Below are 115,343 nucleotides of genomic sequence, written 5' to 3' on the forward strand. Positions count from 1 at the left end.
CTACGAAACCTAATGCTCCTGTGGCTGTAAGACCAAAAATTGATTGAAAAAACAATAGATCAGTCCCCGGTCCTTCAGTGACATCCATAAAGGCTCTGTAAAAAGGAGGCTCCATTATCCAAAGTACAAAGCCAATAATAAAGCTAAAAATTAACGCTAATAAAGTTAATCGGTAAAAATTATCTTGTTGCTTTTTAAAGGGATATGAAAAATAAAAAAAAAACACTGGAAGAATTGAATTCGTCCACTCTGCAAAGAAAACGGATACGGGAAATCCCTTTAATAAAAACCATAAAATCGAAATTGAATTATATAAAATATAAAACAACACTAATTTATTAATTGAAGAATTATAAAGCAATGAATGCTTTTTAATATTTTTATAAATTAATATAAAAATAATGATTGCTGTAATAACTCCTAATCTAATTTGGGGAATGTACAACTGAAAAATAATAACTATTACTACTATTATGTAAAAATATTCATATAATTTGTAAGATGAATTATTAATAATATTTCTATGGCTCATGTATTTTTTACTCAAATTATTTATTTAGAGAGAAAATCCTTAATTCATTGTTTAAATATTCTAACATTGAAGAAAATTAATTATTTTAACATAAATAAAGCTTTAGCAAATTCTAAATCTTCATAGTTATCTATATCAACAGCATGTTTCCAATCAATTTCACAAAATTTGTATCCCGGACCATAAAAAGTATTAGATTCAATTAATTTATCAACTTTTGCAATCCAAATTACGCCTGTAGGACAATATAAATCTTCTAAATCTTGTGATCTTTTATTAATCCCTTCCTTCAACATCCATTCTGAAGTACCATCCTGATTTAGTTTGAATGACCACCATGGATTCATCCAGCCAAATTTGAAGGAACTAATTTGAAAGTCTGATTTGCTATCAATAAAAAAATTAAAATGATTTTTAATATCATTTTCATTCCTTAATGGAGCATTTGCCATTAATTGTACAACAACATCGTATTTCTCATTATAAAATCTTTCAGCTTGCTTAACGGCGACGATAGTTGCTTCTGTAACTGGAGAAATGTCATCACTTTTGTCTGTCCTTAGAAAAGGTACATCAATACCAAACTCTCTTCCAACAGAAGCTATGTCTTCGCTATCAGTACTCAAAATAATCCTATCAAAAATTTTCGATTTTCTGGCGGCTTCTATTGTCCAAGCAAGAATTGGTTTGCCCATAAAATCAATAATATTTTTTTTTGGAATTCTTTTTGAGCCACCTCTTGCGGGAATTACTGCAATTATTTTCATTTAAATAAATCTTTTATTTTTACAGAATTAAACAATGATCAAATATTAAACTAAATCATTATCAATTAGTAAATGTATTTAGCATGTTTCGATATTCTTCCCATTGACCAGAATCTGAATATGAATTTTCGGACACAGGAAATACACCTACCTTTCCTCCACTGCTTTTTACAGAATCAATTAAATCGGTAATATTATAAAACTCATCTTCTGGAATCAATTTTAGTACATCTGGATTCAAAATATACATTCCTGCGTTAACTAAAAAATCATATTCTGGTTTCTCTATCATACCTTTTAATTCTCCTCCATTTTCAATTTCACAAACCCCATAGGGTACTTTATAATGGATTAATGATGCTACTATTGTTATATCGTTATTCTTACTTAAATGGTCATTATATATCTCAGTATAATTAGCCTTAATCAATATGTCACAATTTGAGACAAAAAATGGACTTTCAATTTTACCTTCCAAATATTTTAATGCCCCACCTGTACCAAGGGGAATTTGTTCCGAAACATAAGATATATCATACATATCCACAAAGTCTTCTAGATAAGCTTTAATTAAATTAGCTTTATAGTTAACTGATATATGGAATTTACTTTGGAAGTGTAAGTTATACTCATCCATAATTACTTCTAACATTGATTTATCACCAACAGGAATCAATGGTTTGGGCAAAATATTAGTAAATGGTTTCATTCGAGTACCCTTTCCTCCAGCCATAATTACTACTGAAACATCACTAAGCTTTTTTTCTAAAATTACCTTCCCAGATAAGTTAAAATCTTTTCTAAACAAGATACCTTTTAAACACCCGTTTTCTAATACAGGCAAATGATCAATTTTCCATTGTAGAAATATATTTATTATTTCTCTTTCAGTATAATTACTTTCAACGTATTTAAAATCTTTATTTGCTATAGACATACAATTCTCATCCAATGAAACCTCGTTAAGAATGGCTCTTCTAAAGTCTCCATCAGTAACAAGTCCTATTACAATATCATCATCATTAATTATAAATATAAATCCTTCCCCATTATTATCAATTTTTTTTATCGATTCTCTAATATTATTAGTTTTAGATATAAAATATTTATTCATTTGTTATATAAATTAAAATGCTTAAAACTCAAATTTTTTATTCGAAATCAGACCAATTTAATAATTCATCTTCACCTATATTTCTTCTTAGTTTTCTACCTAGCAAATATATGGCTTCTTCTGGCTGAATTCCAGTCCCAGGTCTTTTAACGGCCAAATCTTCTTCTTTAATTATCTGACCTTCAAATAGTTGTTTCGCGGTAACAACACTTCTTCTAAATTTACCTTTTTTCTCTTTTTCATCTTCAGATACAACTCTTTTAAATGATCCAAGAGCAATTTGAATGTTGCTTCCTTCTTTTACAATCTCTCGTAATTCCTCAGGATTAGCAGAAATTTGGTGATCCCACCCTGGCATGTCTTTGTCCAATGTAAAATGTTTTTCAATTACACAAGATCCAAGCGCTATTGAAGCTAAAGGAATTGAAGTTCCTATTGAATGATCTGAAAAACCTATTGGGTAATCAAATACTTTTTGTAACATTAGAATATTATTCAAATTGATATCTGCATATTTAGGTGGATAGATAGAAATACAATGTAGAATTATTATCTGATTATTACCTGCATCTTCAATTGTTTTTATAGCTCTCTCAATTTCTCCAATCGTTGACATACCAGTCGATAAAATAATTGGCTTTTTATAAGAAGCCATATGCTTTAACAAATCAAAATTATTTATATCCATAGATGCAGTTTTAAAAAAGGGGACATCTAATTGATGTAAAAGATCAACCTCTTCTTTTGAAAAAGGGGTTGAGCAAAAGTCAATTCCTATTGCTTTACAATAATTTGAAAGCTCTATGTGTTGTTCATCTCTTAAATAATATTTATCTACCATCTCTTTTAACGAGCCAAAATGTTTTTTCCCGCCATCACCATCATTATAAGATTGATTCTTTTCATAAACTTCCTTTGCTTCAATTGAACCTGGTTTCCAAGATTGAAATTTAACTGCATCAGCACCACATTCTTTTGCACTATCAATTAATTTCTTTGCAAGAGTAATATCTCCATTATGATTAGCGCCAATTTCAGCAATTATATAAGGGCTAGAAAAATTAAAGACTGATTTTGAATTTGTAATTTTTATTTTTTTCATTTTATTAAATTGATATAGTTAGTTTCTTCCCACCAAAAAAAATTAATCCCTAGCGAGTTTATTTTAATTAATTGTTCATCAAGCAAATTTAATTCAGTAATAAACAATTGAAGTATTTCTTGATTATATTTTATTTGTTCATCTAAATTATAAGCATTAAAATTAAGTTTTTTTAGTGCATCATAATGTGCTATTTTGCTATTGAGAATTTCTAGTAAATTATCTTTATTTAATTTTTTTTTTCCAATAGTATTTAAATTATGTTGCCTGTAAAGTGTTTTACATTCATTTGTGAATATTGCCTTAAAATCATTACCTAGAGAAGAAAATAGCAACCAGTCATTTGCTTTAGAAATACCTGAAAAAATTTTCAACCATAAATTTAATTTATCACACCTAATTGCGCTATTACCAAGACCAACTAAGTTTTTGTTCTTTATAAATTGAATTCCAAATTCATATTTATTACTTATTCTGCTTGACCAATATAAATCATTTATTAGGAGACCGTTTTCAGAAATTAGACTAATATCATTACAAACAAATGAATGCTGTTTTAAATTTTCAACCGACTTTAATACTCTTTTGGGACACAATAAATCATCTGTATCAGCAAAAATAACAAAATCCGCACGCATGTTAATAATCTTTTCAAAACCAAAAAGTCTTATTTCAAAAGGACTCATATTAGCAACATCGTATATATCAAAATTAAGTTTCGTTGATTTTAAATATGATTCAATATTACCTACACCATCATTTAATAAAACTAATTTGAATTTTTTATCTTCTTGGTTTTCTAAAGATTTTAGAAAATCAGGAAAATAAATTAAATTATTAGGAAAAATCACGGAAAAAACAATTGTCATTATTATCAAATAAATAGTTATCGATACAAATTATTAATAATTATATCCTGTTTTGTTTATTAAAATTATTTTTTGTTGCGGATATACCAAAATATGAATTATTATTAGTATATTTTTAATTACAAAAGAATATGCTCCAAATAATTATTATCCCCAATTTTTTCACCCTGAAAAACACCAGAAGTCATACCAAATATATTCGAATTTCCAATTTTAACATTCCCTGAAATTTGAGTTCGTGGTAAAAAAACATCATATGAACCGATTACAGAGTCATGACCTATACAAATAGATGTATTAAAAACATTAAAAGACCCTATTGCGACGTCAACTGTAAAAATACAACTAGGTGTAATAATATTTCCAAAACCCATCTTTATTGAGTTTTCAAAACCAATAAAACTTTGATGTATTAAATTAGGAAATGAAAAACCGCAAAATTTAGTAGTTATTCTTTGTATCACTATAGGAGATTCTATTCCTAAAAATAATTCAATATTTTCTATATTCGATCTACTTTCTAATTCAAAATAATTTTTACCGATAGATATTTTATCTCTATTTTCAAAATTATCTATAAGACCACAAAAATGCGTATTATGACCATGCACTTCTTGTAAAAGAAAATATACCACTATTCAAATCCACTTGAACCAATGATTAATCTTTTCGTGTTAAATTTTCCTAAAACTACTCGGTATATTAACAATTCGTTCCTCCAAAAATTCGGCATTGATCTGTTCGTCTTTCTGACAATTAGCATACATCGGCAAACGATACATCAATTGCCATATTGGTCGAGTCATCACTCCATTTGCATTGGTTCTTTCCAAAAACAAATCTCGCTCTGCTTTGTTTTCCAACTCCACACACATCAACCAATAATTTGCTTTGGTATCTGGCGTTTCAGTTCTGAATTTTATTCCATTAGTACTAAAGAAAGATTGATACTCTTTGGCTAATCTTCTTTTATTTTCTAAAAAACCTTCCAACTGTTCCAATTGGGCACATGCCAAAGCGGCATTCAAGTTGGGCATTCTGAAATTATATCCCATTTCATCATGTACATATTCATAAGGATGTGGGATTTTGGCTGTTGTGGTTAAATATTTCCCTTTTTCTCCTATTGCAATATCATTGGTAACAATAGCACCACCACCACCGCAGGTAACTATTTTATTCCCGTTAAATGAAAAAACACCTACTTTCCCTAAACTCCCTGTTGGCTTTCCTTTGTACTCGCTACCTAATGATTCGGCAGCATCTTCTACCACTGGAATTCTCCAAGCGTCACAAACGGCAATCAGTTCGTCTAAATGCACCGGAAATCCAAAAGTGTGCATCGGTACACAAGCACCTATTTTATTTCCTGTCTTTTTATTGTAACAACCATCCTCACGCAAATCACCAAATTCTTCTAAAAATGAAGCAATTGCTTTAGGGGACAATCCCATAGTATCTAAATCAACATCTAAAAAAACAGGTGTTGCATTTTGATACGCTATAGCATTGGCGGTAGCCACGAAAGTCAAGGCTTGTGTCAATACTTCATCCCCTGCTTTCACACCTACTAACCGCAAAGCCACTTGAATTCCTGCAGTACCATTGACAACGGCAACTGTTTTTTGAGTTTGGGTAATGGCTTGCATCATCAACTCAAATTGATCTACATAAGCCCCTACAGAGGATACAAAAGTAGAATCAATAGTTTCTAACAAGTATTTTTTTTCATTACCTCCAAAATGAGGTACGTGTAACGGAATAAAATTTTCCGTTTTATACTGTGCTTTTATAAAAGATACAACCGAATTAATAGCTGCCATAATTACATTTTTGAATCTAAATACTTACCCGTTTCTTTATGTCCAAAATTAGGAATCATATTGTGAAACAAAGCAACAATTTCTTCTTTATTCCATGATTTATCTGCTTTCATCTGAGCAATTTTGGAGGTGAAGTTTTCTAATTTTGATTGGTCAAAATTAGCGTCATTTTTAATAACCCCTAAATTTTCAAATCTTTCCATATCCAAAACCTCTTTATCAGTAAAAAACTCTTCAAAATCTTTTTCCCCAGTTGTATCACTTCCGCTAAATAAACAAGGCCATTTTTTTTGCGCAATTAATGCATTTACATCACTTCTGGCTTCTTCTTCAGTTTCACATAGATGAGGCTCATATCCAATTTCAGTAAGATATTTTACTGCGATATCGGCAAATGAAATTAAATGTAAATTTTCACTTAATTTAGGAAAGAAAATATCTCTATTTTCTCCAAAAATACAGGACATCAAACATAGTTCTCCCGATTCTTTTGGAGTTACAAAATAACGCTTAATATCATTTGGAGCCACTATAGGCTGCTTTTTTAAAATTCGTTGATTGAAGCCATGTAATAAAGACCCATCCGAAAAAGCTACATTGGCAAAACGAGCTGTGGAAATTTTTATTTGCTCACTTCTACGCATCAAATACATTTCCATGATGCGCTTAGAAGCCCCCATCATATTTACAGGATTGGCTGCTTTATCGGTAGAAACACAAAAATATTTTTTGGTTCCATTTTCGATGGATTGCTGTAAAGTTTTCTCGGTATTAAAAACATTCACATCAATCATTCGCATCAATGTAAATGGATCTTTTTCGCTTCTGACGTGCTTTAAAGCAGAGAGGTTTAAAACATAATCGTATTTCCCATCTGATTGTATAAAAGCGTCATATTCAATGGATCCAATATCTAAAGCAAATGTTTGGAAATCGCCATCTATATAGCCATAAGAACTTCTCAAATCACGAACAAGCTCCACCATGTTATTTTCACTAATATCAACAACATGTAATTTTGATGGATTTCGCTTAAATATTTCTTTGGTTACCGCTTGACCTATGGATCCAGCACCACCAATTACTAAGAAACTAGAGTTTTGAGCTATTTTTCTTAATTCAGTTTCATAAGAAGAAATATCTTTTTCAAATATTTCTTCTTCTCTGCCTATTAATTTGAGGATATTCATTTTTTACTTAAAATACATTATTTATATCAAAACAATTATTGAGTTATTGATTTCAACAACCTTCTAACAATCAAACCCAACACCACTAAAAATCCCGCTAAAAAACCACCCATTACAATCCCTTTTGCTTTCCCAAACTTATCCATCTTCAAAGGCAAAATTGGCCGGTCAATCACCTGAATTAATGGAGTTTCTTTACGTAACGTGACTTTAGCCAATTCCGTTTGTTTGACCAATTCGGTCAAAATCGCCGTATTCGCCTGCACATCCACCTGCCGTCTTGCCGAAGGAGCACGACGCACGTTCATCGCAGGATTCAAACCAAAGGTGTTATCATTGGCAACCGCCACACCGGTAATGGCTCCATTCAATTCCCCACGAATGGAATCAGTTTGTCGTTCCAAGATAGCCATATTCATACGCGCTTTTTTACTTTTAGTAGCAACATAAAAATCGGATACTTCTTTAGCTAGTGCTTCACAAAAATATTTGGCAAACATTTCGTTCATCGAAGACATATCTATACTAATAATAGCAATTTTTTTATCTTTTTGAGCTACTGCCAATCCCCCTTTTGATAAGCTTTCGTAAATCACTCCCAAAATACTGTCGTGCACTCGCGTGAAATATTTTCGTTTTACATTGGGCAAAAACTGAATGTTCTTATATTTAGGATTTCCATTCCAACTGTCTCTCCATTTGTTATTTTGAATATACATTTCGGCCAAAGAAATCACTTTTCCATTTTGAGTAACGGGTGTCAATAAGGTTTGTTCAACCATAGAACGTGATTTAAACAATTCCGTCAAATTGGATCCGGTAAAGATACTGCCTCCTCCTCCTCCAAGGTCTAAACCAAGTGAGCTCGCTAAACCAATAGCCCCTCCTAATCCTCCACCTGCTTTTTCATCTTCTAAAGCAAAAGATAGTGTCGCGGTATATACTGGTTTTTTACTAAAAGAATAGGCCAAGCCCAAACCTGCCCCCATGATTCCTGCTAGAAATATAATTTTCCACTGCGACAGCAAATAGGCATACCATTCCCTTCCTTTTTCCAGTAATTCTTTTAACGAAATTTCGTCGTTAGTATTTTGTTCGTTCATTTTTATCAAGATTTTACGCTTGTATTTAGTTTAGCATTGAGGCATTCTATTTAAAAAACGGTTATTGATAATATTCTGCTGACTGTTTTGAAGAACTGCAAACTGATCACTGAATACTGGCCACTGAACACTATTACCTAATAAGTGCTATTACAATCCCTGCCAAACTCGCTAACACTCCTGCGATACTGACAAACTCCCCGGTACTCATTTTTTTAGTCTCCGGTTTTTCAGGTACTATAATTTGAGAACCTGGTTTCACTTTGGGATAGGATCTAATAAACAGGAATGAACTGGCTACTGCTGCTTTACCATTGGGATAAATAATATAGGCTTTTCTTTTCCAACCCTTGTTATCTACTCCACCCACGGCATTTAAATAATAACCAAATGACTTTCCTTTATCATAAGGAATCTCAGAAGTCAATAATACATTCCCTGTCACTTTAACGCCTTCATTGAAAGTCGCCACTTCAATTTCATCTCCGGGAAACAAAGTCACGTTGGTGCTGCTATTTTGATTTTTGACAATGGCTCTCCAATCTACAGGTATAATGGCAAATTTCAAATCTTCTTTTAATTTTTTGGTCAATTTCTTTTGGAGGCTGTCTTTCTTGCCCAAATTCAAATCTACGCTCTCTACCGCTTCAATTTGTTTCGCTTGAATAGGTCTTTTGATTTTAACGCCTTCTACATTCGCCAAAGAAGTCAATCCTCCAGCTCTTTGTACTACATCATATATTTTGTCTTTCTTATGAGCCAATACATATTTACCCGCATAATGCACCGCTCCGTTCACAGTTACCATTTCTGGCTTGTCATACACCGCCATCTTACGGATATTAACCACATCAAATGGTTGCAATTCAAAGTTTTTTAATTGCTCATTATTATTGGCAGTAATTTCGATATTAAACAATTCCGCTTTATTAGAGTTCGCATCATCAACTTCTTCTGATTGAATCATTCGTGCCACTTCTACTCTTTTGGATGCTGAACCCGTTAATCCGCCAGCCTGTACCAATAAATCATTTAACGTCAGATTTTCATGATAATCATAAACTCCGGGCTTTTTAATTTCGCCATCAATCGTTATTTTATATTCTTCAACAAAATCTAAAATAGAATACACCGTTACGATGTCTTCTTTATGCAAGGCAATATCAGCTTCTAGATCCCCTTCTAAGGCTTTAGCCAAATTCACGTTGACAATTTCCGTAGTCAAATCAGGTTGCAATCGAATGATTCTACCTCTGTTACTATAAGCATCTTCTTTTAATCCTTCGGCTTTTGCAATCAAATCAGAGATCCGCATCCCTTCATAAAAAGAATAGGTATCCGGTCTAAAAACGGCTCCGTCAATTTTGATACGGTTTTCAAATCGGTTTAAAATTTTGGTCACTCTGAATACATCACCGGATAAAGGCTTGTAGCTAGTAAACTCTGATGCTTTTATGTCTCGCACTTTAAATTCTTTATCCGTTTTTTGCAATACATTCACCGATGCAGTGTAAGCAAATTCATTGAAACCAGAAGCAAATAACAATAAGTCGTTAAACGTTTCCCCTTTTTTCATCTCAAAAATACCCGGACGTTTAACCTGTCCTTCAAGGGTAACTCTCTGATTATAGGCTGGAATCCGAATAACATCATTGTCTTTCAACCCAACATTATCAGATTGATCTCCATTGACCAAAAAATTATAAATATCTACTTTAGTAAACACTTTATTGTTTCGAATCAATTCAATATTTCTATAACTGCCATTTTTCCCTGGCCCACCGCCTAAAAACAAGGCATTATAAACCGTTGCTAAAGAAGAAATAGAATAGTTTCCAGGTTGCTTACTGCCTATCAAAGTTACTTTAATCGTTCTGATGCGAGTCAGATTAACAGTTACCTGTGATTGTCCTGATCGTACGGTGCTATAAACGCCCGCAATAGCATTTCTGATTTTTTGGGTTGCAGCCTCAATAGTCATTCCGGAAACAGCGATTTGACCCACATATTGAATAGTTACTTTTCCTTCAACACTCACTGGGATACTGGCATTAAATTCCTGTACACCATAAACGCTGACTTGCAATTCATCACCAGGTCCTAAAATGTAATTCACAGGTGTGGCCAATTTCAGATTAGGCTCGAAATTTAAGGTTGGATTATCAAACAGTTCTGAACCAAAAACCAACGCATTAATCGAATCCTTAACTTTAGTATTGACAATCTTTTCCTGTTTTCTTCCAGATTCCTTCTCTAATCCTTTATCTTCATCGTCACGATCCTTTTTAACCACATCGGTTTTGGTCGCTGGCATCGCAAGGCGCTCCTTTAATTTTGCAAATTCGCTGGCAGACATTCCTTTTGCCAAAGCCATAGGTTCCGCCTGCTCAATAGTCACATTATTAGTTTGCAACTGTGCTTTTATTTTTGCAATATCACTATCCGATAAATAATCTACTTTTAACGTACTTAAATCAGTGCTTTTTAACAAATCTTGCGCCAACAAAGTGGAGGACTGAAAAAGTGCTATAAACAATAAAGTGACTGTAATTATTTTTCTCATATCTATTTTAAAATTTAAATTCTTCAAATCTACAACCTGTTAGTCCTATTGTAGTGCAACGTATAACTATATGGTAATAAAAACAGCAACAGCTCCAATGGCTTCGCCTTGCTAAGTCCCCATTGGGCTTTACCAGATTTTCTTTTCGACAGCAAATTTAGTTTAAAATATTTAACCCACTATTTATTAAACGAAAAAAATCGCCTAAGACATATTTCATCCTATTCTTACAAAATATTAAAAACCAACCCATTAAACAAGCTGGTAATTTTACAAAAAAATAAAATTTTAAATTAACGTTTTTTTCGCCCTTTTTTATCCTCTTTAAGACACATTATATAATTTTGATTTTAAAACTTTCCTTTCTCACTAAATCCCTTTTATATCCGCAGTAAAACGAAAACTATACTCACAAAATTCGAAGAATCGAATCCTGAAACTTTAAACGTTTGATTTTAAAATCAGGCTTAACCTTCCCTTCTCACTTTTCACTGTCATCCTGAGCTTGTCGAAGGACACAACTCACTTCTCACCATTAACTATTCACTAATTTCAATCCAACAAATCTGGATTTTCTCTTTCTAATTCATTGTACACATTTTTAACATCCTGAGAATTATCTTTCTGAAGAATTAAATTAGCAGTATCCGTATGTACAAAAATAGTATTCTTAAGACCTACAAAAGCAGTGTAATTAGTAGTCCCAATCACCATATTCCCTTTTTTATCAACCGGATGCCCCGTAGAGACCAAGTAATCATAAACAGATTCAAAAGAACCCAAATCAGACCAAGCAAATTTAGAGGACACTACTTTTATTTTTTTACTTCGTTCCATAACAGCATAGTCAATACTGATAGAGGGAATTTCAAGCGATAATGCTAAGTCTAAATTCCCATTGACCGCAGCACCCCATGCTATTTTTGACTTTTCATAAACCTCCGGTGCAAAAGCTTTTAACTCCTCCAAAAAAACACCCGCTTTAAAACAAAACATACCACTATTCCATAGAAAATTTCCTTCCGCTATAAAATCTCGAGCAGAAACCTGGTTTGGTTTTTCACGAAAAGAAATCACGTCATCTCCTTTGCGCTCAATATAACCATATCCCGTTTCCGGTTTAGTGGGAATAATACCAAAAGTAACAATGTATCCTTGAGATGCTTTTGCTACTGCTTCATGAATCGCAGTTTCATATGCTGCCATGTCGTCAATAATATGATCCGATGGTGTTACGATTAAAATAGCATCCGGATCAGAAGCAAAAGCGGCAAAAGCAATAGCAGCAGCCGTATTTCTCGGAGTGGATTCAACGATGTCTATGTAAGAAGTATTCGTTTTTTCTAAAACTTTTTTACTAAGATGACAATTATCAATATTTCCTACCACCATAACGGTGTCGGCGATAATGCGATTACGTTCCACAGTCATTTCAAACAAAGACTTTCCACCAAATAAGTCAAGATACTGTTTAGGCTTGCTTTTTCGGGATAGCGGCCACAATCGGCTGCCCACTCCTCCAGTAAGAATAACATGTGTAATTGAAGGTTTATTTTCCATATTTAATTCTATGTTCGTTGTTCGAGAATCGTTATTTGTTATACACATTCCCCTCTTGAGAATGGCTAGGGGTGTGTTTTTAATTATAAAACAAACTTATATTTTATAACCTCTCATCAACTCGATCTCCCAAAACCCCTTTTACATCAAAACCTCAATTCAAACTTTAATTTTTCACAAAAAAACAATATAAAAATGACTTTTTTATTGTCAGGCTGAGCTTTTACCGAAGGGCCGAAGCCCTCATACATCAAAACCTCATTGAGGTTTATATAAAGTGAAATCGAACTACCATCGAGAGATAGCACCAATTTCTAATAATCCGACAATCTACAAACCGCTTTCTTTCAACAATTCCTTGTCCTTTACTTCTTTACGCAAACTGCTACTTGAAAACCGGTGATCTCTAACATTAAAATAGAGTTCAATCCCTTTTTCTTCGCAATACGTTCGACCTGTAAAATCCTTGTCTTTGTATTCGTCTCCAATAATACGCACATCTATTTTGAACGAGCGCAAAATATCCTCTAAATCCTGTTCTGTTGCATAAGGCACTATTTCATCAACAAATCTACATCCTTTGAGCTGGATATAACGTTCTACAACAGACTGTGTAGGTCTGTTTTTTTCAGGACGGTCGATAGTTGGGTCTGTTTGCAATGCTGTTATTAAATAATCACATTGTCTCTTCGCTTCTTCCAACATCTTTATATGACCAGCATGAAGCAAGTCGAAAGCGCTAAAAGTTATTCCTATTTTCATAAGTTCTTTTTTATTTGTAATTTCAGTTGTAGTCTAAAAAAGGAACTACTGTTAGGACTCACAACTCTTATTTTCGAAAGCATCAATTTAATTTAAATAAATCAGACGCTTCACTTTTATATAAATTACATCCGCGATGTCGTGTACTACTATCTATAACCTGAGATCAGATAACCGACAACCGATAACTACCCGTTGGGTGTAATTAGTATTTGAAAAGAGTTTGATAAATGTTTTACTTTTCACATAGTTTAACTATGCGAAAAATAGTGCTATTTTCTATTATTTCTTTAATTAGAAGTTTTATTTCTATGTTTCTATGTGGTAAAAAGAAATCCTTTTTGAATCACATCCAAAGGGTTAATAACTGATAACCTAGATCTACAATCTTCCATCAACAGCATCACCCAAAACCCCTTTTACATCGTACAACAAACTAGTAGTATTTTGTAATATAGACAAATCTAAATCTAAAAATTGGTGGTGTGCAACACCTAACACTATAGCATCAAATTTCTGATTCGGAACTAAATTTGTCGTAACTAAATTATATTCTTTTTGTACTTCCAATGGATTTGCAAGAGGATCGTAAGTCGTCACTGTAATTCCATAATCCGTTAAAGCGGCTATTACATCCACAATTTTTGTATTGCGAACATCTGGACAGTTTTCTTTAAAAGTAATTCCAAGCATTAACACTGTAGCACCATTAACCGAAATTCCTTTTTTAATCATTAGCTTGACAACTTGAGAAGCTACATATTCGCCCATACTGTCATTCAATCGTCTTCCGGCTAGTATTATTTCAGGATGATAACCAAACTCTTGCGCTCGTTGAGCCAAATAATAAGGATCCACTCCAATACAATGACCTCCAACCAAACCGGGTTTAAATGGCAGAAAATTCCATTTGGTCCGTGCTGCTTCTAAAACGGCTTGCGTATCGATATTCATCAAATTAAATATCTTAGCCAACTCATTTACAAAAGCAATATTGATGTCGCGTTGAGAGTTTTCAATTACTTTGGCAGCTTCAGCTACCTTGATAGACGGTGCCAAGTGTGTCCCGGCAGTAATAACCGACTGATATAATTCATTTACTTTATGTCCAATTTCGAAAGTGGAACCTGAAGTGATTTTTAAAATTTTTTCTACGGTATGTTCTTTATCTCCAGGATTAATTCTTTCAGGAGAATAACCCGCAAAAAAATCTACATTAAATTTTAATCCTGAAACGCGTTCCAAAACAGGCACACATTCTTCCTCGGTTACTCCTGGATAAACAGTAGATTCATAAATAACGATATCCCCTTTTTTCAAAACGCTTCCAACCGTTTCACTAGACCTATATAAAGGTGTTAAATCTGGGCGATTATTTTTATCAACCGGAGTGGGAACCGTTACGATGTAATAATTACAATCCGCAATGTCTTTAACATCAGTAGTGCAGTATAAACCAATGGCATTACTTGATTGCTCCAATAGCACCTTTTGCAACGTAATATCATCTACTTCAAATGTAGTATCAGTACCTGATTTTAAGGAGTTAACCCTGGACTGATTGATATCAAATCCAACAACAGTATGTTTGGTTGCAAACAATCTTGCCAATGGCAAACCTACATAACCCAAACCAACTACAGCTATTTTTGTATTAGAATCCATTTTTTTTAACAATTATAATTAACCATCGTTAACTTTATTATACTGCTTCGCAATTCATACTCACAAAAATGAGCCGAAACCAGAATAATTTAAGAGGGCAAATATAAGTACAATATGCCGATTTTTCATCTATTATTTACCCTTCGAAATACTACGATGCTTTCACAAAAAGCAAACAAAAACATAAACAACTAAAGACCAGCAATAAACATTTTAAAAACTGATTAAACCGCCAAAAAAAATCACCCAAATTGGTGACAAAAAAAACATGAAAAAGTGGTTTCAAATTAACCTTTATAGACCAGTGACGCACCATGAGATTTAAGTGTCAGAAATGCCTCAATTCCATTTTAAAAACATAAAATCAGAAGGCAATTGCAAAAAATTTATCCCTGTATTTTGGACATATAGGAACAAACCTGTAATCAAGTTAATATAGCAATTGCCATTAATTTCAGATTCTATTCAGGGATTTAGTGAAAGCTTGCCATCTAATGCCGGATTTATTTTAAAAAGTATTGGCAGCATAACATAATTTAGGTTATACAAAAAAATTCAAAATCAAGATACAGAAAGGTATCTCATATAACCCATTTAAATAATCCTCTTATACTTATTATTTTATTTAAGTTTCATTTTCAAGACACAACCCAACGATTCCAAAACCAGTACATAATGGGTATTAGTAACCTCTTGGACAATTGCTTTTTGAGTTGAAAATGGTCCGGAATCTAATTGTATAGCATCTCCAACTTGTACTGATGCCACCGAAATCCCCGAAGTATCCGAAGTTGTAAGCCACTTTTTTATAACACTGATCTCTTCATCACGAACTACAGCTGGTTTTCCCAACCAAAATAAATAACGCACCACCCCTACTGACTGAAACACTGCATTCCTTTCAGAATCTGGTAATTGTACGAAAACATAGGAATTAAAAAGAGGCACTTCCACTTTTTTCTTTCTGTCAGACCATTGTCGCACTTGTGTAATCAAAGGGCAATAACACTCTATTCCGTTGCTTTTTAATTGTTCTGCAACTTTTTTCTCCCACTTGGGCTTTGTATAAACTACATACCAATTCATCTTGTATTTTGTATTGTACTAAAATTAGTTTTCAGCGTCAGGATTGAGAATAAACTTCTAAACCTGAATACGCCTGTGCTTCATTCCTTAGTAACGCTGTAACCTTTTCTCTTTGTTCTTTTGCCTCTTTCTAACGTTGTTGCTTTGTTACTTTGCACCCTATTATTTATGAGCCTATAGCTTGATATACAAACCCAATAGCTTTTAATTCCGATGCATTCAGCAGGTTTCTCCCGTCAAAAACAAAAGCAGGCTTTTGCATGGAGTCATATATTTTTTGCCAATCGAAATTTATAAATTCATCCCATTCCGTAAGCACAGCTATAGCATGTGCATTCTGACAGGCTTCATAAGGAGTATCAAATGAACTAACACTAGTAGCATTATTTGAAGCAGCTCTGGTTTCTAAATAATTTAAATCGGCTATGATTTTTTTATGTGATACTTTAGGATCGTAAACAGCAATTTTTGCATGTTCATTTATTAAATCATCAGCAACATAAATAGCCGCAGATTCTCTAGTGTCATTGGTATCTTTCTTGAAAGCCCAACCTAAAAATGTAATTTTTTTATCGGCAACTGTATTATAAAGTGTTTGAACTATATTGTTAGAAAAACGTCTTTTCTGATGATCATTCATGATGATGACTTGTTCCCAATAATCAGCTACTTCATTCAGTCCATATGATTTTGCGATATAAACCAAATTCAAAATATCTTTTTGAAAACACGAACCTCCAAATCCAACGGAAGCTTTCAAGAATTTTGATCCTATCCTGCTATCCATTCCTATGGCTTTTGCCACTTCATTTATATCTGCACCCGTTTTTTCACATAGCTCAGACATTGCATTTATCGATGAAATTCGTTGTGCCAAAAATGCATTAGCTGTCAGCTTTGATAGCTCTGAAGACCAAACATTAGTGGTTATTATTTTGTCTGCAGCTACCCAATTTGAATACACAGCTACAAGAGCCTGAATCGCTTTTTGTCCTTCGTCAGAAGAATCGCCTCCAATTAATATCCTATCAGGGTTCAATAAATCTTGAACAGCAGTTCCTTCAGCTAAAAACTCTGGGTTAGAAAGAATTTGAAACTGAACGCCATTACCTGTATTATCTAAAATACTTTTAATCGCTTCAGCAGTTCTAACTGGAAGTGTCGATTTTTCAACTACAATTTTGTTGTCTTTAGCTACTCTGGCAATTTGTCTCGCACACAATTCAATATATTTCAAATCAGCCGCCATACCCTTTCCTTTTCCATAGGTTTTCGTAGGCGTATTAACAGATATAAATATAATTTGAGCTTCGTCTATTGCTTTTTCTACGTTGGTAGAAAAAAACAAGTTTCTCCCTCTCGCTTCGGCAACAATTTCGCTTAAACCTGGTTCATAAATGGGTATATTATCTACATTTTGATCATTCCACGCAGTAATTCGTTCTTCATTTAAGTCTACTACCGTAACTTGTATTTGTGGGCATTTTTGAGCAATAACTGCCATTGTCGGTCCCCCAACATATCCTGCTCCTATGCAACAAATTTTTGTGATTTTCATTCTTTTATTATTTTCCAATATCTATTTCCCTCTAACTACTCACTTCTAACTATTCACTTTTCACGCAAGTTTTCCCAATACCATCCAACTGCTTCTTTCAATCCTTCTTGCATCGAATATTTTGGATTATAACCCAATAGCAATTTGGCTTTCTCAATACTTGCCAAAGAATGTGGAATATCACCTGCTCTATTAGGGCCATATTCTACTTTAACTGTAGCAATTTTTTTATCATATTCCGCTAAAAATTCCTTTAAATAATCAACTAGATTATTCAATGTATTTCTGTCCCCATAGGCAGTATTGTAAACCGTATTTATAGCTTCTGGATTTTTTGTCAGCATGGCCAACTCATTCATTTGAATTACATTATCGATGTAAGTAAAATCACGGGAATAGTTCCCATCACCATTTATTTTAGGACTTTCTAGTTGCATCAATTGCATTACAAATTTGGGAATGACTGCAGCATATGCTCCGTTAGGATCTTGCTTTCGACCAAAAACATTAAAATAACGCAACCCGATTGTCTCTAAACCATAGGTTCTGCTAAAAATTTCAGCATATAGCTCATTTACATATTTTGTTATAGCATAAGGAGACAGCGGTTTTCCAATTACGGCTTCAACTTTAGGTAAAGCTTCCGAATCCCCATACGTGGAAGAACTTGCCGCATATATGAATCGTTTTACTTTTGCATCTCTTGAGGCAATCAGCATATTTAAAAACCCGGAAACGTTTACGTCATTCGTAGTAACAGGGTCATTAATAGACCTTGGCACTGAGCCCAAAGCTGCCTGATGTAAAACATAATCTACTCCTAGCACTGCATTTTGACATTCTGTTGCATTACGAATGTCACCTTCTATCAAACTAAAATTCGGATGATTTATAAAGCCTTTTAAATTATGTCTGTAGCCTGTTGCAAAATTATCCAAACAAACGACCTTATAGCCTTTAGACAAAAAATATTCACAAAGATTAGAACCTATAAATCCCGCACCTCCTGTAATTAAAACGGACCTTTTTGTTTCTACTTCCATCTGTCTTTATTTTAAAACAATCAATTACTTCGTATGTTTTTTCAAAATATTTTGCGCTATTCTTTGATAAATACTTTTAGGCCTACCCTCTTCATAATATCCATTTGCATACGTACCATAGCCGTATCCATAACCGTACCCATAACCAGTACCATATTTTGCTTTATTCTCTAAACCATTTAAAACAATACTGGCATTATTCAACTCTCCGCGTTTCACTCTGTGGTTTAACAGCGTAATCATATCTTTTTTAGTAAAATTCTGTCTTACTATATATAAGGTAACATCGCAATATTGTGCTAACTCCAAAGCATCTGATACCAAACCTACTGGTGGCGTGTCCAGAATAATATAATCGTACTTTTTCTTTAACTCTCCTATCAACTCTCCCATTCCTTCACTCATAATCATTTCAGATGGATTAGGCGGAACTGGTCCTGACAAAATAACGTCTAGAAAAGGTATGTGTGTATGATTTATGATTTCGTCAATCGTTTTTTGCTTTATCAGATAATTGACTACCCCAACTTCATTCGATAAATTAAATTCAGCCGACAGTTTTGGTTTTCTTAAATCCAGACCTATAACTACTGTTTTTTTCTCACTAAGTGCAAATACCGTAGCGATGTTTATGGAACAAAATGTTTTTCCCTCTCCACTTACAGAAGATGTTATCATCAACGTCTTTGCTCCAGCTACATGTTGTTGCTTATATAAAAACTGAAGAGAAGAACGAATGGCTCTAAAGGATTCTGATAAAGCTGATTTTGGTTTGTCAAAAACAGCTAAATTGGTATTCTCTTTATTAACCCCAACAATACCTATTAAAGGAATTTTTGTCATCTTACTAATGTCCTCTGTGTTCTGAATCGAATTATTGATAAAGAAAACGGCAAATACAAAAACCAATGGAAAAAGTAATCCCAGAAATAAAGCCAATACATAATTAACTGATGTTTTTGGCCCTATAAGCCCTCCGCCAACATCCTTAGCTGGATCTATAAAATGAACATCTGATAAATTTGCCGCTTTAACAATATCGGCTTCGCTCCTTTTTTGAAGAAAGGTGCTATAAATATTATCGCTTAAATCGTATTTCCTTTTGATTTTAATGAGCTCTTGTTGATCCTCCGGAAGTTGCTTTATAGTACTTTCAGTCTCACTTATTTTGCTGCTCACCATAGCTAAATCATACTGAAGTGAGGCCTTTGCTGTTGCTATATTTTCTAACAGAACATTTTTGACCGCTTCCATTTGATTGTCAAAATCCTTAAATATTTTATCACTTTTTACAGCATAAGCCATTTCTGATCTTTGAGTAGATAGCTCTATCAGTTTCGAAACATTCACTACAATATTTGGATCTTCAATTCCTGCAACCGAAGGTGCGGGAAGTTTAGCATAGTTTACACTGTTTTTTAAATATGATTTCAAAGAATTATAATATGCCATTTTACGATTAACTTCGTCTTTCTTAACATCAAATTCTAAAATCTTATCCGAAAACTTGGCTCCACCTTCTTCTATATCATAGATATTTTTATCTTTTCTAAATGACTTCAGCTCATTTCCTGTCTCTTTCAATTGAGCTTCCATAGTAACCAATGTACTGTCTATGAACGCTATTGTATTAGTCGCAAACTGGTTTTTACTATCTAATTGTCTTTTGATAAGCATTTTAACAGTTGCGTTCAAGTACTCAACCATCCTTGCTTTGTTAGTTCCTTGCATACCTAAGGTAATTATGGAACCACTTTTATCATCCGACCTTACGTTTATTCCTTTATATCCCGATACCGTTCCGTTAAAATCGTTAAACTGTACAAAGTATTCGTTTCCTTTATAGAAACCTGGATTTTCATTTATTTGCAACTTCCAATTTAAAAAAGGCAAAGAAACCTTTTCGCCAACCTTATATCTTTTTACAAAATCTCCTGTTTCTACTGCTGTATTACTGTATGAATTATCAGAATACGTAATTATAGAAGCATTTTGGTTCTCAAACGGAATTCTGATTTCATATGTATTTTCACTTATAAACTTAATTCCTATTAAGGTTCCTGCTAATTGTCCTTTTGATTTATCAATATTGACATAAAAAGGAACTGATCCATAAGCATCTACCAAATTATATTTCCCCTGAACTAAGTAATTAATATAATATTGCAATTTATCCACAACCAGTTCGTTATGAGATCTGGACTGCAAAGTCGTTGAGATTGTCTGAACTTGATCTGAAGTACCTCCCCAATTAAATACTAAACTGGTATTTGAGGTAAAAAGCGGATTGCTTTCTTCTTTTACGGAAATAAGTGTTTCCATACCGTAAATTTTTTCTTTACGGATATTCACCTGATAAGCAATCGTGAAAGTGATTAACAGACTTATTAAAAACCACTTCCAATAACTTCCGATTTTTATTAAGAATCCCTTAAAGTCAAAGCTTACTTGGTTTTCAAAAATCGAAAAATCTTTTATATCTAACATTTTTTGAACGCTGTATTAATTTTTTAATAGTAAAAAAGTAGTTGTAGCTAAAGATAACAATGTAATGATTGTTCCCAAAGATTCTATTCCTGTTTTTCCGGTTCCCCAAGTTTTTTGCTTAAGTGGTTTTACATAAATATAATCATTTGGTTGTAAATAAAAATAAGGTGACTTCATCACATTTATATCCGTAAGATCTAAATCCTGCATTTGAACTCCAGTTGGCGTTTTTCGCATAATTGTAACTGCTTTTCTATCCCCAGTAATAGTAATATCTCCAGCATTAGCAATAGCTTCCATAATAGTTACCTGTTCTTGAAATAAAGTTTTAGTTCCCATGCTCCCAATTTCTCCATTAATAACATATCTAAAACCTGCTAATTTAACAGTTACAAAAATATTAGCCTCCTTATTAAAATACTCTGCTAACAATTGCTTTTCAACTCTAATTCTAATTTCATCCAGTGTGTACCCTATAACATTTAATTCGCCCAAAACCGGAATCCTTATATTACCATGATCATCAACCGTAAAACCGTCAAAATACAATCCCGATTCTGATTTACCTACTGCAACTCCTTCACTGGAAGTACTAAAAATAGCAACTAATTTTGGATCAATTGCTTTTATGGTAATACTCAAAACGTCATTAGTTTGCAACCTGTATGGTTTTGATTCAACTGCCGTAATCATAGTTTCACCATCTGAATTATTTTTTTTCTGAAGGTAAATTAAATCTTGGGTTGGAATACAAGAAGAAAACAACACGCTAATAACTAATAACAAATAGAGTACAGACTTGCTCATTTTCAATATTTTTAACGACAAATATAGCTTTTCATTTACTATTTAAAAAGCATCACTATTTATTAAATGGATTAATTATTTTTAAACGACTTTTCAAAAGGCACTCTTTGCAAAATACTTCTTCCCAAGGTAACTTCATCCGCATATTCGAGTTCATCTCCTACTGAAATCCCTCTTGCAATTGTTGATATAATTATTTCACAATCGGCGATTTGTTTATAAATGTAAAAATTAGTGGTATCTCCTTCCATTGTGGAGCTTAACGCAAAAATTATTTCATTTACACTACCTGATTTTACTTTCTCGACTAATGTAGTAATATTTAACTGACTAGGTCCAACTCCGTCAATAGGAGAAATTTTACCTCCAAGAACATGATAAACCCCTCTAAACTGACCCGTATTTTCAATTGCCATGACATCGCGAATATCCTCAACAATACAAATGATTTGATGATTTCTGCTCTGATTCGCACAAATTTCACACAGTATACTATCCGAAATATTATGACAGCTATTGCAATATTTAATATCCTCACGCATAGCAACCAATGCCTGTGATAAAAAACCTGTTTGTTCTTTGGGCTGTTTTAATAAATGCAACACTAATCGCAATGCTGTTCGCTTACCAATTCCTGGCAATTGAGACATTTCATTCACTGCTTTTTCTATAAGTTTTGAAGAAAATTCCATAAATGCAAATGTAGCAATTTGTTTATTTGTTTAATCGGTTATTTGCTGAATCGATTTTATGATTTGGTACATTTTCAAATAACCGAATTAACAATTAAACCATTAAACAAAAAATCGTATTTTGGTCTCTTTAAACTCAAAAAATGACTCCCAGCACCATTCTAATACTTATAATCGTTTATTTCGGAATTTTATTTTACATCTCTCATGCTGTAAGTAAAAAAGACAGTGGAAATGATGCTTTTTTTAAAGCAAATAAAAATTCCAAATGGTACTTAGTTGCTTTTGGAATGATTGGAACGGCACTTTCCGGAGTGACTTTTATTTCAGTCCCGGGGGAAGTTGGCTCTCCAAGCGGAGAACAATTCAAGTATTTTCAGTTTGTTCTAGGTAATGCCATTGGCTTCGTCATTATTGCAAAAGTGTTGCTGCCGCTATATTATCGGATGAACCTAACTTCAATTTATGGTTATATTGAACACCGATTAGGAATTTATTCCTATAAAACTGCCGCAACCATTTTCCTGATTAGCAGAACAATCGGGTCTGCTTTCAGACTCTATCTTGTTGTGATTGTTTTACAACGATTCGTTTTTGACTTTTACGGAATCCCATTTGCCGTTACGGTTCTAATTTCGCTGGCTTTGATATTTGCGTATACGTATCGGGGCGGGTTAAAAACCATTATTATCACTGATACTTTACAAACCTTTTTCTTAGTTTCTTCAGTCTTTTTAACGATTTTCTTTATTTGCAGAAGTTTAAATTTGAATATTTTTGAAGCTTTTGAAGAAGTAAAAAACAGTAATTATTCTAAAGTATTCTTCTTCGAAGATTTTGTATCCAATAAATTCCATTTTGTGAAACAAATTCTGGGTGGAATTTTTGTTACCATTGCCATGGTAGGTTTGGATCAGGATTTAATGCAGAAAAACCTGAGTTGCAAAAACATTGGCGAAGCTCAAAAAAACATGTTTACGTTCACCGGAATTTTTGTCCTTATCAATATCTTTTTCCTCAGCGTGGGTGCTTTACTTTACATTTACGCCAATAAAAACGGGATAGAAGTTCCAACGGATTTAATTACCGGAAAACCCAGAACTGATTTACTTTTCCCTGAAATTGCCTTCAATCACTTAACACTAATTCCGTCAATTATTTTCTTGTTGGGATTGACAGCGGCTACATTTGCCACAACGGATTCCGCCTTAACAGCGTTAACGACTTCGTTTTGTGTAGATTTTTTAGGAATGGATAAAGCCGAGAATTTAAATAAACCAAATGTAGTACGAACTAGGCATTTTGTTCATATTACCTTTTCATTTCTAATGTTTTTGGTCATTATTTTCTTCAATGCTATTAATGACAGTTCTGTAGTTGGAATGATTTTTAGGGTCGCATCCTATACGTATGGCCCCCTTTTGGGATTGTATTGTTTTGGATTGTTTGTAAAATCAAAAACAGTCAAAGACAAATTTGTTCCAATTATATGCTTATTATCTCCGGCTGTGACTTACTTTATCAGCGAAAATTCTAAAACATTATTCTTTGGATATGTTTTCGATAACGAACTGATAATCGTAAACGGACTAATCACTTTTCTTGGATTGCTGTTGATTAGCAAAAATGCCACATCTGGAACACGATTTTAGTTTTAGCCCAGATGGCAGCGGCATCCTTTTCTTGTTCCGTTTTTTAACGGAACAAGAAAAGATATAGCGAACAGCTGGAACTAGCTCCAAAAAAAACTAATATTGATTTGTTGCCAACATAACCAGTGTACAAGCTATCTCGACTTTGATGTCATTTAATTTCAACAATTGATAGAACTCCGGATTCTCAGTACCTGGATTGAAAATAACACGTTTTGGCTGTGCCTCAACGATATAATTATAGTAGTCACGCTGACGCAAAGGATTTAGGTAAAGTGTAACCGTATCGATATTTTTTAACGGAATAGCTTTAGTCTGGATTTTTATTCCAGCTACTTCTCCTGCGTTTTGACCGATAGCCAGAACAGAATGCCCTTTATAAACCAATTTTTCAATCGCTAAAAAAGAATATCTGGCTGGTTTTGTAGAAGCTCCAAGAACTAACGTTTTTTTATTTTTTATCATTTTCTGTAATTATATTTTGCAAAAGTAATGAAAAAGGTCCATGAGTTCAGCAATTATTAGGTTTAGTTATAAAAGTAAGAAAAAACATTGCCCTAACATTAAAAAGTAAAAAAAGAGTATTTTTACAATCTTAAAAACAAAATATGGATCTATTTATTTATCTGTTTGTCGCACTTTTTTCGGTATTGAATCCTATTGGTACCGTTCCTATTTTCGTAGGACTTACACAAAATGACACTAAAAAGGAACGTTCCCGAATTTCTTTATGGACGGCGATAAATGTATTTATTATTCTTATCGTCTCGTTTTTTATAGGTCAATATGTTTTGATCTTTTTTGGAATTAGTATCGATGCACTAAGAATTGCTGGTGGAATTATCATTGTGAGTTCTGGATTCTCCTTGCTTTCAGGGAAGTTTAACAAAAAGAGAGGAATCAATAAAAAAGCAGAAACTGACGCACAAAAAAGGAATGATATTGCCTTGACCCCACTCGCAATCCCTATGCTTGCTGGACCTGGCTCTATTTCTTTACTTATTGCGTTTTATCAGGAACACAATACAACTATGGAGATAATTATTTCTTCAATTGCTATTCTTGCCATTGCGGTTGCAATTTTTATCATCCTTAGAAGTGCCCATTATTTGGCAAAAATACTTGGAGCATCTGGAATTGTAGCCATATCAAGAATTGTAGGTTTCATTGTAATTGCGATAGGAATACAATATATTGTAAGTGCAATTATCAATATTATAAAGGGGAATTTGACCTAAATTAAAGCCATAAAAAAACCGGATAAGATTCAAAATCTTATCCGGTTTTTTTTTTAATTTCTTGGCAAGAAAATTTCAGCCATCATACATCTGGCACTTCCTCCACCACAAGCTTCTATAGTATCCAAACTTGAGCTTAAAATTTCAGCATGTTTTTCCAATTGCTCAATTTGTTTTGGAGTCAAACTTTGATGTGCTGCTGCACTCATAACCAAATATCTTTTATCATTTGCTCCACGAACTTCAAGCATATTACCTGCAAAATTGTTCATCTGGGCTTCGGTGATTAAAATGACTTCTTTACCGTTTTCTTTTAGATTCTCCAGAACCATTTTGCGTTCTTTTTTATCATCGATACAATCTGCACAAATGACTGCAAAAGTTTCTCCCAAGCACATCATCACATTGGTATGATAAATCAGTTTTCGTTCGGAATCAACAGTTTGAAAAGCTTCAAAAATCACTGGTGCATAATCAAAATCCTCACAGAATTCTATAAATAATTCTTCATCAGCTCTGGGTGACAAAGCGCAATACGCTTTTGCGTTAGCTCTATCCAAGAGTAAACTTCCCGTTCCTTCTAAGAAAAATCCATCTTCTTCAGCCGATGTATAATCAACAATGTTTTTAATCACAAAACCTTTATCTTCCAAGATATCCAAAATATCTTCGCGACGTTCCTCACGGCGATTTTCTGCAAACATTGGATATAAAGCTACATCACCATTCTCATGAAAAGAAATCCAGTTGTTCGGAAAAATACTGTCCGGTGTATCTGGATTCAACGTATCATCAACAACAGTAACATCAACACCAACTGCTGTTAGTTTTTCGACAAAATCATCAAATTCTTGTTGCGCTTTGGCATTTACGGTTGCAGGCAAAAGTCCGTCTATTACTTTTTGATAATAATTATTAACTGCCGTTTGCTCGTTCATTCTAAACGCAACCGGGCGAATCATCATTATGGAATTTGTTGTTTGTTTCATGTTTTTTTATTTTTATTATTGTAGAGACGCACTGTAGAGATGCACTGCAGTGCTCCTCTACAGTGCGTCTCTACGAATTAATCTCTAATTAAAGGTAAGGTAGTACATCGTAATAATCCTTCTTGTTTTGCGATTTCTGCGTATGGAATTTCTTCAACCACAAAACCGTTTGCGCGCAACCAATTGTTAAGTCTTGTGAAGTTTCTTTCTGAAACGACAACATTAGTATCAATAGAAAAAATATTAGAATTCATATTATACATTTCTTCTCTGGTAATATGAAATAGATTTTCTTTTCCAAAAAGATTCACCAAAAACAAATAATCTGCTTCTTCACGGAATCCTCTTTTATATATAATTCCTTTATCATTCCCAACAGGTTGAAAACAACAGTCTAAATGCAATGCGTTATCACGAGCTTCAATTTTAGATTTTACCAAATCAAATTCTTTAACAATTTTGTTTGGGAATAAGTCTTTAATGTATTGAACTCCTTGCACATTTGTTCGTGCAGTAATATAATTCTTATAATCACTTCCTTTATAGGTTCCAATGAAAATATACTCCTTCCACAACATGACATCTCCACCTTCTATATGAACTTCCTCAGGAGGACGAACTACTTTTTTAGGATCTATTTGGTCAATTATATATTGAATAGCATCTAATTCTCGCTCTCTGTCTGGCAAAATATTCGATTTTACAAAAATATCATCAATCACAAAACCAATGTCTCTTGTAAATATCTGATTGTAATTTTCAATCATTTCCGGACGATAAACCGTCACATTATATTTTTTCAGTACGGTGTTAAATGCTTCCATTTCATTCACCATGTCTTGCTCCAGCGGATAGGTACCTGCTAAAATATGTTCTAATGATTTTGGATCATAGGCTTCTTCAGCCTTTGGCGTAGGCCCATTATTGACTGCTGAACCCAGAACTACAGCTCTAAGCCTTGAAGTTTCATTCTTTACATTTAATTCTAACATGTATTTTTAGCTTTTGACAAATATAAAAAAAGCTTCACTAATTTGTGAAGCTTTTTAAACTGATTTTATCTTTTATCTGTTGGCACAAAATCCCTCAAAGGGTGACCCGTATAAACTTGTCTTGGCCTTCCTATAGGCTCCTTATTTTCACGCATTTCTTTCCATTGTGCGATCCAACCCGGTAAACGACCTATGGCAAACATTACGGTGAACATATCTGTAGGAATTCCTAATGCTCTGTAAATGATTCCAGAATAGAAATCAACATTAGGATATAAGTTTCTTGATTTGAAGTATTCATCTTCTAAAGCCGACTCTTCTAATTTTTTAGCAATTGCAAGAATTGGGTCTTCAACTCCTAAAGTTGCTAAAACTTCATTAGCTGCTTTTTTGATAATTTTCGCTCTTGGATCGAAATTTTTATAGACTCTATGACCAAATCCCATCAATCTAAAAGGGTCATTTTTATCTTTGGCTTTAGCCATATATTTATCAGCATCCCCACCATTTCTATGGATTTCTTCTAACATTTCAAGCACTGCTTGATTTGCTCCTCCGTGTAATGGTCCCCAAAGTGCAGATACTCCCGCAGATACTGAAGCAAATAATCCTGCGTGAGAGGAACCTACCATCCTAACTGTAGATGTAGAACAGTTTTGCTCATGATCTCCGTGAAGAATAAACAATTTATCTAATGCATCAATAACTACAGGATTTGCAGTATAAGGTTCTGTAGGCAATTCAAACATTAATCGCATAAAATTCTCTACATATCCTTTAGTATTATCATAATAATTCAAAGGATATCCCATGCTCTTTCTATAGGTCCAGGTTGCTATAACTAGGAATTTACCCATAGTTTTACATACTGCCTCATACATTTCTTTTTCATTCTCAACATTTACCGATTTAGGGTTAAATGCTGTCAAAGCACTTGTCAAAGCAGCTAAAACACCCATTGGGTGAGCTGTTTTAGGAAAACCATCAATGATATTTTTCATTTCTTCATTGACCAAAGTGTATTTTCTGATATCAGTTTCAAATTGCGCTAACTGCTTAACAGTAGGCAACTCTCCAAAAATCAAAAGGTAAGATACTTCAAGGAAATCAGCTTTTTCTGCTAAATCCTCAATTGAATATCCTCTGTAACGTAGAATTCCAAGTTCACCATCTAGGAAAGTGATTTCGCTGGTACAAGAACCTGAATTTTTATAACCTGGATCAAGTGTAATTACACCTGATAAATCACGTAATTTGTTAATATCAATGGCAACTTCATTTTCACTTCCTACAATGATCGGCAGTTCAAATTTTTTACCATCAATTTCTAATGTTGCTATTTTTGACATAATATAATTGAAAATAAACTTTTAAAATAATAATTTATCAAATCTAGGGAATTAAACACTAATTAAAAAGAGAATAATACAATGATATTGTTAAATATTATAAAAAAAAGCCACTCACAATACGTGAATGGCTTTAAATAAAAATATCGTAAGAAATTATTTTATTTTGAAAGCATTTTTACCAGGAAAATAAGCTGTATTTCCCAATTCTTCCTCAATTCTTAATAATTGATTGTATTTCGCCATACGATCAGAACGAGAAGCTGAACCTGTTTTAATTTGACCACAGTTTAACGCTACTGCTAAATCTGCAATTGTATTGTCTTCTGTCTCTCCTGAACGGTGTGACATTACTGAAGTATATCCTGCATTTTTAGCCATATTAACAGCCGCAATAGTTTCAGTCAAAGTTCCAATTTGGTTTACTTTAATAAGAATTGAGTTCGCGATTCCTTTTTCGATACCAGTAGACAAACGTGTTACATTAGTAACAAATAAATCATCCCCAACTAATTGTACTTTATCTCCAATTTTATCCGTAAGCAATTTCCATCCATCCCAATCATTCTCATCCATTCCGTCTTCAATAGAAATGATAGGATATTTAGTCACTAATTCGGCTAAATACTCTACTTGCTCCGCAGAAGATCTAACTTTCCCAGTTTCTCCTTCAAATTTAGAATAATCGTATTTACCATTTACATAAAACTCTGCAGCAGCACAGTCTAAAGCAATCATGATTTCATCTCCAAAAGTATAACCGGCAGTCTCTACCGCTTTCTTGATCGTATCTAAAGCATCTTCAGTTCCTCCAGCTAGATTTGGCGCAAAACCACCTTCATCACCTACAGCAGTAGAAAGCCCTCTATCGTGTAACACTTTTTTCAAGCTATGAAAAATTTCAGTTCCCATTTGCATCGCATGTGAAAACGAAGTTGCTTTCACAGGGAAAATCATAAATTCCTGAAACGCGATAGGCGCATCAGAATGTGATCCCCCGTTGATGATATTCATCATCGGCACTGGCAATGTGTTTGCAGAAACACCACCTACGTATCTGTATAATGGCAATCCTAATTCATTAGCAGCCGCTTTTGCCACAGCTAAAGAAACACCTAAAATTGCATTTGCTCCTAAGTTTGATTTATTTGGAGTGCCATCTAAATCGATCATCATTTGATCAATAAGATTTTGTTCGAAAACAGAAACTCCTAAAAGTTCTTCAGAAATAACAGTATTAACATTTTTCACTGCATTCAAAACTCCTTTTCCAAGAAATGCTTTTCCTCCATCACGTAATTCAACTGCTTCATGTTCTCCAGTTGAAGCTCCAGATGGTACTGCTGCTCTTCCTAAAACACCATTATCTGTAATTACATCTACTTCTATTGTAGGATTTCCTCTTGAATCGAAAATTTGTCTTGCGTGAATTTTGATAATAATACTCATATACTAAAATTTTAAATTTTAAAATACAAATATATTCTATCTTTTGGAATGATTTTATGAAAATAATGAATGTTATTAACGAAAACGTTATAATTTTTTTGCAAACAAAACATTTAAATTATTTTAAGAATTTATTTTTACATTATCTGTTACTTTTTCCAATTCCATTAAAATCTAATTAAACAAACGTGTATCACATTGACTAAAACTTAATAATACTTATTTCATCTTAAAACAAATTATTTACAACAAGTTAATTGATACAAAATATCTGATTATCAATTATATACATTAAATTTATGTAATTTTTTAAAAACCAAAAAATGTACTTTATATTGTATTTTTCTTAGTTAGCAATTTTGACAATTCAATTTCTAAATTAAAAAATAAAAATGTGATGGAAGCTTCAGAAAATCGTAACAATTTAATCAATTCTAGTGAAATTGTAGCTTTATTAAACAGAACAGCCACTCCATTGCAAAATACGGAAGATTTAAACCCATTAATTGACCATATAGGAGATGCAAAATATGTCCTTTTAGGTGAAGCCTCACACGGCACGCATGAATATTATACCTGGAGAGCTAAAATTACACAACGGCTAATTCAGGAAAAGGGTTTTTCGTTTGTAGGAGTTGAAGGAGATTGGCCTGATTGTTATCGCTTAAATCGGTATGCAAAAGGATATTTAGATTCCGGGAAAGACATCTTTAGCGTGATGAATGAATTTAATAGATGGCCTACTTGGATTTGGGCAAATTGGGAAACAGCAGCATTCATAGATTGGCTCAAGGTTTTCAACGAAAATTTCCCTATAGATCAAAGAATCGGATTTTATGGATTAGATATATATAGTTTCAGAGAATCCATGAATTCGATCATTCAATATTTAGAAAAAAATGACCCAAAAGCACTCGCAATTGCAAAAACAGCCATGAAATGTTTTGAGCCTTACAATAAAGACGAAGGGCAATCTTACGCCAGAGCGTCTTCATACGTTCCAGAATTATGTGAGAAAGAAATCTTGCACATGCTCTCGGAAATTATTAAAAATGTTCCCAATTACAATCATGATGCAGAAAATGTTCTGAGCACTAAACAAAATGCATTCATTGCCAGAAATGCTGAAAAGTATTATCGCGCCATGATAAAAAGAGGTTCCGCCTCTTGGAATATCCGAGATGAACACATGGTTTCCACTATACAACGGCTTATGAAATTCCATGGAAAGGATGCGAAAATCATAGTTTGGGAACATAACACCCACATCGGTGATGCCCGTGCCACAGAAATGGCTTCCGAAGGAATGGTAAATGTTGGACAATTATTGAGAGAACAAAACTCTACAGAAGGTGTTGTTGCCGTAGGATTTGGCTCTTACAAAGGAAGTGTAGTTGCAGGTAGAGAATGGGGCGATTCCATGCGAAAAATAAAAGTTCCTGAAGCCGTGGTAGGAAGCTGGGAACATGCTTTTCATCTTGCTGGCAATGGAAAAAATAAATTGTTATTAATGAATAAAGTAAAGGACGAAAAGTGCCTTTCTTCCTATATAGGACATCGCGCAATAGGAGTTGTTTATAATCCGGAACACGAAAGATTCGGGAATTATGTCCCTACAATACTACCCAAAAGATACGATGTCTTTATTTTTATAAACGAAACAAGCGCATTACATCACATACACATTCAGCCAGATGGAAACCAAATTCCTGAAACATATCCTTTTGGGATGTAAGTATACTTTATAAAAAAGGGTTTGACTTTTAATTAAAGTCAAACCCTTTTTTATAAATATCTAATCTTGGGAATTATTCCAATTTTAATTTTCAATAAATTGATCGAAAAGATAAGAAGAATTCTTTGAATTTTTAACTATAACGTATCGTAGTATCGAAATATCTTGAATAAATCTATTTCTGATTTAAAGCTTAATTTAAAATCAGACGCATACTTTTCAACCTGAAAAGCTTTGTCGCCCAATAGTTTTAGTACAGATTTTTTATTTAAACTCAATTCTATGAAATTTACATTTTTTAATTTCAAATAAAACTTTTCATTAATAGAATATTGATCTTTTTGAATATATTCAAGTGTAAGTGGATTTATAACACCTTTTTTTAAAACAACAGCAAACCCCTTTAAGAAGAAAATATTTTCTGAAACATATAGTTCTTGAAAAAGTTCGTTAGTTTTATGAATTTTATATGATTTATATTTTTTTGAACCATGTTTTATAAAGTTTATTTTTTCAACATCAAATTGATAAACTGAATCTTTAGAAATTTTAGATTCTAGCAAATTTGTTTTTACATTATAATTCAGATTTGGAAAACTATACCCTTCCTTTTCTGACACATAAACTTCATACTTCCCTTCCCATTTAGAGAATAAATATGTGTTCCCTTCATTTGATAAATTTAAATCACTTATAGCTAAATAAATCCCATCAAATTGCATTGGATTAAGAAAACCTGTTCTGTTTGAATCATGCATTCCTTGTCCAAAAACAATAGTAGAATAACATAATAGAAAATAAAATAACGAATTTTTCATGGTTTTAATTTTAAATGATTTATAAAAAGACAATTTAACGAAAGCTAATCCATTCCAATTTATACTAAACAAATAATTATAATATATCAGCACAAATCTAAAAATATCAATTAATTTTTTTGATAAAAAAACTCTTTCGTTGTATTGTATATTTCATTTAAAATGTTAATTATAACGTATCGTAATATTGAAATATCATAAATAAATCTCTTTCAGATTTAAATCTTAATTTTGATATGGAAGCGTACTTTTTAATTTGAGAAGCTTTGTCTCCCAATTGTTTTAAAATAGAGTGTTTATTTAATTTTAATTCAATAAAATTTTTATTATTTAATTTTAAAAAATATTTTTCTACAATATAACATTTTTCTTTTTGGATATATGCTTGTGTTAAAGGATTTATATAGCCTTCTTTATAAGTAACATTAAATCCTTTTAGAAATCTAACATTATCGGATATATAAAGCTCTTGAAAAAGTTCAAGACTTTCTCTAATATCATAAAATCTATATCTTTTTGAGGCATATTTTATAAAATTTATTTTTTTGGCTTCAAATCTAAATATTGAATCTTTTGTAAATTTACTTTCAATCATTTTTGTTAGAACATTATAATTCAAATTTGCCAAACTAAAACCTTTATTATCAGAATCATAAATTTCAAACTTACCTTCCCAATTAGGGAATAAATATATGGTTCCTTCATATGTTCTTTCTAATGTACTTACAGGTACATAAACACTTTCATATGTTTCTTGTCCAAAAGCAAACCCAGAATTAATCAGCAAATAAAACAAAACTAATTTTTTCATAATTTAAAGCTTAAATATTTGATAAATATATGTTAAAAAATAAATAAATCACAATTACTTTATAAGTTTTATATCAAAGTAAGATATTATTAATTAATAGCATTTATTACAACTATCACCTTTTTTCCTTTTTATTACCACATCTGATTGCTTTTCAGCAAATTTCTGAAGTCCTATGCAAGTTTATTAAATCTACAGAAAGAACATCGTGGCTGGAAAATTTTTTCCTATGAAGTATTTTTAAACACTCTTACAAAGGAAGTGTAGTTGCAGGTAGAGAATGGGGCGATTCCATGCGAAAAATAAAAGTTCCTGAAGCCGTGGTAGGAAGCTGGGAACATGCTTTTCATCTTGCTGGCAATGGAAAAAATAAATTGTTATTAATGAATAAAGTAAAGGATGAAAAGTGCCTTTCTTCCTATATAGGACATCGCGCAATAGGAGTTGTTTATAATCCGGAACACGAAAGATTCGGGAATTATGTCCCTACAATACTACCCAAAAGATACGATGTCTTTATTTTTATAAACGAAACAAGCGCATTACATCACATACACATTCAGCCAAATGGAAACCAAATTCCTGAAACATATCCTTTTGGGATGTAAGTATACTTTATAAAAAAGGGTTTGACTTTTAATTAAAGTCAAACCCTACTATTATAAATATCTAATCTTGGGAATTATTCCAATTTTAACCTTTTATATTTTCAATAAATTGATCGAAAAGATAAGAAGAATCATGTGGACCGGGACTTGCTTCCGGATGGTATTGAACTGAGAAACAATTTTTGTTTTTCATACGCATACCGGCAACCGTTCCGTCATTTAGATGAAGATGTGTAATTTCCAAATCAGGATGATTATCCAACTCCTCTTTGTTAACGGCAAAACCATGATTTTGAGAAGTGATTTCTCCTTTTCCGGTAATGATGTTTTTTACAGGATGATTGATTCCTCTGTGCCCATTAAACATTTTATAAGTCGAAATTCCGTTTGCCAAACCAATTACTTGATGTCCAAGACAGATTCCGAATAAAGGTTTATCGTTTTCAAGGATTTCTTTTGCAACTTGAATAGCACCAGAAAGTGGCTCAGGATCACCAGGTCCATTGGATAAAAAATAACCATCTGGATTAAATGCGGCTAAATCTTGGTAAGAAGAATCAAAAGGAAATACTTTGATGTAACAATCTCTTTTGGCAAGGTTGCGAAGGATATTCATTTTTATTCCCAAATCCAGAGCGGAAATCCTATAGGTTGCATTTTCATCACCAAAGAAATACGGTTCCTTAGTTGATACTTTAGAAGCTAATTCTAACCCATTCATGTCAGGAACTTTTGCCAATGCAATTTTCAAATCTTCAATTGAAGTTTCATCCGTACAAATTACCGCATTCATCGCTCCGTTATCACGAATGTAACTTACCAGAGCACGCGTATCTACATCAGATATGCAGATCAGGTTTTGTTTGATAAAGTAATCTTCTAAACTCCCTGAAGCATCTTCCCGAGAATAATTGAAACTAAAATTTTTACAAACCAATCCAGCAATTTTAATGCTATCTGATTCAATTTCTTTCTCATTTACCCCATAATTCCCAATATGGGCATTAGTTGCTACCATTAACTGTCCAAAATAAGAGGGATCAGTAAAAATTTCTTGGTAACCTGTCATTCCTGTGTTAAAACAAACTTCTCCAAAAGTGGTTCCACTAATTCCAATAGATTTACCATGGAATATGGTTCCGTCACTTAATAGAAGAATTGCTTTTTGTCGTGTTGTATATTTCATTCGTTGATTTCTATTATTTTTTTAATAGTCTCATGGAACTCGCAAAGCTCGTTTCATCTGTAGTTAAATATTGTGCAAATTTAATCCTTTAAAGCAATGGATGCAAGTTTTTGAAATTTTTTGTAAAATAAAAACATTCTAATCTAGCCCTGATGGTAATGGCATCCTTTTGCTTTTTCTTTAAAAGCAAAAGATACTATGAACAGCAGGACAATACGCAATTAAATCCCAAGGTTTTTGCTCCGAAAAAATCAAAAAAAAAGGATAAACTATAAATAGCTTATCCTTGATTTTTATTGAATGATTATTTTCATAATTACTCAGCAGTGTCTGTAGTTGTTTCAGTTTCGGCAGCTGGAGCTTCAGTAGCTTCATCTTTCTTAGCTTTACCACCACGACGGCTTTTTGCTTTTTTAACTTCTTTTTTACCACCATTGTAAAGTTCATTGAAATCTACTAATTCGATCATTGCCATATCAGCATTATCTCCTAAACGATTTCCAACTTTAATGATACGAGTGTATCCACCTGGACGGTCTCCTACTTTAGCAGCTACGTCTCTGAACAAGTCAGTTACGGCATATTTGCTACGTAAGTAAGCAAAAACGATACGACGGTTGTGAGTCGTATCAGCTTTAGATTTTGTTATAAGCGGCTCAACGAATTGTTTAAGCGCTTTTGCTTTAGCGACAGTAGTGTTAATACGTTTGTGCTCGATAAGAGAACAAGCCATATTAGCTAACATAGATTTTCTATGTGCAGTCTGTCTGCTTAAGTGATTGAATTTTTTTCCGTGTCTCATTGCTATGTAAATTTAAACCTTGCGGCTTAGATTATTCTTTATCTAGTTTGTATTTTGCTAAATCCATTCCGAAATTTAAATTTTTAACTGCAACAAGTTCATCAAGCTCAGTTAAAGATTTTTTACCAAAATTACGGAATTTCATTAGGTCATTTTTATTGAACGATACTAAATCACCAAGTGTATCAACTTCAGCCGCTTTCAAACAATTTAATGCTCTTACAGATAAATCCATATCAACAAGCTTAGTTTTAAGCAATTGTCTCATATGTAATGATTCTTCATCATACGATTCTGTTTGTGCAATTTCGTCAGCCTCAAGTGTAATTCTTTCGTCAGAAAACAACATGAAATGGTGAATAAGAACTTTGGCAGCTTCAGTAAGAGCGTCTTTTGGATTAATAGAACCATCAGTTTTTATTTCAAAAACTAATTTTTCATAATCTGTTTTTTGCTCTACACGGAAGTTTTCAATTGCATACTTCACATTTTTTACCGGAGTAAAAATTGAGTCAGTAAAAATAGTTCCAATTGCAGCATTCTGTTTTTTGTTCTCTTCAGCAGGAACATATCCTCTACCTTTTTCGATTGTTAAATCGAAATTCAGTTTGATTTTACTGTCTAAATTACAGATAACAAGTTCTGGATTCAAAACTTGGAAACCTGAAATGAATTTTTGAAAATCACCAGCTGTTAATTGATCTTTACCTGAAACAGAAATAGTAACTGATTCATTATCTATATCTTCAATTTGACGTTTGAAACGCACTTGTTTTAGATTAAGAATAATTTCGGTAACGTCTTCAACAACTCCTGAGATAGTAGAAAATTCATGATCTACACCTTCAATGCGAACAGATGTAATTGCATAACCTTCTAATGCTGAAAGCAAAACTCTTCTAAGTGCATTACCAACGGTCAATCCGTATCCAGGTTCTAAAGGTCTAAACTCAAATTTACCTTCAAAATCGGTTGAATCGATCATGATAACTTTATCGGGCTTCTGAAAATTAAATATTGCCATAAATTTCGACTAAGTCAATTATTATTTGTTGTACAACTCTACGATTAATTGTTCTTTAATGTTTTCTGGGATTTGAAGTCTCGCAGGTACAGAAACGAAAGTACCTTCTTTGATATCATTATTCCAAGTAATCCATTCATAAACATGACTTGAATTAGATAAAGAACGTTCGATAGCTTCTAATGATTTAGATTTTTCACGAACAGCAACTTTATCACCAGGCTTAAGGTGGTAAGAAGCAATATTTACTACATCACCGTTAACGGTAACGTGTCTGTGAGAAACTAATTGTCTAGCGCCTCTTCTAGAAGGAGCAATACCCATTCTAAAAACTACGTTATCTAATCTTGCTTCACATAATTGTAAAAGAACTTCACCAGTAACACCTTTAGTAGCTGATGCTTTTTTGAATAAACCTCTGAATTGTTTTTCTAAAATTCCGTAAGAATATTTAGCTTTTTGCTTTTCCATTAACTGGATTGCATATTCAGATTTTTTACCTCTTTTTTTAGCCATCCCGTGTTGTCCAGGTGGGTAATTTCTTTTTTCGAAAGATTTGTCATCTCCGAAGATTGCTTCGCCAAATTTACGAGCAATTCTAGTTTTTGGACCAGTATATCTTGCCATTTCTAAAAATTAAATTAAGGTAGAGATTATGAATTCAGGTCATATCCTTCGATAATCGTATATTCTACCTAGTTATACTTAAATATATAATTAAACTCTACGTCTTTTAGGAGGACGACATCCATTGTGAGGCATTGGAGTAACATCGATAATCTCAGTCACTTCAATTCCACCGTTATGCAAAGAACGGATAGCAGACTCACGTCCGTTTCCTGGTCCTTTTACATAAACCTTTACTTTTTTAAGTCCAGCTTCAAGAGCTACTTTACTACAATCTTCTGCTGCCATTTGGGCTGCGTATGGAGTGTTCTTTTTAGAACCTCTAAAACCCATTTTACCAGCTGAAGACCAAGAAATAACTTCACCTTTTTTGTTTGTCAAAGAAATGATGATATTGTTAAAAGTAGCAGAAATATGAGCTTCTCCCGTTGATTCAACGATAACTTTACGTTTTTTTGCAGTTGCTTTAGCCATATTACTTATTATTTAGTTGCTTTTTTCTTGTTGGCAACAGTTTTTCTCTTACCTTTTCTTGTTCTAGAGTTGTTTTTAGTTCTTTGTCCTCTTAAAGGAAGACCAGTTCTATGACGGATACCTCTATAACATCCAATATCCATTAAACGTTTGATGTTTAAAGAAACTTCAGAACGTAATTCTCCTTCAATTTTGAAAGTTGATACCGCCTCACGAATTGCTCCGATTTCGTCATCATTCCAATCTTGAACTTTTTTATCTTGGCTAACTTGAGCTTTCTCTAAAATCTCAACAGCTCTACTTTTTCCTAATCCAAAGATATAGGTAAGTGCTATAACACCTCTCTTATTTTTTGGGATATCTACCCCTGCTATTCTTGCCATAATTATCCTTGTCTTTGTTTAAATCTAGGATTCTTTTTGTTTATTACGTACAATCTCCCTTTTCTTCGCACAATTTTGCACTCGGGACTTCTCTTTTTTACTGAAGCTCTAACTTTCATTTTGAATATCCTTTAATATCTATAAGTAATTCTTGCTTTTGACAAATCGTAAGGGCTCATTTCTAGTTTCACTTTATCACCAGGTAATAATTTGATGTAATGCATACGCATTTTTCCAGATATATGGGCGATTACAATATGTCCATTTTCTAACTCTACACGGAACATTGCATTTGATAATGCTTCAATGATAGATCCGTCTTGTTCTATTGCTGATTGTTTTGCCATAAATTAAGCTACTGCTTTTCTATTTTTACCACTTTTCATCAAACCATCATAATGTTTATTCAACAAGTATGAATTGATTTGCTGCATCGTGTCTATGGCAACTCCAACCATAATTATTAATGAAGTACCTCCAAAAAACATTGCCCAAGATTGTTGAACATCCATAAGACTCACAACAATTGCTGGGAACACAGCTATCAAGGCAAGAAATAAAGATCCTGGAAAAGTTATCAAGGACATCACTTTGTCAAGATAATCAGAAGTTTCAACTCCTGGTCTGATACCCGGAATAAAACCACCACTTCTCTTTAAATCATCAGACATTTTGTTAGTAGGAACTGTGATTGCAGTATAAAAGAAAGTAAATACAATTATTAAAGTTGCAAATACAAAATTATACCAAAATCCAAACATATTACTAAAAGCGCCAACGATTGATTGTGATGCATCTGATTTAGACAAACCTGCTAAGGCTGCTGGAATAAACATAATTGCTTGCGCAAAAATTATTGGCATAACCCCAGAAGCATTAAGCTTTAAAGGAATCCATTGTCTGTTTCCACCCAACATGTCTTGTTCAAAATCACCTGATGTTGTACGTCTGGCATATTGAACAGGAATTTTCCTGATCGCCATTACCAATAATACACAACAAATGATAACTAATAACCAAATGATAATTTCAATAACTAACAACATCGGTCCACCATTATTATTGGTAACTCTTGTTGTAAACTCTTGAATAAAAGCCTGAGGTAATCTAGCCAAAATTCCAACCATGATTAACAAAGAAATACCATTTCCAATTCCTTTATCAGTAATTTTTTCTCCTAACCACATGGCAAAAATTGTACCTGTAACTAAAATAACTACTGAAGAAAATAAGAATTCAAATGAATTGAATCCCAATAAAAATGCATTACTAGGTAATGTTCTATATAAATTATAGATGTAAGTTGGACCTTGAACTAAAGTAATTCCTATTGTCAACCAACGAGTAATTTGATTAATCTTTTTTCTACCGCTTTCTCCATCACTTTGAAGTTTTTGCAAATAAGGAATCGCAATTCCCATTAACTGAACAACAATAGAAGCAGAAATATAAGGCATAATTCCCAAAGCAAAAACAGAAGCTTGAGAAAATGCACCTCCAGTAAACATGTCAAGAATTGAACCAATTCCTTCTTTAGTTTGCCCAGCTAAATTACCTAACTGTGTAGCATCAATACCTGGCAGGGTTACTTGAGCCCCAAAACGATACACTAAAAGCAAACCCAATGTTATTAGGATTCTATTTTTCAGTTCCTCGATTTTCCAAACATTACTTATTGATTCAATAAATTTCTTCATATTAATTGAAAAATTACATTGTTACAGCTTCTCCACCAGCAGCTTCAATAGCAGCTTTTGCAGTAGCAGTAAATTTGTGAGCGGTTACTTTTAATTTTGCTGTCAATTCACCTCTACCTAAAATCTTAACGATTTCATTTTTAGTAGCTAAACGATTAGCAACATAAACTGTCATATCAACAGTATCTTTAATAACACCATTATCAACTAAAAGTTGCAGTGTATCAAGATTTACACCTTCGTAATCTTTACGATTGATGTTTGTAAAACCAAACTTAGGCACACGTCTTTGAAGTGGCATTTGCCCTCCTTCAAAACCAATCTTTTTAGAATAACCAGAACGAGATTTTGCTCCTTTGTGACCTCTTGCAGAAGTACCACCTTTTCCAGAACCTTCTCCTCTACCTAATCTTTTATTTTGATTGTGTGTAGAACCTTCAGCAGGTTGTAAGTTACTTAAATTCATAACAGTATTTGTTATTTAGCTTCTTCAACAGAAACTAAGTGTTTAACTTTATTTATCATCCCAAGGATTGTAGGGTTTGAATCATGCTCTACAACTTGTCCCATTTTACGTAGACCTAAAGCTTCTAATCCTCTCTTTTGAGTAAGAGGACAGTTGATTTTGCTTCTAACTTGTTTTACTAATAATTTAGCCATAATTTCCTTGAATTAACCTTTAAAAACTTTTTCTAAAGAAACGCCTCTTTGTTTTGCAACAGTATAAGCACTTCTCATTTGTAATAAAGCATCAAAAGTTGCTTTTACCACGTTGTGAGGATTTGAAGATCCTTGAGATTTAGATAATACATCATGAATCCCTACTGATTCAAGAACTGAACGAACAGCTCCACCAGCAATAACTCCCGTACCATGAGAGGCAGGAATTAAGAATACACGTGCACCACCAAATTTACCTTTTTGTTCGTGAGGAACTGATTGACCATTCAAAGGAATTTTTACTAAATTTTTCTTAGCATCTTCTACTGCTTTCGCAATTGCTTCAGAAACGTCTTTAGATTTTCCTAATCCGTGTCCAACCACTCCATTTTCATCACCTACAACTACAATAGCAGAAAAACCAAAAGCTCTACCACCCTTTGTAACCTTAGTAACACGATTTACACTTACCAAACGATCTTTTAATTCAAGACCACTTGGTTTTACTAACTCTACATTCTTGTATTTACTATTAGACATACTATATTAGAATTTAAGTCCAGCCGCTCTTGCGCCTTCCGCTAATGATTTAATACGTCCGTGATATAAATAACCTCCTCTATCGAAAGTTACTACGTCTATCCCAGCTTTTAAAGCTTTTTCAGCAACTAGTTTTCCAACCGCTGTAGCAACTTCAATGTTCGTACCGTTACCTATTTCTTTTTCTCTTGAAGAAGCTGCCAATATAGTAACTCCGTTTACGTCATCAATAAGTTGAGCGTAAATTTCTTTGTTACTTCTAAATACAGATAGTCTTGGATTAGTAGCAGTACCACTAATTGTTTTTCTAATTCTGAATCTAATTCGTTGTCTTCTTTCAGGTTTTGTTAATGACATAATCTTATTTTTTAAGCTGATTTACCTGCTTTTCTTCTTAATACTTCACCTACAAATTTAACACCTTTTCCTTTGTACGGCTCAGGCTTACGGAAACCTCTGATTTTCGCAGCTACTTGACCTAAAAGTTGTTTGTCAAATGATGTTAATTTAACGATTGGGTTTTTACCTTTTTCAGATATAGTTTCTAAAGTTACTTCTGAAGCAATTTCTAAAACTATATTGTGAGAGTAACCAAGTGCTAAATCTAATTTTTGTCCTTGATTTGAAGCTCTATAACCAACTCCTACCAATTCTAATGACTTAGTAAAACCATCTGTTACACCGATAATCATGTTATTGATTAAAGATCTGTACAAACCGTGTTTTGCTCTTTGGTCTTTGTGATCAGAAGATCTTTCTACTTGAACTAGATCCCCTTCAACTGTTACAGTTACATCCGAAAACTCCTGTGTTAGTTGACCATTTTTTCCTTTTACCGTAATAATACCATCAGCAACTGAAACAGTTACTCCTGCTGGTATTGTTACTGGGCTTTTACCTATTCTTGACATCTTATATAGTCTTTAAAATTAGTATACGTAACAAATTACTTCGCCACCAACATTCAATTGTTTAGCTTTCTTTCCAGTCATTAAACCTTTAGAAGTAGAAACAATAGCAATTCCTAATCCGTTAAGGATTCTAGGAATGGTAGAAGAACTTGAATATTTACGTAAACCTGGTTTACTAATTCTTTGGATATCTTTAATTACTGACTCTTTAGTATCTTTATCATACTTCAAAGCAATTTTGATTGAACCCTGAACAGCGTTGTCTTCAAATTTGTAACTTAAGATATAACCTTGATCAAATAAGATCTTAGTGATTTCTTTTTTTAGATTAGACGCAGGAATTTCGACAACTTTGTGGTTTGCAGCCACAGCGTTTCTAACTCTCGTCAAATAATCTGCAATAGGATCTGTATACATGTGTATTGATTTGCGGTAACGGTTTTCGATTAAACATAATCGAACCTGAAACCAGTTTATAAATGTAAAAAACAGACGTAATTACTCACGTCTGAATATCTTTCTACCAAGATGCTTTTTTAACACCTGGTATCAATCCGTTATTTGCCATTTCACGAAATGTAACACGTGAAAGACCGAATTGACGCATATACCCTCTTGGTCTACCTGTTAATTTGCAACGATTGTGCAAACGAACTGGCGAAGCATTTTTTGGTAACTTTTGCAAACCTACGAAATCTCCAGCTTCTAACAAAGCTTTTCTTTTCTCAGCATACTTAGCTACTGTTTTTTCTCTCTTAACCTCGCGGGCTTTCATTGATTCTTTAGCCATGTCTTAATTCTTTTTAAAAGGTAAACCTAGTTCAGCCAATAATGATTTTGCTTCCTTATCTGTTTTTGCAGTAGTTACAAAAGAAATATCCATACCTGAAATTTTGTTTACTTTATCAATATCAATTTCTGGGAAAATGATTTGTTCCAAAACTCCAAGGTTATAATTTCCTCTTCCATCAAAACCAGTAGCTTTAATACCACTGAAATCTCTTACACGTGGCAAAGCTGAAGTAATAAGTCTATCTAAAAACTCATACATTCTTTCTCCACGCAAAGTAACTTTTGCTCCAATAGGCATCCCTTTTCTCAATTTGAATGACGCAACGTCTTTCTTTGAAATAGTAGATACTGCTTTCTGTCCAGTGATCTTTGTTAACTCATCAACTGCATAGTCAATTAGTTTTTTATCAGATACAGCTGCACCAACTCCTTTACTTAAAACGATTTTTTCCAATTTTGGAACTTGCATTACGTTTACGTATCCGAATTCCTCTTTAAGAGCAGCGATTACTCTGCTCTTATATTCTTCTTTTAGTCTAGGTATATACGCCATTACTATAGTACTTGATTAGATTTTTTTGAAAATCTTACTTTCTTATCTCCTTCTACTCTAATACCAACTCTAGTTGTTTCCTTAGTTTTAGGATCAATTAAAGAAATATTAGATATTTGTATAGAAGCTTCTTTCTTTACGATACCACCTTGAGGGCTTTTTGCACTAGGTTTCGTATGTTTTGAAACCATGTTTACACCTTCAACAATCGCTTTGTTTTTCTCACGGTACACACGTAAAACTTTACCTTCAGCACCTTTATGGTCTCCAGCAATTACTCTTACAATGTCACCTGATTTTATTTTTAGCTTTATCATCTTAAAACGAATTAAAGCACTTCTGGTGCTAATGATACAATTTTCATGAATTGTTTTTCACGAAGTTCTCTTGCTACCGGACCAAAAACACGAGTTCCTCTCATTTCACCAGCAGCATTCAATAACACACATGCGTTGTCATCAAATCTAATGTATGAACCATCGGCTCTTCTCACTTCTTTTTTGGTACGTACAACAACTGCAGTTGAAACAGCTCCTTTTTTAACGCTTCCGTTAGGAGCAGTATCTTTGATAGAAACTACAATCTTGTCACCAACAGAGGCATACCTTCTTTTGGTACCTCCTAAAACACGGATAGTTAAAACTTCCTTTGCTCCAGTGTTATCTGCTACTTTTAGTCTTGATTCTTGTTGTACCATAATTATTTAGCTCTTTCTAAGATTTCAACTAACCTCCAACATTTTGTTTTACTTAAAGGACGCGTTTCGCTAATCCTTACCGTATCTCCAACGTTACAGTCGTTCTTTTCGTCGTGTGCGTGATACTTTTTAGTTTTCAACACGAACTTACCGTATAATGGGTGTTTTACTTTACGCACTTCAGCAACAACAATAGATTTATCCATTTTGTCCGAAGTAACAACACCAACTCTTTCTTTTCTTAAATTTCTTTTTTCTTCCATCTTTCAGCAGATTACAATTATTGCAACTCTCTTTTAGTAAGTTCCGTAGCTAATCTTGCAACTGTTCTTCTTACACTTCTAATTTGAAGTGGATTCTCAATTGGAGAAATAGCGTGAGCCATTTTTAGGTCGGCATATGCCTTCTTAGTCTGGCTAAGTTTTTCTTGCAACTCCGCTGCAGAAAGATCTTTTATTTCTGATTGTTTCATAATATATTATAAATTATGCTTCGAAATCTCTAGCAACGACGAATTTAGTTTTTACTGGAAGCTTTTGAGCCGCAAGACGTAACGCCTCTTTTGCAACTGACAAAGGTACTCCTCCAACTTCAAACATAATTCTTCCGGGTTTAACAACGGCAGCCCAATACTCAACTGCACCTTTACCTTTACCCATACGTACCTCAAGAGGTTTCTTAGTGATAGGTTTGTCTGGAAATATTTTGATCCATAATTGTCCTTCTCTTTTCATAAAACGAGTTGCAGCAATACGCGCAGCTTCGATTTGACGAGAGGTTAAGAACATTCCATCTTCATGTACAGATTTAATACCAAACATTCCATTAGAAAGTTCATGTCCTCTTTGAGAGTTCCCTTTCATTTTACCTTTTTGTACCTTACGGTATTTTGTTCTTTTAGGCTGTAACATTTTTCTTTAGTTTAAAAATTTACTTTCGTTTACGAGCGTCTGGTTTTCCACCTTTATTAAAAGGCTTTCTGTCTCCTCTAGGAGAATCACCACCTTTACCACCAGCACCAGATTGTTTTTTGTCCATTCCAGCAAGTGGAGAAAGATCTCTCTTTCCATAAACTTCACCTTTCATGATCCACACTTTGATTCCCATTCTACCATAAGTAGTATGAGCCTCTGCAAGTGCATAATCAATATCAGCTCTGAAAGTTGATAGAGGAATTCTACCTTCTTTGAAACCTTCTGAACGAGCCATCTCTGCACCATTCAAACGACCAGAAATCAAAACTTTGATACCTTCTGCGTTCATACGCATAGAAGCAGCAATAGCCATTTTGATTGCACGTCTGTAAGAAATTCTGCTTTCGATTTGACGACAGATGCTTGTAGCAACTAGATACGCGTCAAGTTCAGGTCTTTTAATTTCAAAGATGTTGATTTGAACCTCTTTGTCAGTAATTTTTTTAAGTTCCTCTTTCAACTTGTCTACCTCTTGCCCACCTTTCCCAATAATAATACCAGGTCTAGCAGTAGTGATAGTAACGGTTACAAGTTTCAAAGTTCTCTCGATGATTACTTTTGATACACTAGCTTTTGATAAACGAGCATGGATATACTTTCTGATTTTGTGATCTTCGGCAAGTTTATCACCGTAATCATTTCCACCATACCAGTTTGAGTCCCATCCTCTGATGATACCAAGTCTATTTCCAATTGGATTTGTCTTTTGTCCCATGCTGCTTAAGAATTGCTTTGTGTGTTATTGATAGCTCCAAGCACGATTGTTACGTGATTAGAACGTTTTCTAATTCTGTGTGCTCTTCCTTGTGGTGCTGGACGAAGTCTTTTCAACATCATTCCACCATCAACACGGATTTCCTTAACAAATAAACCAGCTTCTTCCATATTAGCTTCAGGGTTTTTAGCTTGCCAGTTGGCAATTACTGATAAAACCAATTTTTCTAATTTTCTTGAAGCTTCTTTAGAACTGAATCTTAAGATGTTAAGTGCTCTTTCTACCTTCTGACCTCTTACTAGATCTGCTACTAAGCGCATTTTTCTAGGTGAAGTAGGGCAGTTATTTAACTTTGCGAAGGCCAAAGACTTATTAGCCTCTTTTCTTGCATCTGCTGTTTCTCTTTTACGAACTCCCATTGCTTCTTATTTTTTACCTTTATTTTTTGCTCCAGCATGACCTCTAAAAGATCTAGTTGGTGAAAATTCTCCTAATTTGTGACCTACCATGTTTTCTGTTACGTAAACTGGTACAAATTGACGACCGTTATGAACTGCGATAGTTTGTCCAACAAAGTCTGGAGTAATCATAGAAGCTCTAGACCATGTCTTAACCACTCCTTTATTCCCACCTGCGATGTTTTCTTGAACTTTCTTGTCTAACTTATAATGAACGAAAGGTCCTTTTTTTAATGAACGTGCCATATCTTATTATTTCTTTCTACGTTCTACGATATACTTGTTACTCGGGTTTTTCTTAGAACGAGTTCTATAACCTTTAGCTGGTATTCCATTTCTTGAACGTGGATGTCCACCAGAAGAACGTCCTTCACCACCACCCATTGGGTGATCGACAGGGTTCATTGCAACAGGTCTTGTTCTAGGTCTTCTTCCTAACCATCTTGTTCTACCAGCTTTTCCTGATACAACTAATTGGTGATCTGAATTAGAAACCGCTCCAATTGTAGCCGAACAAGTCAACAAGATTAATCTTGTTTCCCCAGAAGGCATTTTAATTGTTGCATATTTTCCATCTCTTGCCATTAATTGAGCAAATGTTCCAGCTGAACGAGCGATTACAGCTCCTTGACCCGGTCTCAATTCGATACAAGAAATTACAGTTCCAAGCGGAACTCTACTTAAAGGTAAAGTATTACCAATTTCAGGTTGAGATTCTGGACCAGAAACTAATTTCTGACCAACTTTCAATCCGTTTTGAGCAATAACATACGTTTTCTCACCATCAGCATAAGCTAATAATGCGATAAAAGCAGTACGATTTGGATCATATTCAATTGATTTAACCGTCGCAGGAATTCCTTCTTTTGTACGTTTAAAATCAATAATACGATATCTCTGCTTGTGACCACCACCCGTATAACGCATGGTCATCTTTCCTTGACTATTTCTACCACCAGAGTTTTTTATCGGCGCTATCAAAGAGCGTTCCGGCTTATCAGTTGTAATGGCGTCATAACCATTCACAACTCTAAATCGCTGACCTGGGGTAATAGGTTTTAATTTTCTTACTGACATTTTATCTTAGATATTGTTGTAAAAATCAATTGTTTCTCCTTCTTGTACTTGAACAATCGCTTTCTTAATTGCATTTGTCTTTCCACTGATCAAACCACTTTTAGTGTATTTAGTAGTTCTATCCGGTCTTACGTTCATCGTGTTAACACTCAAAATAGTTACTCCATAAGCAGCTTCAACAGCTTTCTTAATTTGCACTTTGTTTGCTTTTTTGTCAACAACGAATCCGAAGCGGTTTAAAACTTCACTTTCTTTGGTTACTTTTTCCGTTACTATAGGCTTAATTATGATGCTCATATCCTATTATTTACTTAAATTTTCTTCAATTATCTCCAAAGAACTCTCTAAAAGCACTAAATTATTAGCGTTTAAAATAGCATAAGTGCTTAATTCTAAGCTACTTACTACGCTAGATCCTTTTAAATTGCGTGACGACAAATATACATTTTTATTTACATCACCCAACACAAACAGAGATTTTTTATTTTCTAACTCTAAAGCTTTCAAAACATTAATGAAATTTTTAGTGTTTGGCGTTTCAAAATTAAAGTCTTCAAGAACGATAATGTTCGACTCTTTTGCTTTAATTGAGAAAGCAGATTTTCTAGCCAAACGTTTCAAGCTTTTATTCAATTTGAATGAATAACTTCTTGGTCTTGGTCCGAAAACTGTTCCACCACCTTTAAACAATGGATTCTTTGCACTACCCGCACGAGCAGTTCCAGTTCCTTTTTGTTTTTTAATCTTACGCGTACTTCCCGCAACTTCAGCTCTTTCTTTAGCTTTGTGCGTTCCCTGTCTTTGATTAGCAAGATATTGCTTAACATCAAGGTATACTGCGTGATTGTTTGGCTCTATACCAAATACTGAATCAGAAAGTTGAACTTTTCTTCCAGTATCTTTTCCGTTGAAATCTAATACTTTTGCTTCCATTACTTCTGAATGATTACATAAGAGTTGTTACATCCAGGAACACATCCTTTAATAACAAGTAGGTTCTTTTCAGCAACTACTTTTAAAACTCTAAGGTTTTGAACTTTTACATTGTCTCCTCCCATACGTCCAGCCATACGCATTCCTTTGAATACTCTAGATGGATAAGAAGAAGCCCCTACAGAACCCGGCGCTCTTAAACGGTTGTGTTGACCGTGAGTTGCTTGACCAACACCACCAAAACCGTGACGTTTTACAACCCCTTGAAAACCTTTACCTTTAGATACACCTTGTACATCTACAAATTCTCCTTCAGCAAAAATAGAAACATCAATAAGATCTCCTAATTTTTGTTCAGTTGCGAAATCTTGGAATTCAACGACTTTTTTCTTAGCTACAGTTCCCGCTTTTTTAAAGTGACCTAAAGCCGCTTTTGTGGAATGTTTCTCGTTTTTGTCATCGAAACCAAGTTGCAACGCTTCATACCCGTCAACACCTTTGGTTCTGACTTGGGTAACAACACATGGTCCAGCTTCGATTACTGTACAAGGAATATTCTTCCCGTTCTCGTCGAAAATGCTAGTCATGCCGATTTTTCTACCAATTAACCCAGACATAAATATTAATTATTAATTATTAAATATAAATATAGAACGCAGCTTTTAACCGAATCCTATTTTTTTTAAGTGGTGCAAAAGTATAACTTATTTACACACAAACCAAAAAAATATTTTTCGCTTAAAAACAGCGCCCTTTTCTTACTAGTAAGCTATTTAAACTTTGATCTCTACTTCAACACCGCTAGGCAATTCAAGTTTCATCAAGGCATCAATAGTTTTTGATGAAGATGAATAAATGTCAATTAATCTCTTGTATGACATTACTTCAAATTGCTCTCTCGCTTTTTTGTTAACGTGTGGAGAACGAAGAACGGTAAAAAGTTTTTTGTGAGTTGGCAACGGAATTGGTCCTGTTACTACTGCTCCAGTACTTTTTACGGTTTTTACAATCTTTTCAGCAGACTTGTCTACCAACATGTGATCGTAAGATTTTAGTTTTATTCTGATTTTTTGACTCATTTTCTTAAAGATTATGCGTTTCCTTTTGCTTTTTTGATAACTGCTTCCGAAATATTGGAAGGTGTTTCTGCGTAGTGTGAAAATTCCATTGTAGATGTCGCTCTACCAGATGAAAGTGTTCTTAATGTTGTTACATATCCAAACATTTCTGATAATGGCACATCTGCTTTAATGGTTTTTGCACCAGCTCTGTCACCCATGTCATTAACTTGACCTCTACGACGGTTAATATCACCTACGATATCTCCCATGTTTTCTTCAGGTGTAATAACTTCCATTTTCATGATTGGCTCAAGAATTACAGCTCCAGCAGCTTTAGCTACTTCTCTGTACCCCATTCTAGCCGCTAACTCAAAAGAGAGCGCATCAGAATCGACAGGGTGAAAAGATCCATCTAACAAAGTTACTTTCAAACTATCTACTTGGTATCCTGCTAAAGGACCTGTTTTCATAGCTTCTCTGAAACCTTTTTCTACAGATGGGATATATTCTTTAGGAACGTTACCACCTTTTACAGCATTAACAAACTGCAATCCTACAGGAGCTTTACCATCAACTTCATCAGCAGGCTCTAGTCTAAATACGATATCACCGAATTTACCACGACCACCAGATTGTTTCTTGTAAGTTTCTCTGTGTTGAGCAGATTTTGTAAATGCTTCTTTGTATTCAACTTGAGGCTCACCTTGGTTTACTTCAACTTTGAATTCACGTCTCATTCTATCAACTAAGATATCTAAGTGAAGCTCACCCATACCTGAGATAATAGTCTGTCCCGAAGCCTCATCTGTTCTAACCGTAAACGTTGGATCTTCTTCAGCTAATTTAGCTAAAGCCATACCCATTTTATCAACGTCAGCCTTAGTTTTAGGCTCAATTGCAATACCAATTACCGGCGCAGGGAATTTCATTGACTCAAGAATGATTGGGTTTTTTTCATCACACAATGTATCTCCAGTTTTGATATCCTTAAATCCTACTGCCGCTCCAATATCACCTGCTTCGATATAATCGATTGGGTTTTGCTTGTTAGCATGCATTTGATAGATACGAGAGATTCTTTCTTTATTTCCTGAACGAGTGTTCAAAACATAAGAACCAGCATCTAAACGTCCAGAATAAGCACGGAAGAAAGCTAAACGACCTACGAATGGGTCAGTAGCAATTTTAAAAGCTAAAGCAGCAAACGGCTCTTTAACATCTGGCTTACGCAAAATTTTAGTTTGATCTTCTTCTAACAATTCAGCATCGTCAGGATGAATCCCTTCAATACCATCTTTATCCATTGGAGACGGCAAATATTTACATACTGCATCTAACATGAATTGAACTCCTTTGTTTTTGAAAGAAGAACCGGCAATCATAGGAATGATAGCCATATCCATAACCGCTGCTCTTAATGCAGTGTTGATTTCTTCCTCTGTAATAGAGTTTTCGTCTTCCATGAATTTTTCAAGCAAAGTCTCATCATAATCAGCTACTGCTTCAATAAGAATCGACCTATATTCTTTCACTTCTTCAAGCATATCTTCTGGAATAGGCACAATATCATACGTTGCTCCTAAACCTTCTTCATGCCATACTATAGCTTGATTTTTAACTAAATCCACAACACCTCTGAAATCATTTTCTTCACCGATAGGCAAAGTGATTGCAACTGCATTAGATTTCAACATGTCTCTTACTTGTTGACATACCATCAAAAAGTTAGAACCTTGTCTGTCCATTTTATTAACGAACCCAATACGTGGCACTCTATATTGATCTGCTAATCTCCAGTTAGTTTCTGATTGTGGCTCAACACCATCAACAGCACTAAATAAGAAAACCAAACCATCAAGCACACGCAAAGAACGGTTTACTTCAACTGTAAAGTCAACGTGTCCCGGTGTATCAATAATATTAAAGTGATAAGGCAGGGTTTCTGGTAAAGTTTTACCTTGCTCTGTTGGAAAATTCCATTCACAAGTTGTAGCAGCAGAAGTAATGGTAATACCTCTTTCTTGCTCTTGTGCCATCCAGTCCATTGTTGCAGCACCATCGTGTACTTCACCAATTTTGTGTGATTTTCCAGTATAGAATAATATACGCTCTGTTGTTGTTGTTTTACCAGCATCAATGTGAGCAGCAATTCCTATATTTCTTGTATATTTAAGATCTCTAGCCATTTCTTAAGAATTAAAATCTAAAGTGAGAGAATGCTTTGTTAGCTTCTGCCATTTTGTGAGTATCCATTCTTTTCTTAACAGCAGCTCCTTCTTCTTTAGCCGCAGCTAAACATTCTGAAGCCAACCTTTGAGCCATTGATTTTTCATTTCTTCTTCTAGAATAAAGTATCAACCACTTCATTGCCATAGAAATTTTTCTATCTGGACGAATTTGCATTGGAATTTGAAATGTAGCTCCACCAACTCTACGACTACGTACTTCAACGTGAGGCATAACATTGGTTAACGCATCTTTCCAAATTTCTAATGATGGTTTCTCTGCATCTTGTTTTTTAGACTCAATGATGTCAATTGCATCATAAAATACTTTAAACGCTGTCGATTTTTTTCCATCCCACATTAAGTTGTTCACAAAACGTGTTACCAGTTGGTCATTAAACCTTGGATCTGGTAAAAGTGGTCTTTTCTTTGCCGCTCTTTTTCTCATGTCTTTTTTTTAATAAAATGTCATACCCATACAGTTGTGACGAATCACATCCCTACAAGAAATAACTTTTTAAATTACTTTTTTGCTTCTTTTGGGCGTTTTGCTCCGTACTTAGATCTTCTTTGCGTTCTTCCTGCTACTCCTGACGTATCAAGCGCACCACGAACGATGTGATATCTAACTCCTGGTAAATCTTTTACCCTTCCACCCCTAACTAATACTATCGAGTGCTCTTGTAAATTGTGTCCTTCACCAGGGATGTAAGCATTCACTTCATTACCATTTGTCAAACGTACACGCGCTACTTTACGCATTGCAGAGTTTGGTTTTTTTGGTGTTGTAGTGTAAACACGCGTACAAACCCCTCTTCTTTGAGGACAAGAATCTAAAGCAACCGATTTACTCTTCTTAGTTATCTGAGTTCTTCCTGTTCTTACTAATTGTTGAATTGTTGGCATAATTAATACTAAAAATTTCTTATTATATTAAATTCCCGCTTTTTACGGGGTTGCAAATGTAGAAAATATTTTTTACTCTACAAACGTTAATCTATTAATTTTCAATAAGATTATTTTATCATTTGATTTTTATCCCAAACAATAGATATTTGCATTACTTTTATTAAAAACACATACTCATTTGAAATCCACTTTTATTTTACTGTTCTTTCTAAATTTTTGCCTTAATTGTTCTGCGCAAAATTTTCGATTATTGATAACTGGAAGCAATTCATTAGAAACAAAAACTATAGATTCTCTAAAATACAACACTGAGCACAAAAACACGAAATTAATTAACGAAGAGATAAACAAAGTTTCTAAAAAATTATCCGAAATAGGCTATATAGACAACATCACACTCGAATTCACAAAAAAAAAAGACTCTAGTTATGTAGCGATTTTTACATTAGGAAAAAAAATAAAATCAATACATATATATATAGGTACAAATAATCTATTTAACAACCTGACAGACCTAAGAGAAAAAAAAGACACTTTAATACTGCCGTACACAGAAATCAACTCTTATCTAAAACAAACCGTTCAAAAATTAGAACAAAACGGATTTGCATTAGCAAAGCTAAAACTAGTAAATATCAAAAGAGTCGATACTGAAATTTATGCTGATTTAAAACTGGAATCAGACGAAAAAAGAACACTAAACTCAATCCGAATAAATTACGCAAAAAACAACCGATCAAATAAATTTCCTAGTGGACATTTAGCGCAAATCAACAGAAAATACAAAAACAGCATTTTTAATCAAAAAATGGTAGATCAAATTCACAACGATTTTGAAAAATTTGGATTTATTAGCCAAGTAAAATATCCCGAAATTTTACTCACAAAAGACTCAACGAAAGTTTACGTATATCTTGAGAAAAGAAAATCAAATACTTTTGACGGATTCATTGGATTTTCCAATAATGAAAATAAAAAAACAGCCCTAAATGGCTACTTAGATGTGAAGCTAGAAAATATTTTGGGCTCTGGAGAACAATTATCCGTTTACTGGAAAAGCGACGGAAACGATCAAAAAACATTTAATGCCAGTATTGAACTTCCTTATTTGCTTAAAACTTCAATAGGATTAAAAGCTCAAATTCAATTATTCAGACAAGACAGTACTTTTCAAAACACAAAAACAGCAATTGACTTAAGTTACTTTACAAATTACAACACACGATTCTATTTAGGATTTCAATCTACAGAATCAAGCGACATCCAAAATTCAATCGATAATTCGATAAGCGATTATAACAATTCCTTTTTGACGTCCAGTTTTAATTACACAAAATCAGATTTAACTAATTTTACTTTTCCAATAAAATCAATTCTTTCAATAACTGCCGGAACCGGAAAAAGAGAAACAAGCAATCAGCCAGAAAACACGATAAAAAGCAATCAGTTTTTTTTAAAAATTCAAGCCGTACATAACTTTAACCTGAATAAAAAGAATATAATCAATATAAATAGCCATAACTATTATTTACAAAGCAACCGCTATATCGCAAATGAACTTTTTCGTTTTGGAGGATTCAACAGCCTAAGAGGCTTTGCTGAAAATAGTCTGCAAGCCTATTTTATGACCTCAATACTTACAGAATATCGGCACATACTCTCTCCTAATCTCTACGTTCACTCTATCCTAGATTACTGTATCTACAAGAACAAACCAAGTATTGAACAAGAAGACAACACCGAAAAACTTCTAGGAATTGGATTCGGATTTGGGCTGCAAACAAAAAACGGCCTATTAAAATTTGCTGTCGCAAACGGCAGTATCCAAGACCAACAAATTGAAATTTATAACACTATCATACACATCTGTTATAATGTTAAATTTTAATTACAACAAAAAATAGAGTTTCATTAATTAGGAAAGTTAACAAATTATTAAGAAGTTTGCTAGACTAATTCAAAATATTAAAAAATGAAACTAAAGTTCAATGGATTCTTAGTACTATTAGTAGTACTTGTGGCGCAACTAACTTTTGCGCAAGAAAGAGCTGTTTCAGGAACTGTTTCCGATAATGCAGGACTACCTTTACCAGGTGTGAGTGTATTAGTAAAAGGAACTCAATCCGGAACACAAACTGATTTTGATGGAAAATATTCTATCAGAGCAACACCAAGCCAGGTCTTGATTTTTAGCTACATTGGGATGAAAACTCAACAAGTAGCTGCAAGTTCTGCAACAGTTAATGTGAAATTAGTGAGTGACGCATTAGAACTTGAAGGAGTTGTAGTAACGGCTTTAGGAATTAAAAAATCCGAAAAATCGATAGGCTATGCTGCTCAAAGTGTTAAAGGAGAAGATCTTACCGAAGCAAGAGAGAGTAACCTAGTTAATGCATTAAGTGGTAAAATTGCCGGAGTTCAAGTAACGAATAGTTCAGGGGCAGTTGGAGCTTCTTCAAGAGTTGTATTAAGAGGAAACTCTTCAATTACTGGAAATAACCAAGCTTTATTTGTTGTTGATGGTGTACCATTTGACAATTCATCAGCTGGAAATGCAGGTTCTGGTGGAGGTCGTGACTTACCTAATGGTGTTGCGAGCATCAGTCCTGATGATATCGAGTCTATGACTGTTCTTAAAGGACCAAATGCTGCTGCATTATATGGTCTTAGAGCAAGTAATGGTGTAATTATAATAACAACAAAATCAGGGAAAACAGGAAAAGGAAAAAGTGTAATTTCATTTAATACAAATACAACTTTCTCAAACCCTTTAGTTGTGCCGAATTATCAAAACTCATACGGTCAAGGTGCAACTTCAAATTATTTTGAATTTGTTGACGGTGCTGGTGGAGGTTATAATGATGGGGTAGATGAAAGTTGGGGTCCAGCATTAGACAAAGGATTATCTTTTGTTCAGTGGGATTCATATAAAGTAGGCGGAGCTCCATTACCATGGATATCTCACCCAAACAATGTAAGAGATTTCTACGAAACAGCAGTATCGACTACTAACAACCTATCGTTATCTTCAGGAAATGAAGAGGCTAACTTTAGAATGTCTGTTGGTAATTCTGACGAAAAAGGGATGTTACCTCATACTGACTTTAAAAAGTTTAATGTTAGTATTAATGGAAATCTCAAAATAGGAGAAAAACTAAAATCAGGGATATCATTGATGTATTTTAATGATAAAAGTAATAACTTACCAATAGCTGGATATAACAATGAAAATGTAGCTCAACAATTTATCTGGTCTGCAAGAAATATTAACTTCAGAGATTTAAGAGATTTTAACAATTTGCCTCTAGCTCCTGTAGGAACTCCTTCAGAAGGAACTCCAATTAACTGGAACAATAACTTCCAAAACAATCCGTACTGGGTTTTAGCAACTAATAGAAATACATTTGACAAAGACAGAATTACTGGTTCTGCATATTTGGCATATGAACTTGCTAAAAACTTCACTGCAACCGGTAAAACTTCATTAGATCAATACTCTCAAGAAACAACCGGAAGACAAGCAATTGGATCAAATAGTGCTCCAGACGGATCTTATAATAAAAATACTTTAAGATATTCTGAAGTAAATTCAGAAATACTTTTAGGGTATAAAAATGACATCACTGAAGACATTGCCTTCACAATAAATTATGGTGCCAACCATATGAGAAGAAAAATTAGTCAAACTTTTGGAGCAATAACTGCTTTAGAATTACCTGATTTTTACAATTTAGCTAATATTAAATCAGGGACTACTCCTGTTTTTGGAAATAACTATAATGAAGTAAGAATTGGATCTATGTATGGTTTTGGTCAAGTGTCTTATAAAAATTATTTCTATGTTGATTTTTCAGGAAGAAATGATTGGGCAAGTGTATTGCCTTCAAAAAATAACTCATTTTTCTATCCTGCAGTATCTGGATCTTTAGTATTATCTGAACTTTTAAATACGACTGGATCTGCTGTTAATTATATCAAATTAAGAGGTGGTTGGTCAAAAGTAGGTGGAACAGGAGCTTTAGGAGCATATAATTTAAATTCTACGTACACTCTTCAAAATAATGGATGGGGAAATCAGGCTTCAACACCAAATACTCAATTTAATCCAAATCTAAGACCTGAAACTGTAATTGGAACAGAATTTGGTATCGATTTAAATGCCTTTCAAAACAGATTGCGTTTTGCAGGTACTTATTACACAAAAAAGAGTTCTGATTTATTAGTGCCAATTCAAGTTTCAGCATCTACAGGATTTACAAGTGTTTGGGACAATATTGCCTCAATGGAAAACAAAGGTATTGAGTTACAATTAGGAATTACTGCTTTAAAATCTAAAGATTTTAGTTTTGATATCGACTTAAACTTTGCCAAAAATGATAATACTGTAACTTCACTTGGTGGATTAGACACTTATATCTTAGGTTCACAATGGGGTATTACATTAGAAGCTAGAGAAGGTCAACCTTATGGTGCTCTTGTTGGTAGAGGATTTGCAAAAGATCCAAACGGAAACGTGATTTATCAAAATGGACTTCCTGTTGTAGAAACTGACAAAAAAGTATTAGGTAATATCACTCCAGACTGGACCGGCGGAGCTAACTTTACTATGAAGTACAAAGGTTTTGACTTTACAACATTAATCGATGCAAAAGTTGGTGGCGATGTTCACTCAATGACTTATGCATGGGGTAGATACGCTGGTACATTAGAAGAATCATTAATTGGTCGTGAAACTGGTCTTGTAGGTAACGGTGTCATGGATGATGGAGCCGGTGGTTATGTTCCAAATAATGTTGTTGTAAGTGCAAAATCATTTAATCAAACAGCATATGGGAATACAATTGAAGAAAGTGCTATTTTTGATGCAACCTATGTTAAATTAAGACAAATGTCTTTAGGCTATACTTTTCCAAAACAATGGTTTAATGGTACTGCAATCACAGACTTCAAGTTTTCAGTAGTGGCCAGAAACTTAGCCATTTTATACAAAGCGGCTCCACACATTGATCCAGAAACTGGGTTTAGTAGTAGTAATGCTAATCAAGGTATGGAATTTGGTCAAATACCTTCAGCAAGGTCCTATGGGTTTAACATATCAGTTAAATTTTAAATCTAAATAATTAAAAATTATGAAAAAAATATCAATTTTATTTATTGCATTGATTGCGCTTTCGAGTGCAAGTTGTGATAAAGACTTCGAAGCAGTGAATACAGATCCAAATAATGCTGTTGCAGTTCCTGCACATTTATTATTGGGTAACATTGTTCGTGTCAACCAGAATACTATTTATGGTATGCAACAAGGTGGGGATATGGGTATGGTCTGGGCTCAGCACGTATCTAAGGTTCAGTACAACGATGAGGAACGATATATTCCCCGAAGAGGTGCTATTGATGGTATATGGAGTAATTTATATGCCTCTGTAATTGCCGATGCACAATCTATGTACACTTTGGCTGATTCCGAAGGAAATAGTAACCTTAAAGGAATTTCATTAGTACTTCAGGCAAATGGTTTTCAAATTTTGACTGATTTATATGGCCCAGTTCCATTTAAGGAATTTAATCAAGTTGGAAATTTAAAACCGGCTTATGACAGTCAGGAAGTGGTTTACGATGGTATACTTGACATGTTAACTCGTGCAGATGCACTATTGGCGAATGGTACAGGTGGTGTCCCTGCTACATCTGATTTAGTATATGCTGGAGATGCTTCAAAATGGAGAAAATTAGCTAATTCATTAAAATTAAAAGCTTTAATAAGAATTTCAAAAGCTAAAAATGTTAGTGCCCAAATTCAAGCTGTAGTAACTGCAGGACATTTAATGTCTTCTAATAGTGATAGTGCACAATTAACCTATTTACCAGCTCAACCTGATGCAAATCCAATATATGAAACAATCATTTTTGGTACGCGTTCTGAATATAAAGTGAGCTCTGTTTTAGTAAAAAAATTACAAGCATTATCAGATCCAAGATTGAATGTATATGCACAAAAAAATAATGCAGGAGCTTATGTTGGAAACCTTCCTGGCGAAGAGAATCCTGGAAATTACAATGGTTTTTCAGCTTTAGGTACTTTCTATCTAAATCCTACTTTACCGGGTGTTATTTTATCGTATGCACAGTCAGAATTTTTATTAGCTGAAGCAATCAATGAAGGATATGCTTCTGGAGGTATTGCAGCTGCATTGGTTCATTATAAAAACGGTATCACTGCTAACTTTAAATTCAACGGAATTGAAGCAAGTGCAGCAGCTTATGTAGCTCTACCTAACGTTGAATTTACTAATCAGGCTGATGCAAGGGTTAAAATTGGTGAACAAACTTGGTTTGCTTTGTTTGGTCAAGGTTTTGAAGCTTGGACAGAATGGAGAAGAACAGGTTATCCAGCCTTATCTCCAGTTGTAGGTGCGGCAGAAACTAGCATTCCTTCAAGATTATATTTTAATTCACAGGAAATTTCACTTAACAGAGTAAATTATGAAGCTGCCTCAACAACATTAACGGGTGGAGATAAATTAACATCTCGTCTTTGGTGGATGAAATAATAATATTTAAAAAGAAAAAAATGAAAAAAATTAAATTATATTCTTTAGCTCTTTTAGTCTTAGCTGGTCTTTTTTCATGTGAAAAAGACAGTGATGCACTAACAGGCGGAGCAGAAACAGGTGGTCTATTGACTGTGAATTCAGGATTAGTAGGCTATGTGGTTGGAAACGGTAATGATTTCAAATATCCCGTAAAAGTTACGGCTTTTCAAGGGGATGTTTTAACTACTAAAATTGAAATTTACAAAACATTCACAACTGTGGCTGGCGTAAAAAGCAACGAAGTATTATTCAAAACCATTGATATTCCAGCTACACCGAAAAATCAAACTATTGATTTTACAGTTTCCTATAATGAGTTAAAAGCCGGTATAACTATAGGCGGTCAACCACTTCCAACAGATGACAGTTTATTAAAAATTGGAGATGCCTGGACTTTGAGATATGTAACTACAACTTCTGAAGGAACTGTACATAATAATTCCAAAACCACTAAAATTGCTGTAGGAACTCGTTTTGCGGGAACTTATAGAGTTATTGACAGTAATTACTGGAGACTTGGCGTTAGCAATGGCGGATGGAACGGTGAAATTCGTGTAATAGAATCTGTTGATGCAACGACTTATAAATTTGTTGATTATGCTGGTTCTTTTCAAGCAGCTACTAATACACATTATTTCACAATTGACGCTGCAGGTGTTGTTAACACACCACAAACCTATAAAGGAGCAGTACAGATGTTGAATGGATGGCCATTAATTAACTGTGCCTCTAACCCAATTGACATGAAACTTTCATGTGGATATGCAGGACCTCAAAACACAGTAACTAAAGATGATGTTACTAATAAAGACAGAATTTACAGAACTTATGGTTACTATACTGGTTCTGGTGCCGTTGGACCGCGTGAATTTTATGAAGCTTTAGAAAGAGTAGTCAACTAATAACAAAAAAGAAAATGAAAAAAATAACCAAACAATTTATATTTTCTGCACTTTCAATGACCGTACTACTTTTTGTAGGATGTCAAGAAGAACCAGAACTTACAGGTCAAAGCACCGTTGAAGTTGCTCAAAATGTTACGAGTACTGTTACTTTTGTTGCGCCATTAGCTGCAACACAAACAGTAAATGAAAAAGCTGCAGGAAAGTATCAGTATAAACTTAATATCTCTAATGCCCAACCGGTAGATATCTTTGTAAAAGTGAAGGTGAAATCTGGAACAGCCACTAGAGGTACGGATTATGAATTTGATGACCAAATCTTAATCAAAGCTTATACTACATCTACAACAGGAAATATTAGCATTTTAAGTGATGGAGTTTATGAGCCAACTGAAAATTTCGTTTTAGAAATAGGTGGTGATGTAAATATATCCAATGCTTCAATTCCTGCAACTACTATATCATTTACTATACTTAATGCTTTATCTGACAATTTAGACTTGAAGTTTAATTTCAGCAAAGCCTTTTCAGATGGTGGAGTGGCCAAAACTTTATGTGGTATCGGATATGACATGGATTTCTATGTGCTAGATGCGAATCTAAAAGATACCAAAATATATCAAGCGGCTGCATCTGGATGCCCAGAAATTTTAACAGTTTCGCCTGCTAAATTTCCTAATGGTACTTATCATATCTATTATGATCTTTATGACAATCATGGACTTCATACTATGAACACACCTCAATTTACTATTCCTATTACTGTAGATTACTCTAGAGGAGGTAGTAATGTTTCTGGTACATTCACTCAAGAAGCTAAGTTTGCTACAAATTCAAAAGCTCTAGGTTTTGAACAAGGAAATACATCTGAGCCTTATGACTATGTAGTTACTATAGTGGTTAATAACGGAGTTTACACCTTGAAAAATAGCGTTCCTACTACGGTAGCTACTCTTAAAACAGTAAACACTGTACTAGATGCTATTAAACAAGCCAGAATGAACAATAAAAAAAATAACTAGTTAACACATTTTCTGTAAACTGTATTTTAGTTAAATTTTTAAAAACCATCCCATTTTTTGGGGTGGTTTTTTTTTTATATCTTTGCACCATGGAAAAAGAACATCAAATATTCGGGATTAGAGCAATAATTGAAGCAATACAAGCAGGCGCAACGGTAGACAAAGTCTATATTCAAAAGGAAGCGAGCAGCGAACTGATGAAAGACTTGATGAAAGTGATGAAGCGTGGCAATATTAATTTTTCTTATGTTCCAGTTGAAAAACTAAACAGATTGACGCCTAATAACCATCAAGGTGCAGTAGCTACTATCTCTCCTATTTCCTTTTTTGACTTAGAATCTTTGATAGAATCTGTAATTGAAAATGGAAAAAAACCCCTGTTTTTGATTTTGGATCAAATATCTGATGCTCGTAATTTTGGTGCTATAATCAGAACTGCTGAATGTACTGGTGTAAATGGTATAATCGTTCAAAAAGCGGGCTCAGCTCCTGTTAATGGGGATACTGTAAAAACATCAGCCGGAGCAGTATTTAACATTCCGATTTGTAAAGTAGAACACATTAAAGATGCTATATTTCTTTTGCAAGCTAGTGGCATAAAAACTGTTGCAGCAACTGAGAAAACAGATCAAAATATTTATGACATTTCTTTAAACGAACCCGTAGCAATAATTATGGGATCTGAAGATAGAGGCGTAAACCCGTCAGTACTTAAAATTGTTGACGAGAAAGCTAAACTTCCGATGTTTGGAACTATTGGTTCATTGAATGTATCAGTGGCTTGTGGAGCCTTTTTATATGAAGCGGTAAGACAGCGATCTTAGATTGTTGGACTTCTTAGATTTTTAGAATACTATACACATAACTCTTTACTAAAAATGAATCAAGACTTAGGTTTTGATTCATTTTTTTCATTTGTGACAATCTCATAACCTACTGGAAAATTAGACGTGTAATAGGATGGAAATTCCTGCTGTTCTACATTTTCTTCAATTTTTGGGATATTTACAAAATTTCCATTGGCATCAAATCGCTGCATAAATTTATCTTCTAAAGGATCAAAATCTGGGTGTTCCCAATCATATTTGATAATTTTTTTATATTCCGGAGTTTTATAAACTAACGAAAGAAAGAATCCCGTAAGTAATCCCCCCAAATGACCTTCCCATGAAATAGATTTATTTCCTGTTATCTCAGGGCTAGGAAAAACATACCAAACCAAGCCTCCATACACAACTATCACCGCAAGAGAAAGGGCCACTAATCGATTGTATCTAGTTTGTATCCCTTTAAAAAAAACAAAACTAAAGAGAACATAAATTAATCCGCTTGCCCCTATGTGATAATTATCTCTGCCAATAACCCAAGTAATAAATCCCGATATCAAAATTCCGTATCCAATAACTTTTATCGATTGATCTGCATAAAAAAATTGTAGCGCTGCCAATAAAATTAGTAAGGGAACCGAATTATTATAAAGATGTTCCATATCAGCATGAATAAATGGGCTTAGAAAAATACCTTGTAAACCTGAAAAAGTTCTTGGATAAATACCATTTTGCACAAAGTCAAAATCAAATCGGATTTCGAGCCAAAAAACAAACCACAGGATTACCACAAAAAAAAGAGGCAGTCCAATAACTGAATTGGTAAATTTAAAATGCTTTTCCATGAATAACGTGAAGTTTTATGTTCTAGTCTTAATTCAAAAACTTCTCCAAAAGCAATTTAATGCTATTTTGTCATATTTGAACTTAAAATGCATTTTTAATACAATTACCTAGCCCAGATGGAAACGGCATCCTTTAGCATCTCGTTTTTTCAACGAGATACTAAAGATATAGTGTACAGCTGGAAATAGCTCCAAATAAAAATAGTAATTTTACCAGAGTTATATATATGACTTAGGATTAACGAATTCAGACCCGAGCGCCAACGAACTGGCGAAGCATTTCAGATTTAAAAAATAAATGGAAGCACCACTTGCAGAACGCATACGACCACAAAAATTAGAAGACTACATCAGTCAATCCCATCTTGTAGGGCCAAATGGTTCATTGACGCAACAAATTGCAAAAGGAATTATTCCTTCATTAATTTTTTGGGGGCCACCTGGAACCGGTAAAACTACTTTAGCACAAATTATTGCACAAGAATCAAAACGACCATTTTATATTTTGAGTGCCATCAATTCAGGTGTCAAAGATATTCGTGACGTGATTGAAAAAGCGAAACAAAGTGGCGGTTTGTTTACTGCTAAAAACCCTATTTTATTCATCGATGAAATTCACCGTTTTAGCAAATCACAACAAGACTCTCTGTTAGCAGCGGTAGAAAAAGGCTGGATTACTCTTATTGGTGCCACTACCGAAAATCCGAGTTTTGAAGTTATTCCTGCATTACTATCCCGTTGTCAGGTTTATATTTTGAATGCTTTTACAAAAAAAGATTTAGAGTCCCTGCTGGAACGCGCCATGAAAACAGACAGTTATTTGTCTACAAAAAATATTGTTTTAAGCGAAACAGAAGCGCTACTGCGACTTTCCGGTGGAGATGGACGCAAACTATTAAATATTTTCGAACTTGTCGTAAATGCATCTAATGAAGACGAAATTATAATCACGAATGATCGTGTTTTCGCCTTGGTACAACAAAATACCGTTTTGTATGACAAAACCGGCGAACAACATTATGACATTGTTTCTGCTTTTATAAAATCAATTCGGGGAAGTGATCCTAATGGCGCCGTATATTGGCTAGCCCGAATGATTGAAGGCGGCGAAGATGTAAAATTTATTGCGCGAAGAATGCTTATTCTAAGTAGCGAAGATATTGGGAATGCCAACCCAACTGCCTTTATTATGGCTAATAATACTTTTCAGGCTGTAGCTACAATTGGATATCCTGAAAGCCGAATCATATTAAGTCAATGCGCAGTTTATCTAGCGACTTCCCCAAAGAGTAACGCTTCGTATTTAGCCATCGGAACGGCACAACAACTTGTAAAACAAACTGGGGATTTACCGGTTCCTATTCACTTACGTAACGCACCAACAAAATTAATGAAGGAATTAGGCTATGGTGAAGACTACAAATATTCACACGATTATACCAATAATTTTGTTGAACAAGAATTTTTACCTGAAGCATTAAGCAAAACACCAATATATGTTCCAGGAAATAACTCCAGAGAAAATAGCATCCGGGAATTTCTTAAAAACCGTTGGAGAGATAAATACGGCTATTAAATCCCATAAAAAAAGGTCTTAACTTCTTAAGACCTTTTTTATGGGATTTTTTTCTATCACAGATTTCTGAAGTCTAAAATTTAACTGCTACTTTTTCAGAAATTAATTTATCGTTTTGATAATATTCAAAATACCACTGATTGTCTTTAAGCAATAAAACACCCTGTAAACCATCCTTAATGGCAATGTAACTAGACGGATTATTAGTTTTAAACACTTTCATAACAACTTTTGGCGTGCTATCAATTAATTGAAATCCTGAAGCCGTCGGTTGTGCATACAGCAAATTAGAATTTGCAACTACAGCAACAGCTGCTGGCATCGGCTTAACAACTTCCGGTTGTATAGCAGTCTGAACTTTCGTAATCACACTTCCGTTGTATTTATATTTCAACTCATAAAGAGACTGGAAGGCTTTGTTCAACGCTTCAGTATAAGCAACCTGATACTCCTTTTCCTTACTTTTTCCAGTTATCGATTGGAAAATTATTTTTCCATAACAATCTTTCAGCGTTATAAAAAGCTTAGTCGTCAAAAAGCCACCTTCTTTTACCACATCAATATACAACAAACTGCATCTATCACTATATTCACCAGGTATAGTTTCACTCGCATAGAATGAAACTAAACCTGCTTTATTTAGATTAAACTTAGTCATTGTTGTCAAGCGAAACTGATTTTCACTTTTAAGAAAATCGTATTTTAGAGGAATAATTACAGCTTTGTAATCATTCACAGATTGAGAGTAGGAATAACTAACAACTAATAGTAACAATAATAAAAATCGCTTTTTCATAATTATAAATATTTTTTAAGTTCTAATAAATGGTTAATTTGTTTAATATGCTGTTCAACGTGCATTTTACTTTCATTAAAAAAAATTGCATCTAATCCGGAGTCAAGAGCACCCTGAACATCCGCATCTAAGCTATCCCCTATCATGATGCTGTTCTCTTTTTTGGCTTTGGCCAAATCTAAAGCATAATCAAAAATAATGGGATTTGGCTTTTTCACTCCAGCCATTTCTGAATTTGTGATGGTTTGAAAATAACTCCCGATGTTAGAATTATTTATTTTTTTGTATTGAACCTCGGCAAATCCATTGGTAATTATATGGAGATTATATTTTTGATTCAAATAGTCTAACACTTCAATTGTTCCATCAAAAAGATGATTGTTTTCGGGTAAGAAACGAATATAATCATTTGCTATAGTATTAATTTCTTCATCAGAAATCGAATAATCAAGAGCATCAAAAGAATACTTTAATCGATTGTAACGCAATTCTGCATGGGTGATTTTATCATATTGATATAGCTTCCAACATTCTTGGTTTATCGGCACATATTTTTCAATAAATACTTTAGTCTCAATTACGGGATGACTTTTATTAAAAATAGTCTCAAATGTCAACTCTGAATTCTTATCAAAATCCCAAAGTGTATGATCTAAATCAAAGAAAACATCAGTTATTATAGTATGTTTCATTTTATGTTTTAAAATATTCCTTCATCAACAAAACTAAAATAGTTCTTTTCAGTAACAATCAAATGATCTAATACTTTTATTTCTAAACTATCGCCTGCCAATTTTAATTTTTTTGTAATCTGTTTGTCTGCATCACTTGGAATCAAAGTTCCCGAAGGATGATTGTGACACAAAATTAATCCAGTTGCACCCATCTCAAGTGCCATTTTAAAAACGATGCGAACATCGACCAATGTTCCGGTGATTCCACCTTTACTCAACTGAGATTTCGAAATCACTTTATTTGAATTATTTAAATAAATGATCCAAAATTCCTCGTGCGGTAATTCCCCAATAATAGGTTGCATTATTTCGAAAATTATTTTACTTGAAGTCACTTTCTTTAATTCCACCGCATCTTCCGCTCTTCTTCGTCTTCCTAATTCTAAAGCAGCAATAATCGAAATTGCTTTCGCCTCTCCTATTCCTTTAAATTGCATTAGCTGAGATAACGATAATTTCCCTAAGGCATTTAAGTTATTCTCCACACTTGCCAAGATCCTTTTACTCAAATCAACCGCCGATTCGTTTCTGCTTCCTGAACCAATCAAAATGGCAACCAGTTCAGCGTCACTCAAAACGCTTTTGCCTTTCAGCATTAGTTTTTCACGTGGCTTATCGTCTTCGGACCAATTCGTTATAGGAAAAAAGGAATTTTCAGCCATTCATTTTGATGTTTAAATTTGTTTCCGCATGCAAATACTATTTTCAAAACCCACATAAGGTTCATAATTATCAACTATACTATATCCTGTTTTTTGATATAAAGCAATGGCTTCCTTTTGTTTGTGTAATGTTTCCAAAACAGAAAATGAATATCCTAAATCATGTGCCCAAAGCTCTAATTCACGTAAAATCTTTTGAGCTAAGCCCATTCCTCGAGCTTCAGGAGAAACAAACATACGCTTAATTTCAATTACATTTTTATCGTATTTTTTAAAACAACCACAAGCCACTGCTTTGTCTTCCAAATAAATAACAACAACATTCGGATTTAATTCCAAAATATTATTACCCCAATAATTTGTTTTTAATTCCGGATAACGCTCCCATAAACTTTTATCTAATGCTGTGATTAGAGTAATAAAGTCCGGATTTTCACTCGTAGTTTTATAAATTTTTATAGAATCATTCATATCACTTCTTACTTTACCAATTCCTTTACTTCATCAAAATTTAATCCACCATAATTTCCGGAACTCATCAACAACAAAGCAGAATTTTCAAGATTCAAGTTGAACAAATAGTTTCTAAAATCTTTTGGATTGGTATAAATAATTAAATCTTCACGATTAAAAGATTTAGCAATTTGTTCGTACGTAACCTCTTCCAACTGTTTGATTTTTACAGCATCGGGCGAATAGAAAACTACCGCTTTATCTGCATATTCTAATGCTCCCTCATATTCTTTCAGGAATTCAGCATTCAAACTGCTATAGGTATGCAATTCTAAACAAGCCACCAAAGTTCTGTTTGGATATTGCTCTTTCACCGCTTTTGTAGTTGCGGCAACTTTACTTGGTGAATGCGCAAAATCTTTATAGGCTACTTTTGTTTTGCTTTCAGCAATTTTTTCCAATCGTTTTGATGCGCCTTTAAAACTGGCAATAGCTTCATAAAAATCAGCTTCATCAACACCCATATTCTGGCAAATCCATTTGGCTCCAGCCAAATTATTAAGATTATGCGCTCCAAAAACCTCAATTGGCATGTCACCTTCAGGAGTTTCTAGAAGTGTCACACCATTATTAACAGAATATTTTGGCGTATGATACGCTAGTTTTCGGATTGGGTTCGTAGCGGCTTCAGATACTCTTTTTACTTCAGCATCATCTTCATTGTAAACTAAAATCCCTCCATTGGTAATTTTATCAATAAAAATTTCAAACTGCTCTACGTAATTCTCATACGTTGGAAAAACATTAATATGATCCCACGCAATCCCTGAAATTAGAGCAATGTTTGGTTGATACAAATGAAATTTGGGTCTTCGGTCAATTGGCGAAGACAAATATTCATCCCCTTCCAAAACGATAAAATCATTCTCTTCCGTAAGATGCACCATCGTATCGAAACCCTCCAGTTGCGCACCCACCATATAATCTACCGCTATATCGTGGTAATGCATCACATGTAAAATCATAGAAGTTATCGTCGTTTTGCCATGAGAACCGCCAATGACAACACGTGTTTTGTTTTTGGATTGTTCGTAAAGAAATTCAGGATAAGAGTATATTTTCAACCCTAATTCTTGTGCTTTTAATAATTCAGGATTATCAGCTTTTGCATGCATCCCAAGAATTACCGCTTCAATAGCTGACGTTATTTTTTCAGGAAACCAACCTAATGCTGGAGGTAAAATCCCTTTTTTGTCTAATCTTGATTTTGATGGTTCAAAAATAGCATCGTCACTTCCTGTAACTTGATATCCTTTGTTGTGTAGTGCTAAAGCCAGATTGTGCATGGCGCTTCCTCCGATAGCTATAAAATGTGTACGCATTCTAATTATTTTGGTTAAGGTTGTTGTATTCAAGATCAATTAAATCTCCCCTGAACTTTATTATTATATGATTCTAAGACTGTTTTTGCTTTTTCAGGCTCTCTCATTTTGTTCTTGTACAAGCTAGCTAACTTTTGATAACTTGTTTTTGAACCTCCTGCAATTATCGCTTTTTTATACTGTTGTTCTGCTACTTTATATCTTTTAAAATATTCCTCAATATGACCTCTTGACAAATAGCCGTCAACCGGAGACAATCGCAATAATTCATTTGAATATCTTATTGCTTTAGACTCACTTCCGCCTACAATTCCTGGCAACTGAATGTATAATTCTATCAAAGCCCAACGGGATTCAATGTGTTTTGGATTAAGGCTTATGGCTTTTTCAAAAGAACCTTTGACTTCATCAATCATTCCAAGCGCCTTAAATTTATTAGATTCTTTGGCTTTCATCCCTAAAACTCCACCATATTTATAATGATAATTGGCTTCTGATGGTTTTAAAACTTTCAGCTTATTGTAATAAACAATAGCTTTATCCCATGATTTATAATAACCCGCAATATCTCCTAAATATTCTATTGTTTTCAAATCCGAAGGATTTGCTTTCAATACAGATTCAAAGATCAACTCGGCCTGATCTATTTTATCAGCCTTATATAATTTTTCTGCTCTGTCAAAATCAGATTGAGCCCACATCATAACCGGTAGAAATAAAAATAAATAAAGAATCTGTTTCATTGTCCAAAAATAAGGAAATTTTGAAGTATTAAACAGATTTTTTTATTCATAAAAAAAGTGAACAAACAAAATAATACTGAGAGAAATAATAATAAACAAGAAACAGTATCATAACATAGAGTGCTTAATTTCGTCAAAACAAATTATGAAAAGAAAGATAAAAATTCCTTTAGTCGTATTTAGCGATGTACACTTAGGAACATTCGGTTGTCAAGCTAAAGAATTACTGCTATATTTAAATCAATTCAACCAAAAATGCTGGTTTCAAATGGGGATATTATCGATATGTGGAGTTTTAGCAAAAGCTATTTTCCAGAATCACACATGAATGTATTGAGACAAATCATAAAATGTCAAATCAAAAAATCCGTGTTATTTACATTACCGAAAATCATGGGAGCAACGAAGACAAAATCATCAATGATATTGTTATCAAAATCTTATCCTAGCTATTTTTAAATGCCTTACTTTCTAAATAAAATCACATGAAAATATTTTATGCTATTCAGGCAACGGGCAATGGTCACATCAGCAGAGCGATACAATTATATCCTTATCTGCAAAAATTTGGTGAAGTTGATTTTTTTATGAGTGGCAACAATGCTAGTCTGGATATCAATTTACCAATAAAATTCAAAAGCGAGGGTTGCAGCCTGCATTATAGTAAATGTGGTGGTTTGAATTACTGGGATATTGCCAGAAACATCAAACCAAAACAAATATATAAAGACGCAAATGCTTTACCACTTAAAAACTATGACGTGGTCATCAATGATTTTGATTCGATTACTTCTTTGGCTTGCAAATTACAAAAGGTACATTCAATTCAATTCGGTCATCAAGCAAGTTTTATATCCCCTTTGACTCCCAGACCTGAAAAAAAGAGCATTATGGGCGAAATGATTCTGAAACATTATGCTCCTTCTCCACAATATATTGGATTGCATTTTGACAAATACGATTCCTTTATACTTCCTCCAATTATTAAAGATGAAATCAAAAATGCCATACCAAAAAACAAAGGCCATATTACCGTTTATCTACCTTCTTTTCAAAAGGATTGTTTAGAAAAAGCATTCAACAAACTTCCTAACTTTCATTTTCATTGGTTTTTGAATGATGTGCAAACCAAACATACAATAAAAAACGTTACTTATTTCCCCGTTAATCAAGAGTACTTCAATAAAAGCCTCATCAATTGCGAAGGAATTATTACCGGCGGAGGATTTGAAACGCCTGCTGAGGCATTGTATTTAGAAAAAAAAATACTTTCGATTCCCATTCGGAAACATTATGAACAAGAATGCAATGCAGCTGCGCTCAAAAAAATGGGCGTTCCTGTTCTTTATGATGTTGGAGATGATTTTTATTTAATAATAGGGAGTTGGCTTGATTCTGCTATAAAATACCCGAAGATACAAGCCAATAACATCCCTGAAACCTTGCAGTTTTTATTTGACACCTATAATAGCAAATAACACCAAAGCAAAAGGTGCTCTTTTCAGAACACCTTTTTATATAAAGTTTTTAAATGTTAGTCATTCAACATTTTCCACAATTTGTCTTTCAACTCTGTTAAGCCTTGCTGAGCAACAGATGAAATAAACATGTAAGGAATGTCTTTGAAAGCAATGTCTAATTCTACTTTTAGCTCAGCTTTTAACTCATCATCAAGCATATCGCATTTTGAAATAACCAACAAACGCTCTTTGTCAAGCATTTCCGGATTGTATTTTGTCAATTCGTTTACCAAAATATCATATTCCGCTTTGATATCTGGAGTATCAACAGGAACTAGAAAAAGTAACGTTGAATTACGTTCAATATGACGTAGAAAATAATGTCCTAATCCTTTTCCTTCAGCCGCGCCTTCAATAATCCCAGGAATATCTGCAATTACAAAAGATTGAAAATCTCTGTATGCTACAATTCCAAGATTTGGTTTTAAGGTTGTAAAAGGATAATCTGCAATTTTGGGTTTAGCAGAAGTCAATACTGACAATAGCGTTGATTTTCCTGCATTAGGAAAACCTACTAAACCAACATCAGCCAACACTTTTAATTCTAAAATCACATCCATCTCTGAACCAGGCAAACCCGGTTGAGAATACCTAGGTGTTTGATTGGTTGAACTTCTAAAATGCCAGTTTCCTAAACCACCTTTTCCACCACGAGAAAGTATTTGCTTTTCACCATCTTCGGTAATTTCAAATAATATCTCTCCAGTTTCTTTATCTTTTACTACTGTTCCTAACGGGACTTCGATGAATTTATCATCTCCGTCAGCACCTGTGCTTCTGTCACCACTACCATCTCCACCATTCCCGGCTTTGATGTGTCGGGCAAATTTAAGGTGAAACAATGTCCAAAGACCTTTGTTACCAACTAAAAAAACATGCCCACCACGACCACCATCACCACCATCAGGACCACCTTTTTCAATAAATTTTTCTCTATGCAAATGCGTAGATCCTTTTCCTCCTTTTCCGGAAGAAACATATATTTTAACGTAATCTACAAAATTCCCTTCAGTCATTTTTTTTAATTTCAGATTTCAGATTTCGGATTTCAGATTGAAAAAATTCAAAAAGCTATCAGTCTCCTGCTCTCTATTTTTATTATTAATTATTTAAGTGCTTTCACCATCACTTTATCAATCTTCACGCCATCCATATCAATGACTTCCAACTCAAATTTTTGCCAAATTAATTTTTCCCCTTGTTTAGGGATGTGAGACAGTTCCGTCATTATTAATCCACTCACCGTAGTTACTTCATAATCATTGATTAATTCATCTAATTCAAAGTAAGTCAAGAAATCATGCAACGAATAATGCCCGTCAACTAACCACGTTCCATCTTCTCTTTCTATTAGTTGAAAATCATCTTTATAAAAATCAGATGCATCACCAACTAAAGCTTCCAGAATATCATTCAGAGTAATTACACCTTGAAAAACACCATACTCATCAGAAACAAATGCGTAATGAATACCTGTTTTTTTGAATCTCTCTAAGGCTACATAAGCAGTAGTTTGCTCCATCATAAAAGGAGCTTCGGTCATTATATCTGCCAAATTGAAGTTTTTATTTTCAAAATGAGCGAAAATATTTTTAAGATTAACGACTCCAACAATATCATCATAATTTTCACCGTAAACCGGATAAATAGAATGTAATTCTTTGAGCATGAATTCCTTGACCTGCTCTTTATCCGCATGTAAAGGTAAAAAAACCACCGACTTCCTGTGCGTCATCAATGAGTTTATTTTTCTGTCTCCAATATGAAAAACACGCTCTACAATATCTTGTTCTATTTCCTGTACTTCTCCTCCTTCTGTTCCTTCTTTGATAATGGCCTTTATTTCTTCTTCGGTTACTTTACCGTCAGCGGTAGGTTTTATTTGCAAAATATTCAATAAGAAATCTGTTGAATGCGTTAGCATCCAAATAAATGGCGCGGTAACTATCGAGACTATTTTCATAGGCCATGCTACAGCTTTGGCGATAGATTCCGGATGATTCAACCCGATACGTTTAGGTAATAATTCCCCCAATACTAAGGAGAAAAAGGTCAAAATAACGACAACTAAACCTACAGCAACGGGGTGTGCATAAGGCGTCAATAATTCAAATCCTTTTATAAAGGCTTCAACATCTTTGGTTATTTTATCTCCACTATAAATACCCGTAAGTATTCCTATCAAGGTGATTCCTATTTGTACCGTTGACAAAAATTTGTTTGGCGAATTGGCCAAATCCAATGCGATTTTAGCACTTTTGTTTCCTTTTTTTGCCGCAGTCTCTAATCTGTTCTTTCGTGCTGAAATCAATGCGATTTCTGACATAGAGAAAACCCCATTTAATAGTATTAGAAAAAATATAATTAGTATTTCCAATTTTTTAGTTGATTCGTTTTTTATTTAAAATCTGAGTTCTGAGTTTTACTTTCTGAAATCTCCAATCTGGATTTTAGCCCAGATGGTAATGAAAAGCCCGGAGTTAAAAAAGTTAATTTTTCTTGTCAAAAAAGAGCGCCCATAGGAAGCTCCTTTTATGACTTAGAAAAATAGATTTTTTTAACGAGGACTTGTAATGTAGAGCTGGAATTGCTCCTATAAATTATCAATCACATTACTTACTCTTTCGGTAATTTCAGCAATGGAACCTATTCCATTTACTGCGTGAAATTTCCCTTGCTCCTGATAATAATTCATTAAAGGAGCTGTTTTCTCATTGTATTCTTGGTAGCGATTTCTGATTTTTTCTTCATCTTGATCGTCAATTCTACCACTTGTTTTTCCTCTTTCCAATAAACGTTTTACTAAAATCTCATCATCAGCTTCAAGTGCAATTGTCGCTGCAACTTGAGAATCTATTGATGTTAGAAATGCGTCTAAAGCTTCGGCTTGCGAAATTGTTCTTGGATATCCGTCAAACAAAATTCCGTTTGTATCCGGATGTTTATTTACCTCATCAATAAGCATTTTTGTAGTTAACTCATCTGGCACTAAATCCCCAGCATCCATAAATACTCTTGCTTGTTTACCTAATTCTGTATCATTTTTTAAATTAAAACGAAATACATCACCAGTAGATATATGTGTTAATTTATATTTTTCTTTCAAAAACTCGGCTTGAGTTCCTTTACCAGCTCCTGGTTTTCCAAATAAAACAATGTTAGTCATGTTGTTGTGTAATTATACTTTTAGTTTATATACTTCTGGCAAATTTCTTCCTAATCCATTGTAGTCTAAGCCGTAACCTACAATAAATTTATTTGGAATTCTAATCCCAACGTAATCTATTTTGATGTCTTTTGTGTAGGCTTCGGGTTTAAAGAAAAGTGCCGCTATTTTGAAATGTTTTACATTTTGTTTTTTGAATAATGCTTTCAATTCTACTAAAGTATTCCCGGTATCTACAATATCTTCTATTATAATAACGGAGCGCCCGGTCAAATCCTGGTTCAGCCCTATTAATTGTTTCACTTCGTTTGTTGAAGAAGTTCCTTCGTAAGATGCCATTTTTATGAAACAGACTTCACATGGTTTTTTATATTGTTTCATAAAATCAGAAACCACCATAAAAGCGCCATTCAATACCCCAACAAATACTGGTGTTTCATCAGCAAAATCGTCTTCTACTTGTGCCACCATTTTTGCGATGGCAAATTCAATTTCTTTAGCAGAAATAAACGGAACAAATTGTTTATCGTGAAGTTGTATCATTTTTTGATGTTTAAAATAATGCGCAAAGATACAGAATTCGGATTTGACAATTGATACTTGACCCTAAATTTGTATTTTTAAATCAAATTATAAGAGAGATGGCTTCTGAATTACAAAAAAACCTTGATTCCCTTAAAGCTTACAGAGAAACCCGACTAAAAATAGCACACCATATTTTAGATAATCCGAATTTTCTTGACGAATTAATTACAATTTGTTTTACTGTTTCTGATAAAAATTCGCATAAAGCTTGCTGGATTTTAGAGTTTGTTTCTTACGAAAAACTGAAATGGCTACAACCGTACATGGATTTTTATTGCGAAAACATTGGGAAACTAAAAGACGAAAGCGCGATCCGACCGATGGCGAAAGTTTGTCAGCTTCTGGTGACTTCTCATTTTAAAAACAAAGAAATACAACTTTCAGAAAATCATCTGCAAAAAATTACTGAAACCTGCTTTGACTGGTTGATAAACGATACTAAAGTAGCTTCAAAATGCTATTCTATCCGAACCTTATACGTATTAGGAAAGCATTTTGACTGGATTCATCCTGAATTACAAATTATTCTTGAACAAAATTATACAAATCATTCGGCAGCCTATAAAGCAGTAGCACGCGAAATTTTGAAGAAAATAAAATGGCATTAATTATCCCTTCTCTCCAATTTAAACAACTTGGGTAACTGTTCAAAAAAAGAGGCTGCCTATATAAATAGACAACCCCTTCTGTTTTTAAGTTAGGCTGACAAAATAAAGACTATTTCAAAAGTGTTTTTTGATAGTCTTATTAAAACTTAAAGCGAATAAAAAATTCATTTGTGTTTTTTGCACTTGCCAATTCTGTTCTGGTACTTACCTCATAGGCATAACCTACCATCATGCGCTTGCTTATTGTGAAATCAACTATGCCTGCAAAGGCTTCATCAGTTCGATACATAGCTCCAATTTCAAAATTATTTTGAATCTGAATCATCGAGTTAATATCAATAGAGACCGGCGCGCCATTAACATATCTTAGCATAAATGAGGGCTTTAACACCAAAGACGCATCTGAATTCAAGTTAAAATCATATCCCCCACTCAGGTAAATATGGGGTCTGTCAGTTGCTACAGAAGCATATCCATCATCATTTTTGGCTCTTTCCGTATTTAATATTCTGGGAACAGAAAGCGAAACAAAGAATTTTTCATTTTTTAACAAAGCACCTACACCCACATTGGGATTAAAATGATTTATAGATTCCAAGGCAGGATCAGATTGCGACAAATAAGTTTGAAGTCCCGATGTATTTACATCGTAAAAATTACCTCCCGCTTTAAGCCCCAAGTATAAGTCCATGGTCTCATCCATTTTTAACTTATACGAAAAATCAACTCCTATCATGGTTTGTTTTTCGATAAATGTTTTATCGCTAACCATAGAAATCCCTAATCCTAAATTACTTCCAACATTTGCCCCAAAAGAAACTGCCTGAGATTCTGGCGCATCCTTGATTCCTGTCCATTGTCTTCGAAACGAACCCGTAACAACCGTTTCACCATCTACTCCCGCATAAGCTGGGTTTATCATATTCATATGATACCTGTACATGGTAAAAGTACTTTCCTGCTGAGCAAAAAGGGCACTACTTAAAAGTAGTAGTGCTCCTGCCAATATATTTTTAACTATTTTCATGTCTTTCGTTTCTTATTTTACGACTATCTGTTTATGTATATCCAACCTTCTTTATCTACTGTACCATCACCTTCAAAATCGATTTGATAATAATACGAACTTCCTTCAGGTAACGACTGGTTATTGTTTTTGCTATGACCATCCCAATCATTTTGGTAGTTTCTGGCCGAAAACACCTCAGTTCCCCAACGATTGAAAACGCGTACTATTGAGTTTGGATGATTTTCGATATTGTAAATAACCCAGGTATCATTAACACCATCTCCGTTTGGAGTCATTGCCTCTGCTACATTAACCTCGATCAAATCACAAAGATCCCCCAGACCATCGTGATCACGGTCTTCCTGATTGGGATTGTAAGTCATCGGACAGTTATCTGTCGTGTCTAGAATTCCATCATTGTCATCATCATCATCACAAACATCCCCAAGAATATCTTGGTCATTATCCGCTTGATTCGCATTCGCTATTAAAGAACAGTTGTCATTACCGTCTAATACTCCATCATTGTCGTCATCATCATCACAATTGTCTTTGATTCCATCTGAATCATTGTCGCCAAATGTATTAACAACCGTTACCACCGCAGAAGCCGTTGCTACATTACCGTTGACATCTCTTACAGTCAGAATAACCGTATTGGCTCCAACATTCGAACAATTGAATGTAAGCTTGCTTAAACTGATTGAAGCAATTCCGCAATTATCAGTTGACCCATTATTTATTTGAGCCACCGTTATCGATGCATTTCCAGAAGCATCCAGTTGAACCGGGATGTTTTTTGTCAAAACAATTGGAGCAACTTTATCTTCAATAGTTACCGTCGCTGTTTGAGTAGCAACATTTCCGTTAACGTCCGTCGCTTTCAAAATAACTGTATTGGCTCCGACATTCGCACAAGTAAATACATTAGGCGAAACACTTAAAGTAGCGATTCCGCAAGCATCCGTTGACCCATTATTTATTTGAGCTCCTGTTATCGATGCATTTCCTGTAGCATTAAGTTGAACTGTGATGTTTTTTGTAATCACTGTTGGCAGAGCATTATCAACCACTATTACAGTTTGAGTTACTGCTACCGCATCATTTCCATTACTATCACTTGTATTCCATTTAATAGTTGTAGTTCCAACCGGATAAACCGCATTCAATGCCAATGCATCGCTTCGAACGCCTGTTGGTGCGCTTACAGTACAATTATCTGTCGCTGATGCAGAAACAACTACGCTTGCTCCGCAAACATTTAAATCAGCAGTTATATTTTTATTGCCGTTAGAAGTAATCACCGGAAGTTGATTATCCGTTACGATAACGGTTTGGACAACTTCAACCGCTGCATTACTGTTAACATCTGATACATTCCATCTAATAGTTGTGCTTCCAACCGGATAAACCGCATCCAATGCCAATGCATCGCTTCGAACGCCTGTTGGTACATCTACAGAACAATTATCTGTGGCAGATGCCGAAACAACTATGCTTGCTCCGCAAACATTTAAATCAGCAGTTACATTTTTATCGCCGTTAGAAACAATCACAGGAAGTTGATTATCCGTTACGATAACGGTTTGGACAACTTCATCTGCATCATTTCCATTAATATCACCGGTATTCCAAGTAATCGTTGTGGTTCCCACTGGATAAACTGCATTCAATGCCAATGCATCGCTTCGAACTCCTGTTGGTACATCTACATTACAATTATCTGTGACTGATGCCGAAACAACTACAATTGCTCCGCAAACATCTATATCTACATCTACATTTTTATCGCTATTGAAAACAATAACAGGAAGTTGATTGTCTGTTACAACTATTGTTTGAGTTACTTCTACAGCATCATTGTTGTTAGCATCTGCTACATTCCAAGCAATTGTTGTTGTTCCTACTGGGTAAACTGCGTCCAGTGTCAATGCATCGCTTCGAACGCCTATTGGTGTATCTACCGTGCAATTATCTGTGGCTGATGCCGAAACAACTACAGTTGCTCCGCAAACATTGAAATCAGCAGTTACAGTTTTATCTCCATTAGAAGTAATTACCGGGATTTGATTATCTGTAACAGTAACAGTGAATGATTGTGAGGCATTTCCACATGGATTGCTTGCACTAATTGTAACTGTAGTCACACCTAAGTTCAATATACTCCCAGAACCTGTTCCTTGTCCATTGTCAGTAGTCGCACCAGAGAACGAATAAGTCACGTTTGGTGCAGGAGCACCCGTAACATTAGCAATATAAGCTGTAGTTGCAGAGCAATTATTGCTTTCAGTATTTATAACCATGTTAGAAGGTGCAGTCAAAGCAGCAGCAACGCAGGTAATTTCAGCCGTTACGCTAAAAGTAATTCTAGCATTATCACAATCATTACTGATTATAGTCACAGCAGCACTATAACTAGTAATATTTGGAGCATTAAAAATTAAATCAAAATTTGCTGAAGAATTTGCTGCTACCGATGTTGGCGCTCCAAATATACTAAAGTGTTGATTATCAACTCCACTGATTAAAATTTGCGATACATCCAATGCATTAGTACCAGCATTACTTATTGTAAACGTCTTAACATTATTAACATTCGGGAATACATTACCGTAATCACTCGAACTACTATTTGAAATTGGTGCAGCACCTTCAGTTATTCCAATTACAGGAGCTCCGTTTGAAACTACAGTTGTTGAAGATTGAGCAGAACATCCGAACAAATCGATGACTCTGACACTATAATTACCAGTTGTAGTGGTAGTATAAATTTGCTGAGTAGCATTTGCTATATCAACCCCATCTTTCATCCATTGATAGGTAGATGATTGAGAAGCTGTCAAGTTTGCTGTACCACTGCATAAATAAACTCTATTTCCTTCAAGTATATTAACAGTTGGGTTTTCGTTAACTGTTACCACCGTAGGAAGTGAAGTTCCAGAACAGCCACCGGCATTTGTAACATCTACAGTATAAGCACCTGTTACTGTTGCTGTATAATTCTGACTGTTTGCTCCATTAATGGCAACGCTATTGTTATACCATTGATAAGAATCTCCGGGATTCGCTAAAAGAGGGATAATCTCACCTTGACAAACAGTGGTTTGGCCCGAAACAATAATTGCCGCAGGCTGCACATTAACTATTGCATTGGCCGTAGATTCATTCCCAGCATTATCTCTTACAGTAAGGGTCACTGGGTTTTCACCAATATTCGCACATGTAAACAAAGTTTGAGAAAGTGTTCTAGTATCAATTCCACAAGCATCAGAAGAACCGTTATCCACTTGAGCTGCAGTAACAGTCACTGTTCCATTTGGAGCCAATGCTACAACCACATTTTGAGCAGTTGCTGTTGGCGGTGTATCATCTACCTGTGAACTTACGTTTCTATGAAACAAAATACGATTAGAACTTATTCCAGAAGTAGCAATATCTGGCACAAAATCACCATCTAAATCACCAATAACAATACCCGAAACTTCTGCTTGCGCGCTGGATGTATAATCAACTCTTGTAGCAAAGGTTGGAGCTCCTGGGCCCGTAGTAGTATTCTTGTAAACTGAGAACACGTTAATTGACAAAGATTTAGTCACAATATCAGCATATCCATCACCATCCACATCACCTACTCCAATTCTGTAGTTACCAGTTGGAGATGGTAGGTTGACAGTTGGTGCGAAAACGATATCACCGACAGTAGAAATATTTCTCCATAAAGCAACATTAGTTGCTCCACTATAATTACAAGATGTAAAATCTATTTTACCATCTTTATCAAAATCAGCAATCTGAGCTCTATAAGGATAGGTACCAAAACCATCCGCAGGATTAGAATCAGAAGCCCAGTATTCAGGTGCTTCAAAAGAGGGAGTCGTACTTCCAACAGAAGTAGTATTTCTAATGGAAACAGCTCTGTTTGAACCACCTTGAGACGCGATAAAATCCGTTTTACCATCTCCATCAATATCTGCTACTTGAATACCGGTACAAAATCCCACATTAGCACAAATTTGGGCAGGCCCGAATGAAATATTACCTGGCCCTGTGCTTGTATTAAACGCAATAGTCACATTGGATCCATTTCCGCCAATGATATCAATTTTACCATCGTTGTTAAAATCCCCTGCAGCAATTTGGTAAGAACTCACTGCTGGATGAGCTTGTGCAGGTGCCATTGACACATTACCTAGTGTGCTTGTGTTCCTATTGACATAGCTGGTAGAAAGTAAATCTTTATAGCCATCACCATCAAAGTCGGCAGCATAAATACTCTGACCTCCTCCCGCATTGATATTCTGAGCAGTAAAGCTAAGCACGCCTGGTGTAGAGTTGTTAATAGCAATTGATAAACCACCACCATTGCTTGATGACACCACTTCAGGTTTCCCATCAAGATCTAAATCCTGTGATAACATGTTATATGCTCCATAACTAATAGGTAAACTATAAGGCAAACTATTATAGGTTAAAGGTTCCAAAGGAGTTGGACAAAATATACCATTAAAAGCAACGTTAGAATAAGCCGTAAGATTACAATGGTTTGTAACTGAAATTGGAGCAGTAGAGACTCCAGCAGGAACAACAACTTCCAGCTTTCCAAATGTGGCACTGACAACAGTGGCTTTCGTAGATCCGAAATACACCTTATTATTAGTGATCGTATTAGAATCAAAATTTGCACCAAAAATTGTAACTATACTTCCAATAAACCCAGTATTTGGCGAAAAACTATTGATTACAGGTACAGTATTACACGATTGCGCATAAGATTGTGCACTTGCTCCCAGGCATACAATGATTAATAAGATTGAAATTATTTTTTTCATGATCCTGTATTATAAATGATCGAAATTTTCATTGTAGAGGCATCTATTCCCTCTGGCACATCAAACCTTAGATTGGCATGATCCTCTGAATCGCAGGACGCGATAAACATATCTCCGATTTTTGTTTCGAAAAGAGCAATTTCCATCTGAGCCTCATTACCGGCTGCATCTTTCAAAGCAAGCTTAAATCCAACTTTTGGATAAGTCCCTCCTTCGTTAAAGGCATTCATAATGACTTTTGCTTTTGATGTTGGGCTGCACTTTACCACAGCATATGAAACATCAAAATAAAATTTTGCTTCTTCAAGCTGGGTCCAATTTTGGATATACTTTGGTTCTGTTTGATTTGACTGAGCATTCATTGTATTATAAAAAACACAAAAAGCGCTCATAATGAAGAGTAATTTTAATTTCATATGGTTTGTTTTAGAATTATTTTGGGACAAAAATAAAAGAAAAAAAAGCGAAAGAATAGCCCATTAGGACATATCGACAGCCCATTAAGACTGGTTGTTGTTTTTCTAAAGAAAGAATAGATTAAATTCAATTTTATACTTATTAAGATAATGAAAATCAATAATTTATATTATTACAGTTAAAGCTAAAATTTTAAAAAAAATAATAACAAAACTCAAAAAATAGTCCCAAAAAAGGCATTACACCGCTTCTTTTACTTCTGAAAAAAGTCGCGTTTCAGGCGGAAGTTTACCAAAGCGTTTTTTAAAATTGGCGGCAAATTTACTGCCGCATTCATGACCCGTCACGGCTGTAATATCTTGAATTGGAATATCAGAATTTTGAATCAATTGCATCGCCAGCAACATGTTTTTTTCTTTGTGGTATTTCAACATAGAAAACCCAAACACCGTTTTGAAATCAGACTTCAATTTTGTTGGTGAAATCTCTACATGAGCGGCAATACTATCGATGCCTAAGAACGGAAGATGCAAATGGTGCAAAATCATTTTCTCTGCCTTGGCAACATTATAGTAATCTAAATTGTTTAACGAAACATTATCTAAAATGCGATTATCTTCAAAAGAATTATCAAAAAATGCAGCAATCAATTTCATACACTGTTTTTTTAAATCAACAATATTAAACGAATCCTCACTTTCGGTTTCTAAAATTTTTGATATTTTTTTGGCCAAACCGTGCGCTTTTGGAGCGATGTCTAACCAGGTATAAAATCCTTTTTCAGTATTTAAAAAATCTTTTATTGCCTCTTTTTGAGGAAAATTTTTAGACGTAAGATTTTTATCGGCCCATTCTTTACTAATGGCAATATTAAAAAACGTCCCTGTTGTACCCTTATAAAAATAGGTAGCCACTTCGGTTCCGGGTTTGTAAAAAGTCCAACACGTACTTAGAAGCGTGATGTCATTTGAATTTTTAAAAGGATATTTATATTCAAATACAGAAAATGACAGGAAATAATAATCCCTTAATTGATTTTCATCATAAACTGCTTTAGCAATGATATTTTCTTTGATGTTTATATCTGTTGCCAAAACCCAAAAACCGTCTTCCATTTCGCGATAGCGCATTACCCCTTTACAGAAAGCATTGTTCAAATAAATGGATTGTTGTAAAGTTTTATGATGGGTTACCGGTAATTTTACTAAACTATCCAACATGGCTTGTGGTGAATTGGACAAATAGGGTAATTCAAGAAAGCCATCCTTCAGAAGAAACAGGTATTTTTGAATGTGTTTAGGCCAATTATTTAAGGTCATGTATATAACGATTTAGTTATTTTAAAAATCAAATAAAATGTAAATTATTTATCAATATAAAACCTACACATTAAAAGTTAATCACAATAAAATCAAAAACTTAGCAAACTAACTTAGACATGTCTTTAATTCCAGTCTTCAAGATCGAAACAGCAACAAATATTTTTCTTGCTGTTTTTTAATTGGTTTCCAATTTTAAATTTATTTTAAAATCCAGCTTTAACAAATACAATAAGTAACAATCGACTTATTTCACTCTATAACTGGCTCAAATCAGTCTGCTAAACTAAAGGTAAATTAACAACCTAAAGCAGGTAAAAATACCTGTTTATCCATTAATCCATAAAATAGATACGAATATATCATTATTACCTTCAAATTTGAAAAACACCACTAACCAACTCAAATCAACAAACAATAAATTGACATTTGTTTTTTATCAATTATCTTTGCACAAATTACTACACAATGAATTATTTTTCTACTGATTTTAAATTGGGAATTCTCGGCGGAGGACAACTGGGCAAAATGCTGTTGTTTGACACCCGAAAATTCGACATACAAACTTATGTTCTTGATCCAAGTGATGAAGCACCATGTAAAATAGCCTGCAATCAATTCTTCAAAGGCGATTTAATGGATTTTGAAACGGTTTACAATTTTGGTAAAAAAGTTGATGTTCTAACTTTCGAAATCGAATTGGTAAATCTTGAAGCTTTAGTAAAACTAGAGGACGAAGGAGTAAAAGTATATCCTTCCCCTAAAACTTTGAAACTCATTCAAAATAAAGGAATACAGAAAGATTTTTATATTCAACATGCCATTCCAACAGCTAATTACAAGCGATTTAAAAATCTAAAAAGTCTAATTGTTGACATCTTGGATTCTAAAACAAAACTTCCGTTTGTATGGAAATGTACGGAATTTGGTTATGACGGGAATGGCGTTAAAGTTATTCGACAAATCTCAGATCTAGACAATTTAGCCAATGTAGAATGTATTGCTGAAGAAATGGTTCCGTTCAAAAATGAATTGGCCGTCATCGTTTGTCGCAATCCATCAGGAGAAATAAAAACCTATCCTGTGGTCGAAATGGAGTTTCATCCGGAAGCCAACCAAGTCGAATATGTGATCTGTCCGGCTCGAATTGATGATAATGTAGCTGAAAAAGCAAGAGCAATCGCCCTGAATGTTTCCGAAAAATTCAATCACGTAGGACTTTTAGCAGTCGAAATGTTTCAAACCGAAGACGATGAAATCCTCGTGAACGAAGTCGCTCCACGCCCGCACAATTCAGGACATTATTCCATAGAAGCCAGTTATACTTCGCAATTTGAGAATCATTTGCGAGCGATTCTTAATTTACCTTTGGGAAATACTGACAGTAAAGTAGCTGGAATTATGGTTAATCTCTCGGGCGAAGAAGGTTATTCCGGAGATGTAGTGTATCAAAATATTGAAAAAATATTAGGCTGGAATGGTGTTACACCTCACATTTATGGCAAAAAACAGACCCGTCCTTTTAGAAAAATGGGACATGTAACTATAGTAAATCAAAACATCAACGAAGCGCGAAGAATTGCCGAGGATGTAAAGAATACGATAAGAGTAATCAGTTAATTGAAAAATTAAAGGATTGAAAAATTCAGAACACCAACAAAATTGAGTTTCTCAAAAAATCTTTAAATACTTAAATCTTTAAATAAAAAATAATGAAAGTAGCCGTAATCATGGGAAGCATTTCTGACATGCCCGTAATGCAAGAAGCCATAGACATCCTAAAAGCATTCGATATAGAAATAGAAATCGATATTGTATCGGCACACAGAACACCCGAAAAATTATTTGATTTCAGCAAAAATGCGCACACTCGTGGCATTTCGGTAATTATTGCCGGTGCTGGCGGTGCTGCACATTTACCAGGAATGGTTGCTTCGATGTCTCCATTACCGGTTATTGGGGTTCCTGTAAAATCCAGTAATTCAATCGATGGCTGGGATAGTGTTTTATCTATTCTACAAATGCCAGGCGGAGTTCCTGTAGCAACAGTAGCTTTAAATGGCTCCAAAAATGCGGGGATTCTTGCCGCTCAAATCATAGGAAGCCACGACAAAAGTGTGATGGAAAAGATAATTAAATATAAAACAGGATTGAAAGAAGCCGTTAATATTGCTTCAGAAAGTCTAAAAAAATAAAAAAAGCTCCATTATGGAGCTTTTTATTTAAAATCTTGAATTATTTACTCAACATCTACTGCTATTTCTAAAATTCCTTCAAATTCCGAAGCAATTATATCATCTTTATTTAACCAATATTCCGAAGTTGTAATCGTATAATTCAGATTATCGGTAGTTGTTAAATCCCACAAAACATCCTCCGCTTCTGGAAAAGGAGCATTTTCATTCATCGCATTATCAAACAGTCTTTTAATAAGATTACTACTTGACAAGCCATTACTTAATAATTTCAGTACATTCTCTTTGGTCAACTGCATCTCATTTTCACTTTCTAATGGTGTCATACTACACTCGATAATTGTTGCTTTTGCATTCGGAAATTTACCGTTATAGGCTTTAAAAAGCAATTGATTGATATGAAATAAAGTCGAATGCAAACCTATCTCCGGATATTCTTCACACACTTTATCCAAAAACATATCGTTTGATAATTGTTGGATTTGACCTTCGTTTAAATGTTCTGACAACTTATATTCTAATACGATCACGGCAGCCTCTTTGGGTTCAAAATCACTTATTGCCATAAAAAGCAGCTCTTTTAAACTGGAAGCATCCGCATCAGAAGCATCTGGATAATCGAATTTTTCAAGCAGTCTAATGTAGTCATCATTTGTCCAATACGCTTCAATTTGGTCAACTGTATTGACTCTATTTATTATAATTTGATAATTCATGTTTTCTTTGAATATTTATTTCTTTTTTTGATTTGCTTCTTCAGAAACCAATCTTTTTTTACAATTTAGGGCTTTATTTCTGCGAAACGAAATAAATAACATTTAAATAACACAATCAACAGCGCCATTTTGGAGCAAATCAATTGCTTTATCAACTTCATTTTTTTTATTAAATCCGTACATTTGTTATCTTTAAACATCGAATTATTTTTATTAAAAAATACAAATGAGCATCTTAACCCACCATTTCAATACAAGGTACAATACTGCGCCTTTTTCGAAAATTAAAAACGAAGATTTTCTTCCTGCTTTTCAAAAAGGGATCGAATTAGCAAAATCCGAAATCGATGCTATTGTACGAAATCCTATACTACCCACTTTCGAAAACACCATTGAAGCATTAGCATTCAGCGGAGATGTTTTGGATCGAATTTCAAGCATCTTTTTCAACTTGAATTCAGCGGAAACAAATGACGAAATTCAAAAAATCGCTCAGGAAGTTTCTCCTTTATTATCTGAATTTGGAAATGATGTTCGTCTTAACCCTGATTTATTTGCTAGAGTGAAAACGGTTTATGAGCAACGAGAAAAACTGAATCTAAATCCGGAGCAAACTACGCTTTTAGACAAAAAATATAAAAGTTTTTCCAGAAACGGAGCCAATTTGCCGGAAGATAAAAAAAATCAATTACGAGAAATCGACAAAGAATTATCGAAATTGAGTTTACAGTTTGGCGAAAATGTATTGGCCGAAACGCAAGCCTATCAATTGCATATTACGAATGAATCCGATTTAGCCGGTTTACCGGAAGGAACTATCGAAGCCGCTCATTCTTTGGCTAAAAGCCAAGAAAAAGAAGGTTGGATTTTTACCTTGGATTATCCAAGTTATGTTCCGTTTGTGACGTATGCTGATAATCGCGAATTGCGCAAGAAAATGGCAATTGCTTTTGGTGCCAAAGGCTTTCAAAACAATGAATTTGACAATCAGGAAATCGTGCTGAAAATTGCAAAATTACGTTTTGACAGAGCACAAGTTTTAGGTTATACTACTCACGCTCATTTTGTTCTTGAAGAAAGAATGGCAGAAAGTCCGGAGAAAGTAAAAACATTTTCGAATGATTTATTGGAAAAAGCGAAACCGGCAGCTTTGAAAGAATTTGCACAATTGACCGCTTTTGCCAAAGAATTACACGGAATCGAACAACTCGAGAAATGGGACGGTGCGTATTACTCCGAAAAACTGAAACAACAATTATTCAATTTGGATGATGAAATATTAAAACCTTATTTCCAATTAGAAAAAGTTTTGGACGGTGCTTTTGCAGTAGCGCAAAAATTATACGGAATCACTTTCGAAGAAATTTTCGAAGTCGATAAATACCATGAAGAAGTAAAAACGTACGCAGTAAAAGATGAAAACGACCAACTGGTTGCTGTTTTCTATGCTGATTTCTTTCCAAGAAAAGGAAAACGCAACGGCGCTTGGATGACGTCTTTTAAATCACAATACATCAAAAAAGGGATTAACGAAAGACCGCATATTTCAATTGTATGTAATTTCACGAAACCAACCGAAACAAAACCATCTTTATTAACATTTAACGAAGTCACGACTTTGTTTCATGAATTTGGTCACGCGTTGCACGGGATGTTAGCTAACACCATGTATCCAAGTTTATCCGGAACTTCTGTGTATTGGGATTTTGTGGAATTACCAAGTCAGATTCTGGAAAACTGGTGTTACGAGCCAGAAGCTTTGGCATTGTTCGCATATCATTACCAAACTGGCGAAATGATTCCAATGGAATTAGTGCATAAAATCAAGGAAAGCGCGAGTTTTCAAGAAGGAATGGCAACGATGCGTCAATTGAGTTTTGGATTGTTGGACATGGGTTGGCACGCACAAGATCCATCAAACATAGCAGCCATCAAAGCTTTTGAAACCGAACAATTTGCAGCAACACAATTGTATCCTGATGTAAAAGAAAATGCGATGAGCACTTCTTTCTCCCATATTTTTCAAGGCGGCTATTCTTCTGGTTATTACAGTTATAAATGGGCAGAAGTTCTCGATGCAGATGCTTTCGAATATTTTCAGGAAAAAGGTATTTTCAATAAAGAAGTAGCCACAAAATTTAAAGAAAATGTGCTTTCTAAAGGCGGAACAGAACATCCGATGATTTTATACAAACGCTTTAGAGGACAAGAACCAAAACCGGAAGCACTATTGAGAAGAGCAGGATTGGTTTAGATTATTGGATAATACGACTTTTAGATCATAGAAACCGGAGTGAAAGCTTCGGTTTTTTTAAAATATTTTCATTTATTTCTAAAAATAAATATCCATGTATTAGGAATTAAAATGTTTTTTATAGTAATTTTGAATAAGTAAACATTTGATTATAAGCACAGTACTTTGGAAACAAAACACAAAAACACTTTATTTTTATCAAGAATTTAAAGGCAACTTCTTTTTCTGTCAGTTCCAAAATTATCATTAAAGACAAACTAAAATCTAAATATGATGACAACTATAAAGGTATTAACAAAAATAAACGCCCCAATACAAACTGTTTTTGATTTATCCAGAAATGTTGATACACATCAAAAATCTGCTAATTTCACAAAAGAAACTGCCATTGACGGAATAACTTCCGGGTTAATCAACTACACTGAAACGGTGACTTGGCGGGGCAAACATTTTGGCATTTATTTGAATCATAAAAGCCGAATCACTGCAATGATCTTATATGACTATTTTGTTGATGAAATGGAAGAAGGAAAATTCAAATCATTCCGACATGAACATCTATTTAATGAAGAAGATGGTATTACCATAATGAAGGATAAATTATATTATGAAGTGCCTTATGGATTTTTTGGAAAATTATTTGATTTACTGTTTTTAAAAAATCATTTGATAAATTTTATTATCGAAAGAAATAAAACACTGAAAGCTCTATCAGAAAATGAGAAGCAATAACCACCAAACAATCGGAACACTTTCCGCCCAAAAAGAAGTGTAATATTTAGTTCGTTTTTCATTCGCAAAAAACAGAAAAAAGGCAGTAGTTATAGCAATGGCAAAAATCAATAGTAATTCCAATAGAAAGAATTGAAAATTGACATTACTATTTGAATTGAAAAATTCTAGTGTACAAAAAATAATTAATAAAAAATACCCCAAAATCTTAGTACGCTTTACTCCTATCTGTTGCGGAACAGTTTGCAAATTGGGATCATCATGTGCTAAATCAATAATCTCAAATATCAATACCAATACAAAAATCAAGATAAAGCGTTGCATGCATTTTAAATAGAAATCAGAAGTAATTGAAATGTGTGCATTCAGAACTGGCAAAACCAACGTCACTCCTACCCAACACAAAGCCACAATATAAATTTTTACACCGGCCCAATTTCTGGCATTCTTCTTATTTGGAAAAAAGGGAAGTGTATACAACAACGTAATACTCAAAAAAACAATCGCTACGATTTGCGTTATTCGTTCCAGCAGAAAAAAATAATAGACAACTAAAAGAAGGGAACAGAAACTAAACAAAGCAATCGCTTTTAGCTCCTTACGCATTTCAATTTTTTTTGCTCGAGCCAAAGCATCGTATTTCACAAAATTATATCCTACAATTGTTCCAAAAAAAGCAAAGTTGGCTATTGATTCATCAAAAGAAATGTGGAACATATGTTGCGTCATTCTCACCAAGGCATAACACGATAAACCCACGTGAATACTGCTATTAATATAAAAATCAAATATAAGTTTCAAAAATCTCATTGTACAAAATTAATCAAAGTGTTAACAAGAATGGTTTTTAGTTGAAAAATTCACAGAAAATCAAGTTAAAAAAGTCTTTTAATAGCAGATTAATATTTATTTTTACAGCCTTTTAAAACAAGAAACACACAACCCATTTTATATATAATGAAAACAGACGCTTTTGCATTAAGACACATTGGCCCAAGAGAGAATGATCTAGAACACATGTTGAAGACAATTGGGGCAGCAACACTTGACCAATTGATCCAAGAAACTATCCCAAGTGATATTCGTTTAAAATCTGATTTGGACTTGGAACCTGCTATGACTGAATATGAGTTTGCAAATCACATCCAGAAATTAGGGAATAAAAATAAAGTTTTTCAATCGTACATTGGTTTAGGCTACAATGCAGCAATTATTCCTGCGGTAATCCAAAGAAATGTATTTGAAAACCCAGGATGGTACACTGCTTACACACCGTATCAAGCCGAAATTGCACAAGGTCGTTTAGAAGCGATTTTGAATTTCCAAACGATGGTTATCGAATTAACCGGAATGGAAATCGCAAATGCATCTTTATTAGACGAAGGAACTGCCGCTGCTGAAGCAATGGCATTATTATTCGACGTAAGAACTCGCGATCAAAAGAAAAACAACATCAATAAATTCTTTGTTTCTGAAGAAATATTACCACAAACTTTATCGGTTTTACAAACACGTTCTACTCCAATCGGGGTTGAATTAGTAGTTGGAAATCATGAAACATTCGATTTTTCATCGGAATATTTTGGAGCAATCCTTCAATATCCAGGAAAATTTGGACAAGTTCACGATTATACCGCTTTTATCGCTAAAGCAGCTACAAACGAAATAAAAGTAGCTGTTGCCGCTGATATTTTAAGTTTGGCAAAATTGACTCCTCCGGGAGAAATGGGCGCTGCAGTAGTTTTAGGAACAACACAACGTTTCGGAATTCCGTTAGGTTATGGTGGTCCACACGCGGCTTATTTTGCTACAAAAGAAGAGTACAAAAGAAGTATGCCTGGAAGAATCATCGGTGTAACTGTTGATACTGATGGAAACCGTGCCTTGCGTATGGCATTACAAACCCGCGAGCAACACATTAAACGTGATAAAGCAACTTCAAATATTTGTACCGCACAAGTTTTATTGTCAGTTATGGCAGGAATGTATGCCGTTTATCATGGTCCAAAAGGATTGCAATATATTGCCGATAAAGTTCATGCTTCGGCAGCAACATTGGCAAATGAATTAGAAAAATTAGGCTTACAACAAACCAATACTGCTTTCTTTGACACAATTGTTGTTACCGCTGACGCCAAAAAAGTAAAAGCAATCGCCGAACAAAATGAAGTTAACTTTTATTACATCGACGAAAATACCGTTTCAATTTCCTTAAACGAAACAACAAGTATTACCGATTTAAATAAAATCGTTGCTGTTTTCGCTTCCGCAAAAGGCACTCAGGCAACTACAATTGAGAGTTTATCAGAAACCAATCATTTCCCAGAAAACATAAACAGAACATCAACCTTCTTGCAACATGATGTTTTCAATAAACACCATTCAGAAACCGCTTTGATGCGTTACATCAAAATGTTGGAAAGAAAAGATTTAGCATTGAATCATTCGATGATTTCATTAGGTTCTTGTACGATGAAACTGAATGCCGCTTCAGAAATGTTGCCTTTGAGCATGCCACAATGGAATAACATTCACCCGTTTGCACCACTTGATCAAGCGCAAGGATACCAAGAAATGTTGGCTAAATTAGAACAACAATTAAATGTTATTACCGGTTTTGCCGGAACAACATTGCAACCTAACTCTGGTGCTCAAGGTGAATATGCGGGATTAATGGTAATTCGTGCGTACCACCAATCAAGAGGAGATCACCATAGAAACATTGCTTTAATTCCATCATCAGCGCACGGTACGAATCCAGCTTCGGCGGCGATGGCCGGGATGAAAGTTGTGGTAACTAAAACATTGGAAAACGGAAATATTGACGTTGAAGATTTACGCGAAAAAGCAATTCTTCACAAAGACAATCTTTCTTGTTTGATGGTAACCTATCCTTCAACTCACGGTGTTTTTGAAAGCGCGATCAAAGAAATCACACAACTGATCCACGATAACGGTGGGCAAGTCTATATGGATGGTGCCAACATGAACGCTCAAGTAGGATTAACAAATCCTGCAACTATTGGTGCTGACGTATGTCACTTGAACTTACACAAAACATTCGCTATTCCTCATGGAGGTGGAGGACCTGGTGTAGGACCAATCTGTGTAGCACCACAATTAGTACCATTTTTACCTACAAATCCTATAATTCCAACAGGAGGAGAAAACGCCATCACGGCTATTTCTGCTGCACCTTGGGGTTCTGCTTTGGTGTGTTTGATATCGTATGGTTACATCTGTATGCTTGGCGCTGAAGGTGTAAAAAAATCTACTCAATATGCCATTTTAAATGCGAACTACATTAAAGAGAAATTAAACGGTCATTATGATACGTTATATTCTGGAGAAATGGGTCGTGCAGCTCACGAAATGATTTTGGAATGCCGTCCATTTAAAGAAAAAGGAATTGAAGTAACCGATATTGCAAAACGTTTAATGGATTATGGTTTTCATGCTCCAACCGTTTCGTTTCCAGTTGCCGGAACTTTAATGGTTGAACCTACAGAAAGTGAAAACTTAGAAGAATTAGATCGTTTTTGCGACGCCATGATTGCTATCAGAAAAGAAATTGAAGCCGCCACTTTAGACAATCCAAATAATGTGTTGAAAAATGCTCCACATACTTTGATGATGGTTACTACAGATAGCTGGAATTTTCCATATACTCGTGAACAAGCAGCTTTTCCATTAGAATACATTGCCGAAAATAAATTCTGGCCTACCGTTCGTAGAGCTGATGAAGCCTATGGTGATAGAAACTTAGTTTGTTCTTGCGCGCCAATTGAAGCGTACATGGAAAACTAATTTTTTAATATTTTAAAAAAATGTCTCGAGAAATCGGGACATTTTTTATACCTGTAATCTTTATAAAGTCAAACAAATAATTCAAACAAACCCTTAAATATCGATTTTACAAGTTGCAACAATTAAGAAATAAATATCGCATCATTTTTTGCAATTTGCAATAAAATAATCAATATTTTTGCCAATAAATTATTATTTCATAATTATATGCATGCATAGTAAATTTTGTGAGTGTACTAATTTATTTATCATTAAATTAGCCTGAATTTTTGGAAAAACAACCCGATGAAAATAAAAATAACTGGAATAGGAAGTTATATTCCTGAGAAAAAAGTAAGCAATACTGACTTTAGTGAACATGTTTTTTTGAATGAAGACGGTACAGCTTTTGGTTACCCTAATGAAGTAGTCATTAATAAATTTAAAGGAATAACTGGCATAGAACACAGACGTTATGCCGAAGACCAATACACCTCTTCTGATTTAGCTTTTTTTGCTTCTCAAAAAGCAATAGAAAATGCAGGAATTGACCCGGAAACAATTGACTATATCATTTTTGCTCACAACTTTGGCGATGTAAAATGCGGAACAAATCAATCTGATATGATTCCAAGCTTAGCCACCCGTGTAAAAAATAAATTACAAATAAAAAATCCAAAATGCGTAGCCTACGATATTCTTTTTGGATGTCCGGGTTGGATTGAAGGCGTACTTCAAGCCAATGCTTTCATCAAATCTGGCATGGCAAAACGATGTCTGGTAATTGGTGCCGAAACCCTTTCGAGAGTAGTTGACGCCCATGACAGGGATTCCATGATTTATTCGGATGGCGCTGGCGCTTCTATCATTGAAGCTTCCGATGATGAAACCGGAATGTTAGCCTACGAAAGTGCAACTTACGCTCATGACGAGGCAAATTACTTGTTTTTTGGAAAATCATACAACCCTGATTTAGATCCAGACATTCGTTACATAAAAATGTATGGACGTAAGATTTATGAATTTGCATTAAGCCAAGTTCCTGCAGCAATGAAAAGTTGTTTAGACAAAAGCGGAATAGGCATTGATGACGTGAAAAAAATCCTTATCCATCAAGCCAATGAAAAAATGGACGAAGCTATAATTCAACGTTTTTACAAATTACACGACAGACCTGTACCAAAAGACATCATGCCCATGAGCATACATGAACTTGGAAATAGCAGTGTGGCAACCGTTCCAACTCTTTTTGACTTGTTAATTCGCGGAGAAATTGAAAACCAATCCATACAAAAAGGCGACGTTCTAATCTTTGCATCCGTTGGTGCAGGAATGAACATCAACGCATTTGTTTACAGATATTAAAATTGTGAGAAACGCAACAATCAGGAGCTAATCCGGCTGTACACTACAATTCCTCACTACAAAACTTGTTTTTATAAGGTGCAAGAAAGCTTCTTTTAGTCGCTTTTTGCACCTTGAAAAACTACATTTTGAAGCTCCGGGATTTTCATTCCCATCCGGGCTAAAAAACAATGCCCAAAAACACATTTATTACTATATTTGTGCCTTCGTGTCCTAGCGGCAAAATCAAAAAAACATGTACGAAAAAACGTTTCCCAATAAAAGATTCAAACATACTTTAGAATTTCTAAAAAAACACGTCTCAACTTCAGAGACCATATTAGATTTAGGCGTTGAAAATCCTTTCTCTAAAATAATGAAGTCCGAAGGTTTTACTGTTACAAATACAACAGGAGAAGACATAGACAAAGACCAATCCGTATTTTCAACAGAAAAAAAAGATGTAGTAACCGCCTTCGAAATCTTTGAACATTTACTAAATCCTTACACGATTTTAAGCGAAATAAAATCGGATAAACTTTTTATATCTATCCCAATGCGTTTGTGGTTTTCACCAGCCTATAGAAGCAAAACCGACTTGTGGGACAGACATTATCATGAATTTGAAGATTGGCAACTGGACTGGCTATTGGAAAAAACAGGTTGGAAAATAATCGACCGTCAAAAATGGACCAATCCAGTAAAGAAATTTGGTTTACGTCCCTTATTAAGAAAGTTCACCAACAGATATTATATCGTTTACGCTGAAAAAATCAAATAGATTTAAGATTGTAGATTAACGATTTCTGATTTTTGATTTTTGATTAACGTCTTACAACAAATCGTTAATCTAAAATTTAAAATCTAAAATCTAAAATTTTTTAAATGAATTATTATATTGTTATTCCAGCTCATAACGAAGAAGCTTTCATTGCTTTAACTCTAGATTCTTTAATTTCTCAAACTGTTCTACCTAAAAAAGTAGTAATTGTCAATGACAATTCTACGGATAAAACAGCCGAAATAGTTACGGCTTACGCCAAAGAAAATCCGTTTATCTCATTGGTAAACAAAACTTCAAGCGCGATGCATTTACCGGGAAGCAAAGTCATTCAGGCTTTTCACAAAGGTTTCGAAACACTGGACGAAGAATATGACGTAATCGTAAAACTAGATGCCGACTTAATTTTACCTAACAACTATTTCGAGACTATTTTAAATATTTTCGAAAAAGATGCAACAATAGGAATGGCTGGCGGATTTGCTTACATTGAAAAAAATGGCGAATGGATTCTGGAAAATCTAACCGACAAAGACCATATTCGTGGCGCATTCAAAGCCTACAGAAAAGCATGTTTCCAACAAATAGGAAATTTAAAACCGGCTATGGGTTGGGATACCGTCGATGAATTGCTATCTAAATTTTACGGATGGAAAGTTGTCACGGATGCTTCATTGATTGTGAAACACCTAAAACCAACCGGAGCTAATTACAACAAAACAGCCCGCTATAAACAAGGAGAAGCGTTTTACACTTTAGGTTATGGATTTTTAATTACTTCCATAGCTTCGGCAAAACTGGCGATGATGAAAAAGAAACCGTTACTCTTTTTAGATTACATCAAAGGTTTTTGGAAAGCTAAAGCTGCAAAAACACCGTTATTGGTTACCGAAGAACAAGCTAAATTCATTCGCAAGTATCGTTTGAAGAAAATGAAAGAAAAAATTTTCTAACGAAAACTACCAACACATAACTTATAACTCATAACTATTTTTGTAATTTAGCCCATAATCACAAAACTATGATGCTCATTCGATATATAACGCAGATAGGAAGATACTTCTTAATGCTAAAAGAAATTTTCAATAAACAGACAAAATGGTCTGTGATGAAAAATCTGATTTTTAAGGAAATCGACGATTTAATTATTGGTTCCCTTGGTATTGTAGCATTCATTTCTTTCTTTGTTGGAGGCGTTGTTGCCATACAAACTGCATTGAACCTGACCAATCCATTAATTCCAAAATATCTTATTGGGTTTGCCACACGACAATCAGTAATATTAGAATTTGCGCCTACATTCATCTCTGTGATTATGGCCGGAAAAATGGGTTCTTTTATCACGTCAAGTATTGGAACTATGAGAGTAACCGAACAAATTGACGCTCTGGAAGTGATGGGAGTTAATTCGTTAAACTATTTAGTTTTTCCAAAAATAATTGCTTTATTACTTTATCCATTTGTCATTGGAATCAGTATGTTCCTGGGAGTTATGGGTGGATGGATGGCCGGTGTTTATGGTGGTTTTACTTCAAGTGACGAATTTATAAATGGCGCTCAATTGGATTTTATTCCGTTTCATATCGTTTATGCTTTTCTTAAAACATTGATTTTTGCCATGTTATTAGCGACCATCCCTGCTTTTCACGGATATTACATGAAAGGTGGCGCACTCGAAGTAGGACGCGCAAGTACCGTATCCTTTGTTTGGACATCAGTTACCATAATTACTTTTAATTACGTATTAACTCAATTGTTACTTGGCTCATGATAGAAGTAAAAAACATAGAAAAATCATTTGGCGGTATCAAAATCCTTAAAGGCGTTTCCACTGTTTTTGAAACAGGAAAAACGAATTTAATTATTGGACAAAGCGGATCCGGGAAAACCGTTATGCTAAAAAGTCTTTTAGGAATTCATACTCCTGAATCTGGAACAATTTCATTTGACGGGAGAATATATTCTGAGCTCGCTCCAGATGAAAAACGTGATTTAAGAACTGAAATAGGAATGGTTTTTCAAGGAAGTGCGTTGTTTGATTCCATGACAGTTGCTGAAAACGTTGGGTTTCCATTGAAAATGTTCACCAAAGACAATAATTCAAAAATTCAGGAGCGCGTAGACTTTGTATTAAAAAGAGTCAACCTTACTGATGCACATAAAAAACTACCTTCGGAAATTTCAGGGGGAATGCAAAAACGGGTTGCGATTGCACGCGCGATTGTAAACAACCCAAAATACCTGTTTTGTGATGAACCCAACTCTGGTTTAGATCCAAATACAGCTATTTTGATTGATAATCTTATCAAAGAAATTACAGAAGAATACAATATCACGACAGTAATAAATACGCATGATATGAACTCAGTGATGGAAATTGGGGAGAAAATTTTGTTCTTAAAAGATGGTCTAAAAGCTTGGGAAGGAACCAAAGAAGAAATTTTCAGAACCGATAACGAAGCTGTCGTTGCCTTTGTTTATTCTTCTAATTTATTCAAAAAAGTACGAGAAGCGTATCTGAAAGAGTAAAAAACTAACTAGATTTTAACAACTCCACCTCAGCGTTTGGATTGAATAAATAAGTTTTCCCAGAACTCATTTCGAGGCATTCAAAACGCTTCGTTCTTATTGCTATTTTCTTGAAAATCTTTCCATTTTCGATTCGGAAAACACTACCATAGGGAATTTCGAATACATAGTTTTTATCATTTTGTTGGTCAAATTGTTTCAGTGCCAAAGCCAATGTAGCATCGGTATCACTACTCGCCGTCGGATTTTTGAAATGCCTCGCCAACAAAGGCAATAAGTGATTCGGGAAAATTTCTGGTCGAATATAAGGAATCATCAACCGTTGAAAAGAATATTTCCACTCGTTTCCATGAGGTTTGATATGTCTCCCAAATTTTTCAAAAGCGACCAAATGCGAGATTTCATGAATCAACGTAATCAAAAACTTGTATTTATTCAGATTCGAATTTACCGTGATTTCATGCTTTCCATTCAACCCTTTTCGATAATCACCATGACGCGTCTGTCTTTCGTTTACAATCTTAAGATGCACTTGATTGGCAACAATAAGTTCGAAAACGGGTTTTACCGCATGCTCTGGAATGTATCTGGCTAAGGTTTCGCTCAAAACAATTTGGGAATTATGAGTTATAAATTATGAGTTATGAGTTTTTCTTAGAGGTTATTATAATACTTCGTATAATTTTCAAAACTTCATTATTCTGTTGGTAAATCGATTCAAATTCTATCTCAGAAATATAATTGGTTTCTTTTAAAAGTTCTAACCAATAAAGAGATTCATCACATTCTTTCTGAGCTATGGACAATTTATGAATAAAGTCAGGCTTACTTTGCGCATTTACTGCTTCACGGACATTTGCTCCAACAGAAGTAACTGAACGCAAAAATTGTTTACTCATAATATATTCTTTCTTTTCAACGACTAAGTATTTGTAGAAATTCACACCTCTAATTGCCAACTCAAAACTCTTTGTTTTTACAATACTTTCACTCATAATTTATAATTTATAACTCTAAGTTAAGGATTGGTAGAAGAAACTTGCAACACTTTGCCGTTGAAATATTTATTTCCAGTCAAAGTAAAATCATAAATATAATTTGCCATATCACCCGCCGTTATTGGCGCTTGATAGCCTGGAAAAGCTTCCGCAAGCATTTCTGTTTGAACAGAACCCAAAGCTAAAACATTGAAAGAAATTCCACGCTCCTTATATTCTTCAGCTAATAATTCTGATAGCGTAATAACAGCGCCTTTACTCGAACTATACGCTGCTAATCCGGCAAATTTTAAACTTCCCTGAATTCCGCCCATAGAACTTATCGTTACAACATGGCTACCTTTTTGTAAATATGGCAGGCAAATTCGGGTCAAATTAGCAACTCCAAAAACATTGACTTTATAGATGTTTTCAAAATCTTCCTGAGTCGTTTCTGAAAAGGGTTTCAACAATAAACTTCCTGCGTTATGAATGACTGCATCTATTTGTTTCCATGACTTGGAAACAAAATCACTTACTTTCTCCAATTCGGATTCCTTGGATAAATCAACCGAAAGACACGTGATATTTTCGTTACCCAATAACGCTTGAGGAATTTTTCTTGAAATGGCTAGTACTTGGTGTCCCGCATTCGCAAATTGCAATGCCAACTCAAATCCTATTCCCCTACTCGTTCCTGTGATGATGATATTTTTCATGAAGCAAAAATAAACAAAAACGATAAAAAAGTAATGTTTTACGCAAAGGATTGTTGCAACAATAAAAATTAAAGATTCCTATAATTTTACTTATTTTTGACAAAGTAAATTAACTTCTGAATTCCCAGAAAATGACAGAAAGCATACAATTCGAAACTGGAAAAATGAGTGACATTGATGGCGTATTGGCATTACAGGAATTATATCTTGTAGCCAATTTATCTGAAGAAGAAAAAGCTTTCGGGTTTGTTACCACACCATTTACGATCCAACAACTAACTGAAGTTATCAATGAAAAAGACTTATTTATTGCCAAAGACAATAACAAAATCATTGCTTACATTTTTGCAGGAAGTTGGGATTTTTTCAAACAATGGCCCATTTTCAATCACATGAGTTCCTTGTTTTCTGACCTGACCTTTTTAGATTTTGAAATTACCACAACCAATAGCTTTCAATATGGTCCTATTTGCATTCACAAGGAATATCGTGGAAAAGGATTGATAACACCGCTGTTTGAATTCATGAGAACACACATGGTCCAAAAATATCCATTGAGTTTGACTTTCATCAACAAAACTAATATTCCATCCGCGAAAGCACATACCGAAAAACTAAAATGGACCATTATTGGTGAGTTTCAATTCAACAATAATGAGTACTTTATTTTGGCGTATGATATGAATCAGGCAGTTTCTTAAACTATTTAAGCATTATGATTTCTTGTGTCGGCGTGTTTACCATTTGCGTTACAGCAGGCAATAACTCCTGAATAAAGGAAGTCATATGCGGAATATCCATCGCTTTGAAGTCATCCGAAACATGATGGTAAAATTCAAAGTTTTCAAAATCAAACGTGCTCACAGATTGGCAAGGCACTTTGAAAACATCATAAAAAGAGAAGTTATCTGACCTGTAGAATAATTTATATTCGGCTTCTTTTGGAAGAAAACCAATCGTATTTTTTCCGGTATATTCATTGATTTTACCCGCCATATTGGATTTATCAAAACCTGTTATATAAGCTAGATAATCTCTTTTCATTGGCACACCAATCATTTCAATATTGAACTGGGCATACAATTTAAAATCTTGTGCTTTCAGTTTTTTGGCTAGATGTTTAGACCCTAACAATCCTTTTTCTTCTCCTGCAAAAAACACAAAAAGAATACTTCGCTTATTATTTTTGGCTATGCTAAAATATTTCGCCATTTCAGCAACTGCAGTTGTTCCTGAAGCATCATCATTGGCACCATTGTTTATGAAATCTCCATTTACACCTTTTTTATCCAAGCCAATATGATCGTAATGAGCGCTTAGAATTATAAATTCATTTTTAAGAACTGGGTCGCTTCCTTCAACAAAACCTACAATATTAAAAGCGGTTTCCTTGAAAGTTGATAACGTGTCGCGATATGATTTAAAATAAGGCTTAACATTGTTATTCTTAAAAAACTGCTCCAAATAATCAGCAGCTTTCACCATTCCTATTGTACCGGTTTCTCTGCCTTCCAATTCATCCGAAGCTAAATATTTCAATGTTTCGGCAACATCATTTTCTTTTACTTTATACGCAATTGTCGACGGATAACTTGTTGCGGTCTCATTTATAACCGAAGTAATTGGTTTACAACACAAGAAAAGAAATGGAAGTAACAGAAAAAATTTTTTCATAATTAAAGTGATTATTGTTGATAAAGACAGATGTGAATTAGCATTAAACTTTTATATTTTGATTTTTTTTTGATAATATTTCTTGTAAACTTTACCCATTTGAACAAGAGCCAAAATCACAAAAAATGATGGAATTACTACTGGAATTACATATTTAGAAAAGCTAGTAGTATTTTGAGACAACATATTTAGTATCAAAACTAAAGTCAACATTCCAAGAAATGTACCAAATAAAGTCCCCGCAATATAATACTGTTTTAACTTATTTACAATGGAAATATGATTTCCATTCATCAGATAGAGATTCCAACCCGTCCAAAATGGCAATTGAAGGAAATTGATACAATTCAAAAATACGCCAATCAGGAAAGGAGAATACATCGCATATTTTTCTAAAATTCCTTGCTGTTCCACTGTTTGATTAGAACTAGCATAAAAAGAGTAGCCTAAAATCAACAGAAAGAAAACGGAAAAAAAATCAATGATCTTCATTAATTTTTTATTATTGACTAGTTGCTTTGCAAAAATTAAAGTGAAATAAATCACAAACATCTCCACAAAAATCACTCCTAATAAAAAGAAAACTAAGCTGTTCATTCCTAGTCTCGAATAAATTTCAAAACCTATAACATTCAAATATCCTAAAGGTATCGAACCGATAAAGCTCACTAAAAAACCAACAAAAATGTTTTTCAATGCCTTCATAGTTTTAAAAATTTACAATTTTATTGCTTTGTACGAGATGCATTCTATATTCTTTCATGCCGTCTTTATGCCGTAAATACGGTGTGCCATTTTTATGATTTGCAACACTTATTTCATACATATACGTAATATGGCGGGCTAGTTCTTTCCAAGCAAAAAACAAAGAATGCTTGGGGTCATAAATGTGTGTAGGCTCGCTTGCAGCACCATTCAACTCCACAACTGAAAAATTTAGACCTTGTTCCAATTCTTCCATAGTATTGTACATCACATCCATTCTTCCAAAGTAAAAACCTGGAATTTGCAAACACATTTCGTTAATTGTCTCTGTCAGTTTTGGGGTTATCCAATGGCTTCCATCTATGAATTTTGCACCTCGAGCATGGTTTCCATAAGGGACCAAATTCAATTTCTCTCCTTTTGGAAGAATATCGAGTAGTTTTTTTCCGTACTCCTGTTTCAAAACCTTTAATTGCAGTTCGTATCGAGGATTTTCTTTGATTAGTTCTTCTATAGTAGAGAATCCATTTCCGGTAATAATCAGAAATTCTTTAGAAACTATTCCTGTGATTCTACCCACTTTTTCATGAGGGTACCGTACATAGAAAATCCCAACTTCGTGCTCATAAGGAATTAAATCCTGCACTATGTAATCGAAATTTGCTTTGTCAGCATATCCTTTTAAATCGGCAACGGTATTAATTTTTTTTACCCCAGATCCTCGTAATCCAATATCTGGTTTTGCAATCAAGGGGTATTTTATTTTTGCCTCTTCAATACTCTTTAAAATTTGTTCAAGAGCAGTTCCTTGTTTAATTAATTCCGTTATTGGGTAATATTGTTGCGGAATCAAATTATAGATTTCTTTTTTAGACTCCATCATAAAACCGCCATTTTTTATGGTTGGATTAGAAGCATTAAAGAAAAAAATAGATTTTGCCTTTATTGAATAATAGGACCATAAAAAATAAATAGGAATATAAACAATCTGGAAAGGCCAGTATTCCCAATGGGTAATTTTATGAAAAAATAGTTTCAATGTGTGTTTTTTAAACGGTGATAAATGAGGTCGAAAAATCCTGCTGTGCAATCAAATCGTAATGCAATATAGCTACTTTATTTTTTTCAATAACCGATTGCGTGATACTTAAGGTTTTCATCTCGTCATTTCTATTGATAACCAAACCATTTTCATCATTTCCCTTTTCGGTATAGCGATGAAAATCATGCATTTTTGATTCAGAAATTTCAGAATTGTCATTCATAAAAGTATAAAACCAATTGGAACGTTTTTCACGAATCGCTGATGGATACAATGTTGATGAAGACCAAATATGGTTTTCATTAATATCTAAAGGAGTTGTTTCTTTCTCTTTTCCGTTCCAGCGCAATTGGAAAAGAGCATTATTTTGAAATAAAACTAACGTAAAAGGTTCTATATTTTCCAAATCAATTTCGGTCCAAAAATCCTTTGGTGAAATGCTGCTGATCATATCTAAAACAATCAAACCACGGCTTTTTCGATATGGAAGTTGAACTTTATGTTTTTCGTCGGCATCATTTAACAGCACCAAAATTGTCCCGTCTGCATTAGCAGCAAACCAAGTTCCTCCTGCTTTGGGATCCTTTGGGAAAATAATATTTTTTCCGTTTACGGTATAATTTCTTGGAGGTATTGCACTCGGTCTTACTGTTTTTTCATCCCGATTGGAGGTAATGATAATTTTATCATTCGTTGCTATAAAACTTACTGTGCACATTGATTCCTAAATGCTATTGTAGATCGAGCAACTCCAAAATCAGGATCTATTGTCACTGTCTCACATTGCAAAATAGCCACTTTAATAAGTGCCTGATGATGAATACAATGTTCTAAATTATACAGCAATTCTCTGAAATAGTTACTTTCAATTCGAATTTCCTCTCCATCAATAATTTGCAACAACTCGATGTTTTTATTTTTTTTGTCTAAATTTTGTTGAATCAACACAATATTTTCAACAGCAAAAAAGGTATCCGTTTGAATAAGAGTATTTCGTTCTCTTTTATCATAATTCACAAAACCTGAATCATATTGATTTTCTAAGCATTGAAACATCTCTATAATATGCCTGGTATGCTCTCCAATAGTTGCATTACTTAATTCTGCACAAGAATTTGAATATTCATTTTGTGACAATTGATTTAGTAAATCAATTAGTTCGTTTAAACTATTATTTATAGAAGGTATTAGCATATTTAAGTTTTAATTCAACAAATTCATTACTTTAGTTCTATCCTTAAATACTAAAGTAACACAACAAAGAAAGGTAATTAGTGCCAAAATAAAAAGTGTGCCCCCATCATTTTTCACTTCAATCCCAAGCACAAACAGATGTGCAAAAATCGCACCAACCATAACGCCGCAACCCATTATAGCGCCAAATAACGAAGTTCTTGGTATTAAAATCAAAATTGCCGTAATCAACTCCGCAATTCCAGTACCAATCCTTCCGTAAGGTTCAATTCCCAAAGCAGAAAAAATATAAACCGATTCTTCGCTGGCCGTAAATTTAAAGTACAGCGTTTGCGCTAAAATTACCGCTACAGCGAGTCGTACTATCCAGAAAAACACACCTGATTTCATGATTTCTATTTTTTATTTAATTATTTAATTATTTTATTCCAATTAGCATCGGCCTTCATCATCAATCCGGATTCCTCTTTATTCCAACTTTTCAATGTATTATTGAAGAAAGCATTGTAAAACAAGTACAACTTCCCATTACTAATTTTGAAAGTCTCTGGATTTACAGACACTTTTTCATTAGAGTCTCCCATTGCAAAGGCACACCAGCCTCCGTATTGAGGTTCAAAATTTGAAGGATTCTTCAAGAAATATTCTTTATTTACTGGCATAGAAAAATAATAAACGACACCTTCTTGCGATACTGATATTTCTTTTTTCCCTTTGACTGCCTTTCCTTGTTTGAAATAAGCCACAGGATCATATCCTTGAATAGCCACCTTTTTTTCAAGATTAAAATGAGTCAGTCGTTTATTATCCTTTTGCGAAAACCCAGAAAGAGTACACAATACGATTAGAATAAACAGTAGCTTTTTCATGATTATTTATTTAAAGATTTTGCAACGGCAATCAACAAATCATTTGAAATTCTGTTCTTATAATTTGGAGTAATGTGCTCAAACTCAATTTCAGCATTCTCATTTAAAATAAACACCGCCGGAACAGGTAAAAAAGAATTATTCACGCCTTCAGAACCTTTAGCTATAATAGCTTTATAATTTTCCGGAGCTTGAAAAGCAATTCCAACAGCTTTAGACAATTCGCCCGTACTGTCCGATAATAACAAATAATTTAATTTTCCTTTGTCATCTGTTACTTTTAGACTTTTTGGAGCATCAGGACTTATGGCGATTATTTGATATCCTAAATCTAACAATTCTTTTTCGGCTTCAGCCAATGCGGCTAAATGAATATTACAATACGGACACCAACCACCACGATAAAAAACTAAAACGGTTTTTTTTTTGGTAATTAATTCGGTTAAATTGACCTCTTTATTTTCAACGGATTTTAAAGTGACATTAGGGATTTTTTCTCCAATAAGTAGTGGTGCGATTTCAGTGGCTGATTTTGGTAAATCATTTTGAGCATTTACCGATAGTCCAATTGCTAATAAAGCCAAACAAATTATTTTTTTCATAGTGTTACATTTTTAAGTTGTAAAACTACTGTGTTATATCGAGATGATATGTCGGCTATATTACAGTTCTACTAAAATAATTATATTTTACTGATATCTGTTATGATAATTTCTTTTCTACTATAAACAATTGTGCCATTAGTTTCCATTTCATTGAGTAAATGAGTCGCCGTTTGTCTCGAAGTACAGATAATTTGCGCTATATCGTTTTGTGTCAGGTAGTTTTCAATTACAACTTTATTCTCTACTTGTTTGCCTTCCTTTTCAGCCCAATCTTTTAAGAACTGAAACAATCTGGTTTTAGCGTCTTTAGAAATCAAATTAGAATAACTGTTCTTAATGCGTTTCATCTTTAAGCCTACAAACTTAGTATAGGACAAAGCCAGACTTGGATTTCGCAACAATAAATTTTCGAAATCCGACATTAGAAAACTACAAATGGCTACATCATCCGAAAGCACTTTTGCATATTCATTGGATTGAATGTCCGCCTCCAAAGTCAGTTCCCCAAACAAATCTCCTTTTTGAATAATATCTTTAATCGTTTCATTTCCGTCTTCATCGACCGCAACAATTTTTATATTCCCTTTTTTAAGCAAAAAAATTCTTGGTAAATCCGAAGCAGAAAAATAGATAATTTCGCCTTTCTGTGCTTTTTTAAAACCGGTAATAATACACAATTGCTTGATTTGCCCAAAACTCAAAGTCCGAAACAATTTGTGGTCGCGCAAATACCAATATTTTAAATCTTCATACATAAAAATTCTTTTCGTAAATGTATTAAAAAAACAATTTGAAAAACAAAAACCCTTTCAAATCATAACTTGAAAGGGTTTATAAAATCATATAAAATATATTTATGAAACTAATGTTCTTGAAATTACAATTCTTTGTATTTCAGAAGTTCCTTCATAAATCTGAGTAATTTTAGCATCACGCATCATGCGCTCTACATGATATTCAGCCACATATCCATTCCCCCCGTGAATTTGAACAGCTTCAATAGTGGTATCCATAGCCGTTTGCGAAGCAAATAACTTAGCCATGGCCCCAGATTGTGAAATGTCTTTCCCTTCATCTTTTTCAGAAGCTGCTTTAAGAACTAGCATTTTTGCAGCCATAATTTGAGTAGCCATATCCGCTAATTTAAAAGCGATTGCTTGGTGTTTGAAAATTTCCTTTCCAAAAGCTTTTCTTACTTGTGAATATTTCAATGCCAGTTCATACGCGCCAGTTGCAATACCTAATGCTTGAGAAGCAATACCTATTCTTCCACCGTTCAATACTGACATGGCAAAGTTAAAACCAAATCCATCAGCCCCAATTCGGTTCTCTTTAGGAACTTTTACATCAGTGAACATTAAAGAATGCGTATCTGATCCACGGATTCCCATTTTCTTTTCTTTTGGTCCAATATCAAATCCTGCCCAACCTTTTTCAACAATAAAAGCATTGATTCCTTTGTGCCCTTTTTCAATATCCGTTTGAGCAATTATAATATAAGTAGATGCAGACGAACCATTAGTTATCCAGTTTTTTGTACCATTTAACAGGTAATGATCTCCATTATCTATTGCAGTTGTTTTTTGAGATGTTGCATCTGAACCCGCTTCCGGTTCTGACAAACAAAAAGCGCCTATCACTTCTCCTTTAGCAAGAGGAACCAAATATTTCATTTTTTGTTCTTCATTACAATATTTTTCTATACCGGCACAAACTAATGAATTATTTACTGACATAATCACCGCTGCAGAAGCATCAACTTTTGAAATTTCGGTCATAGCCAAAACATACGAAACACTATCTAAACCAGATCCGCCATATTTAGGATCAACCATCATTCCCAAGAAACCTAAATCAGCCATCATCTTTACCTGTTCAGTTGGAAACTTAGAATATTCATCTCTTTCAATAACTCCAGGTAACAATTCGGCATTCGCAAAATCACGGGCAGCCTGTTGAATCATTAAATGCTCTTCGGTTAGGTTAAAATCCATATTTTTATAGTAAATTAAATGTTCTTAAATTTGTCGTCAAAAGTAATTATTAAATATCAGATTTCAAACGATTTCGTAAATTTAGCCAATGTTAAAAAAAAAGTATATAGTTGTAGGGGTAATGTCCGGAACTTCTCTCGATGGAGTAGATTTGGCGCATATTGTCTTTACTGTAAAAAATAATAAATGGGAATTTCAAATCTTGGAATCCGAAACCGTTTCTTATAGCGCTGATTGGGTGAACCAATTGAAAATAGCCGTTGATTTTTCAGACAAAGAACTTCAGAAATTAAATCAAGACTACACACAACTCCTGGCTGCTATTATTTTCAATTTTATCAAAAAGCACAAAATCGAAAATCTCGATGCCGTTTGTTCCCACGGACATACTATTTTACACCAACCACAAAACGGATTCACGCTTCAAATTGGTAATTTACCCGAAATCGCTACTTTAATTAATCAAACGGTAGTTTGTGATTTCAGAATTCAGGATGTACAACTTGGCGGTCAAGGCGCACCTTTGGTTCCTATTGGTGACCGAATTTTATTTCCTGAATATGATTACTGCATGAATTTAGGCGGTTTTTCGAATGTTTCATTTGAACAAAATAACAACCGAATTGCCTTTGATATTTCGCCGGTAAACACTGTTTTGAATTTTTATGCGAACCAATTGGGTTTGGATTATGATAACAAAGGCATTATATCAAGAACCGGAATTTGTAATGAAGATTTATTGAATGAATTAAATGCTTTAGATTTCTATCAAAAGAAACATCCTAAATCATTGGGTTTTGAATTTGTAAAAGAAACTGTTTTACCTATTATCGACAGCTATTCCATTCCAGTTGAAGACAAATTACATACTTTCACCGAACATGTAGCGTTGCAAATTGCTTTGGCTTTGCCAAATAAAAACGGAAGCCTTTATATCACTGGCGGCGGTGCTTACAATGATTTTCTCATCGAACGCATTCAGTATCATTTGCCGGAAATGAAAATTATTATTCCATCAACTAAAATCCTGGAATTCAAAGAAGCGTTGATTTTTGCGCTACTCGGTGTTTTAAAATTACGCGGAGAAATCAATGTTTTGAGCAGTGTCACTGGTGCTAGTACAGATCATAGTTCAGGTGAAATTTATGTGTTTAATTCAAAACAAAATCGGTAACTTTTTTCATTATATCTTTGCTTTTTAAATCGTGTCCCAATCCCTCTGTAAGAATCAATTGGCTGTTTTTCCAATGCTTATTTAATCGTATGGAATAATTATAACTAGTTGCCAAATCATTTTTATCATGTACGATTAAAGCCGGAATAGCAATGCTTTCTGCAAATTTAGCACTGGAAAAATAGCTTGGTAATTTTCCTAATTGTACCTGAAATTCATCAATAATTAAGTTGACAGATTTTGTAGTTAATCCTAATGTTTGTTTGTAAAAATCAAAAAAATCGGAAGCTTCACCGGGTGCACCCATAATAACCACTTTTTCAATAGTATGTCCTTTGTATTCATCTAAAAAATAAGCAGTTGCGAATCCGCCGATGGAATGACTGACAATTGATGAAATATCTGAATTTATTTCTAAAAAAACGTTTATAACTTTCGCATACAAAACCACATGAATGTATTTACCGGAAGATAAACCATGAGCAGGTGCATCTAAGGAGTAAACCGTAAAATCGTTTTTAACCAAATGTTCAATATAGTTTTTCCAACGGAAAGAATGGCTGGCCCAACCATGAACTAAAAGTATTTTTTTACTCCCACTGCCCCATTTATACGTTTGGATTTTGTACCCTTCAAAATTTAGAACATCTGACATTCCTCTTTGCAAAAATTCCAATTGATGCGGTTTTACTTTTCGAGCAAATGGATTGCAAAAAAGTAAAAACCCATCCTTTTTTAGCTTTTTTGGATGAATAAATGACAACAAATTGAAATAAAACCCTGTCGATTTTTGCATTATTTTTCTAAAATTCATAATTATTTTTGTTTTAAGATACCGATTGATATCAAATTGTTTAAATTTTTTTACAGTAATATATCCGAAACAATCCAGTTTTTTAAATGGTTCACTACAATCTCAATATCGGAGTTTGAATTTTGAAGTTTACTCATCATCACACCGCCTTCAAGTGTTGAAATCAATATCGTTGCCACTAGTTTTTCGTTAACTAAATTCCGAACTTGTTTGTGTGTTTTTCCATTGATAATTATTTTCTCCACAGAATCGCGAAAAACGAACAAGGCTTGTTGTGCTTTTTGCTTCAATTCCAAATTAGTATCATCAACTTCTACAGCAAGATTTAGCAGCGGGCAACCACCAATAATTAATGGACTTGTAATGTAACTTTGAAACAAATTAAGCACACAAAACAACTTATCTCTAGTGTTGTTTTCGACCTTAATTTTCTCATTTAAAGCCCCAAAAATGGCTTGCATCATTTTCTGAAAAGCTTCAATTTCAAGACCTTCTTTATTCTCAAAATGCCTGTAAATAGCACCTTTGGTCAAACCTGTAGCCTCAGTAATATCACTTAATGACGTAGATTTATACCCTTTTGTATTAAAAAGAGTAGTCGCTTCTTTTAGCACTTTTGCTTTTGTTATTTCCGATGATCGCATATGTAAAGATACCAATCGGTATCTAAATAACAAAAAAAAAGTAAAATTTCTTTTTAAATTGTTTGAAAAAACTAGATTTGCATATCAAAATTAATTGTCACAAATGAAAGATTTATTAAAGAAATTCGAAAATAAAGAACCTGAGATTGTTTTCCATTGGAAAGATGCTGAAACGGAAGCTGAAGGATGGACAGTTATCAATTCGCTACGTGGTGGTGCTGCCGGTGGTGGAACTCGCATGAGAAAAGGGTTGGATATGAATGAAGTTTTGTCTTTGGCAAAAACCATGGAAGTGAAATTTTCGGTTTCTGGACCTGCTATTGGCGGTGCTAAATCTGGAATTAATTTTGATCCGAACGACCCAAGAAAAAAAGGCGTTTTACAACGTTGGTACAAAGCTGTTTCTCCTTTATTGAAAAGTTACTACGGAACTGGTGGTGATTTGAATGTAGATGAAATTCACGAAGTAATTCCAATGACGGAAGAATGTGGCGTCTGGCATCCGCAAGAAGGTGTTTTCAACGGTCACTTCAAACCGACAGAAGCAGACAAAATCAACAGAATTGGACAATTGCGTCAAGGTGTGGTTAAAGTGATTGAAAATCCAAAATTCTCCCCTGATGTTTCCAGAAAATATACTGTTGCCGATATGATTACCGGTTATGGCGTTGCCGAAGCTGTCCGTAATTATTACACTATTTATGGTGGAGATGTAAAAGGGAAGAAAGCAATTGTACAAGGTTTTGGAAATGTAGGTTCTGCTGCTGCTTTTTACTTAGCCGAAATGGGTGCAAAAGTAATTGGTATCATCGACAGAGATGGTGGATTAATCAATGAAGAAGGATTCACTTTTGAAGAAATAAGAGCCTTATTTCTTGCAAAAGACGGAAACAAACTGGTTGCCGAAAATATGATTCCTTTTGAAGAAATCAATCAAAAAATCTGGACAATCGGTGCTGAAATATTCACTCCATGTGCCGCTTCCAGATTAGTAACTCAATCTCAAATTGACAGTTTAATTGCCAATGGTCTTGAAGTAATTTCGTGTGGTGCAAATGTTCCTTTTGCCGACAAAGAAATCTTTTTTGGTCCAATTATGGAAGATGTAGATCATAAAGTGAGTTTGATTCCTGACTTTATTTCTAATTGTGGTATGGCTCGTGTTTTTGCTTACTTCATGGAAAAGAAAGTACAAATGACAGATGAAGCTATCTTCCAAGACACTTCGGAAATCATCAAAAAAGCAATTGAAAAAGCGCATAATTTGAATCCAAGTAAAACAAATATCAGTGCAACTGCTTTTGAAATCGCATTGAAGCAGCTTACTTAAAATCAAATAGTATTCTTTTATATTTATCGGAACTGGGATTAAGCAGATTTTAAAATCTATTTAATCCCTTTTCTTATTTCTAGTTTTAAGCGAAAGCAATCCTTATTTATATTCTGGCAGTAGCTTTTTACTCTTAACAATTTTTAGTACTTTTCAACGTTTTTTAGTAATAGACTTTTTAAAATTTTAAATACAAATGAGTTCCACCATTTCATCAGATCAAAAGAAATCGTTAGCACTATCTATTCTTTTGTATGCGACAATGTTGTTGATTTTATTTTTCATCCGATTTTGGCCACCTGCAAACATCGATGAACTTGCTGGCGGCGGCGGTGGCGGTGGCGTTACTGTAAATTTTGGTGACAGCGATTTCGGTTCTGGAGCAAATTATAAAAGCGAAGTTTTGGAAATAAAAAACCAAACCAGACAAACGCCTGCAAAATCAACTCCAGAGGAAGCTATTTTATCTCAAGAAAACAGTACCGAAGAAAGTGTTGTGATTCCAACAAAAGAAAAAACTAAAAAACCAACAGTAGTCGTAAAAGAAGAAACGAAACCAGTGGTTGTAAAACCTAAAGTTTCTAACAATACAAATGATGCTTTATCCAGCATTCTAAAAGGCTCTAATAAAGGAGGCGATGGCGATGACAAAGCAGCCGGAAACAAAGGAAAAGCTAGCGGAAGCTTGAGTTCTAATGGTTATTATGGAACCGGTGGTTCTGGTGGGGGAACAGGCGGAGGAAATGGTACCGGAACCGGAATAGGAACTGGCAGTGGATATGGCTCCGGAAGCGGCGGTGGAACCGGAAGTGGTTCTGGCGGAGGAGTTGGATATTCGTTAGGAAACAGAAAAGCATTATCAAAACCCGCACCAAAATATACTTGCAATGAACAAGGAAAAGTTGTCGTAGAAGTTTCTGTTGACAGAACCGGAAGGACTATAAATGCAGTTGCCGGTGTAAAAGGAACTACGAATACCGCAAAATGCTTATTAGATCAGGCCCGAATTGCCGCTATGAACACGAGATGGGATGCGAGCAACGATGCACCGGAAAAGCAAGTCGGTAAGATTGTTTACAATTTCAATTTGAATTAAAACAATTAGGAACGGGCGCCATCGCATAACGAGAGTAACAACTGTGATTGCTTCGTTCCTCGCAATGACAACTGCAATAATTTGATAGTTTACGAATTTGCGTGAGGGATAGAAGCAAGTACCGAAGTACTGCGGATAGCCCGACCGTAATAGAAAAAGGGGCTAATCAGCATAAAGTTGATTAGCCCCTTTTTCTATTGTGGTCACGCCCAAACGATGCGATTGCTTCTTAAAAACTCGCAATGACGCTTACTTGGGACTCGTAGCAATCACAAACTTCAGATTGTTCTTCACTCCTATTTGCAGTACGTCAACTAAATCTTGCACTTGTAAATTGAATGGAATACGAACAATAACGGTTTGATCTTTCTCTGAATTCATCTTAGACATCAAAGTCGTTTCCAGTTCTTCAAAGGAAACCGCTTGCTTATCTATGTAGAATTTTTTATCCTCAGTAACAGACAAACTGATGTATTGCTTGTTTGTTTTCTCGTTAGATTTGGCTTTTGGCAATGTCATTTTGATAACATTAGGATTTGCCAACGTTGATATAATCAGGAAAAACAACAACAAGAAAAACATAATATCACTTAATGACGAAGTAGCCACCTCGGCATGAAATCTTCTTTTTCGTTTTATAGACATGTTACGATCTTTGAATAATATTTACAAACTCTAATATTTGTTTTTGAATTTTCAACGCAAAATTATCAATCTTGCCGTTTAATAAATGATATCCGCTATACGCAATAATACCAACTATTAATCCAGCTCCACTACTGATCATTTTCTCATACAATCCTCCAGAAATATTACCAATACTAATATTCTCAGTTACCGAAATACTGTAAAATATTTTAATTACTCCTGATATAGTTCCAATAAATCCTAGTGTAGGTGCAATTCCGGCAATAAGTCCCAAATGACCTAAATACTTCTCCATTCCTCCTATTTCTATATCTGCAGCACGATCCATGTTGGATTCAATCTCAATAATAGGCCTCCCAATAACTAGAATCCCTTCTCTTACAATATTTCCTGAAGCAGTATTATTTCTTTCTGCAATAGATCGAGCCAAATCAAGATTTCCTGAATTTAGATTATCGCGTACATCGCGCATTAAAAGAGTATCAATTTTTGATGCTTTACTAATATACAAATAGCGTTCAATAATCAGATAAAAAGTGTAAAATAGTAGAATCCCGATTGGGATAAGCCACACACCTCCTTTTAAAAGAAATCCTAAAGTGGATATTTCGGCATTTGGAGCAATTTTTTCAATAACTACGTTTGAAGCAGCGTTGGTAATGGTGTCGGCCTGTAATTGTATAAAACTAAACATATAATATTATTGTATTTTAATCATTAATTCTAAAAATTATTTCAATTTTGCACTAAAGATACTTTTCGATGTACTATTAAACTAAAAAAATAGAAAAATATTTTAAACAACTACTATTTTATTACAAAAATGAACTATCAGGAAACCATAAATTGGATGTTTAATCAACTCCCGATGTACCAACTTCAGGGCGCTTCGGCCTATAAAAAAGATTTAACCAACACGCATTTACTCATAGCTCATCTTGATAATCCACAAGAAAAAATAAAGTGTATTCATGTTGCAGGAACTAACGGAAAAGGTTCCACTTCTCACATGCTGGCATCCATACTTCAAGAAGCGGGTTATAAAGTTGGATTGTATACATCACCGCATTTAAAGGATTTCCGAGAACGTATAAAAATTAACGAACAGAATATTTCTAAAGAATTTGTCACTGATTTCATTAATGAACACAAAAGTTTTTTCGAATCAAACGACATGAGTTTTTTCGAAATGACTGTTGGACTGGCTTTCGATTATTTTGCCAAAGAAAAAGTAGACATCGCTGTTATTGAAGTGGGAATGGGCGGAAGATTGGATGCCACCAATATCATCACTCCATTAGTTTCAGTTATTACCAATATAGGATTGGATCACACACAATTTTTGGGCAACACACTTGAAGCTGTTGCTTTTGAAAAAGCAGGAATCATAAAGCCAAATATTCCCGTAATTATTGGAGAATATACTCCTGAAACCAAACCCGTTTTTTTGGCCAAAGCCAAAGAATGTAATTCGGAAATCTATTTTGCTCCTGATTTGGTTTCAGAAACCTATCCTTCTGATTTAATTGGCGATTATCAAATGCACAATAAAAAGACGGTCTTACAAACCGTTTCTGTTTTAAATAGTCAGAACGAATTTAAAATTACTCCCGAAAACACAAAATCCGGCTTACTAAATGTGGCAAAAAACACCGGACTTCAAGGAAGATGGCAACAATTAGGAGAATTTCCAAAAGTCATTTGCGATACTGCACACAATAAAAACGGACTGGAAATTGTTTTGAATCAAATACAAAAAGAATATTTTGATACTTTACATATTGTTTTGGGAGTAGTAAATGACAAAGATTTAGATGAAATTCTACCTTTATTCCCTAAAAAAGCAAATTATTATTTTTGTAAACCCAACATTCCTCGCGGGCTTGATGTTCTAATTCTAAAACAAAAAGCAGCAACTTTCGAACTAAAAGGCGAAGTATACAATTCTGTTTCAGAAGCTTATCAAAAAGCAATTGAAAACGCTGCAAAATCTGATTTTATATACATTGGCGGAAGCACCTTTGTAGTGGCAGAAATTTTATAATTTTTTTGGTTTTTACTTGCAAATCTAGAAAAGTGGCGTATATTTGCACACGCAATAACGGAAACGAAAGTAACTAAATTGCATTAGGGCGATTAGCTCAGCTGGTTCAGAGCACCTCGTTTACACCGAGGGGGTCGGGGGTTCGAACCCCTCATCGCCCACTGTGAGGGATTACCGAAAGGTTTTCCCTCTTTTTTTTGTATATAAGACATCCCCTTTCCTCCATTTTACTGGCATTATGAGAAAATATATCCAACATCGTAGGTGTTCGATATATACCCTCTTGGTAGTATAAGTTACCATCGAACACCATGTTTACAAACTCACGCTTCTGAAAAGTGTCTGACTTCGTGTAGACATGTCTGATATCACCCAATAAATCCAGATTACGGTCTAAAATCTCGAAGGCCTTCCCTTGATTTGCACT

The 115,343-nt window shown here is 34.2% G+C and carries 122 protein-coding genes and 1 tRNA gene (2 of these 123 cut by a window edge); 29 read left to right on the plus strand and 94 right to left on the minus strand.

The features are described from left to right. The 19 genes from E0H99_RS11900 to recR form a co-directional block, all read right to left on the minus strand. Positions 1-547 carry the 5' end (the start) of an O-antigen ligase family protein gene (locus tag E0H99_RS11900; protein WP_131995723.1) on the minus strand. 659 nt of this gene lie to the left of the window's left edge, so only the first 547 of its 1,206 coding nucleotides appear in the window; its start codon is at positions 545-547; its stop codon lies beyond the left edge, outside the window. Positions 548-612: 65 nt separating this feature from the next. Next, a complete protein-coding gene (locus tag E0H99_RS11905) occupies positions 613-1,299 on the minus strand; it encodes a cytidylyltransferase domain-containing protein (RefSeq protein ID WP_131995726.1) in 687 nt (228 codons plus the stop codon). A gap of 61 nt (positions 1,300-1,360) precedes the next feature. Further along, complete coding sequence (locus E0H99_RS11910) at positions 1,361-2,413, minus strand: sugar phosphate nucleotidyltransferase (RefSeq protein ID WP_131995729.1); 1,053 nt, start codon at positions 2,411-2,413, stop codon at positions 1,361-1,363. 37 nt (positions 2,414-2,450) lie between these two features. Beyond that, positions 2,451-3,515, minus strand: coding sequence for an N-acetylneuraminate synthase family protein (locus E0H99_RS11915; RefSeq protein WP_131995732.1), 1,065 nt, complete (start codon positions 3,513-3,515; stop codon positions 2,451-2,453). Beyond that, the gene (locus E0H99_RS11920; protein WP_131995735.1) at positions 3,512-4,384 is read right to left on the minus strand and encodes a glycosyltransferase family 2 protein; all 873 of its coding nucleotides are present in this window, start codon (positions 4,382-4,384) and stop codon (positions 3,512-3,514) included. The genes E0H99_RS11915 and E0H99_RS11920 overlap by 4 nt, the downstream gene beginning before the upstream one ends. 119 nt (positions 4,385-4,503) lie before the next feature. After that, entirely contained in the window at positions 4,504-5,019 is a 516-nt protein-coding gene (locus tag E0H99_RS11925; protein ID WP_131995738.1) for a hypothetical protein, read from the minus strand. Positions 5,020-5,058: 39 nt separating this feature from the next. Then, positions 5,059-6,207 (minus strand): LegC family aminotransferase, encoded by a 1,149-nt coding sequence (locus E0H99_RS11930; RefSeq protein WP_131995741.1) that lies wholly within the window; start codon positions 6,205-6,207, stop codon positions 5,059-5,061. A 2-nt stretch (positions 6,208-6,209) separates the two neighbouring features. Next, entirely contained in the window at positions 6,210-7,397 is a 1,188-nt protein-coding gene (locus tag E0H99_RS11935; protein ID WP_131995744.1) for a UDP-N-acetylglucosamine 4,6-dehydratase, read from the minus strand. A gap of 35 nt (positions 7,398-7,432) precedes the next feature. Next, positions 7,433-8,500, minus strand: coding sequence for a lipopolysaccharide biosynthesis protein (locus tag E0H99_RS11940; RefSeq protein WP_131995747.1), 1,068 nt, complete (start codon positions 8,498-8,500; stop codon positions 7,433-7,435). 133 nt (positions 8,501-8,633) lie between these two features. Further along, positions 8,634-11,063 carry an SLBB domain-containing protein gene (locus E0H99_RS11945; protein WP_131995750.1) on the minus strand — a complete coding sequence of 810 codons (2,430 nt, stop codon included), beginning with the start codon at positions 11,061-11,063 and terminating at the stop codon, positions 8,634-8,636. Between the two features lie 552 nt (positions 11,064-11,615). Continuing rightward, positions 11,616-12,623: a mannose-1-phosphate guanylyltransferase gene (locus E0H99_RS11950; RefSeq protein WP_131995753.1), complete on the minus strand. Its 1,008-nt coding sequence runs from the start codon at positions 12,621-12,623 to the stop codon at positions 11,616-11,618. Between the two features lie 330 nt (positions 12,624-12,953). Further along, entirely contained in the window at positions 12,954-13,385 is a 432-nt protein-coding gene (locus tag E0H99_RS11955) for an adenylyltransferase/cytidyltransferase family protein (RefSeq protein WP_131995756.1), read from the minus strand. Positions 13,386-13,766: 381 nt separating this feature from the next. Then, positions 13,767-15,050 carry a nucleotide sugar dehydrogenase gene (locus E0H99_RS11960; protein ID WP_131995759.1) on the minus strand — a complete coding sequence of 428 codons (1,284 nt, stop codon included), beginning with the start codon at positions 15,048-15,050 and terminating at the stop codon, positions 13,767-13,769. 621 nt (positions 15,051-15,671) lie between these two features. Then, positions 15,672-16,136, minus strand: a complete 465-nt coding sequence (locus E0H99_RS11965; RefSeq protein WP_131995762.1) for a UpxY family transcription antiterminator — start codon at positions 16,134-16,136, stop codon at positions 15,672-15,674. A 166-nt stretch (positions 16,137-16,302) separates the two neighbouring features. Continuing rightward, a complete protein-coding gene (locus E0H99_RS11970) occupies positions 16,303-17,694 on the minus strand; it encodes a UDP-glucose 6-dehydrogenase (protein ID WP_131995765.1) in 1,392 nt (463 codons plus the stop codon). 53 nt (positions 17,695-17,747) lie between these two features. Further along, positions 17,748-18,737 carry an SDR family oxidoreductase gene (locus tag E0H99_RS11975; RefSeq protein ID WP_131995767.1) on the minus strand — a complete coding sequence of 330 codons (990 nt, stop codon included), beginning with the start codon at positions 18,735-18,737 and terminating at the stop codon, positions 17,748-17,750. A 24-nt stretch (positions 18,738-18,761) separates the two neighbouring features. Next, on the minus strand, positions 18,762-21,224 hold the full coding sequence (locus tag E0H99_RS11980) for a polysaccharide biosynthesis tyrosine autokinase (protein WP_131995769.1): 2,463 nt from the start codon (positions 21,222-21,224) through the stop codon (positions 18,762-18,764). 15 nt (positions 21,225-21,239) lie between these two features. Beyond that, positions 21,240-22,031: a polysaccharide biosynthesis/export family protein gene (locus E0H99_RS11985; RefSeq protein ID WP_131995771.1), complete on the minus strand. Its 792-nt coding sequence runs from the start codon at positions 22,029-22,031 to the stop codon at positions 21,240-21,242. Between the two features lie 71 nt (positions 22,032-22,102). Further along, positions 22,103-22,723: a recombination mediator RecR gene (recR, locus tag E0H99_RS11990; protein ID WP_131995774.1), complete on the minus strand. Its 621-nt coding sequence runs from the start codon at positions 22,721-22,723 to the stop codon at positions 22,103-22,105. Between the two features lie 143 nt (positions 22,724-22,866). Here recR and E0H99_RS11995 point away from each other — a divergent pair, with 143 nt between their 5' ends. Further along, entirely contained in the window at positions 22,867-24,375 is a 1,509-nt protein-coding gene (locus E0H99_RS11995; protein WP_131995777.1) for a sodium:solute symporter, read from the plus strand. A gap of 96 nt (positions 24,376-24,471) precedes the next feature. Here the strand turns inward: E0H99_RS11995 and E0H99_RS12000 are convergent, their stop codons facing one another. Beyond that, complete coding sequence (locus E0H99_RS12000) at positions 24,472-24,837, minus strand: CoA-binding protein (RefSeq protein WP_131996090.1); 366 nt, start codon at positions 24,835-24,837, stop codon at positions 24,472-24,474. A 146-nt stretch (positions 24,838-24,983) separates the two neighbouring features. Here E0H99_RS12000 and E0H99_RS12005 point away from each other — a divergent pair, with 146 nt between their 5' ends. Beyond that, positions 24,984-25,613: a MarC family NAAT transporter gene (locus E0H99_RS12005; protein WP_131995780.1), complete on the plus strand. Its 630-nt coding sequence runs from the start codon at positions 24,984-24,986 to the stop codon at positions 25,611-25,613. A 53-nt stretch (positions 25,614-25,666) separates the two neighbouring features. Here the strand turns inward: E0H99_RS12005 and ctlX are convergent, their stop codons facing one another. From ctlX to eno, 4 genes are all read right to left on the minus strand, one after another. After that, positions 25,667-26,602, minus strand: a complete 936-nt coding sequence (ctlX, locus tag E0H99_RS12010) for a citrulline utilization hydrolase CtlX (protein WP_131995783.1) — start codon at positions 26,600-26,602, stop codon at positions 25,667-25,669. A gap of 77 nt (positions 26,603-26,679) precedes the next feature. Further along, entirely contained in the window at positions 26,680-27,594 is a 915-nt protein-coding gene (locus E0H99_RS12015; protein ID WP_131995786.1) for a dimethylarginine dimethylaminohydrolase family protein, read from the minus strand. Positions 27,595-27,659: 65 nt separating this feature from the next. After that, complete coding sequence (locus tag E0H99_RS12020) at positions 27,660-28,943, minus strand: citrate synthase (protein ID WP_131917013.1); 1,284 nt, start codon at positions 28,941-28,943, stop codon at positions 27,660-27,662. Between the two features lie 156 nt (positions 28,944-29,099). Next, entirely contained in the window at positions 29,100-30,392 is a 1,293-nt protein-coding gene (gene eno, locus E0H99_RS12025) for a phosphopyruvate hydratase (RefSeq protein ID WP_131995789.1), read from the minus strand. A gap of 397 nt (positions 30,393-30,789) precedes the next feature. Here eno and E0H99_RS12030 point away from each other — a divergent pair, with 397 nt between their 5' ends. Next, on the plus strand, positions 30,790-32,127 hold the full coding sequence (locus tag E0H99_RS12030) for an erythromycin esterase family protein (RefSeq protein WP_131995792.1): 1,338 nt from the start codon (positions 30,790-30,792) through the stop codon (positions 32,125-32,127). A 137-nt stretch (positions 32,128-32,264) separates the two neighbouring features. On the opposite strand, the gene E0H99_RS12035 is transcribed toward E0H99_RS12030, so the two are convergent. Both E0H99_RS12035 and E0H99_RS12040 read right to left on the minus strand, forming a co-directional pair. Continuing rightward, positions 32,265-32,945, minus strand: coding sequence for a hypothetical protein (locus E0H99_RS12035; protein WP_131995795.1), 681 nt, complete (start codon positions 32,943-32,945; stop codon positions 32,265-32,267). Between the two features lie 169 nt (positions 32,946-33,114). Further along, positions 33,115-33,756, minus strand: a complete 642-nt coding sequence (locus E0H99_RS12040; protein ID WP_131995798.1) for a hypothetical protein — start codon at positions 33,754-33,756, stop codon at positions 33,115-33,117. A gap of 236 nt (positions 33,757-33,992) precedes the next feature. Between E0H99_RS12040 and E0H99_RS12045 the strand changes: the two genes are divergently transcribed. Continuing rightward, positions 33,993-34,364, plus strand: coding sequence for an erythromycin esterase family protein (locus tag E0H99_RS12045; protein WP_262711306.1), 372 nt, complete (start codon positions 33,993-33,995; stop codon positions 34,362-34,364). A gap of 85 nt (positions 34,365-34,449) precedes the next feature. On the opposite strand, the gene carA is transcribed toward E0H99_RS12045, so the two are convergent. The 33 genes from carA to rpsL all read right to left on the minus strand — a co-directional run bounded on the left by carA (position 34,450) and on the right by rpsL (position 53,059). Continuing rightward, complete coding sequence (gene carA, locus E0H99_RS12050; protein WP_131995804.1) at positions 34,450-35,550, minus strand: glutamine-hydrolyzing carbamoyl-phosphate synthase small subunit; 1,101 nt, start codon at positions 35,548-35,550, stop codon at positions 34,450-34,452. 316 nt (positions 35,551-35,866) lie between these two features. Next, entirely contained in the window at positions 35,867-36,352 is a 486-nt protein-coding gene (gene rplQ, locus E0H99_RS12055) for a 50S ribosomal protein L17 (protein WP_099713438.1), read from the minus strand. A gap of 31 nt (positions 36,353-36,383) precedes the next feature. Beyond that, entirely contained in the window at positions 36,384-37,376 is a 993-nt protein-coding gene (locus E0H99_RS12060) for a DNA-directed RNA polymerase subunit alpha (protein WP_039110214.1), read from the minus strand. 21 nt (positions 37,377-37,397) lie between these two features. Further along, entirely contained in the window at positions 37,398-38,003 is a 606-nt protein-coding gene (gene rpsD, locus E0H99_RS12065) for a 30S ribosomal protein S4 (RefSeq protein ID WP_091173719.1), read from the minus strand. 90 nt (positions 38,004-38,093) lie between these two features. Continuing rightward, a complete protein-coding gene (gene rpsK, locus E0H99_RS12070; protein ID WP_024981527.1) occupies positions 38,094-38,477 on the minus strand; it encodes a 30S ribosomal protein S11 in 384 nt (127 codons plus the stop codon). Positions 38,478-38,485: 8 nt separating this feature from the next. Then, the gene (rpsM, locus tag E0H99_RS12075) at positions 38,486-38,860 is read right to left on the minus strand and encodes a 30S ribosomal protein S13 (protein WP_091203660.1); all 375 of its coding nucleotides are present in this window, start codon (positions 38,858-38,860) and stop codon (positions 38,486-38,488) included. 2 nt (positions 38,861-38,862) lie between these two features. Further along, positions 38,863-38,979: a type B 50S ribosomal protein L36 gene (gene ykgO / locus E0H99_RS12080; protein WP_008992256.1), complete on the minus strand. Its 117-nt coding sequence runs from the start codon at positions 38,977-38,979 to the stop codon at positions 38,863-38,865. A 12-nt stretch (positions 38,980-38,991) separates the two neighbouring features. Beyond that, the gene (infA, locus tag E0H99_RS12085) at positions 38,992-39,207 is read right to left on the minus strand and encodes a translation initiation factor IF-1 (protein WP_007136545.1); all 216 of its coding nucleotides are present in this window, start codon (positions 39,205-39,207) and stop codon (positions 38,992-38,994) included. Between the two features lie 3 nt (positions 39,208-39,210). Further along, positions 39,211-40,557 (minus strand): preprotein translocase subunit SecY, encoded by a 1,347-nt coding sequence (gene secY / locus E0H99_RS12090; protein ID WP_099713440.1) that lies wholly within the window; start codon positions 40,555-40,557, stop codon positions 39,211-39,213. A 13-nt stretch (positions 40,558-40,570) separates the two neighbouring features. Continuing rightward, on the minus strand, positions 40,571-41,023 hold the full coding sequence (gene rplO / locus E0H99_RS12095) for a 50S ribosomal protein L15 (RefSeq protein WP_066081007.1): 453 nt from the start codon (positions 41,021-41,023) through the stop codon (positions 40,571-40,573). Positions 41,024-41,034: 11 nt separating this feature from the next. Further along, complete coding sequence (rpmD, locus tag E0H99_RS12100; RefSeq protein ID WP_027310825.1) at positions 41,035-41,217, minus strand: 50S ribosomal protein L30; 183 nt, start codon at positions 41,215-41,217, stop codon at positions 41,035-41,037. A gap of 12 nt (positions 41,218-41,229) precedes the next feature. Beyond that, complete coding sequence (gene rpsE / locus E0H99_RS12105; protein ID WP_035668102.1) at positions 41,230-41,757, minus strand: 30S ribosomal protein S5; 528 nt, start codon at positions 41,755-41,757, stop codon at positions 41,230-41,232. Between the two features lie 6 nt (positions 41,758-41,763). Beyond that, the gene (gene rplR / locus E0H99_RS12110) at positions 41,764-42,114 is read right to left on the minus strand and encodes a 50S ribosomal protein L18 (protein ID WP_113636694.1); all 351 of its coding nucleotides are present in this window, start codon (positions 42,112-42,114) and stop codon (positions 41,764-41,766) included. 11 nt (positions 42,115-42,125) lie between these two features. Further along, positions 42,126-42,668 (minus strand): 50S ribosomal protein L6, encoded by a 543-nt coding sequence (rplF, locus tag E0H99_RS12115; protein WP_131995807.1) that lies wholly within the window; start codon positions 42,666-42,668, stop codon positions 42,126-42,128. An 18-nt stretch (positions 42,669-42,686) separates the two neighbouring features. Continuing rightward, a complete protein-coding gene (gene rpsH, locus E0H99_RS12120) occupies positions 42,687-43,085 on the minus strand; it encodes a 30S ribosomal protein S8 (protein WP_066081018.1) in 399 nt (132 codons plus the stop codon). Positions 43,086-43,188: 103 nt separating this feature from the next. Next, on the minus strand, positions 43,189-43,458 hold the full coding sequence (gene rpsN / locus E0H99_RS12125; protein WP_007136553.1) for a 30S ribosomal protein S14: 270 nt from the start codon (positions 43,456-43,458) through the stop codon (positions 43,189-43,191). A 3-nt stretch (positions 43,459-43,461) separates the two neighbouring features. Beyond that, complete coding sequence (gene rplE / locus E0H99_RS12130; protein WP_131917005.1) at positions 43,462-44,013, minus strand: 50S ribosomal protein L5; 552 nt, start codon at positions 44,011-44,013, stop codon at positions 43,462-43,464. 2 nt (positions 44,014-44,015) lie between these two features. Then, positions 44,016-44,330, minus strand: a complete 315-nt coding sequence (gene rplX, locus E0H99_RS12135; RefSeq protein WP_035668111.1) for a 50S ribosomal protein L24 — start codon at positions 44,328-44,330, stop codon at positions 44,016-44,018. An 11-nt stretch (positions 44,331-44,341) separates the two neighbouring features. Further along, a complete protein-coding gene (gene rplN, locus E0H99_RS12140; protein WP_026717863.1) occupies positions 44,342-44,710 on the minus strand; it encodes a 50S ribosomal protein L14 in 369 nt (122 codons plus the stop codon). A 2-nt stretch (positions 44,711-44,712) separates the two neighbouring features. Continuing rightward, positions 44,713-44,973: a 30S ribosomal protein S17 gene (gene rpsQ, locus E0H99_RS12145; protein WP_091203665.1), complete on the minus strand. Its 261-nt coding sequence runs from the start codon at positions 44,971-44,973 to the stop codon at positions 44,713-44,715. 17 nt (positions 44,974-44,990) lie between these two features. Next, positions 44,991-45,182 (minus strand): 50S ribosomal protein L29, encoded by a 192-nt coding sequence (rpmC, locus tag E0H99_RS12150; protein ID WP_035668115.1) that lies wholly within the window; start codon positions 45,180-45,182, stop codon positions 44,991-44,993. Positions 45,183-45,195: 13 nt separating this feature from the next. Beyond that, positions 45,196-45,621 carry a 50S ribosomal protein L16 gene (gene rplP, locus E0H99_RS12155; RefSeq protein ID WP_007803637.1) on the minus strand — a complete coding sequence of 142 codons (426 nt, stop codon included), beginning with the start codon at positions 45,619-45,621 and terminating at the stop codon, positions 45,196-45,198. Positions 45,622-45,640: 19 nt separating this feature from the next. Further along, on the minus strand, positions 45,641-46,399 hold the full coding sequence (gene rpsC / locus E0H99_RS12160) for a 30S ribosomal protein S3 (protein WP_035668118.1): 759 nt from the start codon (positions 46,397-46,399) through the stop codon (positions 45,641-45,643). A 5-nt stretch (positions 46,400-46,404) separates the two neighbouring features. Further along, entirely contained in the window at positions 46,405-46,818 is a 414-nt protein-coding gene (gene rplV, locus E0H99_RS12165; protein ID WP_035668120.1) for a 50S ribosomal protein L22, read from the minus strand. Between the two features lie 6 nt (positions 46,819-46,824). Continuing rightward, the gene (gene rpsS, locus E0H99_RS12170; RefSeq protein WP_007136562.1) at positions 46,825-47,103 is read right to left on the minus strand and encodes a 30S ribosomal protein S19; all 279 of its coding nucleotides are present in this window, start codon (positions 47,101-47,103) and stop codon (positions 46,825-46,827) included. A gap of 6 nt (positions 47,104-47,109) precedes the next feature. Beyond that, entirely contained in the window at positions 47,110-47,934 is an 825-nt protein-coding gene (gene rplB, locus E0H99_RS12175) for a 50S ribosomal protein L2 (protein WP_035668122.1), read from the minus strand. 6 nt (positions 47,935-47,940) lie between these two features. Then, a complete protein-coding gene (rplW, locus tag E0H99_RS12180) occupies positions 47,941-48,231 on the minus strand; it encodes a 50S ribosomal protein L23 (RefSeq protein ID WP_035668124.1) in 291 nt (96 codons plus the stop codon). Positions 48,232-48,237: 6 nt separating this feature from the next. Beyond that, positions 48,238-48,867, minus strand: coding sequence for a 50S ribosomal protein L4 (rplD, locus tag E0H99_RS12185; RefSeq protein ID WP_091173690.1), 630 nt, complete (start codon positions 48,865-48,867; stop codon positions 48,238-48,240). Further along, entirely contained in the window at positions 48,867-49,484 is a 618-nt protein-coding gene (gene rplC / locus E0H99_RS12190) for a 50S ribosomal protein L3 (RefSeq protein WP_066081043.1), read from the minus strand. The genes rplD and rplC overlap by 1 nt, the downstream gene beginning before the upstream one ends. Before the next feature lie 156 nt (positions 49,485-49,640). Beyond that, entirely contained in the window at positions 49,641-49,946 is a 306-nt protein-coding gene (gene rpsJ, locus E0H99_RS12195) for a 30S ribosomal protein S10 (RefSeq protein WP_011963470.1), read from the minus strand. Positions 49,947-49,957: 11 nt separating this feature from the next. After that, positions 49,958-52,114 carry an elongation factor G gene (fusA, locus tag E0H99_RS12200; RefSeq protein WP_131995810.1) on the minus strand — a complete coding sequence of 719 codons (2,157 nt, stop codon included), beginning with the start codon at positions 52,112-52,114 and terminating at the stop codon, positions 49,958-49,960. A gap of 10 nt (positions 52,115-52,124) precedes the next feature. Next, entirely contained in the window at positions 52,125-52,601 is a 477-nt protein-coding gene (rpsG, locus tag E0H99_RS12205) for a 30S ribosomal protein S7 (protein WP_035668130.1), read from the minus strand. A gap of 74 nt (positions 52,602-52,675) precedes the next feature. Then, positions 52,676-53,059, minus strand: a complete 384-nt coding sequence (gene rpsL / locus E0H99_RS12210) for a 30S ribosomal protein S12 (RefSeq protein WP_007136570.1) — start codon at positions 53,057-53,059, stop codon at positions 52,676-52,678. A gap of 253 nt (positions 53,060-53,312) precedes the next feature. On the opposite strand from rpsL, the gene E0H99_RS12215 reads away from it, so the two are divergent. The 6 genes from E0H99_RS12215 (at position 53,313) to rlmB (ending at position 62,403) form a co-directional block, all read left to right on the plus strand. After that, a complete protein-coding gene (locus tag E0H99_RS12215; RefSeq protein ID WP_240723482.1) occupies positions 53,313-54,950 on the plus strand; it encodes a hypothetical protein in 1,638 nt (545 codons plus the stop codon). A gap of 84 nt (positions 54,951-55,034) precedes the next feature. Continuing rightward, positions 55,035-58,172: a SusC/RagA family TonB-linked outer membrane protein gene (locus E0H99_RS12220; protein WP_131995816.1), complete on the plus strand. Its 3,138-nt coding sequence runs from the start codon at positions 55,035-55,037 to the stop codon at positions 58,170-58,172. Positions 58,173-58,191: 19 nt separating this feature from the next. Further along, positions 58,192-59,613 carry a SusD/RagB family nutrient-binding outer membrane lipoprotein gene (locus E0H99_RS12225; RefSeq protein WP_131995819.1) on the plus strand — a complete coding sequence of 474 codons (1,422 nt, stop codon included), beginning with the start codon at positions 58,192-58,194 and terminating at the stop codon, positions 59,611-59,613. A gap of 20 nt (positions 59,614-59,633) precedes the next feature. After that, a complete protein-coding gene (locus E0H99_RS12230; protein ID WP_131995822.1) occupies positions 59,634-60,557 on the plus strand; it encodes a hypothetical protein in 924 nt (307 codons plus the stop codon). Positions 60,558-60,613: 56 nt separating this feature from the next. Beyond that, positions 60,614-61,579 carry a Calx-beta domain-containing protein gene (locus E0H99_RS12235; protein WP_165930298.1) on the plus strand — a complete coding sequence of 322 codons (966 nt, stop codon included), beginning with the start codon at positions 60,614-60,616 and terminating at the stop codon, positions 61,577-61,579. Positions 61,580-61,668: 89 nt separating this feature from the next. Then, positions 61,669-62,403: a 23S rRNA (guanosine(2251)-2'-O)-methyltransferase RlmB gene (rlmB, locus tag E0H99_RS12240; RefSeq protein ID WP_035668140.1), complete on the plus strand. Its 735-nt coding sequence runs from the start codon at positions 61,669-61,671 to the stop codon at positions 62,401-62,403. Positions 62,404-62,462: 59 nt separating this feature from the next. Here rlmB and E0H99_RS12245 read toward each other — a convergent pair whose 3' ends face one another. Continuing rightward, on the minus strand, positions 62,463-63,251 hold the full coding sequence (locus tag E0H99_RS12245) for a rhomboid family intramembrane serine protease (RefSeq protein ID WP_131995828.1): 789 nt from the start codon (positions 63,249-63,251) through the stop codon (positions 62,463-62,465). Positions 63,252-63,549: 298 nt separating this feature from the next. Here E0H99_RS12245 and E0H99_RS12250 point away from each other — a divergent pair, with 298 nt between their 5' ends. Continuing rightward, a complete protein-coding gene (locus E0H99_RS12250; RefSeq protein ID WP_131995831.1) occupies positions 63,550-64,827 on the plus strand; it encodes a replication-associated recombination protein A in 1,278 nt (425 codons plus the stop codon). A gap of 73 nt (positions 64,828-64,900) precedes the next feature. On the opposite strand, the gene E0H99_RS12255 is transcribed toward E0H99_RS12250, so the two are convergent. Genes E0H99_RS12255 through E0H99_RS12280 form a run of 6 tightly spaced genes read right to left on the minus strand, consistent with a single transcriptional unit; the run spans position 64,901 to position 69,597 of the window. Then, positions 64,901-65,623: a hypothetical protein gene (locus E0H99_RS12255; protein ID WP_131995834.1), complete on the minus strand. Its 723-nt coding sequence runs from the start codon at positions 65,621-65,623 to the stop codon at positions 64,901-64,903. 2 nt (positions 65,624-65,625) lie between these two features. Then, the gene (locus E0H99_RS12260) at positions 65,626-66,315 is read right to left on the minus strand and encodes a YjjG family noncanonical pyrimidine nucleotidase (RefSeq protein ID WP_131995837.1); all 690 of its coding nucleotides are present in this window, start codon (positions 66,313-66,315) and stop codon (positions 65,626-65,628) included. An 8-nt stretch (positions 66,316-66,323) separates the two neighbouring features. Next, on the minus strand, positions 66,324-67,019 hold the full coding sequence (gene radC / locus E0H99_RS12265) for a RadC family protein (RefSeq protein ID WP_131995840.1): 696 nt from the start codon (positions 67,017-67,019) through the stop codon (positions 66,324-66,326). Between the two features lie 12 nt (positions 67,020-67,031). Next, positions 67,032-67,490 (minus strand): GNAT family N-acetyltransferase, encoded by a 459-nt coding sequence (locus E0H99_RS12270; RefSeq protein ID WP_131995843.1) that lies wholly within the window; start codon positions 67,488-67,490, stop codon positions 67,032-67,034. A gap of 8 nt (positions 67,491-67,498) precedes the next feature. After that, positions 67,499-68,854, minus strand: a complete 1,356-nt coding sequence (locus tag E0H99_RS12275) for a UDP-N-acetylmuramate--L-alanine ligase (RefSeq protein WP_131995846.1) — start codon at positions 68,852-68,854, stop codon at positions 67,499-67,501. A gap of 35 nt (positions 68,855-68,889) precedes the next feature. Next, positions 68,890-69,597: a tetratricopeptide repeat protein gene (locus E0H99_RS12280; RefSeq protein ID WP_131995849.1), complete on the minus strand. Its 708-nt coding sequence runs from the start codon at positions 69,595-69,597 to the stop codon at positions 68,890-68,892. Positions 69,598-70,082: 485 nt separating this feature from the next. On the opposite strand from E0H99_RS12280, the gene E0H99_RS12285 reads away from it, so the two are divergent. Beyond that, positions 70,083-71,075: a glycosyltransferase family protein gene (locus E0H99_RS12285; RefSeq protein ID WP_131995852.1), complete on the plus strand. Its 993-nt coding sequence runs from the start codon at positions 70,083-70,085 to the stop codon at positions 71,073-71,075. Positions 71,076-71,131: 56 nt separating this feature from the next. Here E0H99_RS12285 and obgE read toward each other — a convergent pair whose 3' ends face one another. The 4 genes from obgE to hpt form a co-directional block, all read right to left on the minus strand. Continuing rightward, positions 71,132-72,133: a GTPase ObgE gene (obgE, locus tag E0H99_RS12290; protein ID WP_131995855.1), complete on the minus strand. Its 1,002-nt coding sequence runs from the start codon at positions 72,131-72,133 to the stop codon at positions 71,132-71,134. Between the two features lie 89 nt (positions 72,134-72,222). Further along, positions 72,223-73,494: a hemolysin family protein gene (locus E0H99_RS12295; RefSeq protein ID WP_131995858.1), complete on the minus strand. Its 1,272-nt coding sequence runs from the start codon at positions 73,492-73,494 to the stop codon at positions 72,223-72,225. Positions 73,495-73,710: 216 nt separating this feature from the next. After that, a complete protein-coding gene (locus tag E0H99_RS17460) occupies positions 73,711-74,283 on the minus strand; it encodes an adenylate kinase (RefSeq protein ID WP_131995861.1) in 573 nt (190 codons plus the stop codon). A 12-nt stretch (positions 74,284-74,295) separates the two neighbouring features. Beyond that, positions 74,296-74,826 (minus strand): hypoxanthine phosphoribosyltransferase, encoded by a 531-nt coding sequence (gene hpt / locus E0H99_RS17465; RefSeq protein WP_131995864.1) that lies wholly within the window; start codon positions 74,824-74,826, stop codon positions 74,296-74,298. Between the two features lie 98 nt (positions 74,827-74,924). Between hpt and E0H99_RS12310 the strand changes: the two genes are divergently transcribed. Beyond that, complete coding sequence (locus E0H99_RS12310) at positions 74,925-75,476, plus strand: hypothetical protein (RefSeq protein WP_131995867.1); 552 nt, start codon at positions 74,925-74,927, stop codon at positions 75,474-75,476. Positions 75,477-75,615: 139 nt separating this feature from the next. On the opposite strand, the gene E0H99_RS12315 is transcribed toward E0H99_RS12310, so the two are convergent. From E0H99_RS12315 to E0H99_RS12330, 4 genes are all read right to left on the minus strand, one after another. Then, positions 75,616-76,503, minus strand: coding sequence for a type IX secretion system membrane protein PorP/SprF (locus tag E0H99_RS12315; protein WP_131995870.1), 888 nt, complete (start codon positions 76,501-76,503; stop codon positions 75,616-75,618). 23 nt (positions 76,504-76,526) lie between these two features. Next, on the minus strand, positions 76,527-81,314 hold the full coding sequence (locus E0H99_RS12320; RefSeq protein ID WP_131995873.1) for a gliding motility-associated C-terminal domain-containing protein: 4,788 nt from the start codon (positions 81,312-81,314) through the stop codon (positions 76,527-76,529). Continuing rightward, on the minus strand, positions 81,311-81,730 hold the full coding sequence (locus E0H99_RS12325; protein ID WP_131995876.1) for a hypothetical protein: 420 nt from the start codon (positions 81,728-81,730) through the stop codon (positions 81,311-81,313). Before E0H99_RS12325 ends, E0H99_RS12320 begins: the two co-directional genes overlap by 4 nt. A gap of 240 nt (positions 81,731-81,970) precedes the next feature. Then, a complete protein-coding gene (locus tag E0H99_RS12330) occupies positions 81,971-83,050 on the minus strand; it encodes a helix-turn-helix domain-containing protein (protein ID WP_131995879.1) in 1,080 nt (359 codons plus the stop codon). Positions 83,051-83,518: 468 nt separating this feature from the next. Between E0H99_RS12330 and E0H99_RS12335 the strand changes: the two genes are divergently transcribed. Together E0H99_RS12335 and purE are read left to right on the plus strand one after the other, a co-directional pair. After that, positions 83,519-84,670: a 5-(carboxyamino)imidazole ribonucleotide synthase gene (locus E0H99_RS12335; protein WP_131995882.1), complete on the plus strand. Its 1,152-nt coding sequence runs from the start codon at positions 83,519-83,521 to the stop codon at positions 84,668-84,670. Between the two features lie 89 nt (positions 84,671-84,759). Further along, on the plus strand, positions 84,760-85,245 hold the full coding sequence (gene purE / locus E0H99_RS12340) for a 5-(carboxyamino)imidazole ribonucleotide mutase (protein WP_165930300.1): 486 nt from the start codon (positions 84,760-84,762) through the stop codon (positions 85,243-85,245). Positions 85,246-85,289: 44 nt separating this feature from the next. Here the strand turns inward: purE and E0H99_RS12345 are convergent, their stop codons facing one another. Continuing rightward, positions 85,290-85,961 (minus strand): hypothetical protein, encoded by a 672-nt coding sequence (locus E0H99_RS12345; RefSeq protein ID WP_131995888.1) that lies wholly within the window; start codon positions 85,959-85,961, stop codon positions 85,290-85,292. A 226-nt stretch (positions 85,962-86,187) separates the two neighbouring features. Between E0H99_RS12345 and E0H99_RS12350 the strand changes: the two genes are divergently transcribed. Both E0H99_RS12350 and E0H99_RS12355 read left to right on the plus strand, forming a co-directional pair. Beyond that, entirely contained in the window at positions 86,188-88,215 is a 2,028-nt protein-coding gene (locus E0H99_RS12350) for a M3 family metallopeptidase (RefSeq protein WP_131995891.1), read from the plus strand. A gap of 270 nt (positions 88,216-88,485) precedes the next feature. Next, entirely contained in the window at positions 88,486-88,947 is a 462-nt protein-coding gene (locus E0H99_RS12355; protein ID WP_235832090.1) for an SRPBCC family protein, read from the plus strand. On the opposite strand, the gene E0H99_RS12360 is transcribed toward E0H99_RS12355, so the two are convergent. Then, complete coding sequence (locus tag E0H99_RS12360) at positions 88,927-89,757, minus strand: hypothetical protein (RefSeq protein ID WP_131995894.1); 831 nt, start codon at positions 89,755-89,757, stop codon at positions 88,927-88,929. The genes E0H99_RS12355 and E0H99_RS12360 overlap by 21 nt on opposite strands. A gap of 147 nt (positions 89,758-89,904) precedes the next feature. On the opposite strand from E0H99_RS12360, the gene gcvP reads away from it, so the two are divergent. The 6 genes from gcvP (at position 89,905) to E0H99_RS12390 (ending at position 97,387) form a co-directional block, all read left to right on the plus strand. Continuing rightward, on the plus strand, positions 89,905-92,754 hold the full coding sequence (gcvP, locus tag E0H99_RS12365) for an aminomethyl-transferring glycine dehydrogenase (RefSeq protein WP_131995901.1): 2,850 nt from the start codon (positions 89,905-89,907) through the stop codon (positions 92,752-92,754). Positions 92,755-93,039: 285 nt separating this feature from the next. Beyond that, entirely contained in the window at positions 93,040-94,098 is a 1,059-nt protein-coding gene (locus E0H99_RS12370) for a 3-oxoacyl-ACP synthase III family protein (protein WP_131995903.1), read from the plus strand. Between the two features lie 235 nt (positions 94,099-94,333). Further along, positions 94,334-94,858, plus strand: a complete 525-nt coding sequence (locus tag E0H99_RS12375) for a methyltransferase (protein WP_131995905.1) — start codon at positions 94,334-94,336, stop codon at positions 94,856-94,858. A 104-nt stretch (positions 94,859-94,962) separates the two neighbouring features. After that, positions 94,963-95,811, plus strand: coding sequence for a glycosyltransferase family 2 protein (locus tag E0H99_RS12380; protein WP_131995907.1), 849 nt, complete (start codon positions 94,963-94,965; stop codon positions 95,809-95,811). Positions 95,812-95,879: 68 nt separating this feature from the next. Further along, a complete protein-coding gene (locus E0H99_RS12385; protein ID WP_131995909.1) occupies positions 95,880-96,629 on the plus strand; it encodes an MlaE family ABC transporter permease in 750 nt (249 codons plus the stop codon). Then, positions 96,626-97,387, plus strand: coding sequence for an ABC transporter ATP-binding protein (locus tag E0H99_RS12390; protein WP_131916971.1), 762 nt, complete (start codon positions 96,626-96,628; stop codon positions 97,385-97,387). Before E0H99_RS12385 ends, E0H99_RS12390 begins: the two co-directional genes overlap by 4 nt. Before the next feature lie 4 nt (positions 97,388-97,391). Here E0H99_RS12390 and E0H99_RS12395 read toward each other — a convergent pair whose 3' ends face one another. The 3 genes from E0H99_RS12395 to E0H99_RS12405 are packed head-to-tail and all read right to left on the minus strand — an operon-like array spanning position 97,392 to position 99,083. Further along, a complete protein-coding gene (locus E0H99_RS12395; protein WP_131995911.1) occupies positions 97,392-97,994 on the minus strand; it encodes a SprT-like domain-containing protein in 603 nt (200 codons plus the stop codon). Positions 97,995-98,028: 34 nt separating this feature from the next. Beyond that, positions 98,029-98,382: a four helix bundle protein gene (locus E0H99_RS12400; RefSeq protein ID WP_131995913.1), complete on the minus strand. Its 354-nt coding sequence runs from the start codon at positions 98,380-98,382 to the stop codon at positions 98,029-98,031. Between the two features lie 23 nt (positions 98,383-98,405). Then, positions 98,406-99,083: an SDR family NAD(P)-dependent oxidoreductase gene (locus tag E0H99_RS12405; RefSeq protein ID WP_131995916.1), complete on the minus strand. Its 678-nt coding sequence runs from the start codon at positions 99,081-99,083 to the stop codon at positions 98,406-98,408. Between the two features lie 131 nt (positions 99,084-99,214). On the opposite strand from E0H99_RS12405, the gene E0H99_RS12410 reads away from it, so the two are divergent. Continuing rightward, on the plus strand, positions 99,215-99,784 hold the full coding sequence (locus E0H99_RS12410) for a GNAT family acetyltransferase (RefSeq protein WP_131995919.1): 570 nt from the start codon (positions 99,215-99,217) through the stop codon (positions 99,782-99,784). Between the two features lies 1 nt (position 99,785). On the opposite strand, the gene E0H99_RS12415 is transcribed toward E0H99_RS12410, so the two are convergent. The 10 genes from E0H99_RS12415 to E0H99_RS12460 all read right to left on the minus strand — a co-directional run bounded on the left by E0H99_RS12415 (position 99,786) and on the right by E0H99_RS12460 (position 107,166). After that, positions 99,786-100,757 (minus strand): M28 family peptidase, encoded by a 972-nt coding sequence (locus tag E0H99_RS12415; protein ID WP_131995923.1) that lies wholly within the window; start codon positions 100,755-100,757, stop codon positions 99,786-99,788. A 51-nt stretch (positions 100,758-100,808) separates the two neighbouring features. After that, positions 100,809-101,462, minus strand: coding sequence for a hypothetical protein (locus tag E0H99_RS12420; RefSeq protein WP_131995926.1), 654 nt, complete (start codon positions 101,460-101,462; stop codon positions 100,809-100,811). Positions 101,463-101,466: 4 nt separating this feature from the next. Next, complete coding sequence (locus tag E0H99_RS12425) at positions 101,467-102,501, minus strand: D-alanine--D-alanine ligase (RefSeq protein ID WP_131995929.1); 1,035 nt, start codon at positions 102,499-102,501, stop codon at positions 101,467-101,469. A gap of 10 nt (positions 102,502-102,511) precedes the next feature. Further along, positions 102,512-103,222 (minus strand): NRDE family protein, encoded by a 711-nt coding sequence (locus tag E0H99_RS12430; protein ID WP_131995932.1) that lies wholly within the window; start codon positions 103,220-103,222, stop codon positions 102,512-102,514. After that, positions 103,210-103,698: a DinB family protein gene (locus tag E0H99_RS12435; RefSeq protein WP_131995935.1), complete on the minus strand. Its 489-nt coding sequence runs from the start codon at positions 103,696-103,698 to the stop codon at positions 103,210-103,212. Before E0H99_RS12435 ends, E0H99_RS12430 begins: the two co-directional genes overlap by 13 nt. 9 nt (positions 103,699-103,707) lie before the next feature. Next, positions 103,708-104,088, minus strand: coding sequence for a DoxX family protein (locus tag E0H99_RS12440; protein ID WP_131995938.1), 381 nt, complete (start codon positions 104,086-104,088; stop codon positions 103,708-103,710). A gap of 20 nt (positions 104,089-104,108) precedes the next feature. Continuing rightward, complete coding sequence (locus E0H99_RS12445; RefSeq protein ID WP_131995941.1) at positions 104,109-104,567, minus strand: YHS domain-containing (seleno)protein; 459 nt, start codon at positions 104,565-104,567, stop codon at positions 104,109-104,111. Positions 104,568-104,569: 2 nt separating this feature from the next. Continuing rightward, positions 104,570-105,169, minus strand: coding sequence for a peroxiredoxin-like family protein (locus E0H99_RS12450; RefSeq protein WP_131995944.1), 600 nt, complete (start codon positions 105,167-105,169; stop codon positions 104,570-104,572). An 80-nt stretch (positions 105,170-105,249) separates the two neighbouring features. Then, positions 105,250-105,927 carry a Crp/Fnr family transcriptional regulator gene (locus E0H99_RS12455; RefSeq protein ID WP_131995947.1) on the minus strand — a complete coding sequence of 226 codons (678 nt, stop codon included), beginning with the start codon at positions 105,925-105,927 and terminating at the stop codon, positions 105,250-105,252. A gap of 99 nt (positions 105,928-106,026) precedes the next feature. Continuing rightward, positions 106,027-107,166: an acyl-CoA dehydrogenase family protein gene (locus tag E0H99_RS12460; RefSeq protein ID WP_131995949.1), complete on the minus strand. Its 1,140-nt coding sequence runs from the start codon at positions 107,164-107,166 to the stop codon at positions 106,027-106,029. A gap of 88 nt (positions 107,167-107,254) precedes the next feature. Between E0H99_RS12460 and E0H99_RS12465 the strand changes: the two genes are divergently transcribed. Continuing rightward, on the plus strand, positions 107,255-108,340 hold the full coding sequence (locus tag E0H99_RS12465) for an anhydro-N-acetylmuramic acid kinase (protein WP_131995952.1): 1,086 nt from the start codon (positions 107,255-107,257) through the stop codon (positions 108,338-108,340). On the opposite strand, the gene E0H99_RS12470 is transcribed toward E0H99_RS12465, so the two are convergent. Both E0H99_RS12470 and E0H99_RS12475 read right to left on the minus strand, forming a co-directional pair. After that, entirely contained in the window at positions 108,318-109,154 is an 837-nt protein-coding gene (locus tag E0H99_RS12470) for an alpha/beta hydrolase (RefSeq protein WP_131995955.1), read from the minus strand. The two genes, E0H99_RS12465 and E0H99_RS12470, sit on opposite strands and share 23 nt — an antisense overlap. A gap of 50 nt (positions 109,155-109,204) precedes the next feature. Continuing rightward, on the minus strand, positions 109,205-109,798 hold the full coding sequence (locus tag E0H99_RS12475) for a TetR/AcrR family transcriptional regulator (protein ID WP_131995958.1): 594 nt from the start codon (positions 109,796-109,798) through the stop codon (positions 109,205-109,207). A 103-nt stretch (positions 109,799-109,901) separates the two neighbouring features. Here E0H99_RS12475 and E0H99_RS12480 point away from each other — a divergent pair, with 103 nt between their 5' ends. Both E0H99_RS12480 and E0H99_RS12485 read left to right on the plus strand, forming a co-directional pair. Next, the gene (locus E0H99_RS12480; protein ID WP_131995961.1) at positions 109,902-111,128 is read left to right on the plus strand and encodes a Glu/Leu/Phe/Val dehydrogenase dimerization domain-containing protein; all 1,227 of its coding nucleotides are present in this window, start codon (positions 109,902-109,904) and stop codon (positions 111,126-111,128) included. A gap of 196 nt (positions 111,129-111,324) precedes the next feature. Next, positions 111,325-112,224 carry an energy transducer TonB gene (locus E0H99_RS12485; RefSeq protein ID WP_131995964.1) on the plus strand — a complete coding sequence of 300 codons (900 nt, stop codon included), beginning with the start codon at positions 111,325-111,327 and terminating at the stop codon, positions 112,222-112,224. A gap of 249 nt (positions 112,225-112,473) precedes the next feature. On the opposite strand, the gene E0H99_RS12490 is transcribed toward E0H99_RS12485, so the two are convergent. Together E0H99_RS12490 and E0H99_RS12495 are read right to left on the minus strand one after the other, a co-directional pair. Next, a complete protein-coding gene (locus E0H99_RS12490) occupies positions 112,474-112,869 on the minus strand; it encodes an ExbD/TolR family protein (RefSeq protein WP_131916957.1) in 396 nt (131 codons plus the stop codon). A 1-nt stretch (position 112,870) separates the two neighbouring features. Further along, complete coding sequence (locus tag E0H99_RS12495) at positions 112,871-113,566, minus strand: MotA/TolQ/ExbB proton channel family protein (protein ID WP_131995967.1); 696 nt, start codon at positions 113,564-113,566, stop codon at positions 112,871-112,873. A 129-nt stretch (positions 113,567-113,695) separates the two neighbouring features. Here E0H99_RS12495 and E0H99_RS12500 point away from each other — a divergent pair, with 129 nt between their 5' ends. Continuing rightward, the gene (locus E0H99_RS12500; protein WP_131995970.1) at positions 113,696-114,916 is read left to right on the plus strand and encodes a bifunctional folylpolyglutamate synthase/dihydrofolate synthase; all 1,221 of its coding nucleotides are present in this window, start codon (positions 113,696-113,698) and stop codon (positions 114,914-114,916) included. A gap of 86 nt (positions 114,917-115,002) precedes the next feature. Then, positions 115,003-115,077: transfer RNA gene (locus E0H99_RS12505), tRNA-Val, on the plus strand. Here E0H99_RS12505 and E0H99_RS12510 read toward each other — a convergent pair. Further along, a protein-coding gene (locus E0H99_RS12510; RefSeq protein ID WP_131995973.1) for a recombinase family protein crosses the window boundary here: on the minus strand, positions 115,068-115,343 show its 3' end. 1,248 nt of this gene lie beyond the right edge of the window; only the last 276 of its 1,524 coding nucleotides appear in the window; its start codon lies off the right edge, out of view; its stop codon occupies positions 115,068-115,070. The two genes, E0H99_RS12505 and E0H99_RS12510, sit on opposite strands and share 10 nt — an antisense overlap.

This window comes from Flavobacterium sp. GT3P67, from assembly GCF_004349155.1.
GTDB classification, from domain to species: Bacteria; Bacteroidota; Bacteroidia; order Flavobacteriales; family Flavobacteriaceae; genus Flavobacterium; species Flavobacterium ranwuense.

Bases quoted from the DNA above. Each gene is read 5' to 3' on its own strand.
- E0H99_RS12450 (WP_131995944.1), bottom strand. From the start codon at position 105,169: ATGAAAAAAATAATTTGTTTGGCTTTATTAGCAATTGGACTATCGGTA.
- rpsE (WP_035668102.1), bottom strand. From the start codon at position 41,757: ATGTCTAATAGTAAATACAAGAATGTAGAGTTAGTAAAACCAAGTGGT.
- E0H99_RS12285 (WP_131995852.1), top strand. From the start codon at position 70,083: ATGAAAATATTTTATGCTATTCAGGCAACGGGCAATGGTCACATCAGC.
- E0H99_RS12460 (WP_131995949.1), bottom strand. From the start codon at position 107,166: ATGGATTTTAACCTAACCGAAGAGCATTTAATGATTCAACAGGCTGCC.
- E0H99_RS12445 (WP_131995941.1), bottom strand. From the start codon at position 104,567: ATGAAAAAGCTACTGTTTATTCTAATCGTATTGTGTACTCTTTCTGGG.
- E0H99_RS12435 (WP_131995935.1), bottom strand. From the start codon at position 103,698: ATGCTAATACCTTCTATAAATAATAGTTTAAACGAACTAATTGATTTA.
- rpsG (WP_035668130.1), bottom strand. From the start codon at position 52,601: ATGAGAAAAAGAGCGGCAAAGAAAAGACCACTTTTACCAGATCCAAGG.
- secY (WP_099713440.1), bottom strand. From the start codon at position 40,557: ATGAAGAAATTTATTGAATCAATAAGTAATGTTTGGAAAATCGAGGAA.
- rplQ (WP_099713438.1), bottom strand. From the start codon at position 36,352: ATGAGACACGGAAAAAAATTCAATCACTTAAGCAGACAGACTGCACAT.
- E0H99_RS12020 (WP_131917013.1), bottom strand. From the start codon at position 28,943: ATGTCAAAAATAGCAACATTAGAAATTGATGGTAAAAAATTTGAACTG.
- E0H99_RS17460 (WP_131995861.1), bottom strand. From the start codon at position 74,283: ATGACTAACATTGTTTTATTTGGAAAACCAGGAGCTGGTAAAGGAACT.
- E0H99_RS12380 (WP_131995907.1), top strand. From the start codon at position 94,963: ATGAATTATTATATTGTTATTCCAGCTCATAACGAAGAAGCTTTCATT.
- ykgO (WP_008992256.1), bottom strand. From the start codon at position 38,979: ATGAAAGTTAGAGCTTCAGTAAAAAAGAGAAGTCCCGAGTGCAAAATT.
- E0H99_RS12405 (WP_131995916.1), bottom strand. From the start codon at position 99,083: ATGAAAAATATCATCATCACAGGAACGAGTAGGGGAATAGGATTTGAG.
- rplB (WP_035668122.1), bottom strand. From the start codon at position 47,934: ATGTCAGTAAGAAAATTAAAACCTATTACCCCAGGTCAGCGATTTAGA.
- E0H99_RS12410 (WP_131995919.1), top strand. From the start codon at position 99,215: ATGACAGAAAGCATACAATTCGAAACTGGAAAAATGAGTGACATTGAT.
- E0H99_RS12345 (WP_131995888.1), bottom strand. From the start codon at position 85,961: ATGAATTATCAAATTATAATAAATAGAGTCAATACAGTTGACCAAATT.
- E0H99_RS12390 (WP_131916971.1), top strand. From the start codon at position 96,626: ATGATAGAAGTAAAAAACATAGAAAAATCATTTGGCGGTATCAAAATC.
- E0H99_RS12350 (WP_131995891.1), top strand. From the start codon at position 86,188: ATGAGCATCTTAACCCACCATTTCAATACAAGGTACAATACTGCGCCT.
- fusA (WP_131995810.1), bottom strand. From the start codon at position 52,114: ATGGCTAGAGATCTTAAATATACAAGAAATATAGGAATTGCTGCTCAC.
- E0H99_RS12275 (WP_131995846.1), bottom strand. From the start codon at position 68,854: ATGCGTACACATTTTATAGCTATCGGAGGAAGCGCCATGCACAATCTG.
- recR (WP_131995774.1), bottom strand. From the start codon at position 22,723: ATGGAATTTTCTTCAAAACTTATAGAAAAAGCAGTGAATGAAATGTCT.
- obgE (WP_131995855.1), bottom strand. From the start codon at position 72,133: ATGACTGAAGGGAATTTTGTAGATTACGTTAAAATATATGTTTCTTCC.
- E0H99_RS12470 (WP_131995955.1), bottom strand. From the start codon at position 109,154: ATGAATTTTAGAAAAATAATGCAAAAATCGACAGGGTTTTATTTCAAT.
- E0H99_RS12015 (WP_131995786.1), bottom strand. From the start codon at position 27,594: ATGTTAGAATTAAATGTAAAGAATGAAACTTCAAGGCTTAGAGCTGTA.
- E0H99_RS12310 (WP_131995867.1), top strand. From the start codon at position 74,925: ATGGCTTCTGAATTACAAAAAAACCTTGATTCCCTTAAAGCTTACAGA.
- rplP (WP_007803637.1), bottom strand. From the start codon at position 45,621: ATGTTACAGCCTAAAAGAACAAAATACCGTAAGGTACAAAAAGGTAAA.
- ctlX (WP_131995783.1), bottom strand. From the start codon at position 26,602: ATGAAACAAACAACAAATTCCATAATGATGATTCGCCCGGTTGCGTTT.
- E0H99_RS12255 (WP_131995834.1), bottom strand. From the start codon at position 65,623: ATGAAAAAGCGATTTTTATTATTGTTACTATTAGTTGTTAGTTATTCC.
- rpsQ (WP_091203665.1), bottom strand. From the start codon at position 44,973: ATGGAAGAAAAAAGAAATTTAAGAAAAGAAAGAGTTGGTGTTGTTACT.
- E0H99_RS12430 (WP_131995932.1), bottom strand. From the start codon at position 103,222: ATGTGCACAGTAAGTTTTATAGCAACGAATGATAAAATTATCATTACC.
- E0H99_RS12455 (WP_131995947.1), bottom strand. From the start codon at position 105,927: ATGTATGAAGATTTAAAATATTGGTATTTGCGCGACCACAAATTGTTT.
- E0H99_RS11940 (WP_131995747.1), bottom strand. From the start codon at position 8,500: ATGAACGAACAAAATACTAACGACGAAATTTCGTTAAAAGAATTACTG.
- E0H99_RS12280 (WP_131995849.1), bottom strand. From the start codon at position 69,597: ATGAAACAGATTCTTTATTTATTTTTATTTCTACCGGTTATGATGTGG.
- rpsS (WP_007136562.1), bottom strand. From the start codon at position 47,103: ATGGCACGTTCATTAAAAAAAGGACCTTTCGTTCATTATAAGTTAGAC.
- E0H99_RS12440 (WP_131995938.1), bottom strand. From the start codon at position 104,088: ATGAAATCAGGTGTGTTTTTCTGGATAGTACGACTCGCTGTAGCGGTA.
- hpt (WP_131995864.1), bottom strand. From the start codon at position 74,826: ATGATACAACTTCACGATAAACAATTTGTTCCGTTTATTTCTGCTAAA.
- E0H99_RS12235 (WP_165930298.1), top strand. From the start codon at position 60,614: ATGACCGTACTACTTTTTGTAGGATGTCAAGAAGAACCAGAACTTACA.
- E0H99_RS12230 (WP_131995822.1), top strand. From the start codon at position 59,634: ATGAAAAAAATTAAATTATATTCTTTAGCTCTTTTAGTCTTAGCTGGT.
- rpsN (WP_007136553.1), bottom strand. From the start codon at position 43,458: ATGGCTAAAGAATCAATGAAAGCCCGCGAGGTTAAGAGAGAAAAAACA.
- E0H99_RS12420 (WP_131995926.1), bottom strand. From the start codon at position 101,462: ATGAAGGCATTGAAAAACATTTTTGTTGGTTTTTTAGTGAGCTTTATC.
- radC (WP_131995840.1), bottom strand. From the start codon at position 67,019: ATGGCTGAAAATTCCTTTTTTCCTATAACGAATTGGTCCGAAGACGAT.
- E0H99_RS12385 (WP_131995909.1), top strand. From the start codon at position 95,880: ATGATGCTCATTCGATATATAACGCAGATAGGAAGATACTTCTTAATG.
- E0H99_RS12495 (WP_131995967.1), bottom strand. From the start codon at position 113,566: ATGTTTAGTTTTATACAATTACAGGCCGACACCATTACCAACGCTGCT.
- E0H99_RS12005 (WP_131995780.1), top strand. From the start codon at position 24,984: ATGGATCTATTTATTTATCTGTTTGTCGCACTTTTTTCGGTATTGAAT.
- rpsM (WP_091203660.1), bottom strand. From the start codon at position 38,860: ATGGCAAGAATAGCAGGGGTAGATATCCCAAAAAATAAGAGAGGTGTT.
- E0H99_RS11945 (WP_131995750.1), bottom strand. From the start codon at position 11,063: ATGAGAAAAATAATTACAGTCACTTTATTGTTTATAGCACTTTTTCAG.
- E0H99_RS12465 (WP_131995952.1), top strand. From the start codon at position 107,255: ATGTTAAAAAAAAAGTATATAGTTGTAGGGGTAATGTCCGGAACTTCT.
- E0H99_RS12030 (WP_131995792.1), top strand. From the start codon at position 30,790: ATGGAAGCTTCAGAAAATCGTAACAATTTAATCAATTCTAGTGAAATT.
- E0H99_RS12220 (WP_131995816.1), top strand. From the start codon at position 55,035: ATGAAACTAAAGTTCAATGGATTCTTAGTACTATTAGTAGTACTTGTG.
- rpsH (WP_066081018.1), bottom strand. From the start codon at position 43,085: ATGTATACAGATCCTATTGCAGATTATTTGACGAGAGTTAGAAACGCT.
- E0H99_RS12335 (WP_131995882.1), top strand. From the start codon at position 83,519: ATGAATTATTTTTCTACTGATTTTAAATTGGGAATTCTCGGCGGAGGA.
- E0H99_RS12480 (WP_131995961.1), top strand. From the start codon at position 109,902: ATGAAAGATTTATTAAAGAAATTCGAAAATAAAGAACCTGAGATTGTT.
- E0H99_RS12270 (WP_131995843.1), bottom strand. From the start codon at position 67,490: ATGAATGATTCTATAAAAATTTATAAAACTACGAGTGAAAATCCGGAC.
- rplV (WP_035668120.1), bottom strand. From the start codon at position 46,818: ATGGGAGTTCGTAAAAGAGAAACAGCAGATGCAAGAAAAGAGGCTAAT.
- rpmD (WP_027310825.1), bottom strand. From the start codon at position 41,217: ATGGCTAAATTATTAGTAAAACAAGTTAGAAGCAAAATCAACTGTCCT.
- rpsC (WP_035668118.1), bottom strand. From the start codon at position 46,399: ATGGGACAAAAGACAAATCCAATTGGAAATAGACTTGGTATCATCAGA.
- E0H99_RS12485 (WP_131995964.1), top strand. From the start codon at position 111,325: ATGAGTTCCACCATTTCATCAGATCAAAAGAAATCGTTAGCACTATCT.
- E0H99_RS11965 (WP_131995762.1), bottom strand. From the start codon at position 16,136: ATGAATTGGTATGTAGTTTATACAAAGCCCAAGTGGGAGAAAAAAGTT.
- E0H99_RS11955 (WP_131995756.1), bottom strand. From the start codon at position 13,385: ATGAAAATAGGAATAACTTTTAGCGCTTTCGACTTGCTTCATGCTGGT.
- rplE (WP_131917005.1), bottom strand. From the start codon at position 44,013: ATGGCGTATATACCTAGACTAAAAGAAGAATATAAGAGCAGAGTAATC.
- E0H99_RS12415 (WP_131995923.1), bottom strand. From the start codon at position 100,757: ATGAAAAAATTTTTTCTGTTACTTCCATTTCTTTTCTTGTGTTGTAAA.
- E0H99_RS12375 (WP_131995905.1), top strand. From the start codon at position 94,334: ATGTACGAAAAAACGTTTCCCAATAAAAGATTCAAACATACTTTAGAA.
- E0H99_RS12370 (WP_131995903.1), top strand. From the start codon at position 93,040: ATGAAAATAAAAATAACTGGAATAGGAAGTTATATTCCTGAGAAAAAA.
- rpsL (WP_007136570.1), bottom strand. From the start codon at position 53,059: ATGCCAACAATTCAACAATTAGTAAGAACAGGAAGAACTCAGATAACT.
- E0H99_RS12225 (WP_131995819.1), top strand. From the start codon at position 58,192: ATGAAAAAAATATCAATTTTATTTATTGCATTGATTGCGCTTTCGAGT.
- rpmC (WP_035668115.1), bottom strand. From the start codon at position 45,182: ATGAAACAATCAGAAATAAAAGATCTTTCTGCAGCGGAGTTGCAAGAA.
- E0H99_RS12315 (WP_131995870.1), bottom strand. From the start codon at position 76,503: ATGAAAATAGTTAAAAATATATTGGCAGGAGCACTACTACTTTTAAGT.
- E0H99_RS12475 (WP_131995958.1), bottom strand. From the start codon at position 109,798: ATGCGATCATCGGAAATAACAAAAGCAAAAGTGCTAAAAGAAGCGACT.
- E0H99_RS12490 (WP_131916957.1), bottom strand. From the start codon at position 112,869: ATGTCTATAAAACGAAAAAGAAGATTTCATGCCGAGGTGGCTACTTCG.
- E0H99_RS11920 (WP_131995735.1), bottom strand. From the start codon at position 4,384: ATGACAATTGTTTTTTCCGTGATTTTTCCTAATAATTTAATTTATTTT.
- E0H99_RS12260 (WP_131995837.1), bottom strand. From the start codon at position 66,315: ATGAAACATACTATAATAACTGATGTTTTCTTTGATTTAGATCATACA.
- E0H99_RS12035 (WP_131995795.1), bottom strand. From the start codon at position 32,945: ATGAAAAATTCGTTATTTTATTTTCTATTATGTTATTCTACTATTGTT.
- E0H99_RS12500 (WP_131995970.1), top strand. From the start codon at position 113,696: ATGAACTATCAGGAAACCATAAATTGGATGTTTAATCAACTCCCGATG.
- rplC (WP_066081043.1), bottom strand. From the start codon at position 49,484: ATGTCTGGGTTAATTGGTAGAAAAATCGGCATGACTAGCATTTTCGAC.
- E0H99_RS12355 (WP_235832090.1), top strand. From the start codon at position 88,486: ATGATGACAACTATAAAGGTATTAACAAAAATAAACGCCCCAATACAA.
- E0H99_RS11980 (WP_131995769.1), bottom strand. From the start codon at position 21,224: ATGTTAGATATAAAAGATTTTTCGATTTTTGAAAACCAAGTAAGCTTT.
- carA (WP_131995804.1), bottom strand. From the start codon at position 35,550: ATGAAATATACAACACGACAAAAAGCAATTCTTCTATTAAGTGACGGA.
- infA (WP_007136545.1), bottom strand. From the start codon at position 39,207: ATGGCAAAACAATCAGCAATAGAACAAGACGGATCTATCATTGAAGCA.
- E0H99_RS11915 (WP_131995732.1), bottom strand. From the start codon at position 3,515: ATGAAAAAAATAAAAATTACAAATTCAAAATCAGTCTTTAATTTTTCT.
- E0H99_RS11995 (WP_131995777.1), top strand. From the start codon at position 22,867: ATGACTCCCAGCACCATTCTAATACTTATAATCGTTTATTTCGGAATT.
- rplO (WP_066081007.1), bottom strand. From the start codon at position 41,023: ATGAATTTAAGTAACTTACAACCTGCTGAAGGTTCTACACACAATCAA.
- E0H99_RS12400 (WP_131995913.1), bottom strand. From the start codon at position 98,382: ATGAGTGAAAGTATTGTAAAAACAAAGAGTTTTGAGTTGGCAATTAGA.
- E0H99_RS12320 (WP_131995873.1), bottom strand. From the start codon at position 81,314: ATGAAAAAAATAATTTCAATCTTATTAATCATTGTATGCCTGGGAGCA.
- rpsK (WP_024981527.1), bottom strand. From the start codon at position 38,477: ATGGCTAAAGCAACTGCAAAAAAACGTAAAGTTATCGTTGAATCAACG.
- E0H99_RS12250 (WP_131995831.1), top strand. From the start codon at position 63,550: ATGGAAGCACCACTTGCAGAACGCATACGACCACAAAAATTAGAAGAC.
- E0H99_RS11905 (WP_131995726.1), bottom strand. From the start codon at position 1,299: ATGAAAATAATTGCAGTAATTCCCGCAAGAGGTGGCTCAAAAAGAATT.
- rplX (WP_035668111.1), bottom strand. From the start codon at position 44,330: ATGATAAAGCTAAAAATAAAATCAGGTGACATTGTAAGAGTAATTGCT.
- E0H99_RS12330 (WP_131995879.1), bottom strand. From the start codon at position 83,050: ATGACCTTAAATAATTGGCCTAAACACATTCAAAAATACCTGTTTCTT.
- rplD (WP_091173690.1), bottom strand. From the start codon at position 48,867: ATGGAAGCAAAAGTATTAGATTTCAACGGAAAAGATACTGGAAGAAAA.
- E0H99_RS11970 (WP_131995765.1), bottom strand. From the start codon at position 17,694: ATGAAAATCACAAAAATTTGTTGCATAGGAGCAGGATATGTTGGGGGA.
- rplW (WP_035668124.1), bottom strand. From the start codon at position 48,231: ATGAGCATCATAATTAAGCCTATAGTAACGGAAAAAGTAACCAAAGAA.
- E0H99_RS12325 (WP_131995876.1), bottom strand. From the start codon at position 81,730: ATGAAATTAAAATTACTCTTCATTATGAGCGCTTTTTGTGTTTTTTAT.
- E0H99_RS12360 (WP_131995894.1), bottom strand. From the start codon at position 89,757: ATGAGATTTTTGAAACTTATATTTGATTTTTATATTAATAGCAGTATT.
- gcvP (WP_131995901.1), top strand. From the start codon at position 89,905: ATGAAAACAGACGCTTTTGCATTAAGACACATTGGCCCAAGAGAGAAT.
- E0H99_RS12245 (WP_131995828.1), bottom strand. From the start codon at position 63,251: ATGGAAAAGCATTTTAAATTTACCAATTCAGTTATTGGACTGCCTCTT.
- E0H99_RS11910 (WP_131995729.1), bottom strand. From the start codon at position 2,413: ATGAATAAATATTTTATATCTAAAACTAATAATATTAGAGAATCGATA.
- rpsJ (WP_011963470.1), bottom strand. From the start codon at position 49,946: ATGAGTCAAAAAATCAGAATAAAACTAAAATCTTACGATCACATGTTG.
- E0H99_RS11950 (WP_131995753.1), bottom strand. From the start codon at position 12,623: ATGGAAAATAAACCTTCAATTACACATGTTATTCTTACTGGAGGAGTG.
- rplN (WP_026717863.1), bottom strand. From the start codon at position 44,710: ATGGTACAACAAGAATCAAGACTAAAAGTAGCAGATAACACTGGAGCA.
- E0H99_RS12040 (WP_131995798.1), bottom strand. From the start codon at position 33,756: ATGAAAAAATTAGTTTTGTTTTATTTGCTGATTAATTCTGGGTTTGCT.
- E0H99_RS11975 (WP_131995767.1), bottom strand. From the start codon at position 18,737: ATGGAAGTAGAAACAAAAAGGTCCGTTTTAATTACAGGAGGTGCGGGA.
- E0H99_RS11985 (WP_131995771.1), bottom strand. From the start codon at position 22,031: ATGAGCAAGTCTGTACTCTATTTGTTATTAGTTATTAGCGTGTTGTTT.
- rplR (WP_113636694.1), bottom strand. From the start codon at position 42,114: ATGTCATTAACAAAACCTGAAAGAAGACAACGAATTAGATTCAGAATT.
- rlmB (WP_035668140.1), top strand. From the start codon at position 61,669: ATGGAAAAAGAACATCAAATATTCGGGATTAGAGCAATAATTGAAGCA.
- E0H99_RS12060 (WP_039110214.1), bottom strand. From the start codon at position 37,376: ATGGCAATATTTAATTTTCAGAAGCCCGATAAAGTTATCATGATCGAT.
- E0H99_RS11960 (WP_131995759.1), bottom strand. From the start codon at position 15,050: ATGGATTCTAATACAAAAATAGCTGTAGTTGGTTTGGGTTATGTAGGT.
- E0H99_RS11935 (WP_131995744.1), bottom strand. From the start codon at position 7,397: ATGAATATCCTCAAATTAATAGGCAGAGAAGAAGAAATATTTGAAAAA.
- eno (WP_131995789.1), bottom strand. From the start codon at position 30,392: ATGAGTATTATTATCAAAATTCACGCAAGACAAATTTTCGATTCAAGA.
- rplF (WP_131995807.1), bottom strand. From the start codon at position 42,668: ATGTCAAGAATAGGTAAAAGCCCAGTAACAATACCAGCAGGAGTAACT.
- rpsD (WP_091173719.1), bottom strand. From the start codon at position 38,003: ATGGCAAGATATACTGGTCCAAAAACTAGAATTGCTCGTAAATTTGGC.
- E0H99_RS11930 (WP_131995741.1), bottom strand. From the start codon at position 6,207: ATGGCAGCTATTAATTCGGTTGTATCTTTTATAAAAGCACAGTATAAA.